95 protein-coding genes and 4 pseudogenes are annotated in these 115,343 nt (G+C 72.8%); 54 read left to right on the top strand and 45 right to left on the bottom strand.

The genetic code is table 11. The features are described from left to right. The first annotated feature begins 321 nt into the window (after nt 1-321). Nucleotides 322-1,479, top strand: coding sequence for an acyl-CoA dehydrogenase family protein (locus tag DTL70_RS07710; protein WP_114021121.1), 1,158 nt, complete (start codon nt 322-324; stop codon nt 1,477-1,479). A 115-nt stretch (nt 1,480-1,594) separates the two neighbouring features. After that, a pseudogene (gene tesB / locus DTL70_RS07715) lies at nt 1,595-2,473 on the top strand (acyl-CoA thioesterase II); the annotation flags it as partial. A gap of 143 nt (nt 2,474-2,616) precedes the next feature. Here the strand turns inward: tesB and DTL70_RS07720 are convergent. Next, on the bottom strand, nt 2,617-3,441 hold the full coding sequence (locus DTL70_RS07720) for a phosphatase (RefSeq protein WP_245979107.1): 825 nt from the start codon (nt 3,439-3,441) through the stop codon (nt 2,617-2,619). 112 nt (nt 3,442-3,553) lie between these two features. Here DTL70_RS07720 and speB point away from each other — a divergent pair, with 112 nt between their 5' ends. Further along, nucleotides 3,554-4,570 carry an agmatinase gene (speB, locus tag DTL70_RS07725; protein ID WP_114021122.1) on the top strand — a complete coding sequence of 339 codons (1,017 nt, stop codon included), beginning with the start codon at nt 3,554-3,556 and terminating at the stop codon, nt 4,568-4,570. A gap of 585 nt (nt 4,571-5,155) precedes the next feature. Further along, a complete protein-coding gene (locus DTL70_RS07730; protein ID WP_245979109.1) occupies nt 5,156-8,983 on the top strand; it encodes an ABC transporter ATP-binding protein in 3,828 nt (1,275 codons plus the stop codon). A 123-nt stretch (nt 8,984-9,106) separates the two neighbouring features. Here DTL70_RS07730 and DTL70_RS07735 read toward each other — a convergent pair whose 3' ends face one another. Together DTL70_RS07735 and DTL70_RS07740 are read right to left on the bottom strand one after the other, a co-directional pair. Then, nucleotides 9,107-9,328, bottom strand: a complete 222-nt coding sequence (locus DTL70_RS07735; RefSeq protein WP_114021123.1) for a hypothetical protein — start codon at nt 9,326-9,328, stop codon at nt 9,107-9,109. A 16-nt stretch (nt 9,329-9,344) separates the two neighbouring features. Next, nucleotides 9,345-9,863 (bottom strand): NUDIX hydrolase, encoded by a 519-nt coding sequence (locus DTL70_RS07740; protein ID WP_114021124.1) that lies wholly within the window; start codon nt 9,861-9,863, stop codon nt 9,345-9,347. Between the two features lie 160 nt (nt 9,864-10,023). Between DTL70_RS07740 and DTL70_RS07745 the strand changes: the two genes are divergently transcribed. Then, a complete protein-coding gene (locus DTL70_RS07745; protein ID WP_114021125.1) occupies nt 10,024-11,451 on the top strand; it encodes a S28 family serine protease in 1,428 nt (475 codons plus the stop codon). Nucleotides 11,452-11,488: 37 nt separating this feature from the next. Here the strand turns inward: DTL70_RS07745 and DTL70_RS07750 are convergent, their stop codons facing one another. The 6 genes and pseudogenes from DTL70_RS07750 to DTL70_RS07780 form a co-directional block, all read right to left on the bottom strand. Beyond that, complete coding sequence (locus DTL70_RS07750; RefSeq protein ID WP_114021126.1) at nt 11,489-12,316, bottom strand: sugar phosphate isomerase/epimerase family protein; 828 nt, start codon at nt 12,314-12,316, stop codon at nt 11,489-11,491. 58 nt (nt 12,317-12,374) lie between these two features. After that, on the bottom strand, nt 12,375-12,764 hold the full coding sequence (gene rbsD, locus DTL70_RS07755; protein ID WP_114021127.1) for a D-ribose pyranase: 390 nt from the start codon (nt 12,762-12,764) through the stop codon (nt 12,375-12,377). Beyond that, nucleotides 12,761-13,819: a ribokinase gene (locus DTL70_RS07760; RefSeq protein WP_114021128.1), complete on the bottom strand. Its 1,059-nt coding sequence runs from the start codon at nt 13,817-13,819 to the stop codon at nt 12,761-12,763. The genes rbsD and DTL70_RS07760 overlap by 4 nt, the downstream gene beginning before the upstream one ends. 127 nt (nt 13,820-13,946) lie before the next feature. Beyond that, nucleotides 13,947-15,942: pseudogene (locus DTL70_RS34140) on the bottom strand (ABC transporter permease/substrate-binding protein). After that, nucleotides 15,932-17,500 carry a sugar ABC transporter ATP-binding protein gene (locus DTL70_RS07775; protein WP_181860832.1) on the bottom strand — a complete coding sequence of 523 codons (1,569 nt, stop codon included), beginning with the start codon at nt 17,498-17,500 and terminating at the stop codon, nt 15,932-15,934. Before DTL70_RS07775 ends, DTL70_RS34140 begins: the two are co-directional and overlap by 11 nt. Next, nucleotides 17,497-18,558: a LacI family DNA-binding transcriptional regulator gene (locus DTL70_RS07780; protein WP_114021131.1), complete on the bottom strand. Its 1,062-nt coding sequence runs from the start codon at nt 18,556-18,558 to the stop codon at nt 17,497-17,499. Before DTL70_RS07780 ends, DTL70_RS07775 begins: the two co-directional genes overlap by 4 nt. Nucleotides 18,559-18,852: 294 nt before the next feature. Between DTL70_RS07780 and recD2 the strand changes: the two genes are divergently transcribed. Beyond that, nucleotides 18,853-21,132: an SF1B family DNA helicase RecD2 gene (recD2, locus tag DTL70_RS07785; protein WP_245979111.1), complete on the top strand. Its 2,280-nt coding sequence runs from the start codon at nt 18,853-18,855 to the stop codon at nt 21,130-21,132. 121 nt (nt 21,133-21,253) lie between these two features. Continuing rightward, a complete protein-coding gene (locus DTL70_RS07790) occupies nt 21,254-22,570 on the top strand; it encodes a citrate synthase (RefSeq protein WP_114021132.1) in 1,317 nt (438 codons plus the stop codon). Nucleotides 22,571-23,050: 480 nt separating this feature from the next. Here the strand turns inward: DTL70_RS07790 and DTL70_RS07795 are convergent, their stop codons facing one another. After that, nucleotides 23,051-23,269 carry a heavy-metal-associated domain-containing protein gene (locus DTL70_RS07795; RefSeq protein ID WP_114021275.1) on the bottom strand — a complete coding sequence of 73 codons (219 nt, stop codon included), beginning with the start codon at nt 23,267-23,269 and terminating at the stop codon, nt 23,051-23,053. Nucleotides 23,270-23,668: 399 nt separating this feature from the next. On the opposite strand from DTL70_RS07795, the gene DTL70_RS33450 reads away from it, so the two are divergent. Together DTL70_RS33450 and DTL70_RS34145 are read left to right on the top strand one after the other, a co-directional pair. Beyond that, nucleotides 23,669-23,809: a hypothetical protein gene (locus tag DTL70_RS33450; protein WP_181860833.1), complete on the top strand. Its 141-nt coding sequence runs from the start codon at nt 23,669-23,671 to the stop codon at nt 23,807-23,809. Between the two features lie 2 nt (nt 23,810-23,811). After that, nucleotides 23,812-24,048 (top strand): annotated as a pseudogene (locus tag DTL70_RS34145) (DedA family protein); the annotation flags it as partial. A gap of 303 nt (nt 24,049-24,351) precedes the next feature. On the opposite strand, the gene DTL70_RS33820 reads toward DTL70_RS34145, so the two are convergent. Then, nucleotides 24,352-24,546, bottom strand: coding sequence for a MerR family transcriptional regulator (locus tag DTL70_RS33820; protein ID WP_114021134.1), 195 nt, complete (start codon nt 24,544-24,546; stop codon nt 24,352-24,354). A 246-nt stretch (nt 24,547-24,792) separates the two neighbouring features. Here DTL70_RS33820 and iolC point away from each other — a divergent pair, with 246 nt between their 5' ends. The 6 genes from iolC (at nt 24,793) to DTL70_RS07835 (ending at nt 33,916) form a co-directional block, all read left to right on the top strand. Next, complete coding sequence (gene iolC / locus DTL70_RS07810) at nt 24,793-25,848, top strand: 5-dehydro-2-deoxygluconokinase (RefSeq protein WP_114021135.1); 1,056 nt, start codon at nt 24,793-24,795, stop codon at nt 25,846-25,848. A gap of 168 nt (nt 25,849-26,016) precedes the next feature. Next, the gene (locus tag DTL70_RS07815; protein ID WP_114021136.1) at nt 26,017-26,913 is read left to right on the top strand and encodes a Cgl0159 family (beta/alpha)8-fold protein; all 897 of its coding nucleotides are present in this window, start codon (nt 26,017-26,019) and stop codon (nt 26,911-26,913) included. 4 nt (nt 26,914-26,917) lie between these two features. Beyond that, on the top strand, nt 26,918-27,874 hold the full coding sequence (gene iolB, locus DTL70_RS07820) for a 5-deoxy-glucuronate isomerase (RefSeq protein ID WP_114021137.1): 957 nt from the start codon (nt 26,918-26,920) through the stop codon (nt 27,872-27,874). Beyond that, nucleotides 27,871-29,757 carry a 3D-(3,5/4)-trihydroxycyclohexane-1,2-dione acylhydrolase (decyclizing) gene (gene iolD, locus DTL70_RS07825; RefSeq protein ID WP_114021138.1) on the top strand — a complete coding sequence of 629 codons (1,887 nt, stop codon included), beginning with the start codon at nt 27,871-27,873 and terminating at the stop codon, nt 29,755-29,757. Before iolB ends, iolD begins: the two co-directional genes overlap by 4 nt. Nucleotides 29,758-29,851: 94 nt before the next feature. Further along, nucleotides 29,852-31,357 carry a CoA-acylating methylmalonate-semialdehyde dehydrogenase gene (locus DTL70_RS07830; protein ID WP_114021139.1) on the top strand — a complete coding sequence of 502 codons (1,506 nt, stop codon included), beginning with the start codon at nt 29,852-29,854 and terminating at the stop codon, nt 31,355-31,357. A gap of 192 nt (nt 31,358-31,549) precedes the next feature. Continuing rightward, on the top strand, nt 31,550-33,916 hold the full coding sequence (locus DTL70_RS07835; protein ID WP_114021140.1) for an FUSC family protein: 2,367 nt from the start codon (nt 31,550-31,552) through the stop codon (nt 33,914-33,916). Nucleotides 33,917-34,051: 135 nt separating this feature from the next. On the opposite strand, the gene DTL70_RS07845 is transcribed toward DTL70_RS07835, so the two are convergent. After that, a complete protein-coding gene (locus tag DTL70_RS07845; RefSeq protein ID WP_114021142.1) occupies nt 34,052-34,258 on the bottom strand; it encodes a hypothetical protein in 207 nt (68 codons plus the stop codon). Nucleotides 34,259-34,383: 125 nt separating this feature from the next. On the opposite strand from DTL70_RS07845, the gene DTL70_RS07850 reads away from it, so the two are divergent. Beyond that, a complete protein-coding gene (locus DTL70_RS07850) occupies nt 34,384-35,310 on the top strand; it encodes a helix-turn-helix domain-containing protein (protein ID WP_181860835.1) in 927 nt (308 codons plus the stop codon). Beyond that, the gene (locus DTL70_RS34150) at nt 35,273-35,398 is read left to right on the top strand and encodes a DUF397 domain-containing protein (protein ID WP_245979113.1); all 126 of its coding nucleotides are present in this window, start codon (nt 35,273-35,275) and stop codon (nt 35,396-35,398) included. Before DTL70_RS07850 ends, DTL70_RS34150 begins: the two co-directional genes overlap by 38 nt. An 80-nt stretch (nt 35,399-35,478) precedes the next feature. Here the strand turns inward: DTL70_RS34150 and DTL70_RS33210 are convergent, their stop codons facing one another. From DTL70_RS33210 to DTL70_RS07885, 8 genes are all read right to left on the bottom strand, one after another. Continuing rightward, entirely contained in the window at nt 35,479-36,498 is a 1,020-nt protein-coding gene (locus DTL70_RS33210) for a hypothetical protein (RefSeq protein WP_147266746.1), read from the bottom strand. Nucleotides 36,499-36,559: 61 nt separating this feature from the next. After that, entirely contained in the window at nt 36,560-38,809 is a 2,250-nt protein-coding gene (locus DTL70_RS07860; protein WP_147266747.1) for a DUF6571 family protein, read from the bottom strand. Between the two features lie 13 nt (nt 38,810-38,822). Continuing rightward, a complete protein-coding gene (locus DTL70_RS33215; protein ID WP_147266748.1) occupies nt 38,823-39,254 on the bottom strand; it encodes a hypothetical protein in 432 nt (143 codons plus the stop codon). Between the two features lie 885 nt (nt 39,255-40,139). Next, on the bottom strand, nt 40,140-42,323 hold the full coding sequence (locus tag DTL70_RS07865) for a pentapeptide repeat-containing protein (protein ID WP_114021145.1): 2,184 nt from the start codon (nt 42,321-42,323) through the stop codon (nt 40,140-40,142). A gap of 119 nt (nt 42,324-42,442) precedes the next feature. Next, nucleotides 42,443-43,213 (bottom strand): hypothetical protein, encoded by a 771-nt coding sequence (locus DTL70_RS33220; protein ID WP_147266749.1) that lies wholly within the window; start codon nt 43,211-43,213, stop codon nt 42,443-42,445. A gap of 9 nt (nt 43,214-43,222) precedes the next feature. Next, nucleotides 43,223-47,503, bottom strand: a complete 4,281-nt coding sequence (locus DTL70_RS07875; protein ID WP_342776465.1) for a DUF6531 domain-containing protein — start codon at nt 47,501-47,503, stop codon at nt 43,223-43,225. Next, entirely contained in the window at nt 47,500-47,961 is a 462-nt protein-coding gene (locus DTL70_RS07880; protein WP_245979114.1) for a hypothetical protein, read from the bottom strand. The genes DTL70_RS07875 and DTL70_RS07880 overlap by 4 nt, the downstream gene beginning before the upstream one ends. A 137-nt stretch (nt 47,962-48,098) precedes the next feature. Next, entirely contained in the window at nt 48,099-48,494 is a 396-nt protein-coding gene (locus DTL70_RS07885) for a DUF3592 domain-containing protein (protein ID WP_114021147.1), read from the bottom strand. Between the two features lie 87 nt (nt 48,495-48,581). Here DTL70_RS07885 and DTL70_RS07890 point away from each other — a divergent pair, with 87 nt between their 5' ends. Both DTL70_RS07890 and DTL70_RS07895 read left to right on the top strand, forming a co-directional pair. After that, nucleotides 48,582-49,310 (top strand): MBL fold metallo-hydrolase, encoded by a 729-nt coding sequence (locus DTL70_RS07890; RefSeq protein WP_114021148.1) that lies wholly within the window; start codon nt 48,582-48,584, stop codon nt 49,308-49,310. Nucleotides 49,311-49,569: 259 nt separating this feature from the next. Beyond that, a pseudogene (locus tag DTL70_RS07895) lies at nt 49,570-50,264 on the top strand (DUF5701 family protein). A 42-nt stretch (nt 50,265-50,306) separates the two neighbouring features. Here the strand turns inward: DTL70_RS07895 and DTL70_RS07900 are convergent. The 3 genes from DTL70_RS07900 to DTL70_RS07910 all read right to left on the bottom strand — a co-directional run bounded on the left by DTL70_RS07900 (nt 50,307) and on the right by DTL70_RS07910 (nt 53,414). After that, on the bottom strand, nt 50,307-50,951 hold the full coding sequence (locus tag DTL70_RS07900) for a dihydrofolate reductase family protein (protein ID WP_114021149.1): 645 nt from the start codon (nt 50,949-50,951) through the stop codon (nt 50,307-50,309). 133 nt (nt 50,952-51,084) lie between these two features. Then, nucleotides 51,085-51,918, bottom strand: a complete 834-nt coding sequence (locus DTL70_RS07905; RefSeq protein WP_114021150.1) for an SDR family NAD(P)-dependent oxidoreductase — start codon at nt 51,916-51,918, stop codon at nt 51,085-51,087. Further along, nucleotides 51,918-53,414 carry a hypothetical protein gene (locus tag DTL70_RS07910; protein ID WP_114021151.1) on the bottom strand — a complete coding sequence of 499 codons (1,497 nt, stop codon included), beginning with the start codon at nt 53,412-53,414 and terminating at the stop codon, nt 51,918-51,920. Before DTL70_RS07910 ends, DTL70_RS07905 begins: the two co-directional genes overlap by 1 nt. Nucleotides 53,415-53,617: 203 nt before the next feature. On the opposite strand from DTL70_RS07910, the gene DTL70_RS07915 reads away from it, so the two are divergent. After that, nucleotides 53,618-54,952 (top strand): glycoside hydrolase family 183 protein, encoded by a 1,335-nt coding sequence (locus DTL70_RS07915; protein WP_114021152.1) that lies wholly within the window; start codon nt 53,618-53,620, stop codon nt 54,950-54,952. Between the two features lie 20 nt (nt 54,953-54,972). Here DTL70_RS07915 and nhaA read toward each other — a convergent pair whose 3' ends face one another. Further along, nucleotides 54,973-56,493: a Na+/H+ antiporter NhaA gene (gene nhaA, locus DTL70_RS07920; protein ID WP_245979117.1), complete on the bottom strand. Its 1,521-nt coding sequence runs from the start codon at nt 56,491-56,493 to the stop codon at nt 54,973-54,975. A gap of 426 nt (nt 56,494-56,919) precedes the next feature. Between nhaA and DTL70_RS07925 the strand changes: the two genes are divergently transcribed. The 11 genes from DTL70_RS07925 to DTL70_RS07975 all read left to right on the top strand — a co-directional run bounded on the left by DTL70_RS07925 (nt 56,920) and on the right by DTL70_RS07975 (nt 69,917). Beyond that, a complete protein-coding gene (locus tag DTL70_RS07925) occupies nt 56,920-57,666 on the top strand; it encodes a hypothetical protein (RefSeq protein WP_114021153.1) in 747 nt (248 codons plus the stop codon). Between the two features lie 289 nt (nt 57,667-57,955). Beyond that, on the top strand, nt 57,956-59,296 hold the full coding sequence (locus DTL70_RS07930) for a hypothetical protein (RefSeq protein ID WP_114021154.1): 1,341 nt from the start codon (nt 57,956-57,958) through the stop codon (nt 59,294-59,296). Then, nucleotides 59,293-60,609, top strand: a complete 1,317-nt coding sequence (locus DTL70_RS07935; protein ID WP_114021155.1) for a TadA family conjugal transfer-associated ATPase — start codon at nt 59,293-59,295, stop codon at nt 60,607-60,609. The genes DTL70_RS07930 and DTL70_RS07935 overlap by 4 nt, the downstream gene beginning before the upstream one ends. Before the next feature lie 5 nt (nt 60,610-60,614). Further along, on the top strand, nt 60,615-61,637 hold the full coding sequence (locus tag DTL70_RS07940) for a type II secretion system F family protein (protein WP_114021156.1): 1,023 nt from the start codon (nt 60,615-60,617) through the stop codon (nt 61,635-61,637). Further along, nucleotides 61,634-62,560: a type II secretion system F family protein gene (locus tag DTL70_RS07945; RefSeq protein ID WP_114021157.1), complete on the top strand. Its 927-nt coding sequence runs from the start codon at nt 61,634-61,636 to the stop codon at nt 62,558-62,560. Before DTL70_RS07940 ends, DTL70_RS07945 begins: the two co-directional genes overlap by 4 nt. 48 nt (nt 62,561-62,608) lie before the next feature. After that, nucleotides 62,609-62,875 carry a hypothetical protein gene (locus DTL70_RS07950; protein ID WP_114021158.1) on the top strand — a complete coding sequence of 89 codons (267 nt, stop codon included), beginning with the start codon at nt 62,609-62,611 and terminating at the stop codon, nt 62,873-62,875. 87 nt (nt 62,876-62,962) lie between these two features. Then, nucleotides 62,963-63,343 carry a TadE family protein gene (locus DTL70_RS07955; RefSeq protein ID WP_242757491.1) on the top strand — a complete coding sequence of 127 codons (381 nt, stop codon included), beginning with the start codon at nt 62,963-62,965 and terminating at the stop codon, nt 63,341-63,343. Between the two features lie 2 nt (nt 63,344-63,345). Next, nucleotides 63,346-63,801, top strand: coding sequence for a TadE/TadG family type IV pilus assembly protein (locus DTL70_RS07960; RefSeq protein ID WP_425470332.1), 456 nt, complete (start codon nt 63,346-63,348; stop codon nt 63,799-63,801). Further along, complete coding sequence (locus tag DTL70_RS07965; RefSeq protein WP_114021160.1) at nt 63,798-64,277, top strand: pilus assembly protein TadG-related protein; 480 nt, start codon at nt 63,798-63,800, stop codon at nt 64,275-64,277. Before DTL70_RS07960 ends, DTL70_RS07965 begins: the two co-directional genes overlap by 4 nt. Nucleotides 64,278-64,381: 104 nt before the next feature. Then, nucleotides 64,382-68,191 carry a BTAD domain-containing putative transcriptional regulator gene (locus tag DTL70_RS07970; RefSeq protein WP_114021161.1) on the top strand — a complete coding sequence of 1,270 codons (3,810 nt, stop codon included), beginning with the start codon at nt 64,382-64,384 and terminating at the stop codon, nt 68,189-68,191. 157 nt (nt 68,192-68,348) lie between these two features. Continuing rightward, nucleotides 68,349-69,917: a vWA domain-containing protein gene (locus DTL70_RS07975; RefSeq protein ID WP_114021162.1), complete on the top strand. Its 1,569-nt coding sequence runs from the start codon at nt 68,349-68,351 to the stop codon at nt 69,915-69,917. 128 nt (nt 69,918-70,045) lie between these two features. Here the strand turns inward: DTL70_RS07975 and DTL70_RS07980 are convergent, their stop codons facing one another. The 3 genes from DTL70_RS07980 to DTL70_RS07990 form a co-directional block, all read right to left on the bottom strand. Next, the gene (locus DTL70_RS07980; protein ID WP_114021163.1) at nt 70,046-70,744 is read right to left on the bottom strand and encodes a LysM peptidoglycan-binding domain-containing protein; all 699 of its coding nucleotides are present in this window, start codon (nt 70,742-70,744) and stop codon (nt 70,046-70,048) included. Nucleotides 70,745-70,997: 253 nt separating this feature from the next. Then, a complete protein-coding gene (locus DTL70_RS07985) occupies nt 70,998-71,429 on the bottom strand; it encodes a pyridoxamine 5'-phosphate oxidase family protein (RefSeq protein ID WP_114021164.1) in 432 nt (143 codons plus the stop codon). A gap of 123 nt (nt 71,430-71,552) precedes the next feature. Beyond that, nucleotides 71,553-72,623 (bottom strand): PucR family transcriptional regulator, encoded by a 1,071-nt coding sequence (locus tag DTL70_RS07990; RefSeq protein ID WP_114021165.1) that lies wholly within the window; start codon nt 72,621-72,623, stop codon nt 71,553-71,555. Between the two features lie 484 nt (nt 72,624-73,107). On the opposite strand from DTL70_RS07990, the gene DTL70_RS07995 reads away from it, so the two are divergent. Both DTL70_RS07995 and DTL70_RS08000 read left to right on the top strand, forming a co-directional pair. Next, nucleotides 73,108-73,539, top strand: coding sequence for a hypothetical protein (locus tag DTL70_RS07995; protein ID WP_114021166.1), 432 nt, complete (start codon nt 73,108-73,110; stop codon nt 73,537-73,539). Further along, nucleotides 73,536-73,871, top strand: a complete 336-nt coding sequence (locus tag DTL70_RS08000; protein ID WP_114021167.1) for a winged helix-turn-helix domain-containing protein — start codon at nt 73,536-73,538, stop codon at nt 73,869-73,871. The genes DTL70_RS07995 and DTL70_RS08000 overlap by 4 nt, the downstream gene beginning before the upstream one ends. A 214-nt stretch (nt 73,872-74,085) precedes the next feature. Here DTL70_RS08000 and DTL70_RS35095 read toward each other — a convergent pair whose 3' ends face one another. Then, the gene (locus DTL70_RS35095) at nt 74,086-74,394 is read right to left on the bottom strand and encodes a helix-turn-helix domain-containing protein (RefSeq protein WP_359188810.1); all 309 of its coding nucleotides are present in this window, start codon (nt 74,392-74,394) and stop codon (nt 74,086-74,088) included. Between the two features lie 506 nt (nt 74,395-74,900). Between DTL70_RS35095 and DTL70_RS08010 the strand changes: the two genes are divergently transcribed. The 13 genes from DTL70_RS08010 (at nt 74,901) to DTL70_RS08070 (ending at nt 87,870) form a co-directional block, all read left to right on the top strand. Beyond that, complete coding sequence (locus DTL70_RS08010; protein ID WP_220183594.1) at nt 74,901-75,782, top strand: ABC transporter ATP-binding protein; 882 nt, start codon at nt 74,901-74,903, stop codon at nt 75,780-75,782. Further along, nucleotides 75,779-76,936: an ABC transporter permease gene (locus DTL70_RS08015; RefSeq protein WP_114021170.1), complete on the top strand. Its 1,158-nt coding sequence runs from the start codon at nt 75,779-75,781 to the stop codon at nt 76,934-76,936. Before DTL70_RS08010 ends, DTL70_RS08015 begins: the two co-directional genes overlap by 4 nt. After that, nucleotides 76,936-78,477 (top strand): YcaO-like family protein, encoded by a 1,542-nt coding sequence (locus tag DTL70_RS08020; RefSeq protein ID WP_245979119.1) that lies wholly within the window; start codon nt 76,936-76,938, stop codon nt 78,475-78,477. The genes DTL70_RS08015 and DTL70_RS08020 overlap by 1 nt, the downstream gene beginning before the upstream one ends. Nucleotides 78,478-78,532: 55 nt before the next feature. Beyond that, nucleotides 78,533-79,237: a TOMM precursor leader peptide-binding protein gene (locus DTL70_RS08025; protein WP_114021171.1), complete on the top strand. Its 705-nt coding sequence runs from the start codon at nt 78,533-78,535 to the stop codon at nt 79,235-79,237. A 6-nt stretch (nt 79,238-79,243) separates the two neighbouring features. Then, the gene (locus DTL70_RS08030; RefSeq protein ID WP_114021172.1) at nt 79,244-80,965 is read left to right on the top strand and encodes a TOMM precursor leader peptide-binding protein; all 1,722 of its coding nucleotides are present in this window, start codon (nt 79,244-79,246) and stop codon (nt 80,963-80,965) included. After that, complete coding sequence (locus DTL70_RS08035) at nt 80,962-81,720, top strand: nitroreductase family protein (protein ID WP_181860836.1); 759 nt, start codon at nt 80,962-80,964, stop codon at nt 81,718-81,720. Before DTL70_RS08030 ends, DTL70_RS08035 begins: the two co-directional genes overlap by 4 nt. Nucleotides 81,721-81,868: 148 nt before the next feature. Continuing rightward, on the top strand, nt 81,869-82,036 hold the full coding sequence (locus DTL70_RS08040) for a thiocillin family RiPP (RefSeq protein WP_114021173.1): 168 nt from the start codon (nt 81,869-81,871) through the stop codon (nt 82,034-82,036). Nucleotides 82,037-82,077: 41 nt separating this feature from the next. Then, nucleotides 82,078-82,257 carry a thiocillin family RiPP gene (locus DTL70_RS08045; protein WP_114018162.1) on the top strand — a complete coding sequence of 60 codons (180 nt, stop codon included), beginning with the start codon at nt 82,078-82,080 and terminating at the stop codon, nt 82,255-82,257. Nucleotides 82,258-82,315: 58 nt separating this feature from the next. Next, nucleotides 82,316-82,492: a thiocillin family RiPP gene (locus DTL70_RS08050; RefSeq protein WP_114018163.1), complete on the top strand. Its 177-nt coding sequence runs from the start codon at nt 82,316-82,318 to the stop codon at nt 82,490-82,492. 70 nt (nt 82,493-82,562) lie between these two features. Continuing rightward, a complete protein-coding gene (locus DTL70_RS08055; RefSeq protein ID WP_114018164.1) occupies nt 82,563-82,733 on the top strand; it encodes a thiocillin family RiPP in 171 nt (56 codons plus the stop codon). Nucleotides 82,734-82,931: 198 nt separating this feature from the next. After that, nucleotides 82,932-84,041 carry a PqqD family peptide modification chaperone gene (locus DTL70_RS08060; protein ID WP_114021174.1) on the top strand — a complete coding sequence of 370 codons (1,110 nt, stop codon included), beginning with the start codon at nt 82,932-82,934 and terminating at the stop codon, nt 84,039-84,041. After that, complete coding sequence (locus DTL70_RS08065; RefSeq protein ID WP_114021175.1) at nt 84,038-86,866, top strand: hypothetical protein; 2,829 nt, start codon at nt 84,038-84,040, stop codon at nt 86,864-86,866. Before DTL70_RS08060 ends, DTL70_RS08065 begins: the two co-directional genes overlap by 4 nt. Beyond that, entirely contained in the window at nt 86,863-87,870 is a 1,008-nt protein-coding gene (locus tag DTL70_RS08070) for a lantibiotic dehydratase C-terminal domain-containing protein (RefSeq protein WP_114021176.1), read from the top strand. Before DTL70_RS08065 ends, DTL70_RS08070 begins: the two co-directional genes overlap by 4 nt. Nucleotides 87,871-88,006: 136 nt before the next feature. Here the strand turns inward: DTL70_RS08070 and DTL70_RS08075 are convergent, their stop codons facing one another. The 4 genes from DTL70_RS08075 to DTL70_RS08090 form a co-directional block, all read right to left on the bottom strand. After that, the gene (locus DTL70_RS08075) at nt 88,007-88,645 is read right to left on the bottom strand and encodes a transglycosylase SLT domain-containing protein (protein WP_114021177.1); all 639 of its coding nucleotides are present in this window, start codon (nt 88,643-88,645) and stop codon (nt 88,007-88,009) included. A gap of 512 nt (nt 88,646-89,157) precedes the next feature. Next, entirely contained in the window at nt 89,158-89,499 is a 342-nt protein-coding gene (locus DTL70_RS08080) for a hypothetical protein (protein ID WP_114021178.1), read from the bottom strand. 197 nt (nt 89,500-89,696) lie between these two features. After that, nucleotides 89,697-90,107 carry a hypothetical protein gene (locus DTL70_RS08085; RefSeq protein WP_114021179.1) on the bottom strand — a complete coding sequence of 137 codons (411 nt, stop codon included), beginning with the start codon at nt 90,105-90,107 and terminating at the stop codon, nt 89,697-89,699. Nucleotides 90,108-90,117: 10 nt separating this feature from the next. Next, nucleotides 90,118-90,891, bottom strand: coding sequence for a hypothetical protein (locus DTL70_RS08090; protein ID WP_114021180.1), 774 nt, complete (start codon nt 90,889-90,891; stop codon nt 90,118-90,120). 231 nt (nt 90,892-91,122) lie between these two features. On the opposite strand from DTL70_RS08090, the gene DTL70_RS08095 reads away from it, so the two are divergent. From DTL70_RS08095 to DTL70_RS08105, 3 genes are all read left to right on the top strand, one after another. Beyond that, nucleotides 91,123-91,854 (top strand): Crp/Fnr family transcriptional regulator, encoded by a 732-nt coding sequence (locus DTL70_RS08095; RefSeq protein ID WP_220183595.1) that lies wholly within the window; start codon nt 91,123-91,125, stop codon nt 91,852-91,854. 182 nt (nt 91,855-92,036) lie between these two features. Then, nucleotides 92,037-94,658 (top strand): ATP-binding protein, encoded by a 2,622-nt coding sequence (locus DTL70_RS08100; protein WP_114021181.1) that lies wholly within the window; start codon nt 92,037-92,039, stop codon nt 94,656-94,658. 41 nt (nt 94,659-94,699) lie between these two features. Further along, a complete protein-coding gene (locus DTL70_RS08105) occupies nt 94,700-94,948 on the top strand; it encodes a hypothetical protein (protein WP_114021182.1) in 249 nt (82 codons plus the stop codon). A 90-nt stretch (nt 94,949-95,038) separates the two neighbouring features. Here DTL70_RS08105 and DTL70_RS08110 read toward each other — a convergent pair whose 3' ends face one another. The 12 genes from DTL70_RS08110 to DTL70_RS08165 all read right to left on the bottom strand — a co-directional run bounded on the left by DTL70_RS08110 (nt 95,039) and on the right by DTL70_RS08165 (nt 108,661). Further along, nucleotides 95,039-95,596, bottom strand: a complete 558-nt coding sequence (locus DTL70_RS08110) for a type 1 glutamine amidotransferase domain-containing protein (protein ID WP_114021183.1) — start codon at nt 95,594-95,596, stop codon at nt 95,039-95,041. A gap of 192 nt (nt 95,597-95,788) precedes the next feature. Further along, a complete protein-coding gene (locus DTL70_RS08115; RefSeq protein WP_114021184.1) occupies nt 95,789-96,682 on the bottom strand; it encodes a polysaccharide pyruvyl transferase family protein in 894 nt (297 codons plus the stop codon). After that, a complete protein-coding gene (locus tag DTL70_RS08120) occupies nt 96,679-97,929 on the bottom strand; it encodes a glycosyltransferase family 9 protein (protein ID WP_114021185.1) in 1,251 nt (416 codons plus the stop codon). The genes DTL70_RS08115 and DTL70_RS08120 overlap by 4 nt, the downstream gene beginning before the upstream one ends. Next, nucleotides 97,926-99,572 carry a D-glycero-beta-D-manno-heptose 1-phosphate adenylyltransferase gene (gene rfaE2 / locus DTL70_RS08125; RefSeq protein WP_245979120.1) on the bottom strand — a complete coding sequence of 549 codons (1,647 nt, stop codon included), beginning with the start codon at nt 99,570-99,572 and terminating at the stop codon, nt 97,926-97,928. Before rfaE2 ends, DTL70_RS08120 begins: the two co-directional genes overlap by 4 nt. A gap of 61 nt (nt 99,573-99,633) precedes the next feature. After that, entirely contained in the window at nt 99,634-100,314 is a 681-nt protein-coding gene (locus tag DTL70_RS08130; RefSeq protein WP_114021186.1) for a D-sedoheptulose-7-phosphate isomerase, read from the bottom strand. A 214-nt stretch (nt 100,315-100,528) separates the two neighbouring features. Continuing rightward, on the bottom strand, nt 100,529-101,791 hold the full coding sequence (locus tag DTL70_RS08135; protein ID WP_114021187.1) for a glycosyltransferase: 1,263 nt from the start codon (nt 101,789-101,791) through the stop codon (nt 100,529-100,531). Further along, entirely contained in the window at nt 101,791-102,756 is a 966-nt protein-coding gene (locus DTL70_RS08140) for a glycosyltransferase (RefSeq protein ID WP_114021188.1), read from the bottom strand. The genes DTL70_RS08135 and DTL70_RS08140 overlap by 1 nt, the downstream gene beginning before the upstream one ends. Further along, on the bottom strand, nt 102,753-103,952 hold the full coding sequence (locus DTL70_RS08145) for a glycosyltransferase family 9 protein (RefSeq protein ID WP_114021189.1): 1,200 nt from the start codon (nt 103,950-103,952) through the stop codon (nt 102,753-102,755). The genes DTL70_RS08140 and DTL70_RS08145 overlap by 4 nt, the downstream gene beginning before the upstream one ends. Continuing rightward, entirely contained in the window at nt 103,949-104,770 is an 822-nt protein-coding gene (locus DTL70_RS08150) for a D-glycero-alpha-D-manno-heptose-1,7-bisphosphate 7-phosphatase (RefSeq protein ID WP_245979121.1), read from the bottom strand. Before DTL70_RS08150 ends, DTL70_RS08145 begins: the two co-directional genes overlap by 4 nt. Beyond that, entirely contained in the window at nt 104,767-105,801 is a 1,035-nt protein-coding gene (locus DTL70_RS08155) for a glycosyltransferase family 2 protein (protein WP_114021190.1), read from the bottom strand. Before DTL70_RS08155 ends, DTL70_RS08150 begins: the two co-directional genes overlap by 4 nt. Beyond that, nucleotides 105,798-107,555 carry a carbamoyltransferase family protein gene (locus tag DTL70_RS08160; RefSeq protein ID WP_114021191.1) on the bottom strand — a complete coding sequence of 586 codons (1,758 nt, stop codon included), beginning with the start codon at nt 107,553-107,555 and terminating at the stop codon, nt 105,798-105,800. The genes DTL70_RS08155 and DTL70_RS08160 overlap by 4 nt, the downstream gene beginning before the upstream one ends. 107 nt (nt 107,556-107,662) lie before the next feature. Continuing rightward, on the bottom strand, nt 107,663-108,661 hold the full coding sequence (locus tag DTL70_RS08165; protein ID WP_114021192.1) for an NAD-dependent epimerase/dehydratase family protein: 999 nt from the start codon (nt 108,659-108,661) through the stop codon (nt 107,663-107,665). A gap of 733 nt (nt 108,662-109,394) precedes the next feature. Between DTL70_RS08165 and DTL70_RS08170 the strand changes: the two genes are divergently transcribed. The 4 genes from DTL70_RS08170 to DTL70_RS08185 all read left to right on the top strand — a co-directional run bounded on the left by DTL70_RS08170 (nt 109,395) and on the right by DTL70_RS08185 (nt 113,280). Then, complete coding sequence (locus tag DTL70_RS08170) at nt 109,395-110,690, top strand: MFS transporter (protein WP_245979123.1); 1,296 nt, start codon at nt 109,395-109,397, stop codon at nt 110,688-110,690. Nucleotides 110,691-110,971: 281 nt separating this feature from the next. Continuing rightward, the gene (locus tag DTL70_RS08175) at nt 110,972-111,163 is read left to right on the top strand and encodes a DUF2795 domain-containing protein (RefSeq protein WP_114021194.1); all 192 of its coding nucleotides are present in this window, start codon (nt 110,972-110,974) and stop codon (nt 111,161-111,163) included. A gap of 153 nt (nt 111,164-111,316) precedes the next feature. After that, nucleotides 111,317-112,252: a glycosyltransferase family 2 protein gene (locus DTL70_RS08180; RefSeq protein ID WP_245979125.1), complete on the top strand. Its 936-nt coding sequence runs from the start codon at nt 111,317-111,319 to the stop codon at nt 112,250-112,252. Between the two features lie 146 nt (nt 112,253-112,398). Then, a complete protein-coding gene (locus DTL70_RS08185) occupies nt 112,399-113,280 on the top strand; it encodes a glycosyltransferase family 2 protein (RefSeq protein WP_245979128.1) in 882 nt (293 codons plus the stop codon). A 103-nt stretch (nt 113,281-113,383) separates the two neighbouring features. On the opposite strand, the gene DTL70_RS08190 is transcribed toward DTL70_RS08185, so the two are convergent. Continuing rightward, nucleotides 113,384-114,247 (bottom strand): PhzF family phenazine biosynthesis isomerase, encoded by an 864-nt coding sequence (locus tag DTL70_RS08190; RefSeq protein WP_114021197.1) that lies wholly within the window; start codon nt 114,245-114,247, stop codon nt 113,384-113,386. 91 nt (nt 114,248-114,338) lie between these two features. Between DTL70_RS08190 and DTL70_RS08195 the strand changes: the two genes are divergently transcribed. Beyond that, nucleotides 114,339-115,235: a LysR family transcriptional regulator gene (locus DTL70_RS08195; protein ID WP_114021198.1), complete on the top strand. Its 897-nt coding sequence runs from the start codon at nt 114,339-114,341 to the stop codon at nt 115,233-115,235. Nucleotides 115,236-115,343: the final 108 nt, after the last annotated feature.

Here is a 115,343-nt window from a genome sequence, read left to right on the forward strand (position 1 = left end):
GGCATCCACGTTACGCAGACCCTCCCGCCCCGGCGGGGCGGTGGCCTTGCCTCTATCAGCGGTCTCACGGTGCCTCCAGGGCCGGTGGCACCACCCCCCGGATCATCTGTTCGACAGGGGGGACAAGCCATGCCGGACCCGGAGGCCGGGAGTCCCATTGCAGGACCGCGAAAACGGTAACGGGGGAGCCGTTCCCCGCGCCCCTTCGGGGCGTCCTGTTGCGCGGGGCGGCTCTGGACAGTGGACGTGACCGATCGGTAGCTTGGGTCCGACAAGCTGAGCAAGCGCTTAGCCATGGCCGAGGCGACGAGGAGGCGTGCTGTGCGCCGCACGGTGTTCAACGAGGACCACGAGGCGTTCCGCCGGACGATCCGTGACTTCATCGCGGACCAGGTCGTGCCCCACCACGCGCAGTGGGCCGAGCAGGGCCACGTCCCCAAGGACTTCTACAAGAAACTCGGCGAGCTGGGCGTCTTCGGGATCGAGGTGCCCGAGGAGTACGGCGGGGCGGGCGAGACCAGCTTCAAGTACAACGCCGTCATCACCGAGGAGTGCGCCCGCGCGGGCGTCAGCTTCGGCGGTTCGAGCGTGCACACGGCGCTCTGCCTCCCGTACATCCTCAAGTACGGCAACGAGGAGCAGAAGAAGCGCTGGCTGCCCGCCTTCGTCTCCGGCGAGATGATGACGGCCATCGCCATGACGGAGCCGGGCACCGGGTCCGACCTGGCCGGGATGAAGACGACGGCCAAGCTGTCGCAGGACGGCACCCACTACGTCCTCAACGGAGCGAAGACCTTCATCACCGGCGGGGTCCAGGCCGACCGCGTCCTGGTGTGCGCCCGTACCGCTCCTCCGTCGCCCGAGGACCGGCGGGGCGGCATCTCCATCCTGGTGGTGGACGCCGGGAGCGAGGGCTACGCGGTGGGCCGCAAGCTGGACAAGCTGGGGCTGCGCGCCTCGGACACGGCGGAGCTGTCCTTCACCGATGTCAAGGTCCCGGTCGAGGATCTGCTCGGCGAAGAGGGCAAGGCGTTCGGCTACCTGGGGCAGAACCTTCCGCAGGAGCGGCTGGGGATCGCGCTGGGTGCCTACGCGCAGTCGGCGGCGGCTGTGCGGTTCGCGCAGGAGTATGTGAAGGAGCGGACGGTCTTCGGCAAGGAGGTCGCCTCCTTCCAGAACACCAAGTTCGTGCTCGCCGACTGCAAGGCCGACGTGGACGCGATGCAGGCCGTCTGCGACCGTGCTCTCGAAGCGCTGGACGCGGGGGAGCTGACGCCCGCCGACGCCGCCTCCGCCAAGCTGTTCACCACCGAGCTGGCGGCCCGGGTGATCGACAAGTGCCTCCAGTTGCACGGCGGGTACGGCTACATGCTGGAGTACCCCATCGCCAGCCTGTACGCCGACACCCGGGTCTCCCGGATCTACGGCGGCACCAGCGAGGTCATGCGCTCCATCGTCGCGAAGTCCATGGGGCTGTGATTTCTGAGCACGTGACTCCTGAGCACGTGACTCCTGAGCACGTGACTCCTGAGCACCGCGGGTCTGTGATCTGCGACGTAACACCCCAGGACAGCTCCTCGGCAGAATCGGGCGCATGAGCCAAGAACTGACGTCCCTGCTCGACCTGCTCGATCTGGAGCGGGTCGAGCAGGACATCTTCCGCGGCAGCAGCCGTGCCTCCGTGGTCCCCAGGGTCTTCGGCGGCCAGGTGGCGGCGCAGGCGCTCGTCGCCGCGTGCCGCACCGTTCCCGAGGGGCGGCTGCCGCACTCCCTGCATGCGTACTTCCTGCGCTCCGGCGACCCCGGCGCACCCATCGTCTACACGGTGGACCGGATACGCGACGGGCGTTCCTTCACCACCCGCCGGGTGGTGGGCGTCCAGCACGGGCAGCCGATCTTCCACCTGTCCGCCTCGTTCCAGACGTACGAGGAGGGGATGGAGCATCAGGAGGCGATGCCGTCGGCGCCCGACCCGGAGACTCTGCCGACGGCTCAGGACATGCTGCCGCGCTACAACGACCTGTTCGCCGATCCCCAGGTGCCCGAGCGGCTGTTGCGGGCGCGGGCCGCGGTCGACCTGCGCTACGTGGAGGCGCCGCCGTTCGCCAGCGTCGGCAAGCCGTCAGAGCCGCGCTCGCAGGTGTGGTTCCGCACCAACGGCAAGCTGGACGGCACCTCGGACGATCCGATGCTGCACATCTGTCTGGCGACGTATGTCTCGGACATGACGCTGCTGGACTCGGTGCTGCTGGCGCACGGCAGGGGCGGCTGGGCGGTCGGTGACGTGGTGGGGGCCAGTCTGGATCACGCCATGTGGTTCCACCGTCCGTTCCGTGCGGACGAGTGGCTGCTCTACGACCAGGAGTCGCCGACCGCGCAGGGCGGCAGGGGACTGGCCAAGGGCCGGATCTTCACCCGGGACGGCCGGCTGGTCGTCTCGGTCATCCAGGAGGGCGTCGTGCGCGTTCCGCGCTCGGAGGGCGGCACCGCTTCGGGCAGCGTTCCGCGCTCGGAGGGCGGCACCGCTTCGGGCAGCGTTCCGCGCTCGGAGGGCGGCACCGCTTCGGGCAGCGTTCCGCGTGCGGAGGGCGGCAACGCCTCGGGGCGTTCGGGCGCTCAGCCGGCCAGTCCGGCCGCCGCGAGTACGTAGGCCGTCATCGGCTCGTAGAAGCGCGGGTCGACGACGTGATCGTCCAGGGGCACGGTGACCTCCAGCGTGCCCTCCGCCTCACCGAGGAAGAGCGCGGGGTCGTTGCAGTCGGCGAAGCCGACGGTGGTCAGGCCGTGCTGGGCCGCACGGCCCGCCCAGCCGTGGTCCGCCACCACCAGGTCGGGCAGCCGCTCCCCGGCCTGCTCCAGGCCGTGCAGGACGCCGGCCATCGGCTCGGGGGAGTGGGTGTGCCACAGCGAGGCGCCCCGCTCGTAGACGGCGACGCCCTGGAACTGCACGATGACGCCCTCGTCCGCGAAGACCCGCAGCGGGGAGCGCACGATGTCGCAGCCGGCGGCGCGCAGCGCGGTGGCCAGCGTCCCGTGCATGTCGAGCAGTGCTCCGGGGTGGCCGGTGGCGAACAGGACCCGGGCGCGCCCCTCGGCGGCCTTGCGCAGTTCGGCGGCGGCCCGGTCGAGCGCGGCGACGGTCAGCTCGGGGTCGATGGTGTCCTGGCCCGTGCGGTAGTCGGGGTCGTCGCTGACGCCGCAGCGCTCCGCCATGACCGCGAGCACGTCCTGTTCGTCGGCCCAGCGCTCGCCCAGTTCCAGGCCGAGCCAGTAGTGCCGGTCGCCGTTGGCGAGCTTGCGGTAGTGGTCGAGGTTGTTCTCCCGCGGAGTGGCGACATCCCCCGCGATCCGGGTGCGCACCAGATGGCTGAGCAGCTCGTGGCGGGTGGGCGCTTCCGGGAGCGGCAGGGGGAGCGACACGGGCAAGAGAGGCTGTGGCATGGGGCCATTGTGTCTCGTACGGGCGCTCGATGGACGGAGTGTCCAAAAGGAGACGTACGGCGCTCAGTACCGTCTAACGGTTCGACCACCTGTTCGGCCTACGCTCTCCAGCATGACCAGCAGTGACAACTCTTCCCCCCTCGTCCCGGACGGCGCGCGCCCGCCGCGCGGTCCCGTCGACTCCTCAAAGGTCCCCCGTTACGCCGGTCCCGCGACCTTCGCGAGGCTGCCCCGGATCGACCAGACGGACGATCGTGCGGACGTCGCCGTGGTGGGCATCCCCTTCGACACCGGGGTCTCCTACCGTCCGGGCGCCAGGTTCGGCGGCAACGCCATCCGTGAGGCGTCCCGGCTGCTGCGCCCCTACAACCCGGCGCAGGACGCCTCACCCTTCGCGCTGGCGCAGGTGGCGGACGCGGGCGACATCGCCGTCAACCCCTTCGACATCGGCGAGGCCCTGGAGACGGTCGAGCACGCGGCCGGGGAGCTCCTGGACGCGGGCTCGCGGCTGATGACGCTGGGCGGCGACCACACCATCGCGCTGCCCCTGCTGCGCGCGATGGCCCGCAAGCACGGCCCTGTCGCCCTGCTCCACTTCGACGCACACCTGGACACCTGGGACACCTATTTCGGCGCTCCCTACACGCATGGCACACCGTTCAGGCGGGCCGTCGAAGAGGGCGTTCTCGACACTTCGGCGCTCTCTCACGTGGGCACGCGCGGGCCGCTGTACGGGAAGCGGGATCTGGACGACGACGCCAAGATGGGCTTCGGCATCGTCACCTCGGCTGACGTGATGCGCCGCGGAGTGGATGAGGTCGTCGACCAGCTGCGGCAGCGGATCGGCTCGCGTCCGCTGTACGTGTCGGTCGACATCGACGTGCTCGACCCGGCGCACGCGCCCGGCACGGGGACACCGGAAGCGGGCGGGCTGACGTCGAGGGAGCTGCTGGAGATCGTGCGCGGGCTGTCGGACTGCCACCTGATCTCGGCGGACCTGGTGGAGGTCGCTCCGGCGTACGACCACGCGGAGATCACCTCCGTCGCGGCCTCGCACACGGCGTACGAGCTGACGACGCTGATGACACGGCAGATCGCGGCCGCGCGCGGGGCCGCGTCCGGCGGGTGAGCGGCGCGCGGCAGCGGGTTCCGGCCGTGTTGCCGAGCGGGCACGGTCGGCCGTTCCCGCTCGTCCGCACGCGTTTGCTCGGGTCCGTACCGATGAGCGGATCAACGCCGCAGGTCGGCGCGGGCTTGACGGGGGTCGGCCGGACACTTTGATCAGTCACACTGCGCCACTGATTTAATACGGGACGTTACTGAATTTGATCGGTCGATGTGCATTCCGTGGAAGTTCTCGACAGACTGCAGGAGCGATCCCGCGCGGGAAGGCGGTGCGGAGCGCTGAGAAGAGCCGGCCTCGTGGGGGGTGCCGGCCTGAGCGCCTCCAGGGACGCGCCGCCGGTGACCGGGGCGGCACAGGAAGAGCCGTCGGCTCGCCGTGCCGCCGCCGGTCACTCTCCTCGCGCGCTCGACGCACTCGCCCCCGACGGCCCCCGGGCGGCTTCGCCCGACCGCTCCGTCCAGAAGAACCGAGCACCGATCCGTCGCAGAAGAACCGAGCACCGATCCGTCCGGAATGAAAACCTGATCCTGTGATGTTGGGCCTTCCGCAGGAGGAGGCAGCGTCGAAGGGACGGGGAGCATCGTGGCCGTGGACAGTGGGGGTATCGCCCCCGAGGGCCCGGAGAAACCGGGATGGGCCCGGCGGCTGGCCCGGTACTGCTGGCGCTACAAGCGCGCGGTGGTGCTGGCGCTGGGCGCCTCGCTCGGCGGTATGGGCGTCATGGCACTCGTCCCGCTGCTGACCAAGGTCGTCATCGACGACGTGGTGGTCGGCGGCGAGGGCAGCCTGTGGACATGGATCGGGCTGCTGGTGGTCGCCGCGGCCGTCATCTACGTCCTCACCTACGCCCGCCGCTACTACGGCGGGCGGCTCGCGCTGGACGTGCAGCACGACCTGCGCACCGAGATGTACCGCTCGATCGTCCGGCTCGACGGCCGCAGCCAGGACGAGCTGTCCACGGGACAGGTCGTCGGGCGCGGCACCAGTGACCTGCAACTGGTACAGAGCCTGCTGTTCATGCTGCCCATGATGATCGGCAACGTGCTGCTGTTCCTCGTGGCGCTCGGCGTGATGCTCGTCCTCTCGCCGCTGCTCACCCTGGTGTCGGTGGCCGTCTTCCCGCTGCTGTGGTGGGTGGCCGATCTCAGCCGCAAGCGTCTCTTCCCGGCCACCTGGTACGCGCAGCAGCAGGCCGGTGCGGTCGCCTCGGTGGTGGACGGCGCGGTCACCGGCGTCCGCGTCGTCAAGGGCTTCGGGCAGGAGGCGCAGGAGACCGGCAAGCTGCGGGCGATCGGCCGCAGGCTGTTCGCCGGGCGGCTGCGCACCGTACGTCTGAACGCCCGCTACACCCCCGTTCTCCAGGCGGTGCCCTCGCTCGGGCAGGTCGCCATGCTGGCGCTCGGCGGCTGGATGGCCACCCGCGGCCAGATCACCCTGGGCACGTTCGTGGCCTTCTCCACCTACCTCGCGCAACTGGTGGGCCCGGTGCGGATGCTCGCGATGATGCTCACCGTCGGGCAGCAGGCCCGTGCCGGTGTCGAGCGGGTGTACGACCTGATCGACACCGAGCCGCAGATGGCCGAGAGCCCGTACGCGCGCGAGCTGCCCGAGACCACCGACGCCTCGATCGACTTCGCGGACGTCACCTTCGGGTACACGGCGGGCGACCCGGTGCTGGACGGATTCAGCCTGCGCGTCGAACCCGGCGAGACCGTCGCCCTCGTGGGGGCGAGCGGCAGCGGCAAGTCCACCGTCTCGATGCTGCTGCCGCGCTACTACGACGTCACCGGCGGGGCGGTGCGCGTCGGCGGCCAGGACGTGCGCGAGCTGACGCTCGACTCGCTGCGCTCCGCGATCGGACTCGTGCCCGAGAACCCCTTCCTGTTCTCCTCCTCCCTGCGCGAGAACATCGCCTACGGCGCACCGGACGCCACCGACGAGCAGATCCGCGCCGCCGCCCGCGCGGCGCAGGCCGACCGCTTCATCAACGAGCTGCCCGACGGCTACGAGACCGCCGTCGGCGAGCAGGGCCTGACCCTCTCCGGCGGCCAGCGCCAGCGCATCGCCCTGGCCCGCGCACTGATCACCGACCCGCGGCTGCTCCTGCTGGACGACGCGACCTCGGCCGTCGACGCGCGCGTCGAGCACGAGATCCACGAGGCGCTGCGCGGCGTGATGGCGGGCCGCACCACGCTGCTGATCGCGCACCGCCAGTCCACCCTCGCGCTGGCCGACCGGATCGCCGTCCTCGACGACGGACGGCTGGCCGACATCGGCACCCACGAGGAGCTGACGCGCCGCTGCGCCCTCTACCGCAGGCTGCTGACCGACCCGGACGAGCTGGGCGACGTACGCCGCGACCCGGCAGGCCTGGCCGCGTCCCCAAAGGAGCGGGCCGACCGCACGGACCAGGGGATCACCCCCCAGCTGTGGGTGCGCGAGGACGACGCCGACGCGCCCGACGCCGCCACGGGCGGCTCGGGTGTCACCGCGGCGCAGGCGGGACGGCCCGGGACCTTCGCCTCCGAGCTGGCGGGTCTGCCCGGCAGCCCCGAACTGCTCGCGAGGGTGGCCGCGTTGCCGCCCGCCGACGACACCCCGGACATCGACGAGGAGCGGGCCGAGCGCGCGGAGAAGAGCTACGGGCTGCGCAGGCTGCTGCGCGGCTTCGGCGTCGCCCTGCTGGTGGCGCTGGTCTTTGCGGCGCTGGACGCCGGGTTCGGGCTGGTGCTGCCCGTGCTGATCCGGCACGGCATCGACGACGGTGTGGAGCAGGGCGCGCTGGGCGCCGTCTGGTTCGCCTCGGGGCTGGCGCTCGCGGTGGTCGTCGCGCAGTGGGGGGCGCAGGTCGGCTCGCTGCTGCTGACCGGGCGCACCGGGGAGCGCGTGCTGTACGCCCTGCGGGTGAAGATTTTCGCTCAGTTGCAGAGGCTCGGCCTGGACTACTACGAACGCCACCTGGCCGGCGCCGTGATGACGCGCATGACGACCGACGTGGACGCCCTCTCGACGTTCTTGCAGACGGGGCTCGTCACCGCCGTCGTCTCGCTGTTCACCTTCCTGGGCATCATGGTCGCGCTGCTGCTGCTCGACCTCCAGCTCGCCCTCGTGGTCTTCGCGACGCTGCCGCTGCTGGTCGTCGGCACGGTCTTCTTCCGGCGCCAGAGCGTCAAGGCGTACGAGCTGGCGCGCGAACGCGTCAGCGTGGTCAACGCCGACCTCCAGGAGTCCGTGGCCGGGCTGCGGATGGTGCAGGCCTTCCGCGGTGAGGAGCGCGGCGCCGACCAGTTCGAGCGGCGCAGCGACGGCTACCGGCAGGCCCGGGTGCGCGGCCAGTGGCTGATCTCCGTCTACTTCCCCTTCGTGCAGCTGCTGGCCTCCCTGGCGACCGCCTCCGTGCTCGTCGTCGGCGCGACGAGGGTGGCAGGCGGCACCCTGACGGCGGGCGCGCTGGTGGCGTACCTGCTCTACATCGAGCTGTTCTTCGCGCCCGTCCAGCAGCTCTCGCAGGTCTTCGACGGATACCAGCAGGCGGCCGTCTCGCTCCGCCGCATCCAGGAGCTGCTGCGTGAGGAGAGCACCACACCGGTGCCCGCCGCCGCCCGCGAGCCGGGAGCGCTGCGCGGCGAGATCGAGTTCCGCGACGTCCACTTCCGGTACGCCACGGCCGATCCGGCGGGGGAGCAGAAACAGGAGCAGGCGCTCGCCGACGTCCGGCTGACCATCCCCGCGGGCCAGACCGTCGCGTTCGTGGGGGAGACCGGGGCGGGCAAGTCGACCCTGGTCAAGCTCGTCGCCAGGTTCTACGACCCGAGCGAGGGCGCCGTCCTGGTCGACGGCCACGACCTGCGCGAGGTGGAGCTGACCGCCTACCGGCACCGGATCGGGGTCGTACCGCAGGAGCCCTACCTCTTCCCCGGCACCGTGCGCGACGCCATCGCCTACGGGCGGATGGAGGCCACCGACGCCGAGGTCGAGGCCGCGGCGCGGGCCGTCGGGGCGCACGAGATGATCGCCTCGCTGTCCGGGGGCTACCTGCACGAGGTGGACGAGCGCGGCCGGAACCTGTCAGCGGGCCAGCGGCAGCTGCTCGCCCTGGCGCGGGCCGAGCTGGTGGGCCCGAGCATCCTGCTGCTGGACGAGGCCACCGCGGCGCTGGACCTGGCGACCGAGTCGCTGGTCAACCAGGCGACCGACCGGCTGGCGGGGTCCCGCACCACCCTGGTGGTCGCCCACCGGCTGACCACGGCGGCGCGGGCCGACCGGGTCGTCGTCCTCGACCACGGCCGCGTCGTGGAGGACGGCACGCACCAGGAACTGCTGGCCGCGCGGGGCCGGTACGCGCAACTGTGGCGCACCTTCGCGGGAGAGCCCGCCACGACCACGGGCGGCGACGAGGAACACGCCATGGTCTAGGGCGCCCCGAAGGGGCGCGGGGAACGGCGCGGCGAACCCCCGCCCGCCCGCGGACCGCATACCGCGGTCAGTGGAACCCCCGTGCCGGAGCACGCTGCTGAGGTACGCGCGTAACCGCCGCTCTCAGGTGCGGCGGTTACGCGGATGCGCCCGCGCGGCGCGCTCGTTGCCGCGCCTGTAGTTGCCCGTCCAGCGGGCCATGACCACCTGCTCGTCGCCCGCGCGCACCTCCGCGAGGAAGTGCTCGGCGCGGGCGCCGCGCAGGGTGGTGACGGGACGGCCGTGGTGGGTGATCACCACGTCCGCCCCGCGTTGTTCGTAGGCGAATCCACGGGGTGCCGGCATGAGCCGAGCGTAGGGCTCAGCCGGGCGCTGTTCCAGGCTGCGAGGCGTCCCCGCAGAGCTCGACCATGTACTCGTCCACCGTCTGCACCTGGCCGTAGGGGAGGGGCTCTGTGCCGGTGCGCCAGTGGATGGCGGAGATCTCCTCGTTCGGGGCGAAGGGGAGCACCTCGCTCAGCTCGCCGCTGAACAGGGCGCCGTACAGCACCCGCTGCTCGGGCCCGAGCGCGGTCCGGGAGAAGCCGACGAAGCGCAGCGCCGCGGCGTCCACCAGCTGGCCGCTCTCCTCCCGCAGTTCGCGCGCTGCGGCCTCGCGGGGCCTCTCGCCCTCCTCGATGCCCCCGCCGGGCAGCTCCCAGCACCCGCGGCTGCGGACGTGCACCATCAGCAGTCTGCCCGCGTGCCGGACGGCCACCAGGGCGTAGCCGACGGGGGCGTCGGGGAAGCGGGCGTCCTCCGGCTCGCGCAGGAATGCCAGCAGGCGCATCCCGCGGGGTCCCGTGGCCAGCGGAGCGGGCGGGGTGGCGGAATCACTCATGGTCCGCAGCGTAAACCGGCGCGGTGGCAGCGGTGTCCGGTACCGCTCAGCGGTGTGCGCCGCCCCACATGCGTACACATGGCGGCCTCCGGGGTCTGGCGGGAGCCGTACGCACGCCGATAGGTTCACGTCGACTTTTGGCGTTGTATGGGGAGGGTGAATGCGTAAAACGCTCAGATGGTTGCTGTCTTTGGTGGTGCTCATAGGCACTGTCGGGGTCGGCAGCGCGTCGGCGGGTGCCGCCACAGCGGCCCAGGCCGGCAAGAGCACCGACATCAAGGACCGCATCCTCGCGGTGCCCGGGATGAGCCTCATCGAGGAGAAGCCCGTCGACGGGTACCGCTATTTCGTGCTCAACTACGAGCAGCCGATCGACCATCGGCACCCGGGCAAGGGCAGCTTCAAGCAGCGCATCTCGATCCTCCACAAGGACACCAGCCGGCCCACCGTCTTCTACACGGGCGGCTACAACCTCAGCACCACGCCCAGCCGCAGTGAGCCGACGCAGCTGACGGACGGCAACCAGGTCTCCATGGAGTACCGCTTCTTCACCCCGTCCCGGCCCAAGCCCGCCGACTGGTCGAAGCTGACCATCTGGCAGGCGGCCAGCGACCAGCACCGCATCTACAAGGCGCTGAAGAGGATCTACAGCAAGAACTGGATCGCGACCGGCGGCAGCAAGGGCGGCATGACGGCGACGTACTACCGCCGCTTCTACCCCCGCGACATGGACGGCACCGTCCCCTACGTCGCCCCGAACGACGTGCGCAACGACGAGGACTCGGCGTACGACAGGTTCTTCAAGAACGTCGGCACCAAGGAGTGCCGCGACCGGCTCAACAGCGTGCAGCACGAGATCTTCGAGCGCCGCGGCGAGATGGTCCCCCGCCTGAAGAAGTGGGCGAAGGAGAACGACTACACCTTCACGATGGCCGGCAACGCCGACAAGGCGTTCGAGCTGATCGCGCAGGACCTGGTGTGGGGCTACTGGCAGTACCACCTGGTCGACGACTGCGACCAGGTGCCCTCCCCGGACGCCTCCACGGACACGCTCTACAAGTGGGCCGACGAGATCGGCGGCTGGGACGCCGGCACCGACCAGGGCATGCTGCCCTACACCCCGTACTACTACCAGGCGGGCACCCAGATGGGCTCGCCCGACTACGAGGAGCCGCTCCTCGACGACGTGCGCAAGTACCCGGGCCTGAACACGCCGCGCGTCTACGTGCCGCGTGACATCCCGATGCGCTTCAACAAGCACGACAAGGCGATGCGCGACATCGACCGCTGGGTGCGCCACAGCTCCTCGCAGATGCTCTACGTCTACGGCGAGAACGACCCGTGGGGCGCCGAGCCGTTCCGCCCCGGCAAGCACACCGAGGACACGGCCGTCTTCTGGGCGCCGGGCCAGAACCACGGCGCGAAGATCGCCACGCTCGATGAGGACGACCGGGCGACGGCCACCCGCATGGTGCTGGAGTTCGCCGGCCTCGACGTCGACAAGGGCAAGAAGCCGAAGCGCCTGACGGCGTACGACAAGAAGCTGGACACGCCGCGGAAGGAGGAGGCGCGGACGCTCCGTCCGTGACCCCCGTCCTGGCTCTGCCTCGCCGGCGCGGCCGCTCTCAGGCCGCGTCGGCGAGCAGCTCCAGCAGGTGGGCGCGTACGCCGGGCAGCAGCGCGCCCATCTCGCGCACCTCGGGGTACCAGCGCTTCTCGTACTCCCAGCACAGCCACTCGACGCCCGTCCACTGCCCGTGGGCGGGCGTGCGCGCGTCCGCCGACCTGGTGACCACCTCGACCACCTCGGCGAGCGGCAGCACGCCCTCGCCGGGCGGCAGCGGCGTGGTGTCCTGGCGCGAGGGGACGTCCTTGACCTGCACGTAGCCGAGGTGCGGGGCGAGCAGTTCGCAGGAGCGCTGCGGCTCCTCGCCGCCGCGCCAGGTGTGCAGCACGTCCCACAGGGCGCCCACGCCAGGCCGGTCGACCGCGTCCAGGACGCGGGCCGCGTCGGCGCCGGTGCGGTGCGAGTCGTGGGTCTCCAGCAGGACGCGTACGCCCAGCTCTTCGGCGGTTCCGGCGGCCTGGGTGAGCCGGCGCACGGCGATCACGTCGGCCTCGTCCTGGTCGGTGTCGCCGCCCGGGAAGACACGGGCGTAGGGCGCGCCCAGGTCGTGCGCCAGGTGCAGCAGGGCGCGCACCTCGGCCAGTACGGGCGCGTCGTCCCCGCTCGCGGCCATCTTCGGGTATCCCGCGACGCACAGCAGCTCGACGCCCGCGTCCGCGAACCGTTCGGCCACCTCGGCCCTCTCGCGCCGGCCCAGTCCCGGGTGCACGGGCTCCTCCGGGTGGGCCCGCAGCTCCACCCCGTGGAAGCCCGAACGGGTCGCCGCCCGCAGGACGTCGTCGAGGGGGGCGCCGGGCACACCGAGGGTGGAGAAGGCGAGTCGCATGCGGCCCACCCGACCAGACGCGCGGGAGAAAGTCACGCCGCGCACGCGTCGGAACGCCTCAGAACGGCACTCCGCAGCGCAGCACCACGTTCGCGTACGGCCGTGCCTCACCCGTGCGGACCACCAGGCGGGCCCGGTGGGTGAGGGCTTTCAACTCCTCGTGCGGCACCAGCCGCAGCCCGGGGAGGCGGGAGGCCAGCAGGGCGCCGCACTCGGGGTTGGCCTCGCGCACCTCGCTCGCTGCGGTCGCGCCCTCGGTCTCCAGCTCCTCCAGGAGCCCGGTGAGCACCTCGGCGAAGGACGGCACGCCCGCCCGGAAGGACAGGTCGACGACCGTGGGCCCCTCGGGGATCGGCAGCCCCACGTCGCACACCACGACGAGATCCGTGTGGCCCAGTGCGGCCAGTGCCCCGCTCAGGTGGCGGTTGAGTATGCCGGACTTCTTCACCGGGCGCTCTCCCCGGCGCCCTGGGCGGACGCGTCCCCGGTGTCCTGCTCGACGTCGGCGGCGGTCGGGTAGGACTCCTGCGCCCCGGCCCGGGTGACCGCGAAGGAGCCGACACGCACCGCGTACCGCACGGCCTCCTCCAGGTCCGTGCCGCGGCCCAGCCGCCAGCCGAGCGCGCCGGTGAAGGCGTCTCCGGCGCCCGTGGTGTCCACGGCCCGCACGCGCGGGCTGGGCACCCGCACCATGCCGACCCCGTCCGTCACCTCGGCGCCCACGCCGGGGCCCGCGACCAGGGCGCCCTGGTCGCCGAGCGTGACCACGACGCTGCGCGGGCCGAGGCCCAACAGCGCGGTGGCCCACTCCTCGGGGTCGTCGCCGAGGGACCGGGCCTCCAGCAGCAGGCGTGCCTCGTGCTCGTTGACGACCAGCGGGTCGCACAGCGCCAGCACGTCCTCGGGCAGCCGTGCGGGTGGGGAGGGGTTGAGGACGAGGCGCGCCCCGTGCTCGTCCGCGGCCCGGGCCGCCGCGGCGACCGTCTCCAGGGGGATCTCCAACTGCACAGAGACCACGGCCGCGGCCTGGAAGAGTGCACGCGCCGCCGCCACGTCGTCGGGCGTGAGGCGGGCGTTGGCGCCGGGGGAGACGACGATGCTGTTGTCCCCCGCCGCGTCGACGGTGATGAGGGCGACGCCGGTGGGTGCGTCCTTGCCCTCGACGGCCTCGGGGGCGCCCGTCGCGCCGGGAACCCTGATGCCGTCCTTGCCCACCGTGCCCGGCGTGTCCGTCGGGCCCACGAGGAGTCCCGCCAACGCCGCACCCGCGTGACGCTGCGCCTCGGCCAGCATCCGACCGTAGGCGTCGTCGCCGACGCGCGCCAGCAGCGTGGTGCGGGCACCGAGCCGGGCGGCGGCAGCCGCCTGGTTCGCGCCCTTGCCGCCCGGGTGGACCCTCAGATCCGACCCGAGCACCGTCTCGCCGGGCCCTGGCCTTCGGTCCAGACCGATGACCAGGTCGGCGTTGGCGGACCCTACGACCAGCAGGTCGTACTCGTGCATCCGGTGTGCTCCTTCACATCCCGCCGGGGCGTTCACCCGCGGCGGGCACATCCCGCGCGGCACTTGCTCCGCCGCGCGTCGTCGCGCCTCTCCTGTGCCGGGCCGCTGCCACTGGCCCGCCCGAAGGTCAGGAGAACCGGTCGACGTTCTTCTTGGTGACGACCTTCACCGGAACCTTGATCTGCTCTTGGACCTTGCCGTCGTCGATGGTGCGCATCGCGTTGCGGACGGCCATCTTGCCCAGCTCGGCCGGCTGCTGCGCCACGGTCGCGTTGATGGTGCCGGCCTTGACGGCCTTCATCGCGTCCGGGGTGCCGTCGAAGCCGACGACCTTGACGCTCTTGCCCGCCTTGGAGCCCAGGGCCTTGACCGCGCCCAGCGCCATCTCGTCGTTCTCCGCGAAGACCGCGTCGATCTCCGGGTGGGACTGCATGGCGTTGGAGGTCACGTCCAGGCCCTTGGCCCGGTCGAAGTCGGCGGGCTGCTTGGTGACGACCTTGATGCCCGGGTACTTCTTGAGGCCGTCCTTGAAGCCCTTGCCGCGCTCACGGGAGGCGGAGGTGCCCGTCTGGCCCTGGAGGACGAGGATCTCGCCCTTGCCGTCGAGCAGCTCGTTGATCTCCTTGGCCGCCGCCTTGCCGCCCGCGACGTTGTCGGAGGCGACGGTGGTCTTGATCTCGGCCTTGTTGACGCTGCGGTCCGCGGCGATGACGGGGATGTCCGCGTTGTTGGCGCCCTTGACGGAGGGGGCGGCCGCGTCGGAGTCGACCGGGTTGATGATGATCGAGTCCACCTGCTGCGAGGTGAAGGTCTGCATCTGGTTGGCCTGCTGGGACGCCTTGTTGGCGGCGTCCTGGACGGTCAGGTCCGCGCCCTGTGCCTTGGCTTCCTTCTCGGCGCCTTCCTTCATCTGGACCATGAAGGGCTGGTTGAGCGCGGATATGGCGAAGCCGATCTTGGGCTTTTCCTTGCCGCCCTTGGTGTCGTCCCCGGAACCACAGGCCGAGGCGGTCAGTGCGACTGCCGCGGCGACGACGACGACAGACGTGTTCTTTCTCTTGCTCATTGCTGCATTCCTTGCAGTCGGCAGATGGACGAACTACGCGAACCCCCCCGTCGCACAAAGATCATGTGCGACGACGCAGTGTATCGAGTAGCACGGCGAGCGCGATGACGACCCCGATGACGACCTGCTGCCAGAAAGCGGAAACGTCCAACAGGTTCAGACCATTGCGCAGAACTGCGAGGATAAGGGCGCCGATGAGCGTTCCGGAAGCCTTGCCGACACCTCCGGCGAGGCTCGCACCTCCGATCACCACGGCCGCGATCGCGTCCAATTCGAAACCTTCGGCGCCCGTCGGCTGGGCCGAGGCGAGCCGCGAAGTCAGGACGATTCCGGCCACGGCGGCGAAGGCGCCCACCAGGGTGTAGATCACCAGCTTCTGCCGGCGGACCCGGATACCGGACAGGTGCGCGGCCTCCTCGTTGCCGCCGATCGCGTACATCGCGCGCCCGTTGTAGGTGCGGTTGAGGATCAGGGCGGCGATCAGGCCCATCACGAGCATCACGATGACCTGTGTCGGCAGCCAGCCGCCGATGTTCTCGCCCATCCAGGAGAGCGAGTCGGGCATCAGGATCGGGTTGCCCTGCGAGACGACCAGCAGCAGGCCGCGCGCGGCCGAGAGCATCGCCAGGGTCGCGATGAACGGCGGCAGTTTGCCGTAGGAGATCAGTACGCCGTTGAGCAGGCCGCAGGCCGTGCCGGTGAGGATGGCCAGGATGACGCCGAGGAACGCCGGCATGCCCTGGGTCGTGGTGAACCAGCCGAGCATGATGCCCGAGAACGCGGCCACCGAGCCGACCGACAGGTCGATGCCCCCGGCGACGATGGCGAAGGTCACGCCGAAGGCGAGGATGGCGGTCACCGCGGCCTGCTCGCCGACGTTGAGCAGGTTCGTCGTGGTGAGGAAGTTGCCGTTCACCAGTGCCAGGACCGCGACCAGGACGACGAGGGCGCTGAGCGCCCCGTTGTCCAGCAGGAAGCGGCGTATCGCCTGCGGCGGCCCGCCGCCGCCGGGGCGCTTGTCCAGGCGGTGACCCGGCTGCTGCGTGTCAGTGGCCACGGGGAGAGTCCTCCATCTCGCTCGTACTACCTGGCGCGGAGGTGCCGACGGCCAGCGCCATGACGGCGTCCTGGGTCGCTTCCCGCGCGGTCAGTTCACCGGCGATCCGGCCCTGGGACATCACCAGGACCCGGTCGCTCATGCCCAGCACCTCGGGGAGGTCGCTGGAGATCATCAGCACCGCGTGCCCCGAGGCCGTCAGCTCGTTGATGAGCTGGTAGATCTCGACCTTGGCGCCCACGTCGATGCCGCGGGTGGGTTCGTCGAGGATCAGCACGCGGCTCTTGGCGAGCAGCCACTTGCCGATCACGACCTTCTGCTGGTTGCCGCCCGAGAGGGTGCGCACGTGCTGGTCGAGCCCGGCCATCCGCACCCCCAGCCGGTCGGCGATGCGGGCGGCGTCCTTGCGCAGCCCGCCGCGGTCCACCAGGCCGCCCTTGCTCGCCTCGCGCATCGAGACCAGGGAGAGGTTGTCCGAGACCGAGGCGTCGGGCAGCAGGCCCTGGCCCTTGCGGTCCTCGGGGACGAGCCCGAGCCCCACGGTGTGCGAGGCGCACACGTCACCGCCGGGCAGCCGCTTGCCGGCCACCTCGACGCGTCCCGCGTCGTAGCCGTCGGCGCCGAAGACCGCGCGGACGACCTCGGTGCGGCCCGCGCCCACCAGCCCCGCGATGCCGACGACCTCGCCCGCCCGCACCTCGAAGCTGATGTCCTCGAAGACGCCCTGCCTGCGCAGCCCCGACACCCGCAGCAGGGGCGCCGCCGACGCCGCGGCGTCCTCGGCCTTCACCGTCTCGCGCGGGTACTGCTGCTCGATGCTGCGGCCCACCATCAGCCGCACCAGCTCGTCCTGCGGCGTGGTCGCCGGCACCTGCCCGACGCTGCGGCCGTCGCGCAGCACGGTGACCCGGTCGCCGAGGGCCGGGATCTCCTCCAGGTGGTGGGTGATGAAGACGATGCCCACGCCCTCGGAGCGCAGCCTGCGCACGATGGCGAAGAGCCGGTCCACCTCCTCGGAGGTGAGCACGGCGGTGGGCTCGTCCATGATCAGTACGCGGGTGCGCAGGCTGAGCGCCTTGGCGATCTCCACCATCTGGCGCCCGGCGATGCCCAGCTTGCCGACCGGGGTGCGCGGGGGCGCGGTGACGCCGACCCGCTCCAGCAGGACCTTGGCGTCGGCCTCCATCTTCTTGCGGTCCACCATGCCCAGGCGGCGCGGCTGGCGGCCCAGGAAGATGTTCTCCGCGATGGACAGCTGCGGCACCAGGTTGAACTCCTGGTGGATGGTGGCGATGCCCAGCTTCTCCGCGGCCTCCGCGCCGGCGATGCGCACCGCCCTGCCCTCGCGCAGCACCCGCCCCGCGTCCGCGCGGTAGGCGCCGGAGAGCACCTTGATGAGGGTGGACTTGCCGGCGCCGTTCTCGCCCAGCAGGACGTGTACTTCGCCCGCGCGCAGGTCGAAGTCGACACCGTCGAGAGCCACCACGCCGGGGAACGTCTTGCGGATGCCCTCCGTGCGCAGCAACTCCCGTGCCGGGGGCGGGTCAGGGGTGGTCAACGGCGCGTCCTTTCGTCTTCGCCGCAGGAGCGGCGCGCTATGAGGTGGGCGGAGAGCGTGACGGAGCCGGCGCTCCCTCCCCCGGACTTCTCCCCCGGCCTCGGGCCGGGAGGTGCCCCCAGGGGGGAGCGCCGCTCCACCAGGTCGGTCAGTGCGGCGACCGCGCGGTGGCCCAGCTGTTGGGTCGGCTGGGCTATGGCGGTGATCGGGGGGTCGGTGTGCAGGAACCACGGGATGTCGTCGAAGGCGGCCAGCGACACGTCGTCGGGCACCCGCAGACCGAGGGTGCGCACCTGTTCCATGACGCCGAGTGCCATCAGGTTGTCCGTCGCGAAAACGGCGTCGGGCGGTTCGGGGAGCGTGAAGAAGCTCTCGGTCACCCGGCGGCCGCTCGCCGTCTGGAAGTCGCCCTGCCCGATGTAGTGGTCGGGCAGCGGCAGGCCGTGCTCGGCCAGCGCGCCGCGGAAGGCGGCCAGCCGCTCGTTGCTGGTGGTGCTGGCGACGGGTCCGGTGATGATGGCCAGCTTCCGGTGGCCGAGGGCGTACAGGTGGGCGACGAGTTCGCGCACGGCGCTGCGCCCGTCGGCGCGCACCAGCGGTACGTCCAGGCCCGCGATCCACCGGTCGACGAAGACCATGGGGATACCGGCGAGCGCCGCCTCGCGCAGCGCGAGGGAGTCGCCGTCGGCGGGGGAGACGAGCAGGCCGTCGATCCTGCGGTCCAGCAGCGTGCGCACGTGGTGGTCCTGGAGCGTGAGCTGCTCGTCCGCGTTGCCGATGATGACGCTGTAGCCGCGGGCGCGCGCCTCGTCCTCGACGGCGCGGGCCAGCTCGGTGAAGAAAGGATTCAGCACGTCGCTGATGACCAGGCCGAGGGTGCGGGTCTGGTCCGTGCGCAGGGAACGGGCCAGTGTGTTGGGCCGGTAGCTCAGCTCGGAGACGGCGGCCAGCACCCGGGTCCTGGTCTCCTCGCGGACCCCCGAGTGGTCGTTGAGGACGCGGGAGACCGTGGCGACGGAGACGCCCGCACGTGCCGCCACGTCCTTGATGCCTGCCATTGCGGTGCCGTGTTCCAAGCTGGGAGTGAGCGATCAGATACAGGAAGGGGGGAGGCTGAAATGCCGCCGTGCGCAGGGCACTCGGAGGGGCGCCGCGCCGCGCATGGAAACGATTACATCGGTCATGGAATGTGATGTGCGCATGGTGACGCAAGTTGAGAGCGGTGCCGATGCGAGATCGTGATGATGCGCGTGCAGCCGCAACTACGGCCCTTACGCGGACAGTTCCCGGAGGTTACGAGGAGTTGTCCACAGGGCTGCCGGTCTGTCGGTTTCCGCCGCTACGGTCGTGACATGACGTACCAGCCAGCCGTGCTCGAAGGGGTACTGGAGCGCATCACCTACGCCAACGAGGACAACGGGTACACGGTCGCCCGCGTCGACACGGGCCGCGGCGCCGGTGACCTGCTGACGGTCGTCGGCGCGCTGCTGGGCGCACAGGCGGGCGAGTCGCTGCGCATGGAGGGCCGCTGGGGCTCCCACCCGCAGTACGGGCGCCAGTTCCATGTGGACAACTACGTCACGGTGCTGCCCGCCACCGTCCAGGGCATCCGCCGCTACCTGGGCTCGGGGCTCGTCAAGGGCGTCGGGCCGCGCATCGCCGACCGGATCGTCAGCCACTTCGGCGTGCGCACCCTCCAGGTCATCGAGGAGGACCCGAAGAAGCTGATCGAGGTCCCCGGGCTCGGCCCCAAGCGCACCGAGCTGATCGCCGCCGCCTGGGAGGAGCAGAAGGCCATCAAGGAGGTGATGGTCTTCCTCCAGGGCGTCGGCGTCTCCACCTCCATCGCCGTGCGCATCTACAAGAGGTACGGGGACGCGTCGATCTCCGTGGTGCGCGGCAACCCCTACCGGCTCGCGGCCGACGTGTGGGGCATCGGCTTCCTGACCGCGGACCGCATCGCCCAGTCCGTCGGCATCCCGCACGACAGCCCGGAGCGCGTCAAGGCCGGCCTGCGGCACGCGCTGTCGCAGTCTTCCGACCAGGGGCACTGCTTCCTCCCCGAGGAGCGGCTCATCTCCGAGGCGGTCAAGCTCCTCCAGGTCGACACCGGCCTGGTCATCGACTGCCTGGGGGAGCTGGCCGCCGACGAGGAGGAGGGCGGCGTCGTCCGCGAGGCGGTGCCAGACCCCGAGGACCCCGAGCGCGATCTGACCGCCGTCTACCTGGTCCCCTTCCACCGCGCGGAGCGGGCACTGGCCGCCCAGCTCCACCGGCTGCTGCACACCCCCGAGGACCTGCTGCCCGCCTTCCAGGACGTGGACTGGGAGGCGGCGCTGGGCTGGCTCGCCTCCCGTACGGGCGCCGTGCTCGCGCCGGAGCAGAAGGAGGCGGTCAGGCTCGCGCTGACCAGCAAGGTGGCGGTGCTGACCGGCGGTCCTGGATGCGGCAAGTCCTTCACGGTGCGCTCGGTGGTGGAGCTGGCCCGCGCGAAGAAGGCCCGCGTGGTGCTGGCCGCTCCCACGGGCCGGGCGGCCAAGCGGCTGGCCGAGCTGACCGGCGCCGAGGCCTCCACCGTGCACCGGCTGCTGGAGCTGAAGCCGGGCGGCGACGCGGCCTACGACAGGGAGCGCCCGCTCCAGGCGGATCTGGTGGTGGTGGACGAGGCCTCGATGCTCGACCTGCTGCTGGCCAACAAGCTGATCAAGGCGGTGCCGCCGGGCGCGCACCTGCTGCTGGTCGGCGACGTGGACCAGCTCCCCTCGGTCGGCGCCGGCGAGGTGCTGCGCGACCTGCTGGCCGACGGGGGGCCGGTGCCGGCCGTGCGGCTCAAGCGGATCTTCCGCCAGGCCCAGCAGTCCGGCGTGGTGACCAACGCGCACCGCATCAACGCGGGCGCCCCGCCGCTGACCCAGGGCATGAGCGACTTCTTCCTCTTCGTGGAGGAGGACACCGAGGCGGCCGGTGCGCTGACGGTGGACGTGGCGGCGCGCCGCGTTCCGGCGAAGTTCGGGCTCGACCCGCGCGACGTGCAGGTGCTGGCCCCCATGCACCGCGGCCCCGCCGGTGCGGGCGCCCTCAACGGGCTGCTCCAGCAGGCGATCACCCCGGCCCGTCCCGGGCTGCCGGAGAAGCGGTTCGGCGGCCGCCTCTTCCGGGTGGGTGACAAGGTCACCCAGATCAGGAACAACTACGAGAAGGGGGCCAACGGCGTCTTCAACGGCACGGTCGGCGTCGTGACCGCGCTCGACACCGACGAGCAGCGGCTGAGGGTACGCACCGACGAGGACGAGGAGATCGGCTACGACTTCGACGAGCTGGACGAGCTCTCCCACGCCTACGCGGTCACCATCCACCGTTCGCAGGGCAGCGAGTATCCGGCCGTGGTGATCCCGGTCACCACCGGCGCCTGGATGATGCTCCAGCGGAATCTGCTGTACACGGCGGTGACGCGGGCCAGAAGGCTGGTGGTTCTGGTCGGCTCACGCAGGGCACTCGGTCAAGCGGTGCGCACCGTCTCGGCCGGCCGGCGGTGCACGGCGCTCGATCACCGGTTGGCCGGACGCAGGCCGCCCCGAGAGGCGGGGAGGGTTCCGGGGGGTGACCATGACGGCCAGAAGGGTGCAGGATAGCCAGATGGGCGGCACTCCGTGCCACCATGGAGCCCTCTGGCTGACCCCCAGTGCACCGCACAGCGCTGGATAAGGGAGAGTGGAAGAAGCCAGGGCACCTCGAAGAAGAGGCACTACGTCGGTGAGGGATGACGTGAGCGAGAACCGCGACAGCGAGAAATCCGTAGTACTCCGCTACGGAGACGGCGAGTACAGCTACCCGGTCGTCGAGAGCACGGTGGGCGACCGTGGCGTCGACATCGGCAAGCTGCGTGCCCAGACCGGTCTGGTGACCCTGGACTCCGGCTACGGCAACACCGCCGCCTACAAGTCGGCCATCACCTACCTCGACGGTGAGCAGGGCATCCTGCGCTACCGCGGCTACCCGATCGAGCAGCTCGCCGAGCGCGGCACCTTCCTGGAGACCGGGTACCTGCTGATCAACGGCGAGCTGCCCACCGTCGACGAGCTGAGCGGGTTCAAGAACGAGATCACGCAGCACACGCTGCTGCACGAGGACGTCAAGCGGTTCTACGACGGCTTCCCGAGCGACGCCCACCCGATGGCGATGCTCTCCTCCGTCGTCAGCGCCCTGTCGACGTTCTACCAGGACAGCCACAACCCCTTCGACGAGGAGCAGCGGCACCTCTCGACCATAAGGCTGCTGGCCAAGCTGCCGACGATCGCCGCCTACGCCTACAAGAAGGCCATCGGCCACCCGGTCGTCTACCCGAGCAACGACCTCGGCTACGTCGAGAACTTCCTGCGCATGACCTTCTCGGTGCCCGCGCAGGAGTACGACCTCGACCCGGTCGTCGTCAACGCCCTCGACAAGCTGCTGATCCTGCACGCCGACCACGAGCAGAACTGCTCGACCTCCACGGTGCGCCTGGTCGGCTCCTCGCAGGCGAACATGTTCGCCTCGATCTCCGCCGGCATCAACGCGCTGTGGGGGCCGCTGCACGGCGGCGCCAACCAGAGCGTGCTGGAGATGCTCCAGTCCATCCAGGCGGCGGGCGGCGACGTCGACACCTTCATCCGCAAGGTGAAGAACAAGGAAGACGGCGTCAAGCTCATGGGCTTCGGCCACCGCGTCTACAAGAACTTCGACCCCCGGGCGAAGATCATCAAGGCGGCGGCCCACGACGTGCTCTCGGCGCTCGGCAAGAGCGACGAGCTGCTGGACATCGCCCTGCGGCTGGAGGAGCACGCGCTCTCCGACGACTACTTCGTCGAGCGCAAGCTCTACCCGAACGTGGACTTCTACACCGGCCTCATCTACCGCGCCATGGGCTTCCCGACCAGCATGTTCACCGTGCTGTTCGCGCTCGGCCGGCTGCCGGGCTGGATCGCCCAGTGGCACGAGATGATCAAGGAGCCGAACTCCCGGATCGGCCGTCCGCGGCAGATCTACACCGGTGTGGTCGAGCGCGAGTACGTCCCGGTCGAGGCGCGCTGAGGCGAGCCGTCGCCCGGCGGGGCCGTCTCCCCTCCTCGGCCCCCGCGTCCTCTTTCGGCCCTCTTTCGGCCCTCTCGGAAGGCCCCGGTCCTCTCGGACCGGGGCCTTCCGGTTGTGCGGCGTAGGCCTTCCGTGTCCGGATTTTCGCCCTCCGCTTGTGAGAGTCGTGAAAGAGACGTAGGTCACAGAAATTGGGGGGTAACCATCGGCGGGGTTCGGGGGTCTAACCGGGTGGCGTCGGCCTCCCGGCGGAGTCGCCGCCGCACTTCGTGTCCGTCTTGGGGGACGGATGTGAGGTGAAGAAACGGTGAACGTGTGCGGGAAGCTTTGAGCGGCCTCCCGGCCCGCACGGTCACCCGAAGAGCGCCCGGCCAGGATCCCGTGGGGGGAATCCATGACCGGGAAGAGAAAGCGCCCCGTCGACGGGCCCGTGGGGGGACTCGGCCGATGGGGCGCTTTTCGCTGTCCGGTGGCGTGCTCTCAGGCGCGGCCGATCAGTTCGTAGCCGGCCTCGTCGACGGCGTCGCGCACGGCGGCGTCGTCCAGTTCGCCGGTCGAGGTGACGGCGACCTGCCCGGAGGCCGCCTGGGCCTGCACCGCCGAGACGCCCTCGATCCGGGAGATCTCCTCCGAGACCGCGCCCTCGCAGTGGCCGCAGGTCATTCCGGAAACCTTGTATGTGGTCGTGACGGTGCTCATGGCCGACTCCTCGTTCTCGGTACGGCGTTTCCGTACGGCCTGTCCGTACGGAGTGCGCAGTGCGCAGCGCTGCATGGGGCCCGCACGGGTGGCCCCGCAAGAGGGCCGGGTGGCGGGCGCGAGGTCGACTCTATACCCCTAGAGGGTATGTACCAAGCGTGCTACTGGCGCGCACCGGCCGTGCTACTGGCGCACACCGGCCGTGCTACTGGCGCGCACCGACCGCAGCGGTCGCGCCCCCTAAGGGGGCACCTTGAGGGGGCCTCCAGGCGACCCCTGGGATTCCCCGGGCATGGCCGTCAGGGCGTTGTGCCGCCGCACGCCCACCTGTCAGCTGGCTCTGACAGGTGAAAGACGCCCGGAGCGGACGGGCGCACGGGCGGAGAGCGGGTGAGGGGTGTGGAAGGCGCACTGTGGGGGATGGTGGTGCTGCTCGCGCTCACCACGCTGCCGCCCCTCGTTCCCAACGCCGCGCTGATCGCCACGGCGGGCTCGCTCGCCGCCGAGGGCAGGCTGTGTCCCTCCCGCTGGTGCTGCTGACCGTGGCGGGCAGCGCGCTGGCGGGAGACGCGATCGTCCACGGGGCGGGCCGGAGAGCGGGCCGGCGCCTCGACGCCCTGCTGAGCGCGCGTCCGCGCCGCAGGGCCGCGTTCGACTGGACGGCGGAGCGCGTGTGGCGGCACGGCGTGCCCTTCGTGCTGGTCGTCCGCTTTCTGCCCAGCGGGCGTCTGCTCGGCGGCCTGGCCGCGGGTGCCGCCGGCTATCCGGCCCGGCGGTTCCTGCTGGGTGCGGGTCTGGCGGAGCTGCTGTGGGCCGGGTACGCGGTGGGGATCGGCTACTGGGGCGGGCGGGCGTTCGCGGGGACGCTGCCCGGGGCGCTCGTCGGAGTGGGCGCCTCGGGGGCGCTGGCGGGGTGCGCCGCGCTGGTGCGGTGGGGTTTGCGGCGCCGCGCCCGCGGGGCGGCACGCGTGGTGCCGCCCCACGGTGGCGGGTCCTTCTGCGGCTCCGCCGGCGCGCCCTCCGGCGGGCCGGCTGTCGGGTCCGCCGGTGAACCCTCCGGTGGGCCCTTTGACTGGTCCGCCTCAGCGGCCTCCGCGGTGACCCGGCCTGCGGGTGACCCAGTCGCGGATGGTGTCGGCGAACCAGTAGGGCTTACCTCCCTCCACGAGGTCGGGCGGCGGTAGGAGGCCGTGTTTCTTGTAGGAGCGCACGGTGTCGGGCTGCACGCTGATGTGCGCGGCGATCTCCTTGTACGACCAGAGCCGTCGGTCGGCCATCTCGCACCTCCCAGGTTGGCTGGTGGGCAGGCGTCAGCCTGTGTGGGGTGAACGACGCGGAGTGATCCTCGGCGGGGCGCTGTGGGCGCCCTGTGACAGTGGCCCCGTGGAACCGTGACATTGGTGACGGGCGCACCGAAGGGCAGGAGGGTAGGTCAATATGTAAGGACAAACTGTTGACAGGTGTCTCCGGGGCGGCGGACGATGTGCCGGGCACGCACCCGCCGAGGAGAGGGGACGCGATACATGACCGCACCGCACGACGTGGTCACCCCGCACGACGTGGTCACCATGGGCCGCATCGGGGTCGACCTCTACCCCCTGCAGACCGGCGTGCCGCTCCAGCACGTGGACAGCTTCGGAAAGTTCCTCGGCGGGTCCGCCACCAACGTGGCCGTCGCCGCCTCGCGGCTCGGCCGCTCCGCCGCGGTGGTGACGCGTACGGGTGACGACCCGTTCGGCGTCTACTGCCACGAGGCGCTGCGCGGTTTCGGCGTGGACGACCGGTGGGTGACGTCCGTGCGGCGCTACCCCACCCCGGTCACGTTCTGCGAGATCTTCCCGCCGGACGACTTCCCGCTCTACTTCTACCGCCGGCCCAAGGCGCCCGACCTCGAACTGCGGGCCGACGAGCTGGACCTGGCCGGTGTCGCCGCCGCCCGCATCTTCTGGACGACCGGCACGGGACTGTGTGCGGAACCCAGCCGTACGGCCACTCTCGCGGCGCTGGCGGCACGTGAGAAGGACCGGGCCCCGGAAGGCCACGTGGCCGGCACAGGCGCGGGCCCGCGCGCTGCGGGCGCCGCCGTCGCCACCGTCTTCGACCTGGACTGGCGGCCCATGTTCTGGGGCGCCGGCGTCGAGGGGGAGTTGAGCGTGGCCCAGGCCGCCGAGGCGGCCCGCCCCCACTACCGTGCGGCGCTCGCCCACGCCACCGTCGCCGTGGGCAATCTCGCCGAGTGCGAGGTCGCCACCGGGGTCCGCGAGCCGCGCGCCTGTGCCGAGGCCCTGTTGGCGGCCGGCGCCCGGCTGGCCGTCGTCAAGCTGGGCCCGGAGGGCGTGCTGGCCCTCCATGCGGACGGCTCGGCCGCGCAGGTGCCGCCGCATCCGGTGGAGGTCGTCAACGGGCTGGGCGCCGGGGACGCGTTCGGCGGTGCCCTGTGCCACGGGCTGCTGGCCGGCTGGGACCTGGAGTACCTGATGCGGTATGCCAACGCCGCGGGAGCGTTGGTCGCCTCCCGGCTGGCCTGTTCCTCCGCGATGCCGGCGGCGTCCGAGGTCGAGGAGCTGCTGCGCGGTTGAGCGGGCGCCCCACCGCGGCGGTGCCGCTCCGATGCGCGGTGTCGCCGAGCCGCGGTCTCAGCGACCCGCGGTGGCGCCGTTCCGCCGTGTTCCCGTGCGCCCTGCCCCCCCCAACCCGTCGCGGACCCTGCGCAGACCCCCCGACGATTCTTCGAAAGCGAGCCCACCTTGGCCAGCAGCAGTGTCAGCCTCTCGGAGCTGGCGTCCGTGCGCACCCGACATCCCGAGGCCATCGCCGAGGCGGCGGCTCGCCGTGCGCGCCGTCCGCTGGTGGACGAGAGCGAGCGGCTGGTGATCGTCGCCGCGGACCATCCGGCGCGCGGCGCGCTGGCCGTCGGGGGCGACGCGCTGGCCATGGCGAACCGCGCCGTGCTCCTGGAACGCCTGGTCGTCGCCCTTGACCGGCCCGGTGTCGACGGGGTGTTGGCGACCGCCGACATCCTGGAGGACCTGCTGCTGTTGGGGGCGCTGGAGAACAAGGTCGTGCTGGGTTCGATGAACAGGGGCGGACTGGCGGGTGCCGACTTCGAGCTGGACGACCGGTTCACCGGGCACCGTCCTGAGGACATCGAGCGGCTGCGCTTCGACGGGGGGAAGCTGCTGCTGCGTATCGACTACGGCGACCCCGGCTCGCTGCGGACGCTGCACGCCACCGCGCGCGCCGTCGACGAGATGGCGTCCCGCGGGCTGCCCGTCTTCGTCGAGCCGTTCCTGGCGGGCCGGGTGGACGGCAGGTTGGTCAACGATCTGAGCGGCCCTGCCGTGGCCCGCTCGGTCGCCATCGCCTCCGGGCTGGGCGGTACGTCCGCCTACACCTGGCTCAAGTTGCCGGTCACCGCGGATCCCGAGGACATGGCGTGGGTGTGCGAGACCTCGGCGCTGCCCGTCGTCCTGCTCGGTGGCGAGGTGAGCGGCGATCAGGAGGGCACCTATGAGAAGTGGCGCAGGGCGCTGAGCCTGCCGACGGTGCGCGGGCTGGTCGTCGGGCGTTCCCTGCTCTACCCGGCCGACTCAGACGTCAGCGCGGCCGTGGACACCGCCGTCGGACTGACGAAAGGGTCGTGACGAGATGACAGACACCGCGAACGGTTTCCATCTGCGGGCGGGGCGGGCCGGCTCGGGCCCCTACGCCCTCGACATCGATCCGCGCAGCGCGGGTTGGGGCTACTCCTCGCTGCGCGTGCTGGAGCTGGAGCCGGGCGGCTCGCACGCGTGGGAGACCGGCGAGAGCGAGTGGATCGTGCTGCCGCTGTCCGGCGGCTGCACCGTGGAGGCCGAGGGAGCGACGCTGCGCCTGCACGGCAGGGAGAGCGTGTTCGCCGCCGTCAGCGACTTCGCCTACGTCCCGCGTGAGGCACAGGTGACGCTCAGCAGCGCGGCGGGCGGCAGGTTCGCGCTGACGGGTGCGCGCTGCGAGCGGCGGCTGCCGGTGCGCTACGGCGCCGCCGAGGACGTGCCCGTCGAGCTGCGGGGCAGCGGGCAGTGCTCGCGGCAGGTCAACAACTTCGCGGCCGCGCACGTGTTCGAGGCCGACCGGCTCATCGCCGTCGAGGTGCTCACCCCAGGCGGCAACTGGTCCTCCTACCCGCCGCACAAGCACGACGAGGCGCGGGAAGGCGTCGAGAGCGAGCTGGAGGAGATCTACTACTACGAGATCGCGCCGCACGGGGCCACCGGCGGCGTCGGCTACCAGCGCGTCACCCCCAGCGGCCACGGGCGCGGCACCGACGTGCTCGCGGAGGTGCGCGGCGGTGACGCCGTGCTGATCCCCGACGGCTGGCACGGCCCCTCCATGGCCGCGCCAGGACACGCCATGTACTACCTGAACGTGATGGCCGGTCCGGGGGTGGATCGCGCGTGGCATATCTGCGACCATCCTGACCACGCGTGGATTCGTGGTACGTGGGCCGAAACACCTGTGGATCCCAGGCTTCCGCTGTACGAGGCGAAGGATTCCGCAGCATCGCACGCCAGTTCGCCCGAAGAGGCGCGGGCCGGTGCGCGGGAAGGGGAGACGAAGCGGTGACCACCGTCAGGCTGACCGTCGCACAGGCCCTCGTACGCTTCCTCGCCGCGCAGCACACCGAGCGCGACGGACAACGGCACCGCCTCATCGACGCCTGCTGGGGCATCTTCGGACACGGCAACGTCGCCGGCATCGGGCAGGCCCTCGTCGAGAACGGCCAGGGCCCCGGCGCGCCGCTCCCCTTCCACCAGGGCCGCAACGAACAGGCCATGGTGCACGCCGCCGTCGGCTTCGCCCGCCACCGGGGCCGGCTCTCCGCGCAGGCCGTCACCACCTCCATCGGTCCTGGCGCCACCAACCTGGTCACCGGAGCCGCGCTGGCCACCCTCAACCGGCTGCCCGTCCTGCTGCTGCCCGGCGACGTCTTCGCCACCCGCGCCCCCGACCCCGTCCTCCAGCAACTGGAGGTCCCCTACGCGGGCGACCTCTCCGTCAACGACACGCTGCGCCCCGTCTCCCGCTACTTCGACCGGGTGCTGCGCCCCGAGGCGCTGATCCCCGCCGCGCTCGGTGCCGTACGGGTGCTGGCCGACCCCGCCGAGACCGGCGCCGTCACCCTCGCGCTGCCGCAGGACGTGCAGACGGAGGCCCACGACTGGCCCGAGGAGTTCTTCGCCGAACGGACCTGGCGGGTGGGCCGCCCTGCGCTGGAGTCCGACGTGCTGGCCGCGGCGGCCGAGGCGGTCCGTACCGCGCGCAGGCCGCTCATCGTCGCCGGGGGCGGCGTCCACCACAGCGAGGCCGAAGCGGCGCTGCGGGCCTTCGCGGACGTCACCGGCGTACCCGTCGCCTCCACTCAGGCGGGCAAGGGATCCCTGCGGTTCGACCACCCGTGCGACGTGGGCGGGATCGGGCACACCGGCACCGCCGTGGCCGACGCGCTCGCGCGCACCGCCGACCTGGTCGTCGGCGTCGGCACCCGCTGGACCGACTTCACCACCGCCTCGGGGACCCTCTTCCCCGGCGCGGCCCGCTTCGTCAACCTCAACATCACCGCCTTCGACGGGCACAAGATGGCCGGCCTCTCCGCCGTCGCCGACGCGCGTGCAGGGCTGGAAGCGCTCACCGGCGCGCTGCGCGGCCACCGGGTCTCGCCCGACTACGAGGCCGAGTACACCCGCTCCAAGGAGGCCTGGGAGCGCACCGTCTCCGAGGCGTTCGCGCCGCACCCCCCGGACGCGGACGCGCGGCCCTCCCAGACGCAGGTGCTCGGCGCGCTCGACTCCGTCGTCGGCGACCAGGACGTCGTCCTCAACGCGGCCGGGTCGATGCCCGGCGACCTGCACAAGCTGTGGCGGACCCGCTCACCGCGCCAGTACCATGTCGAGTACGGCTACTCGTGCATGGGCTACGAGATCCCGGCCGCCCTCGGTGTCGCACTGGCCGACCCGGAGCGCACCGTGTGGGCGCTGGTGGGCGACGGTACGTACCTGATGCTGCCCACCGAGATCGTCACCGCCGTCCAGGAGGGCGTGCCCCTCAACGTCGTCCTCGTCCAAAACCACGGCTACGCCTCCATCGGCGGCCTGTCCGAGCAGACCGGCGGCGAACGCTTCGGCACCGCCTACCGCTACCGCGACCAGGACGGCGGCTACACCGGTGACCCGCTGCCCGTCGACCTCGCCGCCAACGCCGCCTCACTCGGCATGGAGGTGCACCGCGCCGCCACCTGCGAACAGCTGCGCGAGGCACTGGCGGCGGCCCGCGCCTCGGACCGGCCCACCTGCGTGTACGTCGAGACCGACACCGAGCCCGACGTGCCGGCGCCGGGACCCGAGGCCTGGTGGGACGTGGCCGTCGCCGAGACCTCCACGCGCCCGGCGGCCCGCGCGGCGCGCGAGGAGTACGAGCGGCAACGCGCCCAGCGCCGCCGCCACCTGTGACCGCCCCCACCGGCACGGCCCTCCGTGACGGCCCACCGACGGCAGCACGAGCCGGCAGTCGGCACAACCCCGTCCCAAGAAAGGTCCCGGCCCCATGAAGACCCTCGGCCACTGGATCGGCAACAAGCCGTACGAGTCGACCTCCGGCACCGTCGGACCCGTCTGGAACCCGGCCACCGGCGCCCAGCCCACCCAGGTCGCCCTCGCCTCCGTCGACGAGGTGGACGCGGCGGTCGCCGCGGCCAAGGCCGCCTACCGCGAGTGGTCGCAGACCTCACTGGCCAGGCGCACCGCGTTCCTCTTCCGCTACCGCGCCCTGCTGGACGCGCACCGCGACGAGATCGCCGCACTGATCACCGCCGAACACGGCAAGGTGCACGCCGACGCGCTCGGCGAGGTCGCCCGCGGCATGGAGATCGTGGAGCTGGCCTGCGGCATCCCCGAGAAGCTCAAGGGCGAGCTGTCCACCGAGGTCTCCACCCGGGTCGACGTCTCCTCCATCCGGCAGCCCGTCGGCGTGGTCGCGGGCATCTCCCCGTTCAACTTCCCCGCCATGGTGCCGATGTGGATGTTCCCGCTCGCGCTGGCCTGCGGCAACACCTTCGTGCTCAAGCCCAGCGAGAAGGACCCCTCGGCCGCCTACCGGCTCGCCGAGCTGGCCGCCGAGGCGGGGCTGCCCGAGGGCGTACTCAACGTCGTCAACGGCGACAAGGTGGCCGTCGACCGCCTGCTGTCCCACCCCGACGTGGCCGCAGTCTCCTTCGTCGGCTCCACGCCCATCGCCCGCCATGTGCAGGCCGAGGCCACCGCCAACGGCAAGCGCGTCCAAGCGCTCGGCGGCGCCAAGAACCACATGCTCGTCCTGCCCGACGCCGACCTCGACCACGCCGCCGACAACGCCGTGAGCGCCGCCTACGGTTCGGCGGGCGAACGCTGCATGGCCGTCTCCGTCGTGGTGGCCGTCGGCGCGGCAGGCGACGCGCTCGTCGCCAGGATCGCGGAGCGGGCCCGCGCGCTGCGCATCGGCCCCGGCACCGACCCGGCCAGCGAGATGGGCCCGCTCATCACCCGCGAGCACCGCGACAAGGTCGCCTCCTACGTCACCGGCGCCGCGGCCCAGGGCGCCGAGGTCGTCGTCGACGGCACCGGGCAGAGCGTCGCGGGACACCCCGAGTGCGCCGACGGCTTCTTCCTCGGCGTCTCCCTCCTCGACAAGGTCACCCCCGGCATGGCCGCCTACGACGACGAGATCTTCGGCCCCGTGCTGAGCGTCGTGCGCGCCGAGACCTACGACGAGGCCCTCGCCCTGATCAACTCCAGCAAGTGGGGCAACGGCACCGCCATCTTCACCCGTGACGGTGGCGCCGCCCGCCGCTTCCAGCTGGAGGTCGAGGCCGGCATGGTCGGCGTCAACGTGCCCATCCCGGTGCCCGTGGGCTACCACTCCTTCGGCGGCTGGAAACAGAGCCTCTTCGGCGACCTGCACATCTACGGCAACGACGGCGTGCAGTTCTACACCCGCGGCAAGGTCATCACCACGCGCTGGCCCGCCCCGGAAGACAGCGGCGGCGTCAACCTCGGCTTCCCGAGCAACCACTGACCACCCGTAGGGCCACTCGCCCTGGACTGCCCCGCCCTGCCCCGCCGCCGTCCGCCACGGACGGCGGCGGGACTTCCCCGACCCGCCACGGCCGAGCTGCCGTGGCCCACGGCACGGCCTCCGCTCACCGCCACGGCGGGGAGCGCCTGCTCAGGCGGCACATGGCCGCTCTTTCTCGGTAACCTCGATCGCATGCTCGGGAACATGAACGCCGCACCGCTGGCCTGGCTCCGGGCGCTCAAGGACACCGCCCGCTCCGGGCTGACCGTGGAGCGCGCGTCGCTGACGCCGCTGATAGCGGTACGCGGCGCGTGCGGCGTGGGCGTCGTGGTCGGACTGGCGCTGCTCATCGGCACGCCGCAACTCGCGGTCTCCAGCGCCTTCGGCGCCTTCGCCTCCGGCATCGCCACCTTCCAGCGCAGCTGGCGACCCCGGCCCGTGCTGGCGCTGGCCGCCTCCGCCGGACTGGCGATCTCCACCTTCCTCGGCTACCTGCTCGTCGGCTGGCCGTGGGCGTTCGTGCTGCTGCTCGCCCTGTGGGCGTTCCTCGCCGGCATGGCGTGGGGGATAGGGCCCACCTCGGGAGTGGTCGCCGCGTTCAACATCTCCGTGATGCTCATCACCGTCCACCTGCCCGCCTCCACACTGGGCGCGCTCAGCCACGCCACGCTGATCGCCGCCGGCGGCGTGGTGCAGGCCGGACTCATCGTGCTGTTCCCCATCAGGCCCTGGGGCGAGAGGCGCGAAGCGCTCGCCGACGCGCTCGCCGGAGTCGCCGACTACGCCCGCCGGCTGCGGCACGACCCGATGGCACCCTTCGACCCCGAACCCCTGATCGAGGCCCGCAGCGCCGCCTACGTCACCCCCCGCCAGGCCCGCCGCCGCCCCCGCCAGTTGCACGGCTACCGCGCGCTCGCCGAACGCTTCCGCCCCGTCCTCGCCTCCCTCGCCGACCCCGTCGTCGGCGGCGCGCCGATGGTCGGACCCGAACGCGACCGGGTACGCGAACTCCTGTCCGCCGCGGCCACCGTGCTCGACGCCACCGCCCGCGCCGTACGGCGCGGCGAACGCGTCCGCCTGCCCGACCAGGCACTCGACGTCCTGCGCGTACCCAAGAGCGGACCCGTCCTCTCCGGGCCCGCACGGCGCGCCGGACTCCGCCTGATCGCGCTCACCGACGACGCCGTCGAAGCCGCCCAGGAACCCGTCGAGGTCACTCGCGGCGGCGTACTGGCCCGCGTCACCTGGCACGTCGCCGACCGCGAAGGGCGCCGCCGCGGCTTCCCCGACCGCGCACCCCTCGTCGACGCCAGCCTCGACGGACCCTACGGCCCCGACCCGGAGGACCTGGCAGCCGAAGAGGCCGAGGCGGCCCGCCTGAAGGAGACCAAGGCGGCAGGCGGCAAACACACCCCCGCCGCGGGCCACGCGCTCGCCCGCGAACGCCACCTGCACATGCCCACCCTCGCGGGACTCGTCCCCGTCGCCGTGCGCTCCTTCCGCCGCGAACTCCACTGGCGCTCCCCGATCCTGCGCCACGCGATCCGCGTCAGCGTCGTCGCCTCCGTCGGCTACCTCCTGGGCAACGCGCTGCCCCCCGCACACGGCTACTGGGTCCCCCTCACCGCCGCCATGGTGCTGCGGCCCGACTTCTCCCGCACCTACGAACGCGGCGTGGGCCGCTTCGTCGGCACCCTCCTCGGCGTCGCCGTCGCCGGCACCGTCATGGCACTCGCGAGCCCGGGCCCCTACCTGAGCGCGGCCCTCGCCGTGGTCAGCGTCGGCTTCATGTACCTGCTGATGCGCACAGGACAGGCCATCACCTCCATCTGCACCGGCGCCTACGTCGTCTTCCTCCTCGGCATCCTGGGCACCGACTGGTACCAGACCGCCTACGAACGCGCCGGACTCACCGCACTCGGCGGAGTACTGGCCATGCTCAGCTACGCCCTCTTCCCCGCCTGGGAAACCCCCCTGCTGCGCGACCGGCTCGCCGACTGGCTCGCCGCGACGGGCCGCTACGCCATCGCCGTCATGGACGCCTTCGCCCAACCCGCCGAACGCGCCCCCCGCCAAGTCCGCGAAGCCCTGCTCGACACCCGCGCGGCACGCCAGACCTGGGAACAGACCCTCAACCGCGCTGAAGCCGAACCCGTACGCCACCGGGGCAGCCACTCCCCGCTCTCCCGCCGCTCCGCCAGCGACGCCCAGTCCGCGCTCGTCACCCTCGGCCGCGCCACCATGCTGCTGGAGGCGCACCTCCCCGACAGGGAAGCCCCCTCAGACCCCGGAGCCGTCGACTTCTCCGCCGCCCTCGCACCCGCGGTCGCCGCCGCCACCACCGCCATCCGATCGAGCGAACCGGTCGAGTGGGGCGACGTCCACGGCGCGCTCACCCGCTGGTGGGAACAGGCCGACCACCCGCCCCCGGTCGCCCTGCGCACCGCCGAACTCCTCACCGACGCGTTGGACGACCTCGCCCACGCGGTGACTCCCCGCGACTCCGCGGGACGCGAACGGGAGCACCACGCAACTGGTGCCCGTACCGATAAATCATGATCGGCGGCGCGCCGTCGCCGGCGGCCGCCTCCAGCATGACCCGGTAGATGAACGGCGCGGGCCCCGTCACCTGCACGACGGTCCCCGCCTTCCCCGTCTTCTCGTCGCGCACCCGCTCGCCCTCGCCCCACACGGTCACACACTCCGCAGCGGGCGGCGACGCGCGGCCTCACCGCGCTCGCCGTCACCGCGCTCGCCGTCACTGTGCTTGTGCCGCAGGTGTGCTCCGAACAGCGCCTCCAGGTCGGCCCGCGGCTCCGGGTCCCCGGCCGCCCGGTTGATCTGCGTCCGGTACCACTCGCAGTCCAGACACTGCTCGCGGCTCGCTCGTTCCCGTTCCATGGCTGCCTCTATGCCTCTTGAATGCTGGAGATTTCCCTTCCGGACCTCAAGAGTGCGTCACCGCGCGTAATCTCGACAGCACCGACAGCATGAGTGGTGACGAAGTAATGAGTCGACGTAAGCCCATGGCCAACGGCCGTCCTGACCCGTCCACGAGCATGGCCGTCCTCTTCGGCACCCACCTCAAACGCCTGCGCGAGCTGCGGGGCTGGAGCCAACAGGAGCTTGCGGGGAAGGTGTTCGTCACCCAGTCCCGCATCGCCCAGATCGAACGCGCCTCCGGCGCGCGGCCGACCGCCGAACTGACCGCGGCGCTGGACCTGGCGGTCGGCGCGGACGGTCTGCTGAACGATTTGTGGCCGTACGTGTACCGGGAGAGCTTCCCGGATTGGGCGCAGAGGTTCATGGAGCTTGCTGCCCGCGCTGCTCACATTCGCGAGTACGCCTCGCAGGCAGTACCGGGGCTCCTTCAGACAGAGGCCTACGCCCGGACGGTGCTGAGTGTGGGGCGCACCATGACGGGCCCCCAACTCCTGGAAGAGCGACTGGCGCTGCGTATGGAGCGGCAGAGCCGTTTGCGGCGAAGCGATGCTCCGACGCTGTGCGTCGTGCTCGACGAGGCCGTTCTCGCGCGTCGGGTAGGCGGCGACCGGACGATGTACGAGCAACTTGAGTTGATGCGCCAGGTGTGCGATCAGCACACAGTTCAGGTGCTCCCTTTCGCCTCTGGGGCGCACCCGATGCAGGGAGGGTCGCTCACCTTGCTGACCATGCCGGACGGCACCGAAGTGGCGTACGCCGAAGGCGCCGACCACGGACAACTGTTTGAAGAGCCGGACCAGGTTAAGCTCTACTCCCGGGCATACGATCAGGTGCGTGCGGAGTCGCTTCCCACGCCCATGTCCGCGCGGATGATCGCCGATGCAGCGGAGGGCTACAAGCATGGTGGATCTAACCGGCGCGCGTTGGCGCGCAAGCAGCTACAGCAACCCGGACGGCGGCAACTGCGTCGAGGTGGCGGACGGCTACCCCGGCATCGTCCCGGTGCGTGACAGCAAGGCGCCCGCCCGCACGCCGCTCGTGTACTCGGCAGCGGCCTGGACGGTGTTTGTCAACGGGCTGAAGCGGCGCGTGCGCTGAACCGTCTGAGCCGGCCCGAGGTGGGCCCTGCAACGCCGCCTCATTAGGAGAGCTCGCACCTCTCTGCGGGACACGCTTCCTCATGGGAGGGCCGGGGGCTCGCAACCGTGTTGCTTGGCGAGGTCTGAGCCGAAGGCATCGAGAAGTTCTCGCTCGAAGTCACCATCCACCGTCAGTCGTCCCTCATCATTGGGGAACCCGATGCTGGCAGCGGTGAAAAGAGAGGCTGACCGGGTGCTGGGGCATTGTGCCTTCGACCAGGCCCAACCTGGTGTGTCCTCGTCCCGTCCGGCCTCTCCTGGCACGTGAGCAATGATTCTGGCGGCAGGGAAACCCTTAGCGAGAGGGCCGTGCAGGGCGGACAGGCGATAGACCTCCTCGCCCTTCGCATTAACCAGTAGGCAGTCCTGCGTCGGCGACTCGGTTGTCGACGCCGTACCAACTGCCCGCGTGATCCCGAATGCCTTGGCTGCAGGAGCCACCCGCCGCAGGCTGCGGCAGGTCCCCGTTGCACTGGACAAAGGCTTCGGGTCGTTCAGTGCCGGAACAGCGGGGGCCTGTTCGATGGCCTTGCCCAACTTGGCGTGACAACCCCACTTGCGGTCCGCCTGCTTACTCACGATGGTTGCTGCGCGTGCCACCCTGAGTCGTTCCTGGGAGCTCTTGGTGAAGTAGGTGTCTGTGTCCGCGAGCGTGGAATTCACATTGACGAGCAGGTGATCCGGCCCCTCGGAATGGCATTCCAGCACCGTCGTTGCACGGGCGAGAGTAGCCCCCTCTACCGTCAGCACTCCCGGCCATTCGCCGCCCAGTGGAGCAGAAGCGGACGTGGTGTCCAAGCGATTGTGGCCCGACTGCGTGACAACCCCCGGGGCCGACGCCGCAGTGCCGATTGATATGGTGGCGAGTCGCCTCCCGCCTTCACCGATCACCTTGCACTCGGCCAGACGGCCCTGGGAACCGATGGACCCTCCGTTACCGACTCTTTCGGTTTGCAACTCCTCATCGCCCAACAGATCCTTCGCGGCATCTTCCCGGATAATTCCGCCGCACAGGGACCGGTTGTCCTTGCCCATCCACTTCTGGAAGCCAACGATCATGCCTGCTGAGCACAGAACGAGGACGGCGGCGCAGTATGCGAGGTGCTTCCGTTTCAACACCCTAGTCCTTTCCGCGAGCGAGCCATCCTGCGGCCTGTTCTCGCGTGTCATCACGTTGGCCCATCACAACTCGGGATTTCAGTGTGGAGAGACCCGGGGCGTCTTCATCAATGCTTTCGGATGAGGCGGCCCAATCATTCACCATGTGTCGGATTTGAGAATCTGACGATAGCCACTGGCGAGTTAGTTCTTGTTTGGCTTCTGTGTCCGCCGAGGACTTGACTTGGTTACCCTCGTCCCATGTCCATGTGTCGATCGAGCGCTGCACGGCGTCCCCCACGTAAGGCAGCGGAGTAAAAACGCCACCTACGATGTGGTACTTGAGCTTGGCGTTCCAATCGGCCTCGCTCATTTCGTCATCCCGAAGGTCGAGCACGCGATCCTGTCTAATCGCCTCGAATGCTCCCATGGTTGCACCAGCGCGCGTCATGCTATCCGTAACTTTCGGGCTCGTGGGACCAACATCCGGCGGTAGGTTAGATATGTCCTGACGGATTTGCTCTCGTTCGGCCTGATGCATCATCGCGAATGCTTCCGGGCTATCTGAAACCCCTCTCATGACCCGTACAAGCTTTTGTGGATTGACGTTCAGGGTGGCGTTATCTGCGGATCCGTGCACGCCAGGATGGTCGGACGCGTCGTCCCCCCGATACAGGCTTCTGTGTGTATCCGATGAATAATCCGCCAAAGCATTCGCTATCGGTCGTTGCAGGTTCTCCGGCAGCGAGGAGCCGCCCATACCGGGGTCGGTCTGGTCGATGACCTGGTTCATGATCCTCGCTTCGGGGATCGTGTGCGTGGCGTGAGGGCGCGCGGCTCCGTCGCCCACGATCGGCTGTTCGCCAGTCGCTCCGGCCTCGATGGCCCGAGCCAACCCCTGGCGAGCGTCACTGTTCTCCTTGTCCGGGTCATTCATCCCCGCCGGGTCCGGGGAGCCGAGGTCGACATGATTCCAGTCGCGTTTGTTCAGCAGGTACGAAAGGTTGTCTCGTTTCTCCTCCGGACCCGGATCCAAGTATTCGGTGGAAGCCTCCGGGTCGTGTGACATGACGTCGAGAATTCCATCGAGAGGATCGTGAGCAAAGTGGGCGTCCTGCTTGGTGCCGAAGTCTCCCATGAGGTCCCAGATATCAGGGTCGCCGCCTTGGGCCTCGTCCTCGGCCTTCCGAATCGCGTCGGCCGTGTCGAAGAGGAACTGTTTTCCGTACCCGTCCCCGCGCTGCATGAGGGAGACCAGGCTTTGGTAGCCGCGAACCTTTTGGCCGTGGTGCGTGCTTCCGCTCTCTTCTGGAATCTTCTCACCAGCAACTTTCAGATCATATTCCTTGACGCCGGCCTTTTCCATGTCCCCCTGGAACCTCTTGTAGAAGGCCGAATCCGGGTTCTTGGTGGCGCTGGCGAGGTTCGTGGCGAGTGCTTTGTCCAACGACACGTAAGATTTCTTGTGATCCTTGTCGTCGTAGTAGGCGAGGTCGTCGAGGCGGTCGTGCGTTTTGATGAGACCTTCCGGCCCCCCTAGTGAGTCGATGAGGGTACGACTGAACTCGGGGTCGTCTCCGTGCGCGCGTGCCAAGATGGCCGCCTCGCGCAACTTTTCTGGAGAGGGCGTCCCGCCGTTCTTGATGCTTTCATAAGTCTTTGCTGCGCGGGCCGCGTTCTTCTTCACGACGTCGTCGCCGACAGCCCCGTTGAAACCGTTGGGCAGACCCTTTTCCGGTTCTTTCGGGTCGGTCATGAAAGTGGTGCAGAGACCGGCATCCGCGTCTTGTGTGGCTTTGACGACCTGCTTGATCCTGTCTGTCCACTTCTCTTCGACCACAGCCTTGGCTTTCGGATTCTCGCGGTAGCCGTCGGCGACTTCCTCGCCCTTCTTCGCCGCGACCTTGTCGAAGTTCATCGTGCAGTGGCCGCGTGAGTTCACATCCATGCCAGCGTCCTGCGCGTCGTCACGGGCACGTTCCACTGCCTTCTTGTGTGCGTCCAGAGTCGCATGAGCCAGCCGGAAGAGGGCGCCCACCCCGTGAGCCTCGCCCTTGGCTTGGTCGTATTCCTCGGCTGTTTTACGTCCCCACTGTCCGAACGTCTTCGCAGATGCCCCCTGCCAACTGTCGGCGTCGACAGCGGCCCGGACATGGTCCCTGTAATCTTGGCCGAGAGTCCCGAACTTTTTGGCCATTCTTTCCCAGGCCTTTGCGGCCTCCTCCAGACAGCCCAAGTCTGCATGCAAGATATCGTCGTATGAAACCGCCATGTGGCTGCGCCCCTCAGAGGTCGTCGAGCTGGCTCTTGGCCCGAGGCTTGGATACGTCCATACTGGTTGAGACTTGCACGTCGATACCAGAGAGGATCTTGCTGACGTCCAGCAAGGCCTCATGCTCGTACGTAAGACTTTGGGTGAGATGTTTGTGATGCTCGCGCCAAGAAGTCAGTCGATGGCGGACTCCGGCCCACAGTTCCCAACCGTGGAGTTTTCCGCGAGAAGTAGTCGGGCTTTGCGGGTTTCCCGAGATGAACTCGGTATCGGCATCCGCGACAGAGCCGGCTGTGGTTGTTGCCGGCCCCAACGTATCGTGAATGTACATCGCTGCCGACTGCTTCTTCGCCTCATTATGAGCGAGATCGGACCTTTTCGGAACATGCCCGCCAGGTGTCATGCCCGGCGTACGTTCGAGATCCGAATCCTTGTCGTCACCCATGCCGTATTCGCCCCCCCCGGGTCTCTCTTTCACACGAGACCGTTCCACGTCGATGAGCAGGCCCTCGGATCCGCTGGTCCACGGGAAGGGTCTGCTGAGCGGCCGCTTGGAAAATCGGTCCCCAAAGCTAACAGGCTCTGTCACCGAACGCCACCGGGAGAAGCGGAGGGTGATGGGCGCTCCATGTCGTAGTTGCGGCAAACGGAGAGCAGCGACTGAGTTGAGGTGGCGGACGGTGTGGCGACGGGCCGGATGTCAACTGCGCGCGATGAACTGGTTTCCGCCCTGGTCCCGTGGTGACGGTAGCGACCGCAACGGGAGAGACCATGACGCAACCACCGGGACACGAACCCGTATCCACTTTGGACCCTGGAGAGGAACGAAACTGGTCGAAGGGCCCGAGCTCGCCCGTGTCACCGATCGAGCCCGGAACAACGGCCTGGCGCGCGGGCGAGACGGGAGCCCCTGAGGCGACCCAGCGGCAAGGTCAAGGGACGGCAGGGGCAAGCGCTGCCGGTGCCAACGAGCCGTGGCAGGGGGGCGTCTCTCTGCCCGACTCGTACGCGTACCAGACAGCGGCCGCGCTTCCCGACAGCCAGGCACGGGGAGTCAGCGCCAACGCTCCCTGGCTGCGTAACTCCCTCTACATGAGTGCGCCGGAAGCCGCACGCAGTGAAGACCTCTCCTCGGTACCCGGCAACCCCGTTCCCGGAGGCGCGGGCACGTACGCACCTCCCGGCGCACCGAGTAGCGGCGGCAGCAAGAACAACGAACAGTCGCAGGAGCAAGGCCTCAAGCGGAGGACGGCGGTACGCGAAAGTCCCCTGCTCAAACAGGACGGGCAGAAGAGGAGAGGCCGACGCTGACGGAGCGGCGACCGAGGCGTCAGCGTTTCACGCGGCCCCGTACCGCGAGGACCGCCAGGCCCAGCAGGATCGGTTCGCACACGCGGGAGCCCATCTCCACGTAGGTGCCGGCCGTGGTCAGGTCCTGGCCGGAGGAGCGGAAGACGACGGAGTTCAGGACGACACGCAACGACTGGTCGAACCGGTCCGCGGTGAACCGGGCGTGGAGCGGCGAAGGCGGGCGGCCCGGGTCGGGCGTGTCGATCACCAGCCGGGCCTCGTCGCCCTTCAGCCGGCCGGTCGCCTCCTGCGCGGGAGCGTGCTGGGGGAGGCCCCAGGCCATCATCACCAACACCGTCGCCCCCATCGCCAGGCCCAGCCAGGCGAGGGCACGCGTCGCTCGCAGGCCGTAGCCGGAGAGCGCCCAGTAGGCGTGGAGGAGTGCGCGTTCGCCCCACGGACGGGTGCGATCCGCGCGCCGCATCTCCATTTCGCCGTAGTAGAAATCGGCTCCCCCCGGCTCGTCCTTGGCGTCCTCGAACGACTTGCGCAACTGGCGGTAGAGAGAGGCCAACGCGGCCGGGGACAACACCCGCACGCCGTAGGGCCGCGCTTCCCAGCCAGGCAGGTTCCGTGCGGCCCGCCAGTGCTGTTCCTCGGCGAGGGTGATCCGGGACGTCCATCGGGTGGGGAAGCGGCCTCGGCGGTGCCATCCGGGCGGTACGCGGCCGAAACGGTACTCCCCTTCGAGTCTGATCTGGTCGAGGTGCACGACACCGGCCATCCGGCAAGCGCTCAGATCGACGCTGTCCAGCATGAGCTGCGCCGCGTCCACGCCCCGGAGGGAGAGCACCCGCACGGGAGACACGGCCTCTGCGTCTCCGGCACGTGCGTCGTGCGTGGTCCCGTCCGCCGACCGCATGGGGAACGGCTCGGCGTGTGCCACCAAGCTCATGGGCTGCTCGAAGACCGCATCCGACAGGTCGACGTCGGCGCGCCGTACGCGCAGCATGGCCGTCGCCGCCCACCGCGTCCGCCAGCAGGTGACACGATCCGCGTCCACTTCCAGGGTGACCGGGTCGGAGAACGTGACCTCGGACAGGTCGAGCGTTCCACGGCATACCAGGGGGCCGAAACGCGCCGTCCTGTCGAAGGTCACGCCGGTAAAATCCACGCCCGCCAGGAAGCGCACATCCGTCAGCTCGGGGGAGTCGGAGAACGTGGCCCTGCTGAAGAAACACTGCCCCTCGAACACCGCGCTTCTCGTAGACACGTTGGAGGAGAAACGCGCACCGCCGAAATGGGCTTCCCTCCTGAACACCGCCTGCCTGAAAGAGGCACGCTCGCCGAAGGCGGAAGAGCCGAACTGGCTGACGCCGTGGAACCGGGCGGCACGGAACGACGGCCGCGCGTCGAAGTGGACCTCGTGGAAGTTCACCGCACGGTGGAAGACGGTCTCGGCGAAGCTCGCCCTGTCACCGAACCGCGCCCTGTCGAACGTGGCGAGCCCCGCGAACGCGGCACGTTCCACGGTGGTCCTGTCGCCGAACTGTGCGTCCGCGAACGTGGCCCTGCCGGTGAAGGTGGTCTTGTTGAAGCTCAGCCGCGTCCCGAATCGCGCGGCCCCGAAAGACACGCCCTCCCCGAACCGCGCCCCCTCGAAGTGGGCGCGCTCACCGAAGACGGCGGAGCGGAAGTCGACGCCCGCTCCGAAGACGGCTCCCCGGAATCGTGCACGGTCACCGAACCGCGTGTCGGGAAACAGCGTTCCGTCACCGAACTGCGCAAGAGTGAAGCTGGTGTTCTCCCCGAACGAGGCTCCGCTGAACCAGACGGCCCCCTCGAACAACGCCTTCTTGAACGAGACGTCGTTCCTGAACTCCGCCCCGTCGAACCGGCTACCCGCCCCGAAGTGCGCCCCGAAGAACGACGTATGACTCGCGAACACCGCCTGCTCGAAAGCAGCCCACCCGAAGCGGGCGATGTCGTCCGGGCCCCGTAACGCGGACAGCAGTTCTTGAAGGAGAGCGGGCGCGAACCGCGTACCGGAGTAGTCGACGCCCGCCCCGGGACGCAGCGCCCCCAGATGTTCGGCGCGCTCCTCCTCCCGGAGATGCGCCAGACACCGCGTGTACGGCGACACCCGGCGACCCCGGCACCCCGTGCGGTTCTCCTCATCGGCCCCCCACCCGCAGTGCGGCCAGTGCGGCGGCTCCATCGGCATACCACCATCCTCCACGACCCCTTCGGGTTGTGTGCCGGTGCGTGACGCTCGCAGACAGCGAGGCGTCAAGGCCTCGTTTCGGCCGACCAGGCCGGCTTCAACAGATGGCTCTGCGGCCTCTACGAGCTGCTGTACCAGTCTTCTCGTAGCCGAGTGACATGGTTGCGCAGCACTTCATTTCTCGGATCCACTGAGAGCGCGGCGATCCGCGTTCGCAGTGCGTCCAGTTCACGCAGGAGGTGGACGTCTTCATCCTGCATCCGTTCGACATTCGACTCAGTGAAGAGAAGCAGGTAATCGCGCAGCGCAAGCGAAGACCCCTCCGCTACTGGGTGGGAGGGTGGCTGCTCCCAGGCGTGCACAAGGTAGTGGGCGGGGTTGCGGAAAAGCCAGCCCGTGTACATGCCGTCCACAAAGACGAAATCCAGGTCAGGGCCGACGTTCAAGCGGTGCAGACTCTTCTTCGGTGTGGGTGGATCTTCGGGTACGCACACGAGTGCGTCGCCGGTGTCACTAACCCACCGTTCCGCCATCGGAGGGCAATCGAAGTTATTCGGTGACAGGCGACGGATTCCGGTACTTGTGCGGGGTGCTTCGAACCATTCTCCGGGTGACCATCCGTGCGGAGTTGGCTTCTCGGGGACCGTCAGACCGCATCCGATGAGTTGGCGAGCGGTCGTTTCGAATCGAAGTTCATCATCGCCAGACCACAGCCAGTCGACGCTACCCGTCGTCTCGCTGAGCAGAGTTTCGTGGGAGGGGAGGTCATAAAAAGGTGAGACTGTCAGGTAACCGTCTGGAAGGGAGTATCGGGGAGTCTGCGAGAGAGGGGAGCCAGATGGGGTCACTCTGACATCAGGCCCCAGTTCAAGGTAGGTGTTGTTGCTCATCGATCCTGCCTATCGGAGTGGGGTTGCCGGAGGGAGGGTTCCGCCCTTCGGAGTAGGGATCCCGCCCTCTATCAGTTGCTTGCGTGTTACTGGCGGCCCCGGGTCGGTTGCGGAACCTCCCCATGCTGCGGCACCACTTTCATTCTTTGGACCCGAGGGGCCGTAGCTTGTAATTACGTTTCCACCTTTGGCTCCAGAGCTCTCCATCACGACGATATCCTCACCTTTGTGGAAGATGAGTCGCTCTGCGCCACCCTGTGATATGTAGACACCGTCTGGTTGAGAGAGGATCTCCAGTTCCTTTTCTGGTGTGAGGTGGCCGTGATATTTGCCCGCAGTCCGGCGCCGCCCACCTGCGGCTCGTTCTACGGCCTTGTCGATTACCTTGTTGACCTTTTCGCAGTCGTAGAGGCCGAGAGGGTCGCAACCGGTGTGGGGATTGACCACGTAGGCCATCGGATTGGCTCCGGCTGCCAAGCCGAGTGGATCGGGCGAGAGATAGCGGCCCGTCTCGGGATCGTAGTAACGAATGCAGTTGTAGTGGAGGTCGGTCTCGTCGTCTGCGTATTGGCCGGGGAAGCGGAGGGGGCAGGTGTGGGTGTTCGGCGGGGTCGGGGAGGGGAGTGGGGTTCCCCAGAGGGTGGTGCGGTGGCGCCAGGTGACGTTGCCGTCCGAGTCGACCAGCTCCGTCGGTGTGCCTGTCACATCGGTGAGGACCGATTGGAAGCGGGGGTGGGGGGCGGTGAGTTTGGTGAGGAGGGAGGTGCCGGGTTCCGGGGTGAGGGGGGTGTGGTCCGTCTGGGCCACGGGGCGGTGGGTGTCCGGGGTGTAGTCCCAGGTCGTCGTGTGGCCCTCGGGGGTGGTTTGTTCGGACAGGCGGGTGCCGTCCCAGGTGAAGGTGACCTTCTCGCCGGACGGGCCCTGTTTGGCGATGCGGCGGCCCAGCGGGTCATAGACGTACGTCCACTCGTCACCGGTTGGAGTGGTGACGCCCGTGAGACGGTCCTCGGCACTCCACGCGTACGTCCAGGTGCGCTTCTGGCCGTTGAGGAGGCGGGTCGTCTTGGAGGTGCGGCGGCCCGTGGCGTCGTGGGTGTAGGAGGTGCGTCCGGCTCGGTGGAGGAGGGTTCCCTCGACGGTGCGGTCGCCGGGGGCGGGGTGGTCGGGGGCGTGGGCCGTGGTGAGGTTGCCGGCCGCGTCGTAGGCGTAGGTTTCCCGCCAGCCGTGCGCCCGCACGGCCGTGACGCGGCCGACCGGGCTGAGATCGTAGCGGCGCGTGCCGGAGGTGAGTTCGCGGATCTCCGTGACGTAGCCGTCGGGCCGGTAGGCGTAATCGCGGTGCTGGAGCAGCGCGGTGGGGGTGCGGGTGGTCTGCGTGGTGAGTCTGTCGGCGCGGTCCCAGTCCTGCCGCAGCACGAGGGAGCCGGTGCGGCGTTCGATCTCGCGGCCCGCCGCGTCGTGGGTGAAGGAGAGGGTGCCGTGGTCGGTGGCCAACTCCCGGGGACGGCTCTCCGCGTCGTAGGACCAGGCGGAGGTGAGCCCTGACGGGGTGGTGCGCCGCACGCACCGGCCCAGCGCGTCGTAGGCGAAGGTCGTGGTGCGGCCGTTGACCGTTTCGGTGAGGATGCGTCCCAGTGCGTCCCGGGTGAGGGCGAGGTCTGCCGTGGGGCTCGTGGCGGCGGCCAGTTCGCCCGCGGCGTCGTAGGTGAAGGTGGTGGTCGCGTCCGTCGAGACGTCGTGTTGTTCGGTCACCTGGCCGAGGGCGTCGCGGGCGTAGCGGAGTGTCTGGCCTTCCGCGTTCGTGCGGGAGGCCAGACGGCCGAGGGCGTCCAGCTCGTACGTGAGCGTCGCGCCGTTGAAGTCCGTCTCGGATATCAGACGTCCGGCGGCGTCGTACGTGTACGACCAGTGCAGGCCCTGCGGGTTGGTGACCCGCGTCAGGCGCATCTCCGTGTCGTAGGCGAAGGCGTAGGAGGCGCCGTCCGCGTCGGTGCGGGTGCCCGGGGCGTCGAAGGGGCCCGGCGTGTGGCGGGTGGTGTGGCCGGCCGCGTCCGTGTGGCTGAGGAGGTTGCCCTCGCCGTCCCAGGTCCACTTCTCGCAGGCGCCTTCGGGGTCCTCGCGCCGACTCGGTCTGCCCTCCGGCGTCCAGGCCATGCGGGTGGTGTGGCCGAGCGGGTCGGAGATCTCGACGATGCGTCCGAACGGGTCGCGGACGACGTGGGTGGTGTGGCCCAGGGCGTCGGTCAGCGCGGTGGGGAGCCCGGCGGCGTCGCAGGTGAGGTGGCGGGTGTGGCCGAGCGCGTCGGTGACGGTGGTGAGGCGGCCGCGCTCGTCGTAGCCGTAGCGGGTGGTGGCCCCGGCCGGGTCTACGGTTTCGGTGAGGTTGCCCGCCTCGTCGTAGGTGTGCCGCCAGGCGGCTCCGCCGGGTTCGGTCACGTCGAGGGGTTGGCGCAGCGCGTTGTAGGTCGCGCGGGCGTGTGAGCCGTCGGGGAGGTGGACGGCGGTGAGGTTGTCGTCCTCGTCGTAGGTGTAGGTGGTGGTGTGGCCCAGCGGGTCGGTCACGGACAGGGGCGCGGTTCCGCGGTCGTTCCAGTCGGTGCGGGTCGTGTTGCCGAGCGGGTCGGTCTCGGCGACGACCTGGCCGTCGGTGTTGTAGCGGCACGTGGTGCGGTGGCCGAGAGAGTCGGTGTAGACGGTGGTGCCGGCCGCCTCGTCGTAGGCGAAGGCGCCGTCGTAGATGCCGTCGGGGCCGAGGGTGCGGATGACGCGTCCCGCCGCGTCGTACTCGTACCGGAAGGTGACACCGTTCCGGTCCGTCCACGAGAGCATGCGGCCCTCGTGGTCGTAGGTGAAGCGGAGGGGCGTGCCGCTGGAGTTGACGACCTCGGTGAGGTTGCCCGCCTCGTCGTAGGCGTAGCGCATGACCAGCGTGCTCGGGGGCGGGGTGCTGTCCCCGGGCCCGTAGGCGTCGGGGGCCTCGTGCAGCAGCCGCAGCGCCGTGACGCGCTGGTTCTCGGTCTCGACGCTCAGGTGGTAGCCGCCCGAGTGCCGCACCGCCAGCGGGGTGGAGTTCAGGTCGCGGTCGATCTCGATGCTCGCGCCGTTGCGGTCCCGGAGGGAGACCAGGGCGAGGTGGGCGGCCTCGGGGTCGCCGCAGGGCAGCGGGTCGGCGAAGGTGCGGACGACACCGGAGTCGGGGTCGGTGATGGTGAGGGATCCGTCGGGCTTGCCGTCCCACTCCATGGGCCAGCGCGGCCCCTTCGACGGGAGCAGCGGCTGATGGGGCTCGGGGACGGGGTAGACGAGCCGCATCCCGTCCGCCGCGAGGAAGACCACGCCGTGCTGGTCGATCTGGACGCGTTCGTCCAGCGTGGAGGCCCAGCTGGGGCCGAAGTGGACGCCTGCCCGGTGTGAGGAGAGGTGGGTGCGGGTGAGGACGAGGGGCAGGGAGGCGGGCAGTGTCAGGTCCGTCTGCTCCATGAGCATCGTTCCCGTCGCCACGTCCACCGGCTCGCCCTTGGTGGGGGTGCGGGAGGGCGAGCGGGAGAACATCCCCTCCTTGATGAGCTTCGGCCGGAGGGAGCGGACTCGCAAAGCGGGCGGCGCCTTCGGGGCGAAGGTGTGCCCACCGCCGAAGACACCGCCGAAGAGGGAGCCGTACTTCGCGGCGTTGCTGACCTCTTCCAGACTGATCCCGTCCTGCTGCCCGGCCAGGATGCGCGCGGGCTGCGCCACGGCCAGGTCCATGGCGACGCTCGTCGCCCCGGTCAGGACGGCTGCCCGCGTGACGCGAGCGAAGACCGCGCCCGCTCGGGCCGCCAGGGAGCCGGACTTCTCGGCGCTGAGGGTGACGATCCGGGTCGCCGCGGCACCGGCCGCCACGTCGGATATCCCGAACGTGGGGCCGGTGAAGACGATCCCGGCCGCGATCAGCGCCGCACTGCCGACGATCTCGCTTCTGATCTGACTCTTGGTGTCATCGATGTCGTCGGCGAGTGCGTCCAGCGCCTTCGCCATGTCCCCGGCCGCCTCGGGAAGGTTGCGCAGCCAGCCCTTCTCGCCCTTGCCGACGTAGCGCGACCAGAACTTCTCGAACGCGTCGACGGCCTCGCCACTGTTGACGTCCATGATCCCGCGCGCCGAGTGGTTCGTGTCCCCCAGCACCTCATCGGCGTCCTTCGCGAACGCCCGCCACGCCTTGGCCGCGTCCCGTAGCTTCCCCTCGTCACCGTCGGGCCAGATCAGCCCCATGCCCTCGAGGATCTCCCACGCCTTCTCCAGGGCGCTCACGAGCCGCCACCGCTCCCGTCGCCTCCGCGGCCGTGCGCCTCGCGGTCACCGTGCTTGCCATGTCCGGGGTCGACCTTGGTGAACATGCCCTCGATCAGGTGCTCGTTGTCGACGTGGCCGTCCTTCATGTCGTCGAGCGCCTCGTGGATGCTCACCAGCCCGAGCACCAGAATCCCCGCGGAGCCCTCGATGGACCGCTGATTCGCCTGGTAGTCCTTCGCGAAGTTCTTTCCCGAGGGGTCGTCGCCCCAGGGCTCGCCCAGCCCGTCCAGCGTCGTGATCAACGTGGTGAGCGCCCGGCTCAGCTTCCTGCTCTGCTCGCCGAAGACGGGAGCCGCCAGCTTCAGTTCGGGCACCTGGATGCCCAGCACCTCGCCGCCCTTGGTCGCACCCGCCCCGTAGTCCGAGCTGGTGGTGTGGTTCACCCGCGTGTGGACGGGGCGGTCCGGAGCGGACATCAGCGCCTCCTACGACTCGGCGCGGCGCGGCTCGACGCGGCGGAGCCTCGAAACTGTGGACGGAGGGAGCTGAGTGTAGTCGGTTGGTAACTTCCCCCTGCACGCATTGCTGCCGAGCGCGGCTCCGCACACAGCACCTACAGGAACAGCGTCCCGAAGAGGAGACCCAGCCCGATCAGGGCGAAGAGCGCGCCCATTCCGACGAAGAGCCACCACAGCGCGCCACTCTCGTCCGGGAGCGTCCAACGGTCGGGGTTCGCCAGGTCGTAGCGCACCTCGACGCGGGTACCGACGGCCACTGTCCGCTCGCGGACGCGGGCGATATTCCACGTGGTTTCCATGGCACGCCCCGCGGCCGTGGTCCAGGTGACGATCGGGTAGTACCCGGTCGTGCCCCCGTACGTGCGAACGGTGAACGTGGCCCCCGACTCCGAGCCCGGCCCCCTCATCCGGTGCCCACAGCGGCTCCTGGTGGCGATCACGGGTTGTGACAGCAGTTGTTCAGCGCTTCGGGAGGCGCTCTCACGCGTCATGTCCGGTTCTCGCGATCAAGCGAGAGCATCGAGTCCGCCGACGCTCGACTGACGGCCCGTCTACTCCCTCGTGGGAGCATGTGAGCGATGCGCAACTCCCTCACGGTGCTGGGTACGTGTGGTGCGTGGCCGGAGGCAGGGCGGGCCGCGAGCGGCTTCCTGCTGGAAGCCGACGGCTTCCGCCTGGTCATGGACCTCGGCTACGCGACGCTGCCCCGGCTGCTGGCCCGGTGCACGGCGAACGAGCTCGGCGCCGTCGTCCTCACCCACGAGCATCCGGACCACTGCGCGGATCTGAGCGCCTTGTGCCGAGTGCTGCTGTACGGCGGTCGCCAGGACCGCGTACCGCTGTACTGCCCTACGGGGGTACTGGCCCGGGTGCAGGCGATGGAGCCGACGGAGGATCTCCGCGAGGTCTTCGATCCGCATCCACTGCCGGGCCGTTACCAGGTCGGTCCTTTCCTCCTGGACGGGCGACTCCTTCCGCATCACGTGCCACACGCGGGAGTCCGATTGACCGCCCCCAACCTGACCGTGGCCTACAGCGGCGACGCCGGCCCCGACCACGTGCTCAGCGAACTGGCGGCTGGAGCGGATCCATTGATCGCCGGCGCGACACTGCAGGGTACGACTGCCGACCCGCACCTACTCAGCGCCGTTCAGGCCGGCCAGTGGGCCGCTCGCGCGGACGTGGCGCGCCTGGTGCTGACGCACTTCTGGCCCGGTGCCGACCGTAGGCAGTCCCTCGCCGAGGCCGGCGTCGCCTACAGCGGGGAGATCCTGACCGCAGACGAAGGAATGGTCCTTACCCTCTGACACACACAGCAGCTCCAGCGCGGTGCGCACGGTCGTGGACGGTTCGACTCCGCGCGAGCGCGAGTTGCTTTCCCGAACTCGTCGACGAGTGCCGTCCGTCTTCTTCGCGAACAAAGCGAGGCTCCGGTATCGATCAGCGGTTCCGTCGCCTCGGGCGTCTTTCCGTACGTCACCTGGACGTCTGCGACACGGCGGGAACACTACCGTCGGCCCCCTCGTTACGTTCGAGCCCGCCCACGTCGCTGCCCCGAGGAGCATCGTGACCGAAACCGCGCCCGACACCTCCACCCTGTCCCCGCTACCTGAGCCGCGCGCACAGGCCGAACGGTTGATCGAGGCGGGGGTGCACCGGATCGCCGGGCTGTCCGCCGAGGAGGTCCGTACCTTCGCGAGAGAGGCGCAGAACCCACCTGGCGAAAGCGGTGCCCTCCTCGCCGTTCACCCGGAGCGGGCCCCCGCCTCCGCCCTCGCGCCGCTGCTCCGCTGCTCCGCCGCGACGAAGAGCCGGACAAGCCGGGGTTCGTCGTCACCGACATGCCTGACGCGGATCTCTTCGCCCCGCTCGACACGGTCGCCCTGCCCGACACCCCGCTCTACCTCGTCACCGGACTCGACCGCGGTGACGCGATGGCGAACTGGAGCCCCAACGAGGCGCTGCCCGCCCTCACCGCGCAGGGACGCACCCCGCTGCTGCTCACGGAGGGCATCCACTGGGTCGTGCAGCAGCCCGCCGCCCTGGAGCGGAACCGCTGCTTCATGACCATCGGCTCCCGGCTGCGCAAGGCCGGTGGCGCGCTGGACGCCCGCACCCCGGCGCTCTGGATCAGCAACGGCACCGGACGGGACGGCCGCGAGCGCCGCAACGCGCCCAAGGTCGGCTGGTGCTGGGCCGGCAACCGGCACACCTGGCTGGGCTTCGCCTCAGCGGCCGACCGCCGGGCCGCGGCCTCGTAGGGACGGCACCCGCCCGGCGGCCACGCCACCGCCGGGCGGGTGTCACCTGCGCCAGAAGACGTGGTGCGTCACCCCGCTGGGGCTGGGCACGACGTCCAGGTGGAAGCGGTCGAGCAGCTCGTCGGGCGATTCCCACAGCCGCACCCCGGCCCCCAGCTTCACCGGGTGGACCGCCACGTGCAGGCTGTCGACGAGGTCGGCGTCGAGGAACTCCCTGAGGACGGTCGGTCCGCCGCCGAGCCGCACGTCCTTGCCCCGCGCCGCCTCCCGCGCCTGCGCGAGGACCGCGGCCGGGTCGCCGTCGACGAAGTGGAAGGTGGTGTCGGACAGGGTGAACGACGGGCGCTCGTGGTGGGTCATGACGAACACCGGGGTGTGGAACGGAGGCTCGTCCCCCCACCAGCCCTGCCACGCGTGGTCGGGCCAGGGGCCGCGCTGGGGCCCGAACTTGTTGCGCCCCATGATCTCGGCGCCGATGTTGCGGCCGTAGTCCCGCGTGAAGTAGTCGTCCAGGCCCCGGCTTCCCTCGGCGTCCGCACGGTTCGGCCAGCTCGCCGTGGCGCCGGCCCAGGCGAACAGCTCCTCGGGCTCGGCGTGCCCGAACGGCCTCTCCTCGCTCTGGTGCTCACCGGTGCCGAAACCGTCACTCGAGACGGTGAAGTTCTGGACCCTCAGCAGTTGGCGCACGTCACTCTCCTTGGTGGTCGGTGACGGTTGGACCATCGGGGACGGCGAAACTCATCGCCCAGACGGAACCGGCTTGTCCAGGGCGGTCAACGGCATGGCGCCGCCGCTCTGGGCTCCGGCGGAGCCCGAGCCGTCAGTTGGTGATGCGGCCGCCCGCCACGTCGATGGTGAGGCCCGTGAGGTAGCCCGCGGCGTCGGAGGCGAGGAAGAGGGCGGTCGAGGCGATGTCACCGGGCTCGCCCATGCGGCGCAGAGGGTGGCGGAGCGCCAGCTTGTGCTGGGCCTCCTTGGGCATGGTGGCGGCGGTCTTCTCCGTGCGGACAGCCGTGGGGGCGAGGCAGTTGACGCGGATGCCCTGGGGGCCCAGTTCCGTGGCGAGTTGGCGGGTCAGCATGGTGAGGCCCGCGCCCGCGACGCCGTAGGCGAGGTTGGCCTGCCCTGGCTGGCGGCCCGCGGACGACGACAGGGTCAGGATGCTGCCGCTGAACCGCTCGACCATGCCGGGCAGGAAGGTGCGGACGGTCAAGAACGCGGACGTCAGCTCCGCGTCGAGGACCTGATGCCACCGTTCCTCGGTCAGGTCGAGGGTGGGTGTGGGGGAGCCCTGACCGCCCGCGAAGGCGGCGAGGACGTCGACGGGGCCGAGTTCGGCAGCCACCCGGTCGGCGACGCGGCGCAGGGCGCCCGCGTCCGTCACGTCCGCCACGGCACCGATCGCGGTGCCACCCCGTTTGCCAATCTCCTCGGCCACCGCGAACAGCGCGGAACGGTCCCGCCCCACCAGGCAGACGGCGACGCCCTGCGCGGCCAGAGCCCGGCCCGTCTCGGCTCCGATGCCGCGCGAACCACCGGTCACCACGGCGACCTTGCCCGCCAGGTCGGGGTAGACGGGCACGTCGGAGGGGTGCGGCTGCCCTGCCGCCGGGGGTTCCGCCCCGGCGCCGCGTGCGCTGTCGGTCGACGGCATCAGCGTTCTCCCTCGCGTGTGGTGAGGTCCGGCCCGGTGAGGCCCAGCTCGGTGCGGCGGCGGTGGCCGTGCAGCGCGGCCCCGACGGCGCAGCCCAGAAGCACGGTGCTCGCGGCGCCCCAGCCGATGAAGAAGCTCGCCAGGCTGCTGGGCGACGAGCGGCGCGGGCCCGCCTCGCCCCGCGGGTCGGCGTAGACGCGGAAGGTGTCGCCGACCTCGGCGCCGTCGCAACCGATGCTGAAAGAGGTGTCCGCCGGGACCACCCGCGGGGACAGCGAGCGCAGCTCGCACGTCGGGCCGCCCTTGGCGTGGTGCTTTTCCCCGGTCACCTCGACGTCCGCCCACGCGCCGCGCTCCAGGAGAACGGAAGTGGAGTAGCCGACCCCGGCGACGGGGAGGAGGGCTATCCCCGCGAAGAGAACGAGCAGCAGATAGCGGCGCCGCGGCCCGTAGTGAATCAACTCCAGCAGCAGGGCGCACAGGTAGACGCCGGTGAGCAGGGACAGCACCCAGAACAGGGGTCTGCCGCCGCCCACGTACCGGGGCACCAGCATCGTCGCGCCCGCCAGCGCGCAGCCGAACAGCGTGGCGGACGTCGCCAGGGCCAGGGCGGCGGGGCGGGAGAGCCGCTGGATGCGGGCGTCCAGACGGGGGCTGAGGCGGTGCGGCGCCGCGGGCTGCCCGCCGAGCCGCGCGTAGAGCGCGGCCCTGGGCGAGGGAGGAGTCGTGGTGCGGGAGGTGCCGCGGCGGCCCGCGCCGTCCGGCGCGCCCGCTCCGTACGTGCCCGCGCCCGCTCCGTACGTGCCCGCGCCCGCTCCGTACGTGCCCGTGACGACGCCCGCGCGCGCCCGGTACCTGCGGCTCTTGGCGATGCCCGCGCATCCGGCTGCCGTCAGGATCACGGCCCAGGCCAGCATGGCGCCGTACACCGTGGGGTCGGGCTCCTCGTACGGGTCGGAGGAGAGGGCCTGGCCGAGTCCCGCGGCGAGGAAGACGAACGCGAGGGTGAGCGCGAGGACGGACATGCCCAGCCAGCCGGAGCGGCGCCCCCGCAACCTGACTTCCGCCCTGCCCGCGCCGCTCGGCACGCCGTACAGCTCGATCAGTCTGCGCCGGTCACGGCTCCGGGCCCGCAGCGGGGCCAGCAGGGCGAGCGTCGTCGGCACGAGTGCGGCGCCGGCGGCGAGGGACAGGTTCGCCGCGAGCCCTTCGGGGCGGCTCGCGTGCGTGTAGTCGTAGAGGCCGGAGGCGAGGAGACCGCAGCCCGCGCAGAGCCCGACGATCAGCGCCACCCGCGCCCACAACTCGCGCGGCGCCAGCTCGGAGCGGAGCAGCGCCTCGCCGCTGGACGTTCCGGCCACTCCACCGCTCGCGGCCCCGCGGCGCCCGGGGTCGCCACCGCGCGCCGCGCCGCCGCCGCGCCCGGCGTCACCACCGCGCGCCGCGCCGCCGCCTTCTGGCCCCGGCCCCTGCCGCTGGGCGGCAGTACCTGCCATCGCTCTCGCCCCCGTGCTTCGCGTGTTCTCGCCCCTCGTGTGCGCAGCACTCTAGGCGGTGCCACCGACAGCGCCGGGCGCCGGGGCGCGACGGGCACCAGGGCTCGCCCGGGTGTCAAGTCACCGCGCTGAGCCGCGGACGGCCCGTTTCCGTGGGCCGCGTGCGGTACGGGGGAGGGCCGCTGCTGCCTAGCCTGGACCGGATGCGGCGTCAGGGACGGTTCACGAGCGGGAGAAACAGGCCGGGCGGGTCGGGGAGGCGGCGGTGGCGCCTCGGGCTGGGGCTGGTGGCGGTCCTCGTCCTGCTCGGTGTGGGGCTGTCCGTGCCAGGCGGCGAGGCGACGCGTGGCTGCTCGGGTGCGCGGGTCACCGGCTGGCGTCCGGAGGGGCGGATGACGGCCGAGCTGGCGCGGTACGGGAACGACAACGCGCGGCACGACGACTGGACCGGCGGTGACGGTACCCGCTCGGTGCGGCTGCCCGACGGGCGGACGCTGTGGCTGTTCGCCGACACCTTCCTCGACCAGGTGTTTGACGCGGGCGGACACCACAGTCGCAGGCCCGACCCGGTGTGGGTGCGCAACGCGGCGCTGGTCATGTCCGAGGACGGGCGCTTCGAGCGGACGCTGTTGGGGGGCACCGAGAGCCGCCCGGCTGCCCTGTTCGGCGGTACCGCCACCTCCGACGGGCGCGAGGTGTGGCGCTGGCCGGTGCAGGCGGTGGTGGAGCGGCGGCGGCCCGGAGCGCCGGAGAAGGTCGTCAGGGTCCTGTTGTGGCAGCGCGAGGCGGGCAGCGCGCCGTGGATCTTCGGCGTGCCCCGGGCGACCGAGGTGGCGACGTTCTCCCTGCCCGGACTGCGGCTGGAGAGCATCACCACGCTCGACCGGCCGCGCCACACCGACCCCGAACGCCGGGTGCTGTACGGCACCTCGGCGTTGACCCGCGGCCGGTGGACCTACGTCTTCGGCGCCGACGAGGGCAGTGTCGAAGGCAAGGCGTCCCGCGCGCACGTGGCCCGTGTGCCGCGCGGCGAGCTGGACGATCCGGAGGCCTGGCGGTACTGGAGCGGTTCCCCCGGAGCGGGTCCGTCCGGGGGCGGCTGGCGGTCGGATCCTGCCGGGTCCGAGCCGATACTCGTCGGCAGGACGGCTCAGCGCGGCGCCACGGGGACGTACACGGTGGCGCGGCACGGTGCGGGGTGGCTGTTGCTGACCATGGATGCCGGGGCCCCGGACGGGGGCGGCATCACGGATGTCGTCTCGTACTGGGCCTGCTCGCCGACCGGCCCCTGGCGCGGCCCGCACCGGGTGGCGAAGCCGCCGCTGCCCGAGGGGGCGGGCCGCTTGGGTGCGGTGCCGTACAACCCGCAGGCGCATCCGGAGTTCTCCGGCCCCGGGGAGGGCGGCGGTGGCGACGGCCTGCTGCTGAGCTACGACGTGAACGTGCTGGGCACCGACACGGGTGCCATCCAGCGGAACGTGGCGCTGTACCGGCCGCGCTTCCTCCGGCTCGACATCGGGCCGGCGGAAGCCCCGTAGGGAGATTCTCGGGTCAGGGGTCAGGGGTTGTCGTCGCGCTCGCGTTGCCTTCGGGCGGCCTCGGTGGGGCGGCGCACCGGGTCGACCTCCTGGTCGATGTCGGGAACCTGGTCCAGGTCCTCGTCGCGGGTCTCCTCCTCCCACAGCGCCCGGTACTTCGCGTCCCGCAGCTTCAGCAGGACGCAGGCGACCAGCGCCGAGGCGAGGGAGCCGATGAGGACGGCGGCCTTGGTGTGCTCGGTGACGGCCGCGTCGGTGAAGGCCAGTTCGGAGACCAGCAGCGAGACGGTGAAGCCGATACCGGCCAGCATCGCGACCCCGGCGACGTCCGCCCACGCCAGGTCGGAGCTGAGCCGGGCGCGGGTGAAGCGGGCCGTCAGATAGGTGCCGGCGAACACGCCGACGAACTTGCCCGCGAACAGGCCGAGCATCACCCCGAGCGCCTCCGGTTGCCGGAAGGTTTCTCCCAGCGCGGATCCTGAGACGGCGACACCGGCGGAGAACAGGGCGAAGACGGGCACGGCGAACCCCGCGGACAGCGGGCGGACCCGGTGTTCGACGCGTTCGGCGGTGGAGGTGCTGCCGGGGTCCGCGGGGTCGTCGGGGGCGACGCGCAGCAGCAGCCCCATCGCGACGCCGGCGATGGTGGCGTGCACGCCGCTGTTGTAGGCCAGCCCCCAGATGAGGACGCCGAGCGGCACGTACACGTACCAGCCGCGGACGCGGAGGTTGACGTGGAGGACACGGAAGAGCACCAGCCCCGCGACGGCACCCGCGAACGCCGCCCAGTTGAGGGTGGAGGTGTAGAAGACGGCGATGACCAGGATCGCGCCCAGGTCGTCGACGATGGCCAGCGTCAGCAGGAAGGCGCGGATGCCGGAGGGCAGGTTGGTGCCGATGACGGCCAGGACGCCGAGGGCGAAGGCGATGTCGGTGGCCATCGGCACGGCCCAGCCGTCGAGGCTGCCGCCGCGTGCCCCGTTGACGGCGACGTAGAAGAGCGCGGGTACGGCCATGCCGCACACCGCGGCGGCCATGGGCAGCGCGGCGGCGGCCGGGCGGCGCAGTTCCCCGACGGTCAGCTCGCGCTTGAGTTCGATGCCGGCGACGAAGAAGAAGATCGTGAGGATGCCGTCCGAGGCCCAGTGCTCGACGGACAGGTCCAGGCCGAGCGCCGGGATGCCGAAGTGGAACTCCCGTACGGTCTCGTACAGGTGGCCGAGTGGGGTGTTCGCCCAGACGAGCGCCACCACGGCGGCGGCCAGCAGCACCGTGCCGCCGACCGTCTCGGTACGCAGCGCGTCGGTGAGCAGCCTCCGCTCCTTGGCGGAGGGCCGCGCGAAGAGCGCGGCCCGGGCGCCGGGCCGCGCGGAGTCGGCGTCACCGGACTGTGGGGTGTCGGGGGCGTCACCGGGCTGTGCGGAGTCCCAGGTGCCGCCCGACCGTGCGGTGCCGGACGTGTCGGGCTCCGCGGCGTCGGGGGTGTTCTCGGGCTGTCGCGGTGCGCGGCCGTCGTCCGCGGGGGACGGGGGCGGGGTCATGGTGGCTCCGGAGGGTCGGTACGGGTGGGACGCGGGGGATACGTCCCCGCGTCGCCGACCAGACTTCCCGGCACACCTATGACATTTTTTGGCGTGATCCTGACGCCGCGCTGCCACCGTACTCGTGCGGACCCGTCCGTGCATACCAGGCCAGGGGCCTGGCGCCGGCAAACGGAGCACTTCCCTCCGGAACCGGGCGCGACCCGGTGCGAACTGCCCGCACGGCGGCGGCGCGTGGCGGCGCATGGCCCACGGAACCGCCTTGAGGGGGTGGGGGGCTGTTGATACTGTGCCTTGGATTTACATGGCGTGAGCGTCGGCCGGAATGTGGGGGACTGACCGGCTCGGCGGTGGGGGGCAGGTTCTCGTTGTGACATGTTCGACGTGCGGCGCACAAGCCCACGCACAAGCCACGGGGGTGGTGAGGTGAAGACCCAGGAGCGAGGCGCCGCCGGAGGTGGACGTACGGCTGCCCTCCCCGCTCCGGGCGGGGACCGGCTGCCCGCGGCACCCCGCGAACGCAAGCCGGCGCTCGCCGCGCTGGCCGTTCTCCTCGTCCTGCTCGGCGCGCTCGGTGCGACCGTCCTGGTGATGCGGGCCGGAGACCGGGTCGAGGCCGTCGCCCTGACCAAGCGGGTGCCCCGCGGCCAGCCCGTCCCCCAGTCGGCGATCAAGTCGGTGATGGTCGCCGAGGACAGCGACATCGAGTACGTGCGCTGGGATCAGCGCGGACTGCTCACCAAGTACCGCACCGCGACCGACCTGGTCGGCGGCACCGTGCTGGTCGGCAGCATGCTCACCAAGGACAAGGGCCTCGAACCCGGCAAGGCGGTGGTCGGGCTCTCCCTCAAGAGCGGCCAGTACCCGCCACGGCTGGAGGAGGGCGACACCGTCTCCGCCTACCGGGTGGGCCGCAGCGCCTCCTCGGGCGGGGACGGCGGCTCCGACGACGAGACGCAGGGCGGCAGCGGCGGCCGCAGCAACAGCGGCAGCGCGGCGCTGGCCGAGGGCGTGCGGGTGCAGTCGATCAGCAAGGACGGCGGCGACTCGGTCGCCTCCAGCGGCAACCTGCCCGTCTCGGTCGTCGTGGACAAGAGCGACGTGGCGCAGCTGACCGCCGCCGCCTCCAACGGGGAGGTCTCCCTCGTGCTCGACTCCGGCAGCGGCGGCTGACGGGCCGGCAGGAGCCCGCCGTGACCAGCCCACCGGCTCCCGCCGGGGCCGCACCCGCCGGACCTGGAGCGCTGCGCCCGCCGGGCCACCCGTGGAACCGCCCCGCGCAGCGCTGTCGTCGTCCGCTACGGCGCCACGGAGCCCGTACGGACACCGTGGTGCCGGCCACCAGGCCGCACAGACGTTGCGACGAACAGCCGGCAGAGCGGACAGAGCCGATAGAGCGGACAGAGCTGACAGAGCCGATAGAGCTGAACGAGTCGACAGAGTCGAGGAAAGGCGTAGCCGGATGGCGCTGATCGCACTCGCCGCCGACAAGGGGGCACCGGGGGTCACCACGGCCGCCGTCGCCCTCGCGGCGGTGTGGCCGCGCCGCGCCCTGCTGGCCGAGGCGGACACCGCCGGCGGTGACCTCGTCTACCGTAGTCCCGGCACGGACGGCCGGCCGCTCGACCCCAACACCGGCATGCTCTCGCTCGCCGCCGCCGCGCGCCGCGGCCTCGCCCCCGAACAGCTGTGGGACCACGCGCAGCGGCTCTCCGGGGGTCTCGACGTGCTGGTGGGGCTCGGCAACGCCGAGCAGTCGGCCGGGCTGGCGGGCCAATGGGACACCGTGGGACGCGCCTTCGCGACCCTCGCCGACACCCCGCACCCGCAACTGGCGGCCGACGTCATCGCCGACTGCGGGCGCATCGGACCCGAGGCGGCCTCGGTGGCGCTCTTCCCGCACGCCGCGCTGGTGCTGCTCGTCGCGCGGGGCGAGCCGGAGCAGATCGCGCGCGTGCGGGATCGGGCGCTGGCTCTGGCCGCGCGGCTGCACGGGCTGCAGCGCGGCATGGCGCAGCTCGCGCAGCCGCTGATCGGGGTGCTGCTGGTCACCGAGGCGCAGGGCGCCTCCAAGGTCGCAGGCCAGGTCAACGACATGCTGGTCGCCTCCCGTGCCGGTGCCCGCGTCGTCGGCGTCCTGGCCCACGACGCGGCGGGCGCGGAACAGTTGGCAGGGCGGCGCCGGGGCCGCGTGGACCGCTCCCTCCTCGTCCGCTCGGTCCGCAAGGTCGCCACCGACCTCCACCAGCAGTACGCCGCCTCCTGGACGACGGGCTCTCCCGCGCGCCGGCCGGCGCCCGGCATGTCACCGGGCGCCGAGGTCCCTCCGGCGGTTCCGGGCCCCGTGCCGCCGGGCGCGGACATCGGCGCGACACCCGTGCCGCCCCGCCCGCAGCCCCAGGGCCCCTACGGCGGGCAGCCGACGTGGACGGAACCCACCCCGAACGCCCCCGGCCCCCCGCAGGCCCCACAGCCACCGCGGACCGCCCAGCCCCCGCACGCCGCGCAGCCCCCACACACTCCACATCCCCCACAAGCCCCGCACGCCTCGCAGCTCGGGCACCCCCCGCAGGCTGGGCACGCCCCGCAGCCCGGGCACGCTCCAGAGGCCGGTCACGCCGGTCACGCCGGTCCGCCCGGCCACGCCGGTCCGCCCGGCCAGGGCGGTCCGCCCGGTCAGGCCGAGACCACGCAGCAGTTCCGGGCGATTGGCGGGCGGCCCAGGCCGCCCGCCCCCGCACCGACCGACCCCGTGCCCCTGCCGGGTGGCAGGCCGCCGCGGGACGAGGAGGCGGGGTCGTGAACGTCCAGAGCGTCGTCGACCACCAGTTGGTGAAGCGGTTCCGGCAGGAGGCCGGGGACCGGATCGCCGAGCAGCGGCGGATCGACCAGGCGTCCGGTGTGGCCGCGATGACCACGGAGGACGAGCGGCAGTTCGCGCGCGCCGTGATCGCGCAGATCCTGGAGGAGTACGCACGGGCGGAGATCAACGCCGGTCGTACCCCGCCGGACGCGCAGTCCGAGGAGGCGTACGCGGCGGCGGTGCACGCCGCGCTGTTCGGCGTCGGCAGGCTCCAGCCGCTGCTGGACGATCCCGAGGTCGAGAACATCGACGTCAACGGCTACGACCAGGTGTTCGTCGGCTACGCGGACGGCCGCGAGGTGCACGGCGAGCCGGTCGCCGAGTCGGACGAGGAGCTGGTCGAGCTGATCCAGGTGCTCGGCGCCTACTCGGGGCTGTCCTCGCGCCCGTTCGACACCGCCAATCCGCAGCTGGACCTGCGGCTGCCGGACGGCTCCCGGCTCTCGGCCGTGATGGACGTGACGCGGCGTCCCGCGCTGTCGATCCGGCGGGCGCGGATGGGCAAGGTGTTCATCTCGGACCTGGTCGGCAACGCCACGCTCACTCCGGAGCTGGGCAGTTTCCTGACCGCGGCGGTGCGGGCCAGGAAGAACATCATGATCGCGGGCGCCACCAACGCGGGAAAGACGACCCTGCTGCGTGCCCTCGCCAACGAGATACCCCGGCACGAGAGGCTGATCACCGTCGAGCGGGCGCTGGAGCTGGGCCTCGACCAGTTTGCCGAACTGCATCCGAACGTGGTGGCGTTCGAGGAGCGGCTGCCCAACTCCGAGGGCCAGGGCGCCATCACCATGGCCGAACTGGTGCGCCGTTCCCTGCGCATGAACCCCTCGCGGGTGATCGTCGGTGAGGTGCTCGGCGACGAGATCGTCACCATGCTCAACGCGATGACCCAGGGCAACGACGGTTCGCTCTCCACGATCCACGCCAACAGCTCCAGCGAGGTCTTCAACCGCGTCTCCACCTACGCGCTCCAGGCCCGCGAGCGGCTGCCCATCGAGGCCACCCAGATGCTGATCGCGGGCGCCATCAACTTCGTCGTCTTCGTCGAGCGGCGCAACGCCTACACCACCGGGGGGCGGCTGACGCGTGCGGTCACCTCGGTCCGCGAGGTCAACGGTGTGGACGGGCGGGTGCTCTCCAGCGAGGTGTTCGCCGAGGCGCCGGACGGGCGGCTGCTGGCGCACGCGCCGGTCTCCTGCGCGCAGGAGCTGGCCGTCTTCGGATACCGGCCGACCGGGAACTGGGGGTGAGTGGCATGCCGTACGCGTACACGGCCTTCTCCGTCACCGCGGGCGGTCTCTTCTCGGTGGCCACCCTGTACGCGCTCGCCTGCGGCGTCGCGGTCGGCGGCGGCATCGCGCTGCTGATCGTCGCGCTGCGCGGCCTGCCGGCCAAGCCGGCGAGCGAGCGCGGGGAGGCGGGCAAGCGCGCTACCGAGCTGGCGCGGTTCATGAGCAAGCGCGGCTCGATCGCCGTGTGCGCGGGCCTGGTGGTGCTGCTGCTGACGCGCTGGCCCGTCGCGGCGGTGGCCACCGGCATCCTGGTGTTCCTGTGGGACCGCCTCTTCGGCGGTGCCCGCGAGGAGCGGGCCGGGATGAAGCGGGTGGAGGCGCTGGCGGCGTGGACGGAGTCGCTGCGCGACACCATCGCGGGCGCCGTCGGCCTGGAGCAGGCCATTCCGGCGTCGGCCCGCGCCGCGGCGCCCTCGCTGCGGCCGCACCTGGACGCCCTCATCGACCGGCTGCGGGCCCGCACCCCGCTGCCGGCCGCGCTCCAGCACCTGGCGGACGAGCTGGACGACCCGTCGGCCGACATCATCGTCGCGGCGCTGATCCTCAACTCGCGGCTGCGCGGGCCCGGCCTGCGCGAGGTGCTGGGCGCGCTGGCGAAGTCGGCGCGCGAGGAGGTCGACATGCGGCAGCGCGTGATGGCGCAGCGCGCCTCGACGCGGCGCAGCGTGCAGATCGTCGTCGGTGTGAGTGTGGCGTTCGTGCTGGGCCTGGCCGTCTTCAACCGGGACTTCGTCGAGCCGTACGGCAGCCCGCTGGGCCAGACCATCCTCGCGTGCGTGTGCGCCATGTTCGCCTGCGGCTTCTGGTGGCTGCGCAAGCTGTCCAGGATCGAGACGCCGCAGCGGTTCCTGGTGCGGTCAGGCGAGGCGGCGCAGACGCCGCGCGCCGCGCAGCCGGGCGCACAGGGCGCCCAAGGTCTGCCGGGGACGCTGGGCGCACCGGGCACCTCGGGCACTCCGGACGACAAGGAGGTGCTGGAGCGGTGAACCCGCTGACTCTCACCGCGCTCACCGGGGCCCTCGTCGGCCTCGGCCTGTTCCTGCTCGTCCGCGCGCTGGCGCCCGGCAAGAAGGGCGCCGTCGCCTCGGTCGCGGAGATCGACGCGCTGCGCGCCCGCGCCGCGACCCACCAGCCGGGGAGCACGGCGGCGCAGGACGCCAAGGGTTTCGCCGCCGTCCGCGTCCGGCTCGGTGCCCGCATCGGTGAGCTGTACCTGCGCCAGGGCTGGGAGTTGCGCAGCCTGCGCTCCGACCTGGACGTGCTGGAGCGCGGCTGGGAGAACTTCCTGGCCACGAAGGTGCTGTTGGGCGCGGCCGGACTGTTCTTCGGGCCGTTCCTCTTCTCCGTCGCCTGGCTGATCGGCTTCGGCCAGAGCCCGCTGATCCCGGTGTGGCTGGCACTGTTCTTCGCCGCGCTGTTCTTCATGCTGCCCGACCTGGAGGTGCGGCGCGACGCCGCGGCCAAGCGCCGGGACCTGCGGCGCGTGGTCGGTGCCTATCTCGACCTGGTGGCGATGAACCTGGCGGGCGGGCGCGGGCTGCCCGAGGCGCTGAAAGCGGCCAGCGAGGTCAGCGAAGGATGGGCGCTGCGCCGCATCCGCGACACTCTCGCCGACGCGCGGATCACCGGGCAGAGCCAGTGGGCGGCCCTCGGCGACCTCGGCGTACGGCTCGGCGTGGACGAACTGAAAGACCTGTCCGCGTCGCTGGCGCTGGTGGCGGACGACGGCGCGAAGGTACGCGCCTCGCTCTCCTCGCGCGCCGAGACCATGCGGCACAGGGAGCTGGCCGAGATCGAGGGCAGCGCCGGGGAGAAGTCCCAGTCGATGCTCGTGGCCCAGCTGATGCTCTGCGCCGGTTTCCTCGTCTTCCTCATCTACCCCGCGGCCATGCGCGTCTTCCAGATCTGACGCCCGGACGTGACATCCCGCAGCTGTGCCTCAGAAAGGACTGGGACGATGCCGAACACCTCGCGCAACCCCTTGCGCTCCGTCAGTCATCCCGCTCTCGACTTCCTCGTCACCTTCCTGCGCGGCCGCGTCCAGCGGGCCCGCTCGGGCGAGCTGGACCGCGGCGCTTCGGCCGTCGAGTGGGTGATCATCTCGGCGGTCGTGGTGGCGATCGTCGGCGTGGTCGCCGCCATCATCAACATGGCGCTCAAGAACGGTGCCGACAAGGTGAGCGACTGCATCGACGGTGCCGACCAGAACGGCACCTGCGAGTAGGGGGCAGGCAAGGTGTCAGGGGAGCGAGGGCTCGCCGCGTTCGTACGCCGCAGACGGGTGGAGGCCACCCTCCGCGGCGAGAGCGGCATGAGCGCGATCGAGTTCGTGATCCTCACCCCCGTGCTGTTCTTCCTGATCTTCGCGACGGTGCAGTTCGCGCTGTACTTCTTCGCCGACCACGTGGCGCAGGCCGCCGCGCAGGCGGGAGCGCGCAAGGCCCGCCAGGAGGCCGACGCCGACCCGGGCGGCTGGCGGGCCAAGGCGCGGGAGACCTCCGGCTCCTACATCGAGCAGCTGGGGCCCGAGCTGATCCTCGACCCCGACGTGACGATGCTCCATCCCGAGCAGAACACCGTGGGTGTCGAGATCCGCGCCCGGGTGCCGTCCGTCTTCCCCGGCCTCGACCTGGACGTGTACGCGCTCTCCCAGGGACCGGTGGAGCGGTTCGTACCGGACGGGGGCGCGTGAGCGTGACCACGGTGGCGCGGGCACGAAGAGCAGCGGACCTGCCGGTCGGCGGGCGGAGCCGGTGGGGGGACGCGGGCCTGTCCACCATCGAGGTCGTCATCCTCGCGCCGGTGATGATCCTGTTCATCCTCGTCCTGGTCGCCTTCGGGCAACTGGTGGACGGGCGCGGCGCCGTGGACAGCGCGGCGCGCGACGCGGCGCGCGCCGGGTCGCTCCAGCACGGCAGTCACGCCGCGGCGATGACCGCCGCGCAGCAGGCGGCGACCGCCACGCTGAAAGGCACCTGCGCCGGAGGGGTGACCGTCAGGGACGCGGGCAGCGACTACCGCTCGGGCGGCCTGTTCACCATCGAGGTCAGCTGCCGGGTGCGCGGTCTGGGGATGCTCGGCCTGGACATCGCCAAGGACATCTCGGGGCGCTCCAGTTCCCCCATCGACCCCTATCGGAGGACCGGATGAGCCGGGTCCTGGTCCGGGTCCGTGGCGCGGTGGCGTCGGCGCGGCGTGTCCGCGCGGCCTGCGACGACCGGGGCTCGGGCGCCGCGGCGGTCATCATGTTCGCGCTGCTGTTCATGGTGCTGGCCGCGTTCGTCGTGGACGGCGGCCTGTCCATCTCCCAGCGCGAACGCGCCGCCGACATCGCCGAACAGGCCGCCAGGTACGCGGCACAGGACATCGACGAGGAGGCGCTGCGCGCCAGCGAGGGCCGCAACGCCCCCATCAACTACGAGAACTGCGCCGCGCGCGTGGCCGAGTTCGCCGGCCGCTCAGGGCTCTCCTCCGCGGACGTGGCCGCCTCGGGCTGCGTGTCCGCCAGCGCGCAGCAGGTGGAGGTCCGCATCCGGCTCACCTACCGGCCCGTCCTGACCGGCCTGTTCTACAGCGCACCGCTGACCGTCCACGGCACGGCGACGGCGGAGTCCGTGACCGGCTGACCGCGCCGGCCCCCAGGGCCGGCCGCACCGCACCCGACCCCCCCCGTCTCCTTCCCGCATCCGCCCCGATCCCGACCGCACTTCTCACCCCAGGAGCACACGAGATGGCGCGCCGCAGTTCGACACCGGCACCGGACCCGCGCGGGTCCGGATCCCGCTCGCGCTCGCGCACGCCCGTGCCCGTGCGCACCCGCCGCACGGCCGGGGACGTGCTCAAGGCCTTCCTCGCGTTCGTCGCGCTCGCCGCGCTCGTCGTCGGCGTACCGCTGGCGCTCGCCTCCTTCCTCGGCTGGCCGCTGCCGCGCCGGATGCCGACCTTCGACATGCTGCGGGACGAGGTGAGCGTCGGTGTCTTCATCAACGTCCTCACCGTGGTGGTGTGGCTGGCGTGGGCGCAGTTCACCGCCTGTGTCCTGGTCGAGGCGAAGGCCGCGCTCTCGGGTGTCGGACTGCCCGCACGGGTGCCGGGCGCGGGCCCGAGCCAGCTGCTTGCCCGCCAACTGATCGCGGCGCTGCTGCTGCTGGGCTCCAGCACCGGCAGTTTCGCCCCCGGCCTCGCACAGCTCGGCGACACCATGCAGCCGCACCAACCGCAGCAGACCGTGGCCTCCGCCCAGCTGACGCCCGGCACGCAGCAGGCGTCCCCGGGCGCGGCGCACGCGGACAGCGCCGGGCTCTCCACCCTGGGCGGACGCGGTTCCGGCACGGACGTCGTCCTGGCAGGCGCCGGTACGCAGTCGGGGGCGGCCCGGCCCGCCTCGACCCGGGACCCGGCCCACGATGCCGGCAGCGCGAGCACGAAGTTCTACCGCATCCAGCCGCCCGAGGGGCGCCACCACGACTCCCTGTGGGAGATCGCCCAGCGCCACCTGGGCGACGGCCGCCGCTACAAGGAGATCTACCGCCTCAACAAGGACCGCCTCCAGCCGGACGGCTCCCGGCTCTCCGAGGCCAGCCTCATCCGGCCTGGCTGGATCATGGAGATGCCCGCAGACGCACACGGCGGCGAACTCGTCGAGATGCCGGACGACACGCAGGACCTGAGCGAGCGCGAACGCGCCCAGTACGAGCACTACCAGGCGGGTGGTGGCGACCGGGACAGGTACGGTGACGGCGGCCGGGGCGGCGGCAACAGCCACCAGGACGGCGGCGGCTCGCAGGACGGGGACGCGCAAGACGGGGACGCGCAGGACGGCGGCTCGCCGGACCGGGACGCTGAGCGCGACGGCGGCGCCCACGACGGCAGCCGGCGGGACGGGGGCGACGAGCGGGACGGGCACGTCGAGCGGGACGGGCAGGATCAGCCCTCCGACAGCACCGACCAGCCGGACCGGCCCACCACGCCCGACGACGCGGGCGCAGACGCCGATGCAGGCGCCGATGCCGATGCCGACCCCGGCCGCGACGCGGACGGCACCGGCACGGGACCCGGCGTCGACGACGACGCGGGCACGGACGACGGCGCCGACCACCCCGACCAGCAGCCCAGCGTGCCCGACAGCAGCACCGACCGGCCGCCCATGCAGCCGGCCCCGGACGCCCAGGACGGCGGCGGCCACGCGGACGACGGCACCTCCGGGCAGGACGACGGCGCCGTCGGATCGGACGACGGCGGTGCCGGCCGGGGAGGCGGCCCGGACGAGACCGTGGACGTCGCACCGGACGAACACGACCCCGACCGCCAGGAGCAGTCCGTCCCCGAGGGGCCCGCCGACCGGCAGCCGACACACCCTGACCACCTTCGCGGCGGCACGGACGACGACGGCGGCCCGGGGTCCGGCGTCGATCAGCCGGACGACGTCCGGACGGACACGCCCGCGAGCCCGCGCGACGACGCGCGCGGCCAGAACCCCTCGGCTGACGACTCGGACGGCCGCGGCGGCCAAGACGGCCACGGCGGCCACGGCGGCCGCGGCGGCCAAGACGGCCACGGCGGTAACGGTGACGACACTCCCACGGACCTCGACCGCGCGGACGGCGCCGATGCCGACCGCGCCCACTCCGACTCCTCCTCCCCGCGGGACGAGCACGCCGACGGCGCCGCGCTCGGCCCCGTCGGGCTGCCCGAAGCGCTGCTCGGCGCGCCCCTGCTGGCAGCCGGCATCCTCGCCGCGCTGGGCCGCAGGCGCCGCACGGCACTGTGGCGTACCGTCACGGGCGGCACCCGGCGCGCGCCCGCGGACGACTTCGCGCCCCCGTCCGATCCGGCGGCCCGGGCGCGTGACGCGCTGCTCGTCGGCGCCGACCCCGGCGCCGTCCGCTTCCTCGACCTGGCGCTGCGCGGGCTGGCGGAGGACCTGCGCGCGGCGGGCCGCCCGCTGCCCGTCGTCTACGCCGCCTGGCTGACCGATCAGGAACTGCACCTCCAACTCGCCGCAGCGGCGGGCGAACCCCCCGCGCCCTGGCGGTACGGGCAGAGCGAAGCCTTCTGGACGATCCAGCGCGCCCACACCCGCTTCGACGTCGACACCGCGCAGGCCGCGCCCTACCCGGGGCTGGTCAGCCTCGGGCTGCGCGGCCAGGCACGGCTCCTGCTCAACGTGGAGTCCGTGCCGGGACTTGTCTCGGTCGCGGGCGATCCGGCGCTGCGCGAGGCCGTCCTGGCCTCCGTCGCCGCCGAACTCGCCACCGGCACCTGGTCGCGGAACCTCCACCTCACCCTCGTCGGCTTCGGCGAGGACCTGACGGCGCTGGCCCCCGACCGGATGCGCCACCTGCCCGACGTTCCCGCGCTGCTCGCCGAACAAGGGGAGCCCTCCGCACAGCCCGCGGCCTCCGCGCCGCGCCACGAGACGGGCGGGCGGCAGCGGGTGGTGCTCGTCGGGGCCGAACCGACCGGGGAGGAGGCACGCCGCCTCGCCGCACTCGCCACCGCAGGGGACTCGGGCGCGGGCGCACCCGCCGACGGTTTCGTCGTCGGCGTCTCCACCGGCCGACTGCCCATGCCCAGCGTCGTGTGGGAGTTCGAGATCGACGACGACGGCACCCTCGCCGCCCCCCGCATGGGACTCGACGTACGCGCCCAGCAGCTCCCCCGAGACCTGCGCGCCGCGGTCCTCGCACTCTTCGCCGACACCGAGGACGCGCAGACCCGGGGCAGCGAGGGCCCCGGCTTCCGCGTCGACCTCAGCGAGAGCGGACGCCCCGCCGTCTACGCACGTCTGATGGGCGGCTACGAGGTCACCGGTGTCGGGACACCCGAGGAGAACCGCGGCCCGCTCCTCCACGAAGCGCTCGCGCTGCTGCTGCTCAACCGCGACGGAGTGCACCCCCGCGTCCTGGCCTCGGCGCTGTGGCCCAGGGGCGTCACCGACGACGTCCGCGACGCCCTCGTTGAGCGGCTGCGCCACTGGCTCGGCCACGAGAGCGACGGCGCGCCCCGGCTCACCACGTCGCACGACGGACGCCTGGTCCTGCGGCGCTCCGTCGTCTCCGACTGGGACGTGCTGCGCACCCTCCACCACGGCTGCACCGGCGAACGCGGCGCCAAGCTGTCCGCCGTCGTGCGCCGGGCGCAGCTGACCGACGCGCTCGACCTCGCCCGCGGCCCGCTGCTCGCCGACCGGCCGGCGGGACGGTACGGCTGGCTGACCCACCACGTCGCCGAGGCGCAGCACCCCGTGCTCGTCGCCGAGATCGGGCTGGCCCTGGCCACCGAACACCTGCGGGCCGGTGCGCCCGACGCCGCCGTGCGCGCCGTGCGCTCGGCGCTGCACACCGCCCCGGCGGACGAGCGGCTGGGGGAGCAGCTGGTGCGGGCCGCGCACGCCACGGGGGAGCGCGCCGCGCTGGACGAGGCCGTGCGGTGGGTGGTCGAGAGGGCGGACCCGGTGCGGGGCGTGCCGCCGCGTACGGCGGCGCTCCTCGACGAGCTGGCCCCGGGCTGGAGCCCCGCCCCGACCACCCTTCCGTAACCGGCCGCCCTCCCCGGCCCCCTGTTGCCGCCCCGCCCCGCAGCCGGCCCGTCGCGCCAACGGAGGGAGCCGGCAGCGGGGTTGGTACGTCTCAGCTCGGATACGCACGGAGCGGCAGGCGCGCGGAGCGGTAGGCGGACGTGGGAGGACAGCGGGGATGAAGCGGGGAGGGGCCGTGGCAGCGGCACTGGTGGCGGCGACGGTGCTCGCGGGCTGCACGGCGGACACTGAGAACCTGGCGGAGGCGTCCCGGGACAAAGGCGCCGCAGCGCCGCCCGACGCGCCCGCGCCGCCCGGCTACCAGCAGGGCGAACGGGGCACGGATGGTCCCGGCGCGAAGCCCATGGGCCCGGCTGATTTCCGTTCCACGTTCGCCCTCGACGTCGACACGGCGTCCTATGGCTACGCCGCACGCACGCTGCGGGACGGTGCCCGCCCCGCTCCGCGGACGGTGCGCACCGAGGAGTTCGTCAACAGCTTCCCGCAGGGGTATGAGCGGCCCGCGGGCGACGGCTTCTCGGTCTCGGCGGACGGGGCGCGCACGGGGGAGGAGGGGTGGTCGCTGATGCGCGTGGGGCTGGCGACGAAGAAGAGCGATCCGGAGGCGCCGCGGCGCCCGGCCGCGCTCACCTTCGTCCTGGACGTGTCGGGTTCGATGGGCGGCCCGGGACGGCTCGACCTGGTCAAGGAGGCGCTGGAGGCGGCGGCCGGCGAACTGCGCGCGAGCGACTCCGTCTCGCTGGTCACCTTCAGCGGACGGGCCGAGACGGTGCTGCCCATGACCCGGCTGGGCGACGGCGGCCGTGCCCGGTTCCAGGACGCCGTCGCCTCTTTGAAGGCCGGATCGAGCACCGACCTGGGCGCGGGGCTGCGCAGGGGCTACCGGCAGGCGGCCGAGCACCGGCGCGCGAAGGCCACCAACCGCGTCGTCCTGATGTCGGACGCGCTGGCCAACACGGGGAAGACCGACGCGGCCGCGATCCTCGCGAGCGTGGAGCGGTACCGCAAGGAGCAGGGCATCTCGCTGTTCGGCGTGGGGGTGGGCAGCCAGTACGGTGACGCGCTGATGGAACGCCTCACCAACAAGGGCGACGGGCACACCGTGTACGTCTCCACCCGGCGTCAGGCGCGCGACGTCTTCGTCAACCAGCTGCCGCGCAACGTCGAACTGCGGGCCCGGGAGGCGAAGGCGCAGGTCGTCTTCGACCGCGGGGCGGTCGAGGAGTTCCGGCTGCTCGGTTACGAGGACCGCGTGGTCGCGGACGAGGACTTCCGCGACGACACGGTCGACGGGGGCGAGATCGGCCCGGGACACACGGTCACGGCGCTGTACGCGGTCAAGGTGCGGGAGGGGGCCGAGGGGCGGGCCGCCACGGCGACGGTGCGCTGGCTCGACCCCGACGACCGCGAGCCGCACGAGACCTCGCGTGCGGTGGATACCGACGCGCTGACGGGCGGCCTCGTGTGGACGACGGGCAGCGCGGCGCGGTCGGAGGGGGACGGCGGGAAAGTGTCCCCCTACCTGCGGCAAGCGGCCGTCGCGGCCGCTTTCGCGGGCGCGTTGCGCAGGGAGGGGAGGGGCCCGGCCGACGCCGCGCAGGAGTTCGGGACGAAGCGCTCACTCGCCGAGCTGCACACCGAGGCGGTCCGCCTGGAGAAGACGTCGGACCTGCGGTCGGCCGCCGGGCTGGCGGCGAACATCAGCAGGGCGCGGAAGGCCGGTTAGCGGACGGGCCGCGGGCCTGGACGGCGGGGCGGGGGGCAAGAGGGGGAAGAGGCGGAAAAGGGCCGTGGCCCGTGCCCTCGGGGGAAGAGGCACGGGCCACGGCGGTCTCCACGCGGAAGTGGAGGGTCTCAGCCGACCTGGAGCTTCTGGCCGGGGAAGATGAGGTCGGCGTCGTCGCCGACGGTGGACTTGTTGTCCTCGTACACCTTGTGCCAGGTGGTGTCGTGCGCCTCGGCGATCTCGCTGAGGGTGTCACCGGACTTGACGGTGTAGTTGCCGTGGCCCTTCTTGGGGGCCTGCTGCGGCTGCGCGGGCTGCGCGGGCTTCGGCTCGGCCTGCTGCTGCGGGCGCTGCTGCTCCTGCTGCGGTGCCTGCTTTCGCTGCGGCTGCGCCTGCTGCTGGGAGCCGCTGTCGCTGCTGCCGCCGTCCGGGTTCACGTCGGCCGCGGGGCCACCGGAGGTGAGGCCGCCGGCGCCGGCGCAGGCCCAGGCGCCCGGGCCCTGCATGTCGAGCAGCTTCTCGGCGACGGCGATCTGCTGCTCCTTGGTGGCCTGGTCGGCGCGCGGCGCGTACGTGGTGCCGCCGGCCGCGGCCCAGCTGGAGTTGTTGAACTGGAGGCCACCGTAGTAGCCGTTGCCGGTGTTGGCCTGCCAGTTGCCGGAGGACTCGCACTGGGCGACCTTCTCCCAGGTGTCCACGGAGGCGGCGTTCGCACCCGTGGCCGACACCAGAGGAAGGGCGACGGCTGCGCCGGCGACGCCGGTCACGGTGGCGATGCGCACGGCCTTGGTGGGTCGACGGTGACGGCCCTTGCCGGAGAACAGCATGGTCTTTCGTTCCTTACGGTCGCGGCTGTTCGCCCAGGAGTTCGGACGAACGTGTCGAGCGGGAGCGACAGTAGGCACAGCTGTCCGGATGCTCCAATTAGTGACCGCAAAGATCCTTCCTGGCGCTTGACACGCAATGGCGGCATCTGTGCTGGTGATGCGCTTACACGGAGATCGGTAAAACCGGGTGTGACGTAACCGTTGGAGACAAGCGTCACAGGAATGGGGCATTTGTGCGGTGTTGGGCGTGGGGTCACCAGCCGGGGGGCTTGGCCGTGCCCATGGCGCGGTCGACGGCGATCTCGATGACGACCCGCTCGGGGTTGGGGCGCGGCGGCTTGTAGCGGCGGGTGTAGCGGGCTTCGGCGTCGGCCACCGACGCGGCGTCCTGGCGCACCAGGGCCGTCCCTTCGAGGGTGCACCAGCGCCGTCCCTCCGCCTGGCTGACCGCCACCCGCGCACCCGAACCCGCGGCCAGCACGTTGCGCACCTTCTTGCTGGAGCGGCTGCTGATGACCCGTGCGAGGCGCGTCGCCGGGTCGTAGGTCACCCCGACCGGCACCAGGTGCGGGGTGCCGTCAGGGCGCGGGGTGGTGAGGAAGCAGATGCGGCGCTCCTCCCAGAAGTCGAGGGAGTCGTCGTCGGAGTCCGGCTGTGCGGGCCCGTCGGGAGTCGGTGTGCTCATGCCGGGCACGCTACCGCCCGCCGCGAGCCGCTCCGCGGGGGAGAGCCGAGCCGCTTTGTGAGGCGGACCGAACCGCTTTGTGAGGCGGAGCGAACCGCTTTGTGAGGCGGAGCGAGTCGCTGTTCAGGGGGAACGCAGGGGGGTGGTGGGCCAGTCGAGCAGGCGTGCGCCGATCACGGCTGTTTGCAGCATGTAGCGGTGGGAGGGGTCGGTGGGGCTGGCACCGGTCAGTTGTTCGATTCGTGCCAGGCGGTAGGTGAAGGCCCGCACGCTCAGCGAGAGCCGGCGAGCGGCCTCCGCGGCCACGCAGCCGGTGTCGAAGTAGGCGGTCAGCGTCTCCAGCAGCGGCTGCGCGCCGCCGCGCGCCGTGGTCAGCGGCCCCAGGGTGGCCAGCACCAGATCGGCCATCGCCTGCCGGTCGCGCGTCAGTACGGGGTAGACGAGCAGATCCGCCGCGTAGAGCACCGGCTCAGCCAGCTCCAGCCGCTCCGCGAGATCCAGCACGCTCAGCGCCTCCTCGTACGACTGCACCACGCCGCCGGGCCCCGGCTGCACGCGGCCGATCGCCACCTGGCCGCCGTCGGTGGCCGCGTAGCTGTGCTTGGCGAAATGGGTGAGCACATCGGGCTGGTCGCCGGGCGCGACGCACAAGAGCCTGCCGTCCTTCGTGGTCAGCAGGGTGTTGCGGCTCTGGAAGCGGGCGATGAGCGCCCGCTCGACCTGCCGCGCCACCGGATCGCCCTCGTCGTAGGCGACGGGGCCGTGGGCGACGGCCACCGCGTGGCTGTGCGAGAGCCGCAGCCCGAAGCGTTCGGCGCGCTCGGCGAGCCTGCCCAGGTCGCTGCGGCCGTGGAGCAGGTCGTCGATGAACTCACGGCGCGCCGCCTCCTCCTGGCGGACGGCCTGCCGCTGGGCGCGCTCGTACCCCTCGGCCACCGCGTCGACGGCCTGGTGCATCCCGGCCAGCAGGCTGTCGGGATCGCCGCGCAGAGAGGGCCACGCGGCGCGGGTCGCCCTCAGGTGCGCGCCGACGAGGTCGCGCAGTCCGTATCCCGCGTCGGCCGCCCGCTCGCCCAGCGCGCGCCGGTCCGCCAACTCGTCGCGGGTCAGCCGCCGTCCGCTCGCGCACACCTCCGACAGGATCTGCGCGTATCCGGCCAGGTACTCCTGCGGTATCTCCGCCGCACCGCTCATCCGCTGCCCCCGTGCTCCGTCGTCCTCAAGGTTTCCGCCGGACCGCGGTTCCCTTAACGGTTTCTTGACGCCGTCCGGCACGCAGACCCTAAAGAACTCTGCCGGGTTCCGGCAATGCGGGGAGGGCTGCGGGACCGCCAGTATGCGTGGTGAGGGGGAACGGGGAAGCGTCCCGGTGCCTCACACCGGCAGGGGGCGGTGTCGAGCACGGACCGGGGGACGGTGCCGGACACCGACCGGGTGCGGTACCGGGACGACGGGGGATACGGGGGATACGGGGGCAGAGGAGGGAGGGGGCACGGGGGAAGCGGGGGGCGAGGAGAGGGCGGGGGGCGGGCGGGAGCCGTGCGAGCGGCGCCGGCCTTCCCCGCCGCCCTCTCCTCCGCGACTCGGCAGGATGCCCTGGTGACAACTACTTGCCAACATGGAAAGTAGATGGCTACCGTGCAAGACGTAAGGGATCGTCAGCACGGGGAGGCATGTCATGGAGGCAGCGGAAGCGCGGGCCGCACTGGCGCGGCGGGACGCGGTGCAGGGTGTCGGGCGACGGGCCCACGCCGAGTGGTACGGGTGGTACCTGCTCGGCTTCCTCGTCTTCACGCTGCTGCTGCTCGGGGCCGCGGCGGCCGCGCGGACGCAGCCGGCGGTCGGCGTCACGCTCAACGCGGTGGGCGCGGTGCTCGGGATCGCCGCGATGGGGTACGCGGGCACGCGGCCCGTCGTCACCCGCGATTTCCGCCGCTTCCACGCCGTCTTCAGCCTCGGCTGGACGGTGCTGTACGTGGCGGCCGTCGTCGTCGGGTCCGTGTGGAGCGGGGGCGCCCCGGCCGCCTGGTGGTGGGCGTCGTTCGTGGTGCTCGGCGCCTGGAGCGGTGGTGCGGCGCTGCTGGCGCGACGGGCGCGTGGACGCCGATGAGTGCCACGCGCCACCCGAGACACCGGCTGGACCCGTTGCTCCAGTCGCCGGTGCGCTTCTCCGTGATGGCGGCGCTGGCCTCCGCCGAGCGGCTGGAGTTCCGCTTCGTGCGGGACGCGGTGGAGATCAACGACTCGGCCCTCTCCAAGCAGTCCGCGACGCTGGAGGAGGCGGGGCTCGTGGAGGTGGAGAAGGGGTATCTCGGCAAGCGCCCGCGCACCTGGCTGTCCGCCACCTCGAAGGGCAGGGAGGTCTTCCAGGAGCACTGCGCCTGCCTGCGGGAGATCGCCCGCGGTGTCGACGCGGACCGGCTTCCGGTGGACGGTTCCTAGCGGAAACGCGGGGGTGTGCCAGGCGGGGGCGCGGCGCACGCCGGCGGTGCGTACGCAGGCCCGTGTGCACCGAGCCGGGCGCGCCGGGTCATGCCCGGCACGCGGCGGGGCCGCGAGCCGAAGGCGGGGAGCGATGCTTCGCCCATCGCTCCCCGCCTTCTCCTCTTCTTTTCGGACGCGAATAGCCTTACCGGCTCGCGTCAATCCGCGCGTATTAAGCGGCCCCTGCTTTTCGCATCGGTTCGGGCCGCTGTCCCGCGTGCGCGCGATAGGTGTGCCGGGACTTCGGCTGTGTCCGGCACAGCAAGTCCATCCGGCACAGAATGTCGTGCGCGACCGGAACCATCCGCCTACCCGTTTCCGTCAGGCTCATGCCTCCCGGTGTCCGGCGGAACAGCGGCTGCTGGGTGTGGACTTCGAGCTGTCTTATCTGATCGCTGATGCTGGCCGCCGAGTAGCCCAATTCGGTGGCGGTCCTGGTGACGCTGCCTGTGCGTGCGCAGGTCACAAATGCACGAAGCATCCGATCGTTCACTGAGTCTCCCCGTGTAGCAAATTACGCAAACTCGGTGTTGTACGGACACAAGGGCGTTGCGAGCGGTGCAGCCCGGGCGTGGGAGGTCATCCCGCGGTATCCGTATGTCGGATGCCACTATTCCGCCCAAGCCGCCTGCGACACAAGGAGCCTGACGGCCAGTGGACTGGACGGGTACCTCGGTTGCACGCTCAACTGCCTCCCGCGGCAGCCCGGTTCCCGGGTTTCGGTCTTGCCGAACACCTCTTGCCGTGCCCGCCGCGAGCGGGCAAGCATTGGCCGCGTTCACCGCCGACCAGCCGACAGGACGCATAGCGCAGAACGTGCCGACGTAATGCGCGTGACGTGGGGATGCAGCGTCTATGTTCAGGATTGCAGAGCAAAGCGAACGCCCGAAATCGTCGATTTCCGAAGAAACCGAAGAAGGCGCCTCGCATGCGCTCGCCGTCGGCGGACTCACCGTTCGATACGGGGATTTCACGGCGGTAAAGGACGTGGAGTTCACCGTCGGACGCGGTGAGGTCTTCGGCCTGCTCGGCCGCAACGGGGCGGGCAAGACGAGCACCATCGCGGCGGTCACCGGGCTGTTGCGGCCCGCGCAGGGCCGGGTGAGCGTGCTCGGCAGGAACGTCGAGGACGGGCCGCGCGGCGGCACGTGGCTGGGCGGTGCCCTCTCCCTCCAGCCGCAGAAGACCAGCCTGTTCCCGCGTCTCACGGTCGAGGAGACGCTGGGGATGTGGGCGTCCCTGTATCCGGACCCCCGCCCCGTGCCCGCGCTGATCGAGGAGCTGGGCCTGGCGGAGAAGGCCCGCACCCGCGCCGCGAAGCTCTCCGGCGGCCAACAGCAGCGGCTGCTGCTGGCCACCGCGCTGGTCGGCAACACCCCGCTCGTCGTCCTCGACGAGCCGACCACCGGGCTCGACCCGCACGCCCGCCGCGACGCCTGGGCGGTCATCAACCGGGCCAGGTCCCGCGGCACGACCTTCCTGCTGAGCACGCACGCCATGGAGGAGGCCGAGGAGATGTGCGACCGGCTGGCCATCCTCCACGAGGGGCGGCTGCTCACCTCGGGTTCCCCGGCGCGGATCGTGCGCGACCTCACCCAGGGCAGCACGGTCACCGTCAGGTCGGACCAGGCCGGCCTCGCCGAGGCCGCGCGCGGCCACTTCGGCGCCGACGCGGTCCACGAGCGGGCGGGCGGCGGCGGCACCCCCCGGTTCAGCGTGGCGACCGAGCGCCCCGAGCGGGCCGTCGCCTGGTTCGAGGAGCGGGCGCCCCAGGCCGACATACGCGTGCACCGGCCGACGCTGGAGGACGCCTTCCTCGCCGCGACCGGCACCGAAGGACCCCGCGCGAGCGAGGGGAGCGAGCAGTGAGCACGGTCGAGACCGGCACGGCCAGGACGAACGGTCCGGGCGGCGCGTCCGGCGACGAGGCCGGCGCGCGCGAGACGGCCCGCGCGGCGCACCCGGGCGAGGGGCCGCGCACGGGCGGCGGCGCGGGCACGCGGGGGCAGTTCGCACCGCTGGCCAAGGGCATGACCAAGGAGCTGGTCCGCGATCCGATGGCGCTGTTCTTCAGCGTCGTCTTCCCGGTGCTGCTCGCCGGACTGTTCGTCGCGATCATGCAGCTGACGTGGGCGGGCGGCCCGTACAAGATCGCCGTGGTGGGCAGTGGAAGCCAGGCCACCCAGCTGGCGGACGCGCTCGGTGACGGGTCGAAGGTCACCGCGCTCGACTCGCCGCGCGGCGCGCCCGAGGGCATGGACGCGGTCGTCGCGCCCACCGCCGACGGCGACACGCTGCGGGTCCTCACCGACCCGGAGAGCCCCTCGGTGGTCACCGCGCTGCGCGACGCGCTGCCGCAGACCGGCTGGGAGGGGCGCGGCATCGACGCGCTGGGCACCGACGGCACACCGCCGTTCGAGCCCATGCCGTTCGTGGTGCCGGGAGTTCTCGTCTTCGCCCTGATGTCGCTGGCCCTCAGCGCCACCGCGGGCACCCTCGTCTCGCTCCGCGCCAACGGCACACTGCGGCTGCTGCGCACCACCCCGGCCAGGCCGCAGGCCATCCTCACCTCGCTGCTGCCGGCGCGGGGCGCGCTCGGCCTGGCGCTGCTGGCCGTGGCGGGTGTCGCCGCCACGGCGCTGGGACTGCTCACGCCGCTGTCCGGGCTGACGATGCTGCTGACGACCGCGCTGGGCATGTGGCTTTTGATGTCGGTGGGCTTCCTCCTCGGCGGCACCCTGCGCTCACCGGAGCTGACCAACGCCATCTCGGGTCTGCTCACGCCCCTGCTGCTGATGGGCTCGGGCGTCCTCTTCCCCCTGGAGCTGATGCCCGACGGGTTCGCGGACGTCTTGTCCTGGAATCCGGTCGCGCTCCTGGGCGACGCGCTGCGGCACGACGTGACCGGCGGCGTCACCCGGCACGCGCAGTGGCTGGACTGGCTGCTGATCGCCGCCACCGCCGCCGTGCTGACCTTCGCGGCCGTCCGCGCCTTCCGCTGGGACACGGAGAAGAAGAACTGATGCATCCGACGACGACATCCGAGCGCCCCGACGCCGACGCCGTACCCGCACCTGACGCCGCACCCGGGACCACGCCCGCCGGGACCCCCACCGCACCGCCCGCCGCGCTCGGGACCGCGACCGAGGCAACCCCGCACAGCGGCGAGGGCGCGGGCGCGGGAGAGGGCGCGCCACGGTACGACGCCGCCACGGCCGAGCCGCCCGGTTCGCTGCGCAGGATGGGCGACCTCGTCTCGCCGTACGGACTGGTCAGCGGCGCCATCCGGCTGCCCGGCAGCCCGGGCGACCCCGACTTCCCCATCTTCACCGCCTCCCTCGGCGACCCCGGGCACGTGCTGACCGGGCACGAGGACTGGGACCTGGGCGCCGAGCACGGCAACTTCGACGGCGCGGGCGGTGACCTCTCCCCCGAGCGTGCCGCGCTGCTGGCGGTCGCCGAGTCCCTGGAGCGGTACTCCTCGTGCGCCCGCGACGCGGACCGCTACCGCTGGGCGACCGCCGAGGAACTCGGCGACGAGGCGGTGCCGCTGGAGTCCTGGCCCAGGCTGTCGGCTGCCGAACTCGCGGCCGGCGGACACGGCCTGGTCGGCCCCGACCCCCGGGCGCCGATGCGCTGGGTACGCGGCTGGTCCTTCACCCGGCGGCGGCCCGTGTGGGTGCCGGCGGTGCACGTGTGGCTGAAGAACCCGCCCGAGGCGCTGGGGGAGCGCGTCAGCCACCCCGTCTCCACTGGCTGCGCCGTGCACACGGACGTGACCTCCGCCGTCGTCAACGGCCTGCTGGAGGTCGTCGAACGCGACTCGATCGCGCTGACCTGGCTGCAACGGCTGCGGCTGCCCCGGCTGACCCTCGACGTCGGGCGACTGACGCCCAAGCAGCGCCAGTTCGTCGAGCGGGCCGACAACCCGCACGTGCGCACCCAGCTGTTCGACGCCACCACCGACCTCGGCATCCCCGTGATCTACGGGGTGCAGTTGGCCGACTCCGACCCCGCGCTGGCCCAGGTCGTCGCCGCCACCTGCGACCCCGACCCCGGCGATGCCGTCGCCAAGCTCTACCGCGAGGCCGCCTCGCTGCGCATCGCGCTGCGCCACCACGTCACCACCAGCGCCACCGCTGGCCAGGCGGACGCGGACGGCGGGAACGAACAGCTCGTCAACGTCGTCGGGGGAGCGGCCGAGGCCGGCCCCCTGGCCGCCCGCGACCGCTTCTCGTTCCTGCTGGAGGGCGAGCGCGAGGAACGGCCGCTGTCCGCGCTGCCGCGCCCCACGGCCACCGACCCGCACACCGTGCTGTCCTGGCTGCTGCGGCGCCTGCACGCCCGGGGCTGCGAGGTCGTCGCCGTCGACCTGACGACCGACGAGGCGCGCCAGGTCGGTGCCACCGCGGTGCGGGTGGCCGTGCCGCAGCTGATGCCGCTCTCCTTCGTGCACCGGGCCCGCTACCTGGGCCACCCGAGGCTGTACGAGGCACCGCGGGCCATGGGGCATCCGGTGCTGTCCGAGGACGAGATCACCCCGCTCCCGCAGCCGTTCGCCTGACGCGCCCCGCGCCGCCACCCGCGCGTCCCCATCCACCACCCGGGCAGGAGAAGCGATGCACACCGGAACGACCGGTCCCCGCAGACCGCTGTTTCTCGCGGCGGGCGCCTTCGGACACGCCGTCACCGAGCGCCTGGCCAAGGCGTACACGGGCGCCGTCGTCATGGGCGCCGACGAGGGCAGCCACCCCAGTTTCTGGCCGGTCAGCGACCTGCTGGTGCTGGTCACCGACCATCCGCGCCCCGCGCTGGCCGAGGCGGTGGAGCGCTCCGCGTACGCCTGGGGCGTGCCCTGGTTCCCGATCGAGCTGGAGCCGGTCGAGCTGCGCTGCGGCCCCGCCGTCGCGCCCGGCGCCGGCGCCTGCCACCGCTGCTTCACCCGGCGCCGCGCCCAGCACGACCGCTCACCCCTGCCCGCCGAGGCACGCCGCCGCGAGACCAAGGACCCGGGTGCGGAGCGCGTGACCGGTTACGCGCCCCACCACGTCGGCATGGCCGTCGCGTTGGCCCGCGCCGCCGTCCGCGACCTGTTCGACGAAGAAGCCGCCGCCGCGGGGGCCGAGGACGGCGGCGCAGCCGGCGGTCAGGGGCCGCGGGCCGCCGCCCACGTCCGCACCGTGCACCTCGCCGACGGCAGAACCGCGCGCCACCGCGTCGTCGCCGTCGACCAGTGCTCGCGCTGCCGTCCGGCCCGCGGAGGCGAGGACCTCTCCTGGCGGATCTTCGAACCGCTGACCGACGCCGCGCCGGTGGGGAGCTGAACGACGATGGCCAACGGGGACGTACTCACCGCCGAACAGACCGGCGCCGCGGCGCTGCGCGACCCGCAGCTCTCGGTGCCCGCACTGCCCAGGATGCGCAGGGGCGTGGCCTGCTACCAGGCCGGCGGCGGCCTGGTCGTCGAGGGGCTGCCCGCGCCGCAGGTCTTCCGCGGCAAGGCCGCCACCGCGCTGCTGCCCCGGCTGCTGCCGCTGCTGGACGGCGCCCGCGACCGCACCGCGCTCGCCGAGGAACTGGGCATCAGCCCGCACGCCGTCTTCAAGGCGCTGTCGCTGCTGTGGATGTGCGGCGTCATCGAGGACACCCCGCCGCAGGACGGACCCGCGGCGGAGGCAGGCGAGAACCTGGCGGACGAACTCGCCGACTACCTCTCCCGGATGGGCGACTCCACCGGCGCCAACCCCTCGTGGGAGGCGGGGGCGCTGCGGCTGGCGTCCGCGCGGGTCGCGCTCTACGGCACGGGCCCGACGGCGACCGCGCTGGCCGACGAACTCGCGCCCTCTGTCGCCCTCACCCGCGTCTCGGGGCCTGACGCGGTGCCGCCCGAGGGGACCACGCTCGCCGTCGCCGCGGACGCGCCGCCGGCCGAGTTGGCCGCTGCCGCCGCCGTCTGCCGGGAGCGGGAGATCCCCCTCGTGCGGATCGCCGCCGCGCACGGCACCGCCCACCTCGGCCCCTTCGTCCACCCCCGCTACACGCCGTGCCTGGACTGCCTGCTGGCGGAAGAGGCCGACCACGAGACCGACGGCGAGGCCGACCACGAGACCGGCAACGAGACCGACGGCGAGGCCGACCACGAGACCGACGGCGAGGCGGCGGCGCTGACCGCCGCGCTCGCCGCGCACGACCTGTTCGGTTTCCTGAGCCGCGCGGTGCCCTCCCCCTACCCCAACCAGTGGCGGACCGTCACCCTCGACGACCTGGGCCAGCGCCGCCACAGCGGCGCCACCCGCCCCGGCTGCCCCACCTGTTCGGCGCTCCCGCCCGCACCGGAAGGCCCCGGCACGGCGCCGCTGGCCGCCCGCTACGAGGCCTTCATCGGCTTCCCGCCGCACGAGTACATGGACCTCAAGGGCCACCAGCAGCACTACAAGCCGTCCAACCTGGCGCTCCAACGCCAGGAGAAGACCTGGCCCGTCTGCCCCGAGGTCGCACTGCCCGCGCCCGACACCACCCGCCTCGCAGGCCTGCCCTACGAACAGCGCGGCGCGGACGAGGCCACCACCGACCTGGAGACCCTCTCGCTCGTCCTGGCCACCGTCGCCGGAATCCACGAACCCGAGGGCGACTTCCTGCGCCGCTGGACCCCCAGCGGCGGCAACATCGGCTCCGTCCTCGCCCACCTCGCCGTCCGCGACGTGCCCGGGCTGGCGCCGGGCATCTACGGGTACGTGCCCGGCGGCCACCGGCTGGCCCTCCTGGCACCCGGCGCCGAGGCGACGGCGGGCCTCCCGGGGCGAGCCCCGGTGACCCTGGTGCTGACCGGCAACCTGGGCAAGGTCGCCAAGAAATACCACTCGTTCGCGCTGCGGGTCACCCTGCTCGACGCGGGCTGCGCCCAGGCGACGCTGCGCCGCGTCTGCCACACGCTCGGCCTGCCGCGCACCCCGGTGCGGCGCTGGGACGAGCGGACCGTCACCACGGCGCTCGGCGCGGACCCGCGCGTCGAACCCGTCACCGCCGTCACCGACCTCGGGAGGCCGCTGTGATCGCCCCTGACGACCTCGCCCTCCAACTCGTCGAGTCCTTCCAGCACGCGCCCGCGCAGCCGCACGCCGACGTGCCGCCCCAGCGCGCGGACCACCCCCGGCCGCTGGGCCCCGACACCCGCATCGGCCGCGGCACGGCCGAAACCGAACGGCTCGACCTGCTGGACACCCTCCGCACCCGGCGCGCGAGCCGGCTGTGGTCGCCCGAGCCGCTGCCCGCACCCCTGCTCGCGGACATCGTCGGCGAGGGCGTCACGGCCGACGTCGAGGAGTGGCCGGACGAACAGCACTACACGCCGCTGGAGATCACCGTGGTGGCCTTCCGGGTGGCCGGTATGGAACCGGCCGTGCACCGCTTCGACGGGCCGGCCCGCACCACCCGCCCCGTCATGGAGCTGCCCCCGCCCGAGCGGCGCCGCACCCTGACCCTCCAGGCCGAGTTCGGCGACGCGCCCGCCATCGTCTCCGTCGCCGTGGACCCGCACACCGCCGAACTGCGCGACGGCGGCCACGGCTACCGGACGCTGCTGACCCGCGCGGGCGCCGCCGTCCACACCATGTGGCTCGCCGGCGTCTCGCACGGGCTGACCGGCTCGGCCTTCGCCGGGTTCATCCCCGCCTCCGTCCGCACCCCGCTGCGCTCCGACGGCACCAGCAGGCAGCAGGTGTTCGCGCTCGCGCTCGGCCACCCGCCCGCGGACCCGCCCGGCGGCGGCGCCGCGCCGCCCCCCGGAGCGCCGGCGGCCGGCCCCTGATCGTCCGAAGGCGCGCCCCGGGGCGACGGGCGTCCCCCGGCACGGGCCGACGGATGCACGACCGGCCGCCGTCCTTGGCGGCCGGGCACCGACCCGGCACCGCCCGGTGCCCGTGGAAGACCACCGAGAAGGAAAGGAGGGATGCGCGATGGAAGACGTCATCGACCTGTACGCGGTGGCCGAGGACGAACTGGCCCTGGAAGAGCTGCCCGAGGGCAACGCACTGGCCAGCTTCTCCACCTCGACCAGCGCCAGCACCGCGTCGTGCCCGGCGTCCAGCGCGTCCAGCGCGTCCAGCGTCTCCAGCTACGGCTGACCAACCCGCCGGATCAGGCCTACTCAGGAAGAGGAGCACCCATGGAAGCCATGGACAACCTCGAACTCGACCTCTACATCGAGGACCAGGAACTCGCCGTCGAGGAACTGCCGGACGGCAACGCGCCCGGCGGCTGCTTCGCCTGCGCGGGCTCCGCGTCGACCGCGTCCTGCCCCGGCTCGTCCGCTGCCACCGTCGGCAGCGCGTCCTGCATCGGCTGACGCGCCAGGACCTGACAGCGCCCCACCCGACACCCCTTCCGCAGAAAGGAGATGAGAGATGCAGAACAGCGACGACCTCGACCTGTTCGTCGAGGCGTTCGACGACGACCTCGCCGTCGAGGAACTGAGCGAGGGCACCGCGCTGAGCACGTGGTCCAGCGCCACCACCGCGGGCTCCGCGTCCTGCCCCTGGAGCACCGCCTCCTCCTCGTCGTGCGCCTCCAGCTACGGCTGATCGCACGGCGCCACCGCAAGCCGGGGGAGCACCCCCGCGGATCACGAGTCGCACACAGGAGGTGACACACATGGACAACAGCGTCGAGCTCGAACTGTGGGCCGAAGACCTGGAACTGGAGGCACTGCCCGAGTCGGACAGCCCCTTCACCACCTTCGGCTGCGCCGCCACCGCAGGCTGCGGCAGCTGCCCCGCCGCCTGTCTGGGCACGGCAGGCTGCTTCTCCTCCAACGGCAACTGACGCACGGGAGATCCCGTTCGTCCAGCGGCCCGGTGACACGCGAACACCGGACCGCGCGCTGAGGTGAACCCCGGTTCCGGAGCGGGCGAAGCGCCCCGGAACCGGGTGCTCGCGGACACGACCCGCGAGCACGCTCAGGCTAGCCGCGGTCCGCCTGCCGAACCGCTACCGGGAGACGTGCCACCACAGGAGCTGTGCATGGAGACCCTCACCCGACCGAAACTCCGCGAGGGCCTGGAAGTCATCCGCGGGATGGACGACCACCCGCTGCTCTACGACGCGGACTCCGGCATCTACCACCGGCTCAGCCGGTCGGCCGCCGGGCTCGTCCAGCGGCTCGACGGCTCCCGGTCCCTGGAGGACATCGCCACGCTGATGACGCAGCGCGGCGCCAAGACACCCGAGGCGGCCCGCACCGAGCTGGACCGCTTCGTGCAGAACCTCTACGACAGCGGGCTGCTCGACGGCTCGCCCACGCCGCAGCGGGCCCACCACGCAGGGCGGCGCGGCAAGCGCAGCCAGATGATGCCCCGCTTCGTCGTCAGCCGCACGGTGATGCCCCGGCTGCTGGAGCCGCCGGCCGCCGTCCTGCGCAAGGTGTCCGGCAGCGCGCTGGCGGGCGTGCACCTCGCGGGCGGCGTCGTGGGCACCCTCGTCGCCGTGTGGGCCCTGTTCGCGGGCCCCTCGGCCGACCCCAGGCTCGCCCACTGGACGACGCTGATCGCGTTCGTGCTCTTCCTGATCCAGATCGTGCTGCACGAGACGGCGCACGCGATGGTCGCGCAGATCCTGAAAGTGCCCGTCCGGGGCTTCGGGTTCGCGTTGCTCTTCTACTTCATGCCGCTCGCCTACGTCGACCGCACCGACGCCTACCGGCTGCGGGAACGGGGCAGCAGAGTCGTCCTGGCACTGGCCGGGCCCGTCAACGACGGCTGGGTCGCCGGGATCACCGCGCTGGTGGCCGTCACCGCCAACGGCACGGTGGCGACCGTGGCCGCCACGATGCTCGTCTTCCAGGTCTTCAGCGTCATCACCAACCTCAACCCGCTGCTGCCCAGCGACGGCTACGCCGCCCTGGAGGCCGGGATGGGCACCGTCGACGCACGCGGCCGCGCCTTCGGACTGCTCAAGCACGTGCTGCTGCGCCGCCCGCTGCCCTCCCACCTGGCGGCCATGACACCGGCCGCGCGGCGGCTGCACCTGGCCTACGGGGCACTGTGCACGCTGTACGTGCTGGTGCTGGCCTACGCGGCGGTGCGCGGCACGGCGTTCTCGTACAGCGGCATCCAGGGGATGTGGAACCAGTGACGACGACCGTGCGCAACCTCCAGGCGCAGAACGGTGCCGGTACCGGCACCGGTACCGGCACCGCGCACCCGACCGGCGAGGCCGGGATCGGGACCGCTCCCGGGACGAACGCCGGGCCCGACGCCGGGCCGGCCACCGCGCGGCCCGCCGCGCCGGGCACCGCCTCGGCCGTTCCCGCGCTGGGCGGCGTGGCGGTGACCCGGGTCGCCGGACTGCCCGCCGCGTTCTGCCCGCGCCCCGCGGAGCGCACCACCGCGCTCCTCGACGAGCACGCCGACGCGCAGGCCGCCCTCGACGAGCTGCGCCCGCGGGTGGAGGACGCGCTCTACGCCCTCGTGCCCGTACTGGACGCGGCCGGTGACGGCGCCACCTCCCTGCGCCGCAAGGTCCTCGCCGCCCGCCGCGCCGCCCACCGGCTGGCCCCCTTCGGCTGGGACGAGACGACCGGCGCACGCGTCGCCGCGCACGCGGACGAGGAGACCCGCGAGGCGCTCGCCCGCTGGCAGGCGCTGACCTCCGCCCGGCAGGCGACCGCCACCGCACTCGACGCGGCGCTCGCCGACGACCGGGCCGCCGCCGAGGAGACCCTGACCGCAGCCCTCGAAGCGCCCGGCTTCGCCGACTCCCTCGCCCTGGCCACCCCCGACTGGGTGCGCTACGGCAACACCCGCCGCCCCCGCAAGCGGCAGCGCGCGCTGCGCACCCTCTACTCGTACACCGTCCGCGCCGCCGCCAAGACCAGCCCCTTCGCAAGGCTGACGACCGTGGGCGTACCCGGCCGCGGCCACGCCGGGCACGCCGTCCACCAGGTCTCGGCCACTCTCGCCCTCACCGCCCTGTACGCGCTGGCCCGCGCCCCCGAGACGGCACCCCTGCTGCGCTACCGCCCCGCCCCGGTCCGCCCGGCGACCGCCCGCACCGGGCCCGGTGAGCCCGCGCGTTCCCTGATGCTGCACCCCGAGTACGTCGCCACGGGCGGTGTCACCTGGCGCAACGACCACGTGGTGGAGGCCGGAGCCGCCGCCGACTGGGCCCGCGCCCTCGCCCGCGCCGGCGACGACGGTTCCCTCGGCCACGCGTCGGTGCTGCGCACACTCGGCGGCGCCGACCCCTTCCGCCGCTTCCACCGCCTGCTCGACACCGGCGTACTCTCCCCCCTCGCGCCGTGGCAGCGCGGCGAGGACGCGATGCGGGTCCTGCTGGACCTGACGAGCCACCTGGAGCTCCCGGAACCTCCCCGTACCCCGGAGGACGCCCCGGGTCCGGGGCGCTCGGGGCTGGACGTCGTCAGGGAGTTGCGGGCCCTCGAGGGCGAGCGCGAAGCGATGACGGACGACCGGCGCACCACCGCCGTCCGGGCCGTTCCGGGTGCGGCATCCAAGGCGGCCCCGGAGGCGGCCGGACCCCCCGCCGACGGGCCGCGGCGGCGCGCCGCCGCGGTCTCGCGCGTGCGCGAGCTGGGCAGGGGCTGGGCGCGGGCAGCGGGCTGGGACCGGTTCGAGCCGACCGAGGTCTGGTACGAGGACGCCGCCTGCGACCTGCGGCTCCCGCCGGTGCTCGACGACGCCGAAACCGCCGCCGACCTGCGCCGGCTGGGCGAGGCACTCAGGCCCCGGCTGTTCCGCTCCCACCTCTACGACGAACTGGTGCGCCGTTTCGTCGCCGACCACGGCAGCGGCGGCACCTGCGAGGACGTCCTCGGCTTCGCCATGCGCTGCGGCACCGAGACCGACCGCGACCCCGGCATGGAGCGCGCCGTACGCCTCGACCTCGCCGCCCGCGAGGACCCGGCCGAGCGCGCGTGGCTGCCGGTCGGGCCCAGCAGCGCCTCCCCGTCGGCGGCCCTGCTGGTCCAGCACATCGCCGCGCGCCCGTACGGTCCGCAACGGCCCGAGGGGGCGGGCGGGCCGCGGCTCGTCGTCAACCAGTTCAACCCCGGCACCGGCGGGCTCCTCACCCGCTTCAAGGGGCTGCTGGGTGACGACTTCGCCGACGCGCTGCGCGGCCACGTGCGCCGCCTGTGGCCGCACGCCGCGCACCACCACGAACTCGTCCTGTGGACCGAGTGCGGCACCGCGCAGGCCCAGTCCGCCGGACTGCTGCCACCGCTCACCCTGCCCGGCGAACTCGACGGACCCGGCGCCCTCGACCTGACCGAGGTCCGCCTCGTCCACGACCCCGGCCAGGACACCCTCACCCTGCTGGCCCCCGACGGGCTTCCGCTGGCCGCCGCGTACACCGGGCTGGTGCCCACCCACCTGTTCCCGAAGTTCGCCCGCTTCCTGGCGATCCTCTCCGACCCGTGGGTCAACGGCTCGCCCCTGTCCGACTACCGCATGCCCTTCCAGCTGCCCCGCGAGCCCGACCGCGTGACCGCCCTGGAACGGCAGACACTGACCACGCCCGGCGACGGGGGCGAGGGCGACGGCGGCGCGGGTGGTGTGGTGACACGGCGCGCCCAGTGGATCGTCCCCGTCGGCCACCTGCCGCTCCTCGGCGCGGACGCCACCGACGCGGACGCCGTCGCGGCGGCGGACGCGTTCCGCCGCCGGCACGGCATGCCGCGCGAACTGTTCGCCTACCTGCTCCCCGCGAACGGCGGCATGTCCCCCGACCACGACCGCAAACCCCTGTGGATCCGGCTGGACTCCGCCGTCTCGCTCGACGTACTGGCCCACTGGATCACCCCGGACACGGGGCACCTGCGGCTCGTCGAGGCACTGCCCGCACACCACCAGCACCCGCTGCACGACGCGGACGGCGAACGGCGCGCCGCCGAACACGCCGTGCTGCTGCACTGGGCCGACGGGGAGGAGAACCGATGACCGGCACCGGCCCTGGGACCGGGAGCGGCACCGGCACCGGCCCTGGGACCGGGAGCGGCACCGGGACGGCGACCCGGCCGCCACGCGCGTACGCCGCCCCGTCCCGCGAGAACGCGGCGCCGGGGGACGTCCCCGGCGCACCGGCGGCGGACTGGTGGTACGTGCGCGCCTACCCCGGAGGCCCCGGCGCCATGGACGCCGCCGTCCGCGCCGCCCTCCCCTGGCTGGCGGCCCGCGCCGCCGAGCTGGACGCGCCCGCCTGGCACTTCCTGCGCTTCTGGGACGCGACGGGCCACCACCTGCGGCTGCGCCTGCGCTGCACCCCCGACCAGGCCGACGCCCTGCACGCCCGCACGGACGAGCTGCGCGCCCTGCTGACGGACCTGCCGCAGGGCGCGGAAGGCCACGCGGGGGAGGCGGGCGGCGGACTGCTGCCGGCCGAACCGAGCATGGCCCCGCGCCGCCAGCCCGTCGGCGTGAGCCCCGCACCGTACGCGCCCGAACTGGCCAAGTACGGCGGCGTCCACGGCATCCACCTCGCCGAGGACGTCTTCACCGACGGCTGCGCCCTGCTGGCCGAGACGGACCTGGTGGCCCACCCCGCCGCGCACGCCCGCGCGGCCGCCGCCGTGGCCCTCACCCAGGCCCTCGTCACCGCCTGCCTGGCCCCGGGCGAGAGGGACGCCTTCTGGACGGCCCACCGCCGCCGCTGGCTGGCCCGCCTGCGGATGGCCCTCCCGGCCGACGAGACCAGGCAGCGGCTCAACTCCCTGGCGTCAGCGGTACGCGACGCACCGTGGCCCCAAGGCGCGGTGCGCGCCCGACTGGACGCGCACGTGCGGGTGACCCGCGGGGTACTGGACCGCTGCACCGTGACCCGCGTCCCCGTGCCCCGCGCCGAGCTGCTGCTCCACCACGTCCACATGGCCCACAACCGGCTGGGCTTCCCGCCACCGGAGGAGGCGGCGCTGGTGCTGGTGGCGCGCGGTCTGATGGCCCCCTGAGGGGACGCGTCGCACCGTCACGCGCATGCGACGAGCGGGTGGGAGGGTGTTCCTCCCACCCGCTCGGGGTGTCGCATGCGTGCGCGCGTGTATGTGCGTGGTGCCTGTGCGGTTGTCGGCTGTTGGGGCCTTCTGCTCAGTAGGCGGAGTCGACGTTGTCCATGGTGCCGTAGCGGTCGGCGGCGTAGTTGCAGGCGGCGACGATGTTGGCCACGGGGTCGGTGAGCTTATCGGCGGTGCCCTTGACGTGGTACTGGTCGAAGGTGGGCTGGATCACCTGGAGCAGGCCCCTGGAAGGGGTGCCCTTCTGAGCGTTGACGTCCCAGTCGTTGACCGCGTTGGGGTCGCCGGCGGACTCGCGGATGATGTTGCGCTTGATGCCGTCGTAGGAGCCGGGGATGTCGTGCTTGTCCATGATGGCCTTGGCCTCACGGATCCAGCCGTCCAGATTGTCGGGGTAGGACTTGCCGTCCTTCGCCTCGGCCTTGGTCTCCGCCTTGCCCTCGGCCTTGGCCTTGCTCTCGGAGCTCTCGGGCTTGGCCTCGTCCTTCGCGTCGGCCGTGGCGGGCTTCGTCCCCGGCCTGGGGGCGTGCGCGGCGGCGTCGGCCTTGGCGACCTCGTCGACCTTGACCGCGTAGGAGGCGGGCTTGGCCGGCTTCGCCTCGTCCTGGGTGGCGGCGTGGGCGGTGCCGGTCAGCGTGGCGGTGGCGATACCGGCGGCACCCAGGACGGTCAGGCCGGTGGACAGCTTGGTGTTGCGCAGAGCAGTACGCATGCGAGCGGGATGCCTTTCGAAGGGGGACACATCCGGCCGCGCTCCCCGGGCTCCGTGCCCGGTCTCGTCGCGACCTGGGCCCACCCTGCGGACCGGCTCCCCACCACGACAACTATGTGACGTACTATCCCGCTTCGTCCGATTCGCCGAGCGGCGAGGTGCTCCGCTGTCTTGACCCCCAGCGGGGGCAAAATGGACATCCGAAGCCGTTTCGTATGTGACGTGGCCCCTATGGGTGCCCTCACACGCGCCCCCCACCGCCCTCACCGACAGCCCAGTGACCCCTCACGCACCGTCGCCGGAATCCACCCCCCAACGGGGCTCCCGGCGGTGCGTGAGGGCGGTACACGTGCGCTCGGACAGCAGCGCAGGGCGGCTTCCGGGGCGCAACCGGATCTGGCTGGCCAAACGCCACCCTCCCGCGCTGCTCGTACCGTCTACCTGGGTGCGTGGACGCTGCTCACGCTGGCCCGCACCCGCCACCACCCGGCGCCCCCGGTCCGCGGTCTCGTCTAGCCCCAGGCGCCGTCGTCATCTCCCAGCACCCGGGGAGCGAACACGCCGCCGCCCGGGCCGCTTCCGTTCTCGCCCGGCGCGAACCCGCCGTGGCCCGGTTGGCCGCCGTTGTCGCCCGGCGCGAACGTGCCGTTGCCCGGTTGGCCGCCGTTGTCGCCCGGCGCGAACCCGCCGTGGCCCGGGCCGCCCTCGTTGTCGTCCGGCAGGGTGGTCGAGTGTCCGGCGGCTGTCTGGTCGCCCGCATCGACTGCTGCCGCTGTCCCTGCCGCAGCCCCGACGCCACCGCCCGCGATCAGCGCGACCGCGACCGCGCGGGCGATCAGTTTCCTTACAGTCATGAAATCCCCTCGTGTACAGGCCGGTGCGTCCGACCGGCCACCAATGTCTGCACGCATGGGCGCCGGCACCGATAGTAGGGCGCAGCGGGCCGACAGCGGCCCTCGCACCTACGAGGTGGACAAACCTGAGGAGCGGTGCAGGCCCCCCCGGGGGTGGGGGCCGGGAAGGCGGCATGCCCTGGTGGCGAGCCCGGCCCTCAGGCGTGGAGGTCGCCGTGTTGGACGGCGATGATCGTGCCGGAGTCTCTGGCGTCGTTGGTCTGCGCGAAGAGGACGGTGCGGCGTTCCTGGGGGAGGGCGGCGCCGACCTCGGCGGCCAGGCTGGCCAGGTCCTGGCGGCACGAGGGGGACCGCTCCAGGAGAGCCGTCAGTTCCAGGGTCCACAGGCCGAGGAGGGTCCGCCGGACGTCGTCGGGTGCCGTGGCCTCGTCGACGAGGGCGGCGTTGCGGTCGAGTTGCGTGGCGATCGCGGCCCGGCGGTCGTGGGTCTCGTCGCGGTGGAAGAGGCGCAGGACGGCCCCTCTCGTGTTCTGCCACAGGTCCGTCGCCATGGCCGCGACGACCGCCGCGGCGCCCGTCTCGGCGAGGGCCGCCAACTCCTGGGTCACGGACGCTCCTTCACTGGCCGCGGGTGAGGTGGATGTTCTGCGTGCCGTGCTGTGTCGCGTAGACGACCCCGTTGCCCGACGCCCGGTTGACCATCTTTCCCGGGGCCCGAGCGGCCGGGGCCTCGTCGGCCGGGGCCGGAGCGGCCGGGGACTCGTCGGCCGGGGCGGTGGTGGCGTCGGGTTCGGGTGTGTGCGGGGGGCCCGTGTACCCGGGCAGGTGCAGCCACGCGTCCGCGGCGTGCTCCTTCTCCGCGAGGGTGACCTTGCCGAACGTCTCGGGTTCGATGCCGGGGTAGCCGTGGCGCACGGTCTCGTCGTAGAAGTGCTGCGAGATCAGGAGTGAGGCGGTCACGGTGTCGGGGGCCGCGTCGAGGGCGGCCCGCGCCTGCCGGGCGTCGAGCAGTCTGGCGAGGACTTCGAGGGGACGTCCTGTGACCTGGCCGTCCCGACCGAGGCAGACGTCTCCCGCGTGCAGCGCGACACGGACCCTGATGCTGGTCAGGGGGCCCGCCATGCGGTTGTGGGCGCGCAGGCGGACCGCGAGTTCGGGCAGCAGTGGATGGATCAGCCGCCTCTTGCGGACGCCGGGCGGCGCGGTGATCCGGAAACCGTCGCCCAGGTCGTCCCTGAGGCAGGCGTCCCAGTCGATGCCGCTCTCTTCGAGGGCCTCGCGGAGCGACTCGCGCAGTACGTCGCGGATTCGGTGCAGCGCCACGTTGCCGCGCGCCGCCGAGTGCGCGATGTCGACGGCCAGCAGAGCCCGGTGTTCCAGTCTCGGTTCCATGCGCTCCTCCATGACGGCGGCGGCACCACGGCAGCGGCGGCACGGTGGCGGAGGTGACTCCTGGCGTGCCCGTGTCCGCCGAGCGCCACGATGCCCGCTCGGTGGCGCCCGGATCCCGTAGTCGTACGGGATTCGGCCGAAATTCGCGGGGCCGGTTGTCGGTGAAGACCCCACCCGCGGCGCGTCGCGCGGCGCACACTGGTGCGGGAAGCAGCGAGCCAGGGGGGACGTGTGGGGGACGCAGGCGCCTGTCGGAACGCCCGCGGTGGACGGTCCCGGGCCGGCCCCGGCTGGCCCGCGCCGAGTCTGCTGGGCGGTCTCGGCGGTGCCGCGCGCGACCAGTTGCTCGCCCTGGGTGTGCACACCAGGTACGAGGCCGGCCGTGTCCTCATCCGCGAGGCGGAGCCGACCGGTTTCGTCCTCGTCCTGCTCGGCGGCGTGGTGAAGGTGACCGCGCGTACCCATGACGGGCGGGACGCGCTGCTCGCGGTGCGCATGGGCGGCGACCTGGTCGGCGAGTTCGCCGCCGTGGACGGCGGCCCGCGCTCGGCGACGGTAACCACGTGCGGGGCCGTGGCCGCCAGGCTCGTCACCCGTGGCGACTTCCTCGACTGCCTGCGCAGGGAGCCGCGGATCGCGCACGCCGTCAACGCCTCCATCGTGACCAAGCTGCGCGCCGCCAACAGGCACCGCGTCGACTTCGCCGGATGCGACGCCGGTACCCGGCTGGCCCGGGTACTGCACCAGATCGCGATGACGTACGGGGAGCCGCTGGGCGCCGGGGCGGTCATCCGCTGGCCCCTCACCCAGCCGGAGCTGGCCACGTTGTCCGGTGCGGCGGAACCCACCGTGCACAAGGCGCTGCGCAGGCTCCGCGAGACGGGCGTGATCTCCACGGGGTACCGGTCCATCACGGTGGAGGATCTCGCCCTGCTGCGCGGCGTGGCGTTCGCCGCCCCGTGACGGTGGAGGAATCGAGCAGAAACCGTCGTGTGACGGGATCGCCGCACCGGACCGTTCCTAGTGTGGCGCACGGAGACCGAGGCGCACGGAGACCGAGGGGCACGGAGACCGAGGGGCACGGAGACCGAGGGGCGAGGACACGGGCCGTGTGGACGCGCGGCCCGGGAAGGCGGTGGTGAGGCATGGAACAGCCGGAAGACCACAACGACGCGGCGACCACCGGCTCCGGACAGGGCGGCGCGCGGGAACCGGGCCAGGCGGCCGGGTACCGGGTGGACATCGGCGGTGCCGCGAGCGGGCCGGTGATCGCGGGACACCACAACGTGGTGGTGGACGCCCAGCACGGGTCCGCCGTCACCTTGCTGATGGCGGGGCAGCGGCCCCGGCCCGTCCGCCGGGACCGTGTCAGCCTGCTGCCCGGGCGGCGACAGACCCCGCTGGGCCGGAACGCGGAACTGGCGGCCCTGGCCGACGCCGTCGGCTCCGGCGGCCCGGTGCTGCTGTGGGGGCCTCCCGGCGTCGGCAAGAGCACCCTGCTCCGCCACGCCGCGCGCAACCTGTCGCCCGGCCCCGACGGCGTGCTGCTCCTGTCCGCCACCCACAGGGAACCCAGGGACCTGGCCCAGGACCTCTTCGAGGCCTGCTACGACACCGACGGATACGCCCCCTCCGGCACCGAACTGCGCCGCCTGATGGCCGGTGTGGAGGTGACGGTCTACCTCGACGACGTCGATCTGACCACCGAGCAGTTACAGGAACTCATGGACGCGGCGCCCGACGCCACGTTCGTCCTCACCAGCCGCGAGCGGGTACTGCTCGGCGCGGGCACGGCGCTGGAGATCAAGGGGCTGGACCGGGCAGCGGGCCTGGAACTGCTGGCCCGCGAACTCGGCCGCCCCCGGCCCGAGGAAGCGCAGGCCGCCGCCGAGCTGTGGCAGGCGGCGGAGGGAGTGCCCCTGCTGCTTCTGCGCGCGGCGGCCCTCGCCCGGCGGGACGGCTCCGGCGGCGTGCTGCTGCCACGGCCCGGCGCGAGCGCGGAGCTGCTGCCGCTGCTCCTCGACCAGTTGGACCGCGACACCGCGAACGTGCTGCACCTCCTGGCGACCCTGGCCGGCGCCGAACTCGCCGCCGCGCACATCAGCGCACTGACCGAGGTGCCCGACGCCTCCGCCGTGTGCGGACGCCTCGTGGACCTCGGCCTCGCCACGGTCACGGGGGTCGGGCACCGGTGCGCCGCCGACGTCGTGGAGGCCGTGCGGGAACGCCGCCCGGAACCGTTCCCCGTCGAACCCCTGTGCCTCCATCTCGCGCGGTGGGCCGCGCAGCCGTCCACCCCGCCCGCCGACGTCGCCGACCACGCGCGCGCCCTGGAGGCGGCCGCCGAACTGGCCGAGCACGCCGGACGCCCCGACCTCACCGTCGACCTCGCACGCGCCGCAGCCCCCGCTCTGGCCCGCGCGCTGCGGACCGACGCGTGGGGACGGATGCTCGAAATCGGCCTGGAAGCGGCCCAGCGCACGGGCGACACCCGTGCGGTCGCCTACTTCACCCACGAGAGCGGCGTGCGGAGCCTCGTCACCGGGCGGCGTGTCGTGGCCGGGATCCTGCTGTCCGAGGCCGTGGTGCTCTGGCGCCAAATCGGTGACCATGTCGGCGCCGACGCCGCGGCGGGCGCGGGGCAGTACGCGCCCGCCCCGCCCTCGGTGGCACCCGACGGAGGCGCCGCGACGGCCCCGAACGGCGGCAGCGCCCCGAACGCCGACCCGTCTTCCTCCGACGTCACCGGTTCGACCGGTGACGCGCCCCAGCACGGTGACCCCGGCTCGTCCGGCGATCCGGGGTCGTACGGTGACGGAACCGCGGGGCAGACCGGACAGGGCGCCCCCGCGGACAGCGGCACGACCCCCGACACCACCGCGACCCCCGACACCACCGCGACTCCCGACGCCGGCCCCGATCCCCATGCCACCCCGGACGCCGCACCTGACGGCGGCTCCACGGTCGATCCCGGCTTGACCGACCACCCGGCGGCTCACACGGGGGAGTTCGCCCAGGGCCCGGCCGGTCCAGGCCCCGCGCCGGACGTGTCCAGCGCCACGACGGCGCAGGTACCGTCCGGCGCGGGAGGAGCCGGCGGCACAGCGGGCGCCACCCACGCGGGCTCCTCGGCCGCGACGGGGGCCGCCGCCACGGGCGGCGCTTCCGTGGGCACGGCGGTGCTGACCACGATCGCCGTCGTCGCCGCCGTCGCCATCGGCGGGATCGCCTACGAGAAGCACCAGGAGTCGCAGGGGCGGAAGGACCTGGCGACGCTGGAGACCCCCACACCGCTCCGGGACACTCCGACGCCGAGGCTGGACCTGCCTACGCGCGACGCGCCGGACCCGGCACCGCGCGAGGAGACCACCGAGCCGCCGGAGCCGACGTTCACGCGGGAACCGGTTCCGGAACCGACCCCGACCCCCACCCCCACCGGGCTCGCCGGGACGTGGCGAGACAGTCGGGGGGAGGTCTTCTCGCTCTCCGAAAAGGCGCCTGGCGTCTACACCATGAAGTTCGCTGCCTGCACCGGTGGTTTCACCACCGCGGAGTTCAGAGGCGGCAACGGCACCTATCGCGGAAATCCGTCGGTGTCCGCGAAGGTCAACGGCTCGTGCGGCCGACTGGACCTGAGTGCGACCATCACCCTCGCCGGTGGGGACGACAGCGACACCGGCCAGTACACGGAACAGCTGCGTCCGGGGTCCTCCCAGAGCATGCAGTGCTACACCTGTGGAACGCGAACGATCACCCGCGTGCGGTGACACCGGCCGCCTTCTTCCGCCTGCGACGACAAGGAGACCCCATGGCACCCGCACCGGACAACAGCTACTCGGTCAGGGTCGGCGGTGACGCCTCCGGCCCCGTCGTGGCCGGTCACGACAACCGTCTCGAGATCCGACACGCCCCGGCCGGCGGCGCGTCGGGGGCCGGGGACGAGCCCGGGAACACCCCGGACACCCAGACCAACACGGCGAGCGACAACGCCAGCGTCTACACCGTCATGAACGGCGAGTTGCACATCCACCAGGCCGAAGGGACCGAGGGGGCCTAGCCGGTGCAGGCCAGGCCCGGTCGGTCCCTCCACCTCGCCGGGCGGCGCGCCGGAGCGGACGACCTCCGCTGCCTGCCCGCGGGGTGGGCCTCAGGCGGGCTGGAGCGCGCCGGTGAACTCCCGTACGACGGCGTTGCAGAAGGCGGGCAGGTCGTGCGGGCCGCGGCTGGAGATGAGCCGGCCGTCCACGACGACCTCCTCGTCGACGACCTCGGCGCCCGCGTTGCGCAGGTCGGTGCGGATGCTCGGCCACGAGGTGAGGTGCCGCCCGCTGAGTGTGCCCGCCTCCGCCAGGGTCCAGGGGCCGTGGCAGATGGTGGCCACGGGCTTGCCGGCCTCCATGAACTCCCGCGCGAAGCGCACCGCGTCGGGGTCGGTGCGCAGCTGGTCCGGGTTCATGGTGCCGCCCGGCAGCAGCAGGGCGTCGTAGTCCCGTACGGCGGCGTCGGCCACCTGCTTGTCCACGGGGAAGGTGCCCGCCGGGTCGATGTCCATCTGGCGCGCGTTGATCTGACCGGTGTGGAGGGAGACCAGCTCCGTCTCCGCGCCGGCGCCGTGCAGCGCGCCGCGCGGCTCCTCCAGCTCGACGCGTTCGACCCCGTCGGTGGCGAGAATGGCGACCTTCTTGCCGTGCAGTTCCTCGGTCATGGTGCGGTGTCCCTCCGCTGTCGGTGCCGGCTCCGTGTCCGGCGTCCGCTCACCACAACAGGCTCCCATCCGGCCGCCCAAAAGTGTCAAACGGGACGAAATGCCGAGCGGTGGGACCGCGTCACCGTGAGTCGGTCCCGCGTCACCGTGAGCCCGCATCTGTCACCGAGAGGCGGCCCGCGTCACCGTGAGTCAGCCGCCGAGGGCGCGGTGCAGCAGCCCCGCCAGGGTGTCGGGGGGTGGCGCCGCGGCGTGGGCGGCGGCCCGGGCGCGGCCCTCGGCGCGGGCCCAGTCCCACCAGTGCTGCAAGGTCTCCCCGTCAAGCCGCTCGGCGGGGATCACGGCGGGCCAGTCGAGCGCCCGCGCCTGGGCGCTGACCTTCGCGCCGCCCGCCACGGGGTCGACGGCGATGACGGGCACGCCCACGCGCAGCGCGAGCACCAGCCCGTGCAGGCGGTTGGTCACCACCAGGTCGGTCCTGGCCAGGAGGGCGTCCACCTGCTCGGGGGTGGCGCACAGCCGCCAGTCGCGGGTGTCCAGCCGCGTCTCCAGCGGCAGCCGCGCGCAGTCGTGCGCCCCCAGCCACGCGGTGAGGCGCCGCACGGTCTCCTCGTGGCGGCGCTGCCCCGCGTACTCGTGCTGTCCCGAGGTCAGCACGGTGGCCACCACGCAGGGCGGCTCCCGGGGAGGCCGGGTGCCCGCCGACAGGTCGGGCCTCGGGTCGGTGGGCGGCGGCCCGTCCCTGGCGATCACCTCCCCGAAACCGCGCACCGCACGTGACCCGGGGTCGATGACGGAGACGCCCACGGCGATGCGGCGGCAGTGTGCGAACTCCTCGTGCAGGGCGGCGACCTGCGGGCCGTGCAGCGGCCCGCAGGCGAAGACCAGCAGGTCGTAGCGTTCGGGGCGGACCGTGGCCAGCGACAGCTCGCCGGGCCGGAACGCCGGGCTCCACGCCACGTCGTAGGCCAGCCCCGCCTCCCGCGCCACGCCCTCGACGCGGCGCAGCGCCAGCACGTCCCCGGCGGTCGCCTCTCCGTCCTCGAAGCTGAACCACCCCGTCAGCAGCGCCCGTCGGAAACTCACGGTGCTCCGCCCTCCCGGCCCGCGGTGGGCGCGGCGCCGGCGGGCACCGTTCCCTCCGCCGCGTCGCGCGCGGCGACGTCACCGGACCCGCCGCCTTCCCGCGCGCCGCGCGTGCCCGTCGTACCGGTGCTCGCCTCCCCCGGGTCCCTGCCGGGCGGGCATGCCTCGCCGGGTGGCCGCGGGGCCGGGTCCTCCAGGCGCGCGCAGGCGTCGAGCACGTCGGCCGGGTGCAGCCGCAGCAGGCGGGGGTCGGGGCGGGCGCCGTGCGGGTCGCCGGGGCGCGGCCCCTCGCCGGGGGAGGGGCGCCACAGCGATTGGTGCCGTGGGTGCGGCGGCGGGCCCCACAGCGCGGGGGAGACGGGGCCGAACAGGACGACGGACGGGGCGGCGAGAGCGGAGGCGAGGTGAGCGACGCCCGTGTCGCCGACCACCACGGCGCGGGCCCTGGCCACCAGCGCGGCCAGCAGCTCGAAGGGGAGGCCCGAGGCGCCGCCCGGCACCGCGCGCGCCGGGAGTCCGGCGCGCGCGGCCACCTCGTGCGCCAGGGCGAGTTCGCCGGGGCCGTGCGTGAGGACGACCTCGTCGCCGCGCGCCCGCAGTCCCCGCGCGACCTGGGCGAACCGTTCGGCCGGCCACCGCCGGGCGCCCGCGTCGGCTCCCGGGTGCACAACCACGGCGCCCGGTGCGGGCGAGGGCACCTCGGGGCCGCCGAGCAGCAGGTCGCCGGGGTCGGCGGGGATGCCGTACCACCGCAGCAGGCGGCACCAGCGCAGCCGTTCGTGCTCGTTCTCCCGCCAGGCGGGTGCCGAGCTCTCCGCGTAGGCGAGCAGGCGTGCCGGTGCGCTCGCCGCGAGCGCGTCGCGGCTGGGCGTTCCGTTGCCGTGCAGGTCGACGGCCAGCCGGGGTGGCGGCCACGGCCAGCCGAGCGCGGCGGGGACCTCGCGGGCCGTGCCGCCCGCGGGCAGCAGCACGTCGGCGACCTGGGCGGCGCGGGCCGCCGGGGCCAGCCACGCCGGTGCGGCCAGGACCAGTTCGTGTGCGGGGTGGGCCCGCCGCAGCGCCCGCAGCGCCGGTATGGCGGTCAGCAGGTCGCCCAGTCCCAGCGCCCGCAGTACCAGCGTCCTGGGCGTCCCGGCCCGGGTCCCGGCACCCGTACGGAGCGCGACGGGCCGCCCCTCGCCCTCCTCGCCGCGGGCCGGGCCGCCGCCGGGCCGCCGCCCCCGCGCGCCGGGGCCGCTCCCGCTCACGACTCCACCCCGGACCGCCCGCCGGGCCCGCCGGGCCCGTCCCGCCCGTCCGAACCCGCCGCATCGCCACCCGGATTGGCGACCCCGGCCGTGCCACTCGCCCCACCTGAACCACTCGCCCCACCTGAACCGCCCGCCCCGGCCGCTCCGTTCACCCTGCCCGCCCCTGCCGTTCTGCCCGTCCCGCCCGTCCCTGCCGTCCCTGCCGAGCGTCCTGCGCGGCGGGCGAGTGCGGTGGTGGAGCGGCCGTCCAGGTACGGCAGGAGGAGAACACGGCCGCCCCACTCCTCCAACGTGGCGGCTTCGGGGAGGCGTTCGGTGCCGTAGTCGCCGCCCTTGACCCACACGTGCGGCCGCAGGTCGCGCAGCAGCAGTTCGGGGGTGTGCTCGTCGAAGACGGCGACCGCGTCGACGCAGTCGAGCCCCGCCAGCACGGAGATCCGGTCGGCCTCGGGGGTGAGGGGGCGGCCCTCGCCCTTCAACCGGCGCACGGACACGTCCGAGTTGAGGCAGACGATGAGGCAGTCCCCGGTGCGGCGGGCGTTTTGCAACATGCCGACGTGCCCGGCGTGCAGCAGGTCGAAGCAGCCGCCGGTGGCGACGACGGTGCCGCCGCGTGCCCGCACGGACGCGGCCAGGGCACGGGCGTCCGCCAGCGAGCGGTCGGCGGCGCGCACCGGCGGCGGCGCGGCGGACGCCGACGGGGCGCTGCCGGGCACGCCGCCCCACAGCCGGGCGTTGCGCACACCCCCCGCGGCCACGAAAGCGCCGGACTGCCGTACCGCCTCGTGAGTGGCCTCCTCGGGCAGAGCGCCCTCGGACAGGGCGCGGGCCGCTGTCGCGGCGAAGCAGTCGCCGGCGCCGCACGGGTCGCCGTCGGCTTCCTGGAGCGGCGGGAAGTAGAGGGGGGCCTCGTCTCCCGGCCTGGCCAGTACGGCGCCGCGCCGCCCCAGCGTCACGGTCACGGCCGCGCTGCGCCACGCGGTGGCGAGGGCGGCGCCGCGCCGCCCGTGCCCGTGCAGCCCTTCGCCGTCCGCGTCGGGGTGCGGGCCGGCGCACAGCGCTGAGGCCTCGGCGGCGTTGGGGGTGACCAGGCGGGTGCCGGGAACGGGGGGTTCGCCGCGCGGATGCGGGTCCCACACGACCTGGGTGTGTCCGGCCAGTACGGCGAGTTCGGCGCGCAGCCGGGCGGCGACCCCGCGCCCGTAGTCGGCGACGAGCACGGTGTGCGCTCCGGCGAGCGCGGCCCGCACCTCGTCGGTGACGGGCCCCACGGTGCCGCCGCCCCGGTCGACCCGCAGCAGCGGACGGCCCTCGGCGCACAGCCGGGTCTTGACGGGGACGCTGCCGCGCAGGGGCAACTCCAGCACCTCGACGTGCGGGGCGAGCAGGTCGCGGACGAGCTGGTCGGAGCGGCTTTGGCCCAGCGCGGTGACCAGGACGACCCGGGGGCGGTCGGCGTCCGGACCGGGGAAGGCGGTGGCGAGGACGGCGGCGAGCCCGGCGCCGCCGGGCCTGCTGTGCTCCTCGGACACGTCCAGTACCGGAGCGGGCGCGTCCGGCGCCAGCCGGCTGGCCTGGCCCTCGACGTCGGTGTCCAGCAGGGTGTCGCCGACGACGACGAGCGGGCGGTTGCGCGGCATGCACGCCTCCTTCGGGGGCGGGGCTTGAGCAGGTGGCCCGGGCGGCGGCGCGCCCCTCGGGTCACCTCTCGGGCGACATCTCGGGCGCAGACGTGTGCTCCGCCGCCGGCAGCCTCACCTGGCCGTCCACGGCCGGCGGCGGGGCCGTCGCGGCGAGCAGGCCGGCGGCCGACGGACCGGCCGCGTCGAACGCCGCGCACAGCAGGTGCACGGCGACCAGGTGCACCTCCTGCACGGTCGCGGTGGTGGCCGCGGTCACGCACAGCGCGTCGTCGGCGGCCGTGGCCAGCGGGTTGGGTCGCGGCCCGGTCAGTGCCCACACCCGCAGTCCGGCGCGGCGTCCGGCGGCCGCCGCGGTGAGCAGGTTCTCGCTCCGTCCCGAGGTGGACAGCAGCATCAGCACGTCGCCGCGGCGCCCGTGGGCCGCGACCTGGCGGGCGTACAGCTCGGCGAAGCCGTAGTCGTTGCCGATGGCCGTGACGGCGGAGGTGTCGGCGTGCAGGGCGATCGCCGAATAGGGGGGACGCTCGCCCTGGTAGCGGCCGAGGAGCTCGGCGGTCAGGTGCTGTGCCTGGGCGGCGCTGCCGCCGTTGCCCGCGGCCAGCAGCCGCCCGCCGTCGCGCAGTACCTCGGCCAGTTCCTCGCCCCACGCGCTCACGTGGGCGGCGTGGGTCCGCCGGAAGGCGGCGACGGCCTGTTCGAGCGCCTGGCAGTGGGTGTGTGCGGGGTCGATGGGGAGCATGGTGGTGGCCGCGGGCCGGATGATGGGGCCGCGGCCTCCCTCCTTCGTGTGACGTGAGACGACAGGGGGCCGGCGCCAGAGGCGGGGCGGACGGGACCGCCGGACGCCGCGGACGGCCCTCAGAGGAGACGCCGCGGGGACGGCCCTCGGGGGAGGCGTCGCGGGGACGGCCCTCAGGGGAGGCGTCGCGGGGACGGCCCTCGGGGGAGGGCCGTCACGGGGCGGCCGTGACCGTGGCCGGTTCGGCGGCGGGCGCGGAGCGGGCCGCGAGCACGTCCCGGTAGACCTCCTCGGTCTGGCTCACCACCCGCTCCCAGCTGTAGCGGGAGAGCACCCGGCGCCGCCCTGAGGCACCGTAGGCCCGGCCTCGCGCGGGCATCGCCAGCAGTGTCCGTACGGCCCTCGCCAGCGCGGCGGGGTCCTGCGGCGGCACGAGAAGCCCCGTGCCGCGGTGCGCGACGGTGTCGCGCTGGCCGCCGACCTCGGTGGCCACCACGGGCGTGCCGCAGCTCATGGCCTCCAGCGGGACGATGCCGAACGGCTCGTAGTCGGCGGGGCACAGCACCGCGTCGGCGGCCCGCATCAGCCGCGGCACCTCCTCGCGGCCCAGCCCGCCCGTCAGGTGCACCCGGTCGGCGACGCCCAGCTCCCGCGCCAGCGCGCGCAGCCGCCGCGCCTCCGGGTCCCGGTCCAGCGCGGGGCCGCCGGGACCGCCCGCGACGAGGAGCTCGGCGCCGGGTACGCGGGCGAGCGCGGCGATGGAGACGGCCGCGCCCTTGCGCGGCACAAGACGCCCCACCTGGACCAGCAGCGGACGCCGCGCCGGGCGCGGCCACAGCGGCCCCGTGGGCGTGAACACGTCCGGGTCGACTCCGCAGGGCACCACCGAGACCCGGTCGGCGCCCACGCCCATCGCGGCCAGTTCCTCGACCTCGTCGCGGCAGGTCGCGATGATCCGGTCGCAGGCGGTGCCGACCGCCGTCTCGCAGGGGATGCGCTCCCCCGGACTGGTGTCGGCCTCCTTCTGGTGCCGCCTCTTGACGGTGCCCAGCGCGTGGTAGGTGTGCGCGAACGGCAGCGCCCGCTCCTGCGCGGCCTGGAGGGTGGCCAGGCCCGACATCCAGAAGTGCGAGTGGACCAGGTGGGGCCGCTCGGCGGCCCACTGGGCGGACAGGAACGCGCCGAACATGCCCATGTGGGGCAGCAGTTCGTCCTTCGTTACGGGTTCGGGCGGCCCGGCGGGCACGTGGTGGACGTCGACACCGTGGCGCAGCGGCAGCCGCTCGGGCAGGTCGGGGGAGTCCCGCCGGGTGTAGACGGTCACCCGGTGCCCGCGGGCGGCCAGCGTCTCGGCGAGCCGCGCCACGTGGACGTTCTGGCCGCCCGCGTCGGCCCCGCCCAGGGCGGCCAGCGGACTGGCGTGCTCGGAGACCAGCGCGATCCGCAGCGGCGCCTGCTCCTTCTTTCCGCCCGTCATCAGCGGGTCACCTCCTCGAGAAGCCGCTCCCAGCTGTGCAGGAACGGTTTGAGCCCGTAGCGGCCCAGTGCGGCGCGCCGCGCACGGGCCCCGTCCTCGGCGGCCGCCTGGGGCTCGTGCAGATAGCGGCGGGCCGCGTCGGCCAGCACCTCGGTCCTGGTGGAGAGCACCCCGGCGCCCTCGGGCACCGCCTCGACGGCTTCGGTGGTGGCCAGCGCGACCACCGGCATGCCCAGGTGCATGGCCTCCAGCAGGGACAGGCCCAGCGACGTCCAGCGCACCGGGTGCAGGTAGCAGCGCCGCCGCGCCAGCTCGGTGTGCAGCCGCTCCTGCGGCAGGTCCTCGGCGCGGCACCGCTCGGGGCCGAGACCCAGGTGTGCGGGGAGGCCTTCGGTGCGCATGCCGAACACGTCCAGCGGCGCGGCCTCGCTGAGCGCGGGCAGCAGGTCGGTGCCCACGTGGCGGCCGCGCCGCACGGGGTCGTTGACGACGACGGCGGCCCGCTCCAGCTCGCCGGTCCACCGGTGTCCCGGGTCGACGATGCCGTGTTCGATGACGGTGGTGGGTGTCGAGCCGTTGTCCCAGAAGAGCCGGTTGAAGTGGGTGACGTGCACCAGCGTCAGCCCTGGCCTGTCCGCGTACGGGTGGCGGGTGTCCGGCACGTTCCCGTCGGGCGCGTTGTGCTCCAGGTAGACGGCGGGGATGTCGCGTCCCGGGCGGCGCCCGCCCAGCCAGCGGGCGGCCAGCTCCTCCTCGTGGGGGCGTTGCAGCACGACGGCGTCCACGTCCGCCTCGGCGAGCTCCTGCGGGGTCACCTCGCGTACGGAGTCGGGCCAGGCGAACGTCTCGGCGCGGCCCAGCCCGTCCAGGCCGCGGTCGGGCAGCACCGGCACCAGGTAGGTGTGCGGTCCTTGCACGAACGCCGTCGTCCAGGAGCCGTGCACGTGCCAGATCAGGATGTTCATGCCCCGGCCTTTCGGTTCGTCGTCACAGTCGCGCGGGCCGCGCCGCGCGCCGCACCGGCGGTGCTGTGCGCTGGGGTGGTGCTGTCCGCACGGTTGGTGCGTGGCGTACGGGCGCTGCGCGAACGGGCGGCGGGCGGCAGCCGGTCGAGCGCGGCCAGCACCTCCGCGTCCTCGATCCCGTCCAGGCAGGGGTGGCCCGACACGGGGCAGGCCACCGCGCGGGTGCCGGCGCACGGCGCGTCCGGGTCGCCCAACAGCACGTGCGGCACCCCGAAGGGCGCCCACCGTCCGGCCGGGACGACGGGCGCGAACAGGCACACGACCGGAGTGCCCACCGCCGCCGCCAGATGGGAGGGGCCCGTGTTGCCGACGACCACCGCGCGGGCGCCGGCCAGCACGCCGGCCAGCTCGTGCAACCCGGTGCGGCCACCCAGGTCGAGGGCGTGCTCCCCGGCGACGGCGGCCGTCAGTTCCTTCTCCGAGGCGCCGCCCGTGACCACCACCCGGTGCCCGGCCCCGGCCAGCGCCGCCACCGCGCGCGCCGCCCGCCGTTCGCTCCAGGCGCGGGCGGGCGCGGTGGCGCCGGGATGGACGACGACGTAGGGGTCGGTGCCGGTCAGCGGGCTGGTGTCGGGCGGGGGCTGGATGTCCAGTCCGCCGTGGTCGCCGGGCGGGAGGGCGAACCCGGCGGCGGCCGCCAGGTCCATCGCGGCCCGCGCCTCGTGCCGCCCGCGCCCCCTGCGGTGCCGCAGCTGGAGCAGCGAGCCGGGATAGTCCTCGCTGTCGGCGGCCACCCACTCCACCCCGGCCAGCTTCAGCAGCAGCGCGGCCGGCAGCGGGCTCTGGTGGTAGGAGGTGAGGATCAGCGCGCGGTCGAAACGCCGGGCGGCCAGGGCGGCGACGAGCGCGTCGGCGGCCTGCCCGTCCACCGCCGCCGGGTCGCGCCCCACCCACGGGGCGTCGAACGTGACGACCTCGTCGACCCCGGGCAGCAGCCGTGCCGCCGTCTGCCCCAGCGGTCCCGCCAGCAGCGTGACGCGTCGCGACCCGGCGGCCGCCATCCGCACGGCGGGCCCCGCCAGCAGGACGTCGCCGACGCTGTCGAGCCGCACCACGAGCGTGTGGGGGCGGTCCGCGCCGCGAGGCGCGGCGTCGCCGGGTGCGGGGTGGCGGGGCGTGCGTTCCGGGTGCGTCATCCGAGGCCTCCGGGGCGGGAGCGGGGGTGGGCGCGTGCGCCGCCCGGGCGCGCGCCCGTGCCGCGCTCGGGGCGGCGGCCCGGCGCTTCGTTCGCGGGGGAGGAGGCGGCCCCGTGTGCGGGGCCGAGCAGGGTGCGGACCGCCGAGGCCAGGTGGCCCGCGGTGTGCGGGGCCGCGTCGGTCTCCTCGGGCCGCGTGGCCTCGTTGGGGACGAGCAGACCGGGCGCGCCCGCGTGGTGGGCCGCCAGCAGGTCGGTGCCGATGTCGCCGACGACGACCGTGCGGCCCGGGGGCAGGCCCAGTACCCGGCAGACCGCGTGCACCAGTCCCGGCGCCGGCTTGCGGCAGCCGCATCCCGCGCCGGGTATGTGCGGGCACACGGCCGTGACCTCGATGGGTCCCAGCAGTTCCGCCATGCGCGCGTGCAGCGCTTCGAGCTGGGCCAGGGTGAGCAGGCCGCGCCCGATGTCGGGCTGGTTGGTCACCACGGCGGCGCGTGTCCCCGCGGCCTCCAGCAGCCGCATGGCCTCCGCCGCGTGGGGCCGGGCCCGTACCCGGGCGGGGTCGGTGTTGTGCGGCACGTCCTCGATGAGGGTGCCGTCCCGGTCGAAGAGCACGGCCGCGGGCGCGCCTTCGGGCGCGGCATCGGGCGGGGCGCCGGCCCCCGGCGCGCTGACGGGCGCCGGCGCGCTGCCGGTGGGGATCCGCAGCAGCGGCGCGTCAGGCCCGTCCTGGTACCAGGTGGCGGCCGCGGTGCGGAGCACCACGCCGGCGCGCGCCGTGCCGTGCGGCGGCCTGCCCGCGGTGCGGATGCTCACGGCCACACCCCCGTGCCGTCGCACCACCGGGCGGGCCGGGACTGGAGCTGGGCGCGGGCCCAGTGGAAGGTGGCCACCGGCGGGATCAGCAGGCTGCTGAGGGCCATGGTGACGCCCTCGTCGCGGGTGCGGGGGCCCGGGCGCAGCCGGGCGGTCAGCAGCTCCGCGGTGCCCAGCAGCCACAGCCCGCCCAGCGCCGCCGCGACGCGGGGCCTTCCGGCGGCCAGCCCGCCGAGGGCCGCCCCTGCCGCCGCCGTGGTGACCAGGTGCCGGGGCAGCCGGCCGCGCGCCGCGCCGGCCCGCCGCCACCATCCGGGACCGTGCAGCCGGTTCATCAGCACGTCGTCCGCGTTGCCGCGCTGCGCCCGCACCGACACCCAGCGGTCGGCGGCGCGCACCGGGTGGACGGTGTGCCGTTCGCCCTCCGCCAGCGACCAGCCCGCCGCGTCCAGCCGCAGGGCGAGGTCGGCGTCCTCGCGGAACGCGCGGCGGAAGCGTTCGTCGAACCCGCCGACCGCCTCCAGCGCGTCGCGCCGGTAGGCCATGTCGGCGGTGATCCACTGCGCGGTGGCCAGCCCGGCGGTGTTGCGTTCCCAGTCCGTGGGCGGCCGGTCCGCGGGCAGCGGGACGGTGATGCGCCCCTGGGTGCCCGCCGTGCGGAGGGGGGAGGCCTCCGCCGCCGCCAGGTCGGCGGCCAGCCGTGCCGTCCAGCGCTCACCGGGGACGACGTCGTCGTCGAGGAAGGCGATCCACTCCTCCTCGGCGGCGCGCCAGCCCACGTTCCGCGCGGCGGCGGGCCCGGCGGCCGCTCCGGGCACCACCGTGACCAGCTCGGCCAGGTCCGCGGGCACCTCGACGGGCAGCGGGTCGCACTGCTGGGCCGGGCGGTCGTCGACGAGCACGATCCGGCGGGGCAGCGGCGGTCCGGCCTCGGCCAGCGCCTGGAGCGTGCGGTTCAGCGACGGCCTGCCCAGGGTCGGGATGACGACCGCGAACGCGGGCGCCCGGCGTCCGCCGCCCGCGCGGCTCACGCCGCCTCCCCGTGGAGGACGCCGGTCTCCCGGGGCGGGCCCTCGGCCTCCGGGGGCGGTGCCTCGGCCTCCCTGGGCGGCGAGCCGGCGGCGTGGGACGGCGCGTCGGCCGCGCGGTGGAAGAAGTCGGCTCTGCGCACCACGTACGGGCCGATGGCGAGGAGGTCGACGGGGGAGGAGCCGAAGCACTCCAGCGCGTCGCGCGGATCGTCCACCATGGGACGGCCCGCCGTGTTGAGGCTGGTGTTGACGACGACGGGCAGCCCCGTCAGCCGCTCGAACGCGGTCAGTATCCGCGCCACCAGCGGCTCCCTCTCGCTGCTGACGGTCTGGATACGGGCCGTGCCGTCGGTGTGCACGACCGCCGGGATACGGTCCAGCCAGGCGGTCCGCACCTCGTGGACGAACAGCATGTACGGGCTGGGCAGCACCCCGTCGAAGATCTCCGGCGCCCGCTCCCGCAGGACCATGGGGGCCACGGGGCGGAACTGTTCGCGGCCCTTGACGTCGTTGAGCCGCTCCAGGTTGGCGGCCCTGCCCGGGTGCGCCAGCAGCGAGCGGTGCCCCAGTGCGCGCGGCCCGTACTCGCTGCGGCCCTGGAACCAGGCGACGATCCCGTCGTCGGCCAGCGCGCGGGCCACCGTCTCGGCCACGTCGTCGGGCTCCTCGAACGGCACCCCCGCCACCGTCAGCCACTCGCGCAGCGCGCTGTCCTCCCAGCGCCGCCCCAGGTCGGCCCCGGCCATCGGCGCGGTGGCGTCACCGCCCTGGGCGGCCAGGGCCAGCGCCCCGCCCAGCGCGGTCCCCGCGTCCCCCGCCGCCGGCTGCACCCACACCTGCGAGAACGGGCCCTCGGCGGCGATCCGCGAGTTGGCCACGCAGTTGAGCGCGACGCCGCCCGCCATGGTCAGCAGTTCGTCGTGGGTCCGGCCGTGCAGCCAGCGCACCATGTCCAGCAGCGTGTCCTCCAGACACCGCTGGGCGCTTGCCGCCAGATCGGCGTGCTCCTGGGTGAAGTCCTGCCCCGGCCTGGCAGGCGGGGCGAAGCTCTCCCAGGGCACCTGTTCGGCCACGAACCCGCCGTCCCCGGTGGAGTGCACGTACCGGCTCAGCTCGGCGGCCATGCGCGGCTTCCCGTAGGAGGCCAGCGCCATCACCTTGTACTCGTCCGAGGAGCGCAGGAACCCCAGGTGCGTGGTCAGTTCCTCGTAGACCAGACCCAGCGAGTGCGGCAGCTGCTGGCCGCGCAGCGGCTCGACGACACCGCCCCGGCGGCGCCCCGCCAGATGGGACGTCGACTCGCCGCGCCCGTCCACCACCAGTACGGAGGAGCGGTCCGCGTCCGGCGCGGCGAACGCCGAGGAGGCCGCGTGCGCCAGGTGGTGCGCCACGAAGTGCACCTTCTCCGGCTCCAGACCCGGCAGCGCCTCGCGCAGGAAGGAGGGGGCCTCGCGCGCGTAGGTGAGGCGCAGCGGGTCCCACGGGTCGTCAAGACCCATGTCGGCTGCGGGCTTGGCCAGGTCCGGGTCGAAGGAGTAGGCCACCGCGTCGAGGTCCTGCGGCCGCAGCCCCGCCTCGGCCAGGCACCAGGCGGCCGCCTGCTGGGGGAGCTCCCAGGCGGCGAACGGCACCGGGCGTTTGCCGTGCTTGCGGCGGGAGAACCGCTCCTCCTCCGCCGCGGCCACGGTGTGCCCGTCGATGACGAGCGCCGCCGCCGGGTCGTGGAAGAGAGCGTTGATTCCGAGAACGCGCATGGTCTGGTCCGCCTTTCGCCGGACGGGCGCCGACTGGAGAAGGGGGGGGCGGTGGGGGAGGGTGACGCGGGGAGGGGGTGCGGCTTGAGGGACGCGGAGGGGCGGCGTCATCCGGCGGCGTGCTGCCGGAACCAGTCGATGGTGCGCCGCAGTCCGTCCCTGGCCGTCACCGTCGGCTCCCACTGGAGCTTGCCGCGGGCCAGGGTGATGTCGGGACAGCGCACCGCCGGGTCGTCGCTGGGCCGCTCGATGAAGCGCAGCCCCGAGGCGGAGCCGGCCAGCTCGATGACGAGCCGGGCCAGTTCCTGCATGGTGATCTCGTCCGGGTTGCCGATGTTGACGGGCCCGGGCAGCTCGGATCCCGCCATCGCCAGGACGCCGCGCACGGTGTCGTCGACGTACGCCAGCGACCGCGTCTGGCGCCCGTCCCCGGTCACCGTCAGCTCCTCGCCCGCCAGCGCCTGCCGCACGAAGGTGGGGACGGCGCGGCCGTCGTAGCCGCGCATCCGCGGCCCGTAGGTGTTGAAGAGGCGGACGATGCCCACGTCGGCGCCGCGGGCACGGGCCTCGGCCGCCGTCAGTGCCTCACCGAACCGCTTGGCCTCGTCGTACACGCTGCGCGGCCCCACCGGATTGACGTGGCCCCAGTAGCGTTCGCTCTGCGGATGTTCCTGCGGATCGCCGTAGGCCTCCGAGGTGGAGGCGTGCAGGAAACGCGCACCGTGGCGCCGGGCCAGCGCCAGCGCGTTGCGGGTGCCGGAGCTGCCCGTCTCCAGGGTGTGCAGGGGCATGCGCAGATAGTCGGCCGGGGACGCGGGCGAGGCGAAGTTCAGCACCAGATCGGGGGCACGGGCGGCGCCTGCGCCCGCCACCTCGGCGTCGAACGGGTGGCAGATGTCGGCCTCGACGAGATGGAATCCCGGGCGGCCCGTCACATGCGCCACATTCTCCCGCCTGCCGGTGCAGAAATCGTCGACACACGTGACCTCGCATCCGCCTTCGAGTAGCGCGGTGCACAAATGCGAGCCGACGAATCCGGCGCCGCCCGTGACGACGGCGTGCCGGAATCCCCGGAAACCGGGTATGGAGCCGGTGGGCTTGTCCATGAGCACTCCTGAGGCTTTCGCTCAGTTGTCCCGAAGAGCGTGCGCGACACCGTCAGGAACCGCGCGGAAACCGCCGTGCCGAGCACCGGTGTGCTCGCCCTCACAAGCCTGCGGCGACCCGCACCGCGTCGCAACCGAGAGGCTGGCGAGCGCTGCTCACCGTGGCGCTGCGCTGCGTGAACGAGCGCTGTGCAGCGGGGTCGGGCGCGGACGCGGAGTAAGGGAGCAGGTGCGGATCCCCGGCCTGTGAGCAAGGCAACCCGGATCCTTTTCCCGCTGGTCATCCCGGGCGGGAGGAGAGCGCCGGTGCGCCGGTCAGGGCAACGGCGACCGGGTCGGCGCGAGCCGTCTGTGAATATGGCTGAGGGCCCAGGGCGAGAGCACCGCGAAAGCCCTTTTCCACCTGCTCCCCGCCCGTTCCCGCGGCCTCACTTTCCTCCCGTCCCCTGCCTTCCTGCGTGCATTCCTCATGCCTTTTCACTCGACTGCCGACAGTCCTGCCGACAGCACTGTCGACAGGACTGCCGAAAGTCCCGCGGTAAGTCAGCCCCCCGCGGACCGGCGCCGCCCCGGCGCACGGTTCCGTGACCGCCTGCCCACGCGGGCCCTCGGGCTCCGCAAGAACCGGGCCGCCAACACCTCGGACAGCTCCGACAGCTCCGGCGGCTCGGACAGCTCCGGCGGCTCCGACCGTTCCGAACGCAACCCCTGGCGCTCGCTGCGGTACCCCAGCATGCGCTGGTGGTCCGCGGCCAACCTCGTCTCCAACGTCGGCACGTGGATGCAGCTGACGGTGCAGAACCTGCTCGTCCTGCAGCTCACCGGGTCCGCCGCCACCACGGGGCTGTCCCTGGCCGTGCAGGCCGCACCCGGGCTGCTGCTCAGCCTGGTCGGCGGCAGCCTCGTCGACTCCTGGCCGCGCAAGCTGACCGCCTCGGTCAGCCAGGCCCTGCTGGGTCTGGTCGGCTTCGCCACCGCCGCCTTCGTCGCCACCGGCATGCTCACCGTGCCGCTGCTGATGGTGCTCGCCGCCGTCACCGGATCCATCGCCACGGTCGACAACCCCGCCTGCTCCCTGCTGGGCAACGACCTGGTCAAGCGCAAGGACGTGCCGTCGGCCATCGCGCTCGGCTCCGTGGTGCACAGCGCCGGGCGGCTGATCGGCACGGCTGCGGCCGGTGCCGCCGTCGCCTGGTTCGGCATGGCCTCGGCCTACCTGGTCAACGGCGTCTCGTTCCTGGCGGTGGCCGCCGTCATCCCGTTCCTGAAGCTGGTGCCCAAGGAGGAGCGCGAACCCCAGACCGCGCACGAGCGGCCCGCCCCAGCCGCCGCGAAGCCCGCGGGGCGGCGCGCCGGGCTCGGCGGCGACACCCGCGAGGGCCTGGTCTACTTCGCGCGCAACCCCAGGCTGGTCGCGCTGGCCGCCATCACCGGCATCTCCGCCATCTTCGGCCGCAACTACCAGCTGACGCTGGCCGTCCTGGTGACCGGGCCGCTGGCCGCCGGTGCCGGCGCCTTCAGCACCGTCTCGACCGTGCTGGCCGTCGGAGGCATGGCCGGCGCCGTGCTCGCGGGCTGCCTGCGCAAGCCCGCCGTGCGCCACGTGGCCACCCTCGCGGCGGCCGGGGCGCTGCTCCAGGTGGTGGCGGGCTTCTCCCCGTCGCTGGCCTTCCTGATCCTGCTGGTGGCCCCCATGGCGGTGGTCGAGTCCATCTCGGACACCGCCGGGACGACCGTGCTGCAGACCGAGCCGCCCGCCCACATGCGCGGCCGCGTGCTCGGCGTGTGGCGCAGCGCCTCCACAGGATGGGGCCTGGTCGGCCCGCCGCTGCTGGGCGCCCTGATGGAGTTCGCGGGCGCACGCGGCGGACTGATCGCGGGCGGGCTGGCCATCGTCGCCGTCACCGGCGCGGCCCAGCTCCTCCAGCAGCGGCCCGTGCGGCTGCCGCGCCCGCGGCGGCGTGCCTCCTCCGGTACCGCTGCGGCGCCGGCCGCCACGGTGGCCGAGACGGAGCCCGCCACGGCCTGAGGCGGCCCTGCGGCAGCCTCAGACCGCTCCGCCGCGGCCGTGGGGCCCAAGAGCCCGGCCGCGGCCCGAGAACCGGGAGCCAGGGGACGCTCCCAGGGGCCCGCGCCCTGCCCGAGCGGCAGGGCGCGGGCCCCGTGCCTTTGTGCCCGCCTCCAGGGGCGTCCTGTGTTGCGGGCCACACGGGTGGCTCCCACCATGGGGTGAGCAGGAAAGGGCATAAGGGACATCCGACACCCCCGTACGGCGTACCCGCGCCCGTACGGCACACCCGTGGAGGAACGATGAGCGACGTGAACCCCATCGAGGTTCAGCGGGCCCTCAAGGGCGCCTCCTACCCGACCGACCGGCAGACCCTCACGGACCTCGCCAAGAAGAACAAGGCGAGCGACAACGTCGTCGACAGGATCTCCCACATGAAGACCGACCGCATCGAGGGGCCCGACCAGGTCGAGAAGGAGATGTTCCGCGGCTGACGCGACACCATGGCAGCCACTCCGCGCAGCACGCCCGGCCCTCCGGACGGCCCACGCCCCCCGGAAGGGCCCGGCGGCCTCTCCGGCCCCGCCCACGGGGGCGGACACGCCCAGGGGCACTCGTACGGGCACGGGAGTGAGGACCAGCCGGACGTGAGCTGTCCGCGCGACCTGCGCGGACAACTCGGTGTCGTCATCGCGACGAGGGACCGGCGCGCGACGCTCGCCCACACCCTGGAGCGGCTGCGGGCCCTCCCCGAGACCCCCCGCATCCTGGTGGTGGACAACGCCTCGGCGGACGGGACGGCGGACATGGTCGCGCGGTCCTTCCCCGGGGTGGAGGTGCTGCGGCTGACCGTCAACCGGGGAGCGCTGGCCCGCAACGAGGGCGTCCGCGCCCTGCACACCCCCTACGTGGCGTTCAGCGACGACGACTCCTGGTGGGAGCCGGGCGCCCTGGCCGCGGCGGTCGACCTGCTCGCCGCCCGCCCCGCCACGGGGCTGCTGGCGGCCGGTATCACCGTCGGCCCCGAGGGCGCCCCCGACCCGCTCAACACCGTGCTGGCCGCCTCCCCGCTGGGGGAGGGGTCGGCCCCGCGCAGCCGCAGAGTACTCGGCTTCCTCGGCTGCGCCGCCGTCGTCCGCAGACAGGCCTACCTCGACGTGGGCGGCTACCACCCGCTGCTGTTCTTCGGCGCCGAGGAGACCCTGCTCGCCTACGACCTGGCGGCGGCGGGCTGGGAGGTCCTCCACTGCCCCGACGTGGTCGCCCGGCACTCTCCCGCCGACGCACCCCGACCCGGCCGGCAGGCCCTGGTCCGCCGCAACGAACTCCTGATCGCCTGGATGCGCCGGCCGCTCCCCGTGGCGTTCCGCCGCACGGCGGCGCTGTGCGGCGAGGCCGTGCACGACGCCCAGGCGCGCCGCGTCGCCCGCGCCCTGCTGCCGCGCCTCCCGGCCGCTCTGCGGCTGCGCCGCCCTCTCCCGCGGGCCGTGGAGGAGGCCGCGCGCCGCGTCGAGGCGGCGCACCAGGCGGCGGAGACCCGCGCGCCGGGCGCCGCCCCGTCCCCGGAGGGAGCGGGAGCATGACACCGGCCGACGGCGCGCCCCCAAGCCCAGGCGGCCCCGGCGGGCCGCCCGGCCGGGATCCGGCGCTGCGGGGCCCGGCGCCGGAGGACCCCGCAGCGCGGAGGCCGGACCCTGGGGCACCGGATCGGTGGGGGCCGGACCGGCGGGTGACGGTCGTCGTCATCACCCGGGACCGGCGCAGCGAGCTCCTCCGCACGCTGGACCTGCTGGCCGACCTCCCCGAGCGGCCCGAGGTCATCGTCGTGGACAACGCCTCCCGCGACGGCACCGCCGACGCCGTACGGGCCGCACATCCGCAGGTGAGGCTGTTGCAGCCGGGCAGAAACACCGGAGCCGTGGGCCGCAACCTGGCCGTACGCCACGTGACCACCCCCTACGTCGCGTTCTGCGACGACGACTCGTGGTGGGCGCCGGGATCGCTGTCTGCGGCGGCCGGGCATCTGGACGCCCACCCCGGGCTCGCGGGCGTCGTGGCACGCATCGTCGTCGAACCCGAAGGCACCGAGGACCCTGTCGTGGAGGAGCTGCGCACCTCACCGGTACGCGGCCCCGCGTGGCTGCCCGGCCCCGCGCTGGGCTCCTTCCTCGCGGCCGCGACCTGCCTGCGGGTCACCGCGTTCCGCGAGGCGGGCGGCTTCGACCCCCGGCTGTGGCTGGGCGGCGAGGAGGAACTGCTGGCCACCGACCTGGCCGTCCGCGGCTGGTGGCTGGCGTTCGCCGAGGAAGTGACCATCCACCACGCCCCCTCCAGGGCCCGCGACGCCACGGGCCGCCGCGTGGACGGGCTGCGCAACACCCTCTGGTACACCTGGCTGCGCCGCCCGCTTCCCGCCGCACTGCGCCGCACCTGGTACCTGGCCCGCTCGGTGCCCCGCGACGCGGCCAGCGCCCGCGCCTTCGCCCGCGCCCTGGCCGGTCTCGGCTGGGTCGTCGCCGAGCGCCGCCCCGTCCCCGCCCACATCGAACGCCGCCTGGCCACCCTGGAGCGCGCCCAACGGGAGTCGACGGCACGCCAGTACGTGGGCTGAGCCCGGCGGCGACCGCCCCCGCCGTGGGCTGACGTCGGCGGCGTCCGCCCGTCCTGCCGTGGGCGAGGCGGTGCCGACAGGCCCCGGAGGCGGGGCCCGGGGTTCAGTGGGTGAGAGGCACGGCGTGGCCGCTGACGCGGACCTGGGTGCCGCCGGGGAGCGACTCGACGGTCAGGTCGCTGGGGCGCCCCATGTCCTCGCCCTGGCGGACGGTGACCGGGCCGGCCGTGGGGCCGGCGCCGAGCGTGCGCAGGTAGCCCCCGAACGCGGCGGCCGCCGCCCCGGTGGCCGGGTCCTCGACGACTCCGCCGACGGGGAACGGGTCACGCGCGTGGAAGTGGCTGTCGCTCTCGCGCCAGACCGCGTGCACGGTCGTCCAGCCGTGCTCCCGCATCACCTCGGCGAGGGCGTCGAAGTCGTAGTCGAGGGCGGCGAGTCGGGCGCGGGTGCCGACGCCGAGCACCAGATGCTCGTTACCGGCGAAGGCGACATGCGGCGGTAGCGCGGGGTCGAGGTCGCTTCTCTGCCAGCCCAGCGCGGACAGCGTGGCGTCCACCTGGGCGGCCGAAGCCGGGGCGGAGCGGGTGGGGACGCTGGTGAGCGCCGCCCGTACGGCTCCGTCGGCGTCGGCCGCGGTCTCCACGTGGATCTCGCCTGCCGGGGTGTCGAAGGTCAGGTCGCCGGGGCCGGTGCGCTCGGCCAGAGCCACCGCTGTGGCGACGGTGGCGTGCCCGCAGAAGGCGACCTCGGCGAGCGGGCTGAAGTAGCGGAGCGTGAAGCGGCGGCGCCGCGCGTCGCCGGAGGTGACGAACGCGGTCTCGGAGTATCCGACTTCGGCGGCGAGGGCCGACATCTGCCGGTCGTCCAGTGAGGCCGCGTCGAGGACGACGCCGGCCGGGTTCCCTCCGTCGGGGTGGGAGGTGAAGGCCGCGTAGCGCAGAACGGTGACATCGGTGGCGTGAGGCATGCGCCCATGCTCCCGCTTCGGCGGTATTGAAGCCAACGATGATAATCGATCGCCTCAATCGGTGTTCGTGATGGCTTGCTAGCATCCGGCCATGGAGACCCGACTGCTGGAGACCTTCGGCGCGCTCGCCAGGACGGGCAGCTTCACGGGAGCGGCAACCGAGTTGCGGCTCGCGCAGTCCACGGTCACCGCTCAGATCAAGGCGCTGGAGAAGGAACTGGGGACCCGGCTCTTCGACCGGCTCCCCCGCGGCGCGCTGCTCACCGAGGCCGGCCGGCGGCTGCTCACCCTGGCCGAAGAGGTGAGGGAGGCCGAGGTGCGGCTGCTCGCCGCCGCCCACGAGGACGGTCCGGTCGCGGGGACGGTGGTGGTGGGCGCGGCCGAGACCCTGTGCGCGGCCCATCTGCCCGCCGTGATCAGCACGCTGCGCAGCCGTCACCCGGACGTGGACGTCCACCTGCAGCCGTGCGCCACGGCTGGCGCCGTGACGGGGCTGCGGGCGGGCCACCTCGACTGCGCCCTGCTACTCGAGGAGCAGGCCGACTTCCCCGACGTCACGGCCGAACGCGTCGCGGACCAGCCGCTGGTGCTGCTGTGCGCGCCCGAGCATCCCCTCGCCGGCCTGAGAGAGCCGGCGACGTGGCAGGAGCTGGTACAGGAGAGCTTCTTCCTCCACGAGCAGGGCTGTTCCTACAGCGACTGGCTCGCTCAGCGCCTGCGGACGGTCGCCGGCACCCGCCGCCCCCGGATCACCCGTTTCGGCAGCATCGAAGCCGCTCGCTCCTGCGTCGCCGCCGGACTGGGCCTGACCGTGCTCCCCCGCGCCAACGTGACACGCTCACTGCACGAGGGCCGCCTCGCGGTGGTGCACGGCCCCGCCCTTCCCGACATCTCCGTCCACCTGGCGCGCCACCGCCGCCGCCACCCCTCCCGAGCGGCCCGCGCCGTCGCGGCTCAGGTGGTGCGCCACTTCCGCACGGCACGGTAGGCCGCGTCTTCCGCGCACCATGGGCCGGGCCGGACCGGGCCGGGGCCGGGTTCGGCAGAAGCCGGCGACACGCCGGTTGGTCAGACTGACGTCCGTCAGACCGGTGTC

Source organism: Streptomyces diacarni (assembly GCF_003323715.1).
GTDB classification, from domain to species: Bacteria; Actinomycetota; Actinomycetes; order Streptomycetales; family Streptomycetaceae; genus Streptomyces; species Streptomyces diacarni.

Bases quoted from the DNA above. Each gene is read 5' to 3' on its own strand.
- DTL70_RS07720 (WP_245979107.1), bottom strand. From the start codon at position 3,441: ATGCCACAGCCTCTCTTGCCCGTGTCGCTCCCCCTGCCGCTCCCGGAA.
- speB (WP_114021122.1), top strand. From the start codon at position 3,554: ATGACCAGCAGTGACAACTCTTCCCCCCTCGTCCCGGACGGCGCGCGC.
- DTL70_RS07735 (WP_114021123.1), bottom strand. From the start codon at position 9,328: ATGCCGGCACCCCGTGGATTCGCCTACGAACAACGCGGGGCGGACGTG.
- DTL70_RS07740 (WP_114021124.1), bottom strand. From the start codon at position 9,863: ATGAGTGATTCCGCCACCCCGCCCGCTCCGCTGGCCACGGGACCCCGC.
- DTL70_RS07745 (WP_114021125.1), top strand. From the start codon at position 10,024: ATGCGTAAAACGCTCAGATGGTTGCTGTCTTTGGTGGTGCTCATAGGC.
- DTL70_RS07750 (WP_114021126.1), bottom strand. From the start codon at position 12,316: ATGCGACTCGCCTTCTCCACCCTCGGTGTGCCCGGCGCCCCCCTCGAC.
- DTL70_RS07760 (WP_114021128.1), bottom strand. From the start codon at position 13,819: ATGCACGAGTACGACCTGCTGGTCGTAGGGTCCGCCAACGCCGACCTG.
- DTL70_RS07780 (WP_114021131.1), bottom strand. From the start codon at position 18,558: ATGGCAGGCATCAAGGACGTGGCGGCACGTGCGGGCGTCTCCGTCGCC.
- recD2 (WP_245979111.1), top strand. From the start codon at position 18,853: ATGACGTACCAGCCAGCCGTGCTCGAAGGGGTACTGGAGCGCATCACC.
- DTL70_RS07795 (WP_114021275.1), bottom strand. From the start codon at position 23,269: ATGAGCACCGTCACGACCACATACAAGGTTTCCGGAATGACCTGCGGC.
- DTL70_RS33820 (WP_114021134.1), bottom strand. From the start codon at position 24,546: ATGGCCGACCGACGGCTCTGGTCGTACAAGGAGATCGCCGCGCACATC.
- iolC (WP_114021135.1), top strand. From the start codon at position 24,793: ATGACCGCACCGCACGACGTGGTCACCCCGCACGACGTGGTCACCATG.
- iolB (WP_114021137.1), top strand. From the start codon at position 26,918: ATGACAGACACCGCGAACGGTTTCCATCTGCGGGCGGGGCGGGCCGGC.
- DTL70_RS07830 (WP_114021139.1), top strand. From the start codon at position 29,852: ATGAAGACCCTCGGCCACTGGATCGGCAACAAGCCGTACGAGTCGACC.
- DTL70_RS07835 (WP_114021140.1), top strand. From the start codon at position 31,550: ATGCTCGGGAACATGAACGCCGCACCGCTGGCCTGGCTCCGGGCGCTC.
- DTL70_RS07845 (WP_114021142.1), bottom strand. From the start codon at position 34,258: ATGGAACGGGAACGAGCGAGCCGCGAGCAGTGTCTGGACTGCGAGTGG.
- DTL70_RS07850 (WP_181860835.1), top strand. From the start codon at position 34,384: ATGGCCAACGGCCGTCCTGACCCGTCCACGAGCATGGCCGTCCTCTTC.
- DTL70_RS33210 (WP_147266746.1), bottom strand. From the start codon at position 36,498: ATGATCGTTGGCTTCCAGAAGTGGATGGGCAAGGACAACCGGTCCCTG.
- DTL70_RS07860 (WP_147266747.1), bottom strand. From the start codon at position 38,809: ATGGCGGTTTCATACGACGATATCTTGCATGCAGACTTGGGCTGTCTG.
- DTL70_RS33215 (WP_147266748.1), bottom strand. From the start codon at position 39,254: ATGGGTGACGACAAGGATTCGGATCTCGAACGTACGCCGGGCATGACA.
- DTL70_RS07865 (WP_114021145.1), bottom strand. From the start codon at position 42,323: ATGCCGATGGAGCCGCCGCACTGGCCGCACTGCGGGTGGGGGGCCGAT.
- DTL70_RS33220 (WP_147266749.1), bottom strand. From the start codon at position 43,213: ATGAGCAACAACACCTACCTTGAACTGGGGCCTGATGTCAGAGTGACC.
- DTL70_RS07880 (WP_245979114.1), bottom strand. From the start codon at position 47,961: ATGTCCGCTCCGGACCGCCCCGTCCACACGCGGGTGAACCACACCACC.
- DTL70_RS07885 (WP_114021147.1), bottom strand. From the start codon at position 48,494: ATGACGCGTGAGAGCGCCTCCCGAAGCGCTGAACAACTGCTGTCACAA.
- DTL70_RS07890 (WP_114021148.1), top strand. From the start codon at position 48,582: ATGCGCAACTCCCTCACGGTGCTGGGTACGTGTGGTGCGTGGCCGGAG.
- DTL70_RS07905 (WP_114021150.1), bottom strand. From the start codon at position 51,918: ATGCCGTCGACCGACAGCGCACGCGGCGCCGGGGCGGAACCCCCGGCG.
- DTL70_RS07910 (WP_114021151.1), bottom strand. From the start codon at position 53,414: ATGGCAGGTACTGCCGCCCAGCGGCAGGGGCCGGGGCCAGAAGGCGGC.
- DTL70_RS07915 (WP_114021152.1), top strand. From the start codon at position 53,618: ATGCGGCGTCAGGGACGGTTCACGAGCGGGAGAAACAGGCCGGGCGGG.
- nhaA (WP_245979117.1), bottom strand. From the start codon at position 56,493: ATGACCCCGCCCCCGTCCCCCGCGGACGACGGCCGCGCACCGCGACAG.
- DTL70_RS07930 (WP_114021154.1), top strand. From the start codon at position 57,956: ATGGCGCTGATCGCACTCGCCGCCGACAAGGGGGCACCGGGGGTCACC.
- DTL70_RS07940 (WP_114021156.1), top strand. From the start codon at position 60,615: ATGCCGTACGCGTACACGGCCTTCTCCGTCACCGCGGGCGGTCTCTTC.
- DTL70_RS07950 (WP_114021158.1), top strand. From the start codon at position 62,609: ATGCCGAACACCTCGCGCAACCCCTTGCGCTCCGTCAGTCATCCCGCT.
- DTL70_RS07955 (WP_242757491.1), top strand. From the start codon at position 62,963: ATGAGCGCGATCGAGTTCGTGATCCTCACCCCCGTGCTGTTCTTCCTG.
- DTL70_RS07965 (WP_114021160.1), top strand. From the start codon at position 63,798: ATGAGCCGGGTCCTGGTCCGGGTCCGTGGCGCGGTGGCGTCGGCGCGG.
- DTL70_RS07970 (WP_114021161.1), top strand. From the start codon at position 64,382: ATGGCGCGCCGCAGTTCGACACCGGCACCGGACCCGCGCGGGTCCGGA.
- DTL70_RS07975 (WP_114021162.1), top strand. From the start codon at position 68,349: ATGAAGCGGGGAGGGGCCGTGGCAGCGGCACTGGTGGCGGCGACGGTG.
- DTL70_RS07980 (WP_114021163.1), bottom strand. From the start codon at position 70,744: ATGCTGTTCTCCGGCAAGGGCCGTCACCGTCGACCCACCAAGGCCGTG.
- DTL70_RS07985 (WP_114021164.1), bottom strand. From the start codon at position 71,429: ATGAGCACACCGACTCCCGACGGGCCCGCACAGCCGGACTCCGACGAC.
- DTL70_RS07990 (WP_114021165.1), bottom strand. From the start codon at position 72,623: ATGAGCGGTGCGGCGGAGATACCGCAGGAGTACCTGGCCGGATACGCG.
- DTL70_RS07995 (WP_114021166.1), top strand. From the start codon at position 73,108: ATGGAGGCAGCGGAAGCGCGGGCCGCACTGGCGCGGCGGGACGCGGTG.
- DTL70_RS08000 (WP_114021167.1), top strand. From the start codon at position 73,536: ATGAGTGCCACGCGCCACCCGAGACACCGGCTGGACCCGTTGCTCCAG.
- DTL70_RS35095 (WP_359188810.1), bottom strand. From the start codon at position 74,394: ATGCTTCGTGCATTTGTGACCTGCGCACGCACAGGCAGCGTCACCAGG.
- DTL70_RS08020 (WP_245979119.1), top strand. From the start codon at position 76,936: ATGCATCCGACGACGACATCCGAGCGCCCCGACGCCGACGCCGTACCC.
- DTL70_RS08025 (WP_114021171.1), top strand. From the start codon at position 78,533: ATGCACACCGGAACGACCGGTCCCCGCAGACCGCTGTTTCTCGCGGCG.
- DTL70_RS08030 (WP_114021172.1), top strand. From the start codon at position 79,244: ATGGCCAACGGGGACGTACTCACCGCCGAACAGACCGGCGCCGCGGCG.
- DTL70_RS08040 (WP_114021173.1), top strand. From the start codon at position 81,869: ATGGAAGACGTCATCGACCTGTACGCGGTGGCCGAGGACGAACTGGCC.
- DTL70_RS08045 (WP_114018162.1), top strand. From the start codon at position 82,078: ATGGAAGCCATGGACAACCTCGAACTCGACCTCTACATCGAGGACCAG.
- DTL70_RS08050 (WP_114018163.1), top strand. From the start codon at position 82,316: ATGCAGAACAGCGACGACCTCGACCTGTTCGTCGAGGCGTTCGACGAC.
- DTL70_RS08055 (WP_114018164.1), top strand. From the start codon at position 82,563: ATGGACAACAGCGTCGAGCTCGAACTGTGGGCCGAAGACCTGGAACTG.
- DTL70_RS08060 (WP_114021174.1), top strand. From the start codon at position 82,932: ATGGAGACCCTCACCCGACCGAAACTCCGCGAGGGCCTGGAAGTCATC.
- DTL70_RS08070 (WP_114021176.1), top strand. From the start codon at position 86,863: ATGACCGGCACCGGCCCTGGGACCGGGAGCGGCACCGGCACCGGCCCT.
- DTL70_RS08075 (WP_114021177.1), bottom strand. From the start codon at position 88,645: ATGCGTACTGCTCTGCGCAACACCAAGCTGTCCACCGGCCTGACCGTC.
- DTL70_RS08080 (WP_114021178.1), bottom strand. From the start codon at position 89,499: ATGACTGTAAGGAAACTGATCGCCCGCGCGGTCGCGGTCGCGCTGATC.
- DTL70_RS08090 (WP_114021180.1), bottom strand. From the start codon at position 90,891: ATGGAACCGAGACTGGAACACCGGGCTCTGCTGGCCGTCGACATCGCG.
- DTL70_RS08100 (WP_114021181.1), top strand. From the start codon at position 92,037: ATGGAACAGCCGGAAGACCACAACGACGCGGCGACCACCGGCTCCGGA.
- DTL70_RS08105 (WP_114021182.1), top strand. From the start codon at position 94,700: ATGGCACCCGCACCGGACAACAGCTACTCGGTCAGGGTCGGCGGTGAC.
- DTL70_RS08110 (WP_114021183.1), bottom strand. From the start codon at position 95,596: ATGACCGAGGAACTGCACGGCAAGAAGGTCGCCATTCTCGCCACCGAC.
- rfaE2 (WP_245979120.1), bottom strand. From the start codon at position 99,572: ATGCCGCGCAACCGCCCGCTCGTCGTCGTCGGCGACACCCTGCTGGAC.
- DTL70_RS08130 (WP_114021186.1), bottom strand. From the start codon at position 100,314: ATGCTCCCCATCGACCCCGCACACACCCACTGCCAGGCGCTCGAACAG.
- DTL70_RS08135 (WP_114021187.1), bottom strand. From the start codon at position 101,791: ATGACGGGCGGAAAGAAGGAGCAGGCGCCGCTGCGGATCGCGCTGGTC.
- DTL70_RS08140 (WP_114021188.1), bottom strand. From the start codon at position 102,756: ATGAACATCCTGATCTGGCACGTGCACGGCTCCTGGACGACGGCGTTC.
- DTL70_RS08145 (WP_114021189.1), bottom strand. From the start codon at position 103,952: ATGACGCACCCGGAACGCACGCCCCGCCACCCCGCACCCGGCGACGCC.
- DTL70_RS08160 (WP_114021191.1), bottom strand. From the start codon at position 107,555: ATGCGCGTTCTCGGAATCAACGCTCTCTTCCACGACCCGGCGGCGGCG.
- DTL70_RS08165 (WP_114021192.1), bottom strand. From the start codon at position 108,661: ATGGACAAGCCCACCGGCTCCATACCCGGTTTCCGGGGATTCCGGCAC.
- DTL70_RS08170 (WP_245979123.1), top strand. From the start codon at position 109,395: ATGCGCTGGTGGTCCGCGGCCAACCTCGTCTCCAACGTCGGCACGTGG.
- DTL70_RS08175 (WP_114021194.1), top strand. From the start codon at position 110,972: ATGAGCGACGTGAACCCCATCGAGGTTCAGCGGGCCCTCAAGGGCGCC.
- DTL70_RS08190 (WP_114021197.1), bottom strand. From the start codon at position 114,247: ATGCCTCACGCCACCGATGTCACCGTTCTGCGCTACGCGGCCTTCACC.
- DTL70_RS08195 (WP_114021198.1), top strand. From the start codon at position 114,339: ATGGAGACCCGACTGCTGGAGACCTTCGGCGCGCTCGCCAGGACGGGC.